General features: G+C 72.2%; 91 protein-coding genes, 1 tRNA gene and 2 pseudogenes. 40 read left to right on the top strand and 54 right to left on the bottom strand.

The genetic code is table 11. From position 1 onward, the window contains the following. Positions 1–121: 121 nt before the first annotated feature. On the bottom strand, positions 122–1,921 hold the full coding sequence (locus tag ABZ693_RS17545; protein ID WP_359877635.1) for an ABC transporter permease/substrate binding protein: 1,800 nt from the start codon (positions 1,919–1,921) through the stop codon (positions 122–124). Continuing rightward, positions 1,914–3,107: a quaternary amine ABC transporter ATP-binding protein gene (locus ABZ693_RS17550; protein ID WP_359877638.1), complete on the bottom strand. Its 1,194-nt coding sequence runs from the start codon at positions 3,105–3,107 to the stop codon at positions 1,914–1,916. The genes ABZ693_RS17545 and ABZ693_RS17550 overlap by 8 nt, the downstream gene beginning before the upstream one ends. A 257-nt stretch (positions 3,108–3,364) precedes the next feature. On the opposite strand from ABZ693_RS17550, the gene ABZ693_RS17555 reads away from it, so the two are divergent. Then, the gene (locus ABZ693_RS17555) at positions 3,365–4,273 is read left to right on the top strand and encodes a 5'-3' exonuclease (RefSeq protein ID WP_359877835.1); all 909 of its coding nucleotides are present in this window, start codon (positions 3,365–3,367) and stop codon (positions 4,271–4,273) included. A 123-nt stretch (positions 4,274–4,396) separates the two neighbouring features. Beyond that, positions 4,397–5,245: a siderophore-interacting protein gene (locus ABZ693_RS17560; RefSeq protein WP_359877641.1), complete on the top strand. Its 849-nt coding sequence runs from the start codon at positions 4,397–4,399 to the stop codon at positions 5,243–5,245. 243 nt (positions 5,246–5,488) lie between these two features. On the opposite strand, the gene ABZ693_RS17565 is transcribed toward ABZ693_RS17560, so the two are convergent. Next, positions 5,489–6,133 carry a MerR family transcriptional regulator gene (locus tag ABZ693_RS17565; protein WP_359877642.1) on the bottom strand — a complete coding sequence of 215 codons (645 nt, stop codon included), beginning with the start codon at positions 6,131–6,133 and terminating at the stop codon, positions 5,489–5,491. Positions 6,134–6,354: 221 nt separating this feature from the next. On the opposite strand from ABZ693_RS17565, the gene ABZ693_RS17570 reads away from it, so the two are divergent. Continuing rightward, on the top strand, positions 6,355–7,269 hold the full coding sequence (locus ABZ693_RS17570; RefSeq protein WP_359877838.1) for a hypothetical protein: 915 nt from the start codon (positions 6,355–6,357) through the stop codon (positions 7,267–7,269). A 301-nt stretch (positions 7,270–7,570) separates the two neighbouring features. Here the strand turns inward: ABZ693_RS17570 and ABZ693_RS17575 are convergent, their stop codons facing one another. After that, a complete protein-coding gene (locus ABZ693_RS17575) occupies positions 7,571–8,746 on the bottom strand; it encodes a hypothetical protein (protein ID WP_359877645.1) in 1,176 nt (391 codons plus the stop codon). A 281-nt stretch (positions 8,747–9,027) separates the two neighbouring features. Here ABZ693_RS17575 and ABZ693_RS17580 point away from each other — a divergent pair, with 281 nt between their 5' ends. From ABZ693_RS17580 to ABZ693_RS17590, 3 genes and pseudogenes are all read left to right on the top strand, one after another. Next, positions 9,028–9,936: an ADP-ribosylglycohydrolase family protein gene (locus ABZ693_RS17580; protein ID WP_359877647.1), complete on the top strand. Its 909-nt coding sequence runs from the start codon at positions 9,028–9,030 to the stop codon at positions 9,934–9,936. 80 nt (positions 9,937–10,016) lie between these two features. Continuing rightward, on the top strand, positions 10,017–10,175 hold the full coding sequence (locus ABZ693_RS17585; protein ID WP_359877650.1) for a hypothetical protein: 159 nt from the start codon (positions 10,017–10,019) through the stop codon (positions 10,173–10,175). Positions 10,176–10,193: 18 nt separating this feature from the next. Then, positions 10,194–10,505 (top strand): annotated as a pseudogene (locus ABZ693_RS17590) (DUF6882 domain-containing protein); the annotation flags it as partial. Positions 10,506–10,566: 61 nt separating this feature from the next. Here the strand turns inward: ABZ693_RS17590 and ABZ693_RS17595 are convergent. The 13 genes from ABZ693_RS17595 to ABZ693_RS17655 all read right to left on the bottom strand — a co-directional run bounded on the left by ABZ693_RS17595 (position 10,567) and on the right by ABZ693_RS17655 (position 24,732). Then, positions 10,567–11,955, bottom strand: coding sequence for a cytochrome P450 (locus ABZ693_RS17595; RefSeq protein ID WP_435842453.1), 1,389 nt, complete (start codon positions 11,953–11,955; stop codon positions 10,567–10,569). A 250-nt stretch (positions 11,956–12,205) separates the two neighbouring features. Further along, positions 12,206–15,034 (bottom strand): DEAD/DEAH box helicase, encoded by a 2,829-nt coding sequence (locus tag ABZ693_RS17600; protein WP_359877653.1) that lies wholly within the window; start codon positions 15,032–15,034, stop codon positions 12,206–12,208. A 92-nt stretch (positions 15,035–15,126) separates the two neighbouring features. Next, entirely contained in the window at positions 15,127–16,101 is a 975-nt protein-coding gene (locus ABZ693_RS17605) for a diacylglycerol kinase (protein ID WP_359877655.1), read from the bottom strand. Positions 16,102–16,139: 38 nt separating this feature from the next. After that, positions 16,140–17,087 carry a twin-arginine translocase subunit TatC gene (gene tatC / locus ABZ693_RS17610; protein ID WP_494485952.1) on the bottom strand — a complete coding sequence of 316 codons (948 nt, stop codon included), beginning with the start codon at positions 17,085–17,087 and terminating at the stop codon, positions 16,140–16,142. A 64-nt stretch (positions 17,088–17,151) separates the two neighbouring features. Continuing rightward, positions 17,152–17,436 carry a Sec-independent protein translocase subunit TatA gene (gene tatA / locus ABZ693_RS17615; RefSeq protein WP_359877658.1) on the bottom strand — a complete coding sequence of 95 codons (285 nt, stop codon included), beginning with the start codon at positions 17,434–17,436 and terminating at the stop codon, positions 17,152–17,154. A 175-nt stretch (positions 17,437–17,611) separates the two neighbouring features. Then, the gene (locus ABZ693_RS17620) at positions 17,612–17,809 is read right to left on the bottom strand and encodes a hypothetical protein (RefSeq protein ID WP_359877661.1); all 198 of its coding nucleotides are present in this window, start codon (positions 17,807–17,809) and stop codon (positions 17,612–17,614) included. 148 nt (positions 17,810–17,957) lie between these two features. Continuing rightward, positions 17,958–18,236 carry a hypothetical protein gene (locus ABZ693_RS17625; RefSeq protein ID WP_359877846.1) on the bottom strand — a complete coding sequence of 93 codons (279 nt, stop codon included), beginning with the start codon at positions 18,234–18,236 and terminating at the stop codon, positions 17,958–17,960. 174 nt (positions 18,237–18,410) lie between these two features. Then, positions 18,411–19,373 carry a helix-turn-helix transcriptional regulator gene (locus ABZ693_RS17630; protein WP_359877662.1) on the bottom strand — a complete coding sequence of 321 codons (963 nt, stop codon included), beginning with the start codon at positions 19,371–19,373 and terminating at the stop codon, positions 18,411–18,413. 17 nt (positions 19,374–19,390) lie between these two features. After that, positions 19,391–20,371 carry a helix-turn-helix transcriptional regulator gene (locus ABZ693_RS17635; RefSeq protein ID WP_359877665.1) on the bottom strand — a complete coding sequence of 327 codons (981 nt, stop codon included), beginning with the start codon at positions 20,369–20,371 and terminating at the stop codon, positions 19,391–19,393. Between the two features lie 132 nt (positions 20,372–20,503). Then, entirely contained in the window at positions 20,504–20,884 is a 381-nt protein-coding gene (locus ABZ693_RS17640) for an FKBP-type peptidyl-prolyl cis-trans isomerase (protein WP_359877668.1), read from the bottom strand. A gap of 60 nt (positions 20,885–20,944) precedes the next feature. Further along, positions 20,945–21,889 carry an FKBP-type peptidyl-prolyl cis-trans isomerase gene (locus ABZ693_RS17645; RefSeq protein ID WP_359877671.1) on the bottom strand — a complete coding sequence of 315 codons (945 nt, stop codon included), beginning with the start codon at positions 21,887–21,889 and terminating at the stop codon, positions 20,945–20,947. Between the two features lie 140 nt (positions 21,890–22,029). Further along, a complete protein-coding gene (gene pafA, locus ABZ693_RS17650) occupies positions 22,030–23,391 on the bottom strand; it encodes a Pup--protein ligase (RefSeq protein WP_359877674.1) in 1,362 nt (453 codons plus the stop codon). Positions 23,392–23,400: 9 nt separating this feature from the next. Then, positions 23,401–24,732 (bottom strand): MFS transporter, encoded by a 1,332-nt coding sequence (locus tag ABZ693_RS17655; RefSeq protein ID WP_359877677.1) that lies wholly within the window; start codon positions 24,730–24,732, stop codon positions 23,401–23,403. 135 nt (positions 24,733–24,867) lie between these two features. Here ABZ693_RS17655 and ABZ693_RS17660 point away from each other — a divergent pair, with 135 nt between their 5' ends. Further along, positions 24,868–25,887 (top strand): LacI family DNA-binding transcriptional regulator, encoded by a 1,020-nt coding sequence (locus ABZ693_RS17660; RefSeq protein ID WP_359877680.1) that lies wholly within the window; start codon positions 24,868–24,870, stop codon positions 25,885–25,887. 62 nt (positions 25,888–25,949) lie between these two features. Here ABZ693_RS17660 and prcA read toward each other — a convergent pair whose 3' ends face one another. The 6 genes and pseudogenes from prcA to arc all read right to left on the bottom strand — a co-directional run bounded on the left by prcA (position 25,950) and on the right by arc (position 31,746). Continuing rightward, complete coding sequence (gene prcA / locus ABZ693_RS17665; RefSeq protein WP_359877682.1) at positions 25,950–26,702, bottom strand: proteasome subunit alpha; 753 nt, start codon at positions 26,700–26,702, stop codon at positions 25,950–25,952. A gap of 59 nt (positions 26,703–26,761) precedes the next feature. Further along, positions 26,762–27,601, bottom strand: coding sequence for a proteasome subunit beta (gene prcB, locus ABZ693_RS17670; protein ID WP_359877683.1), 840 nt, complete (start codon positions 27,599–27,601; stop codon positions 26,762–26,764). Then, positions 27,583–27,771, bottom strand: a pseudogene (locus ABZ693_RS17675) (endonuclease domain-containing protein); the annotation flags it as partial. The gene prcB and the pseudogene ABZ693_RS17675, both read right to left, overlap by 19 nt. A 171-nt stretch (positions 27,772–27,942) precedes the next feature. Further along, positions 27,943–28,155, bottom strand: coding sequence for a ubiquitin-like protein Pup (locus tag ABZ693_RS17680; RefSeq protein WP_175439096.1), 213 nt, complete (start codon positions 28,153–28,155; stop codon positions 27,943–27,945). 135 nt (positions 28,156–28,290) lie between these two features. Beyond that, positions 28,291–29,811: a depupylase/deamidase Dop gene (gene dop, locus ABZ693_RS17685; protein WP_359877687.1), complete on the bottom strand. Its 1,521-nt coding sequence runs from the start codon at positions 29,809–29,811 to the stop codon at positions 28,291–28,293. A 168-nt stretch (positions 29,812–29,979) separates the two neighbouring features. After that, positions 29,980–31,746: a proteasome ATPase gene (arc, locus tag ABZ693_RS17690; RefSeq protein WP_359877690.1), complete on the bottom strand. Its 1,767-nt coding sequence runs from the start codon at positions 31,744–31,746 to the stop codon at positions 29,980–29,982. Positions 31,747–31,988: 242 nt separating this feature from the next. On the opposite strand from arc, the gene ABZ693_RS17695 reads away from it, so the two are divergent. Then, positions 31,989–32,300, top strand: a complete 312-nt coding sequence (locus ABZ693_RS17695; RefSeq protein ID WP_359877692.1) for a ferredoxin — start codon at positions 31,989–31,991, stop codon at positions 32,298–32,300. Between the two features lie 56 nt (positions 32,301–32,356). On the opposite strand, the gene ABZ693_RS17700 is transcribed toward ABZ693_RS17695, so the two are convergent. The 3 genes from ABZ693_RS17700 to ABZ693_RS17710 form a co-directional block, all read right to left on the bottom strand. Beyond that, positions 32,357–32,944, bottom strand: a complete 588-nt coding sequence (locus ABZ693_RS17700) for a hypothetical protein (protein ID WP_359877695.1) — start codon at positions 32,942–32,944, stop codon at positions 32,357–32,359. A gap of 299 nt (positions 32,945–33,243) precedes the next feature. After that, a complete protein-coding gene (locus ABZ693_RS17705) occupies positions 33,244–34,131 on the bottom strand; it encodes a tRNA (adenine-N1)-methyltransferase (RefSeq protein WP_019884997.1) in 888 nt (295 codons plus the stop codon). Between the two features lie 262 nt (positions 34,132–34,393). Then, positions 34,394–35,527: a site-2 protease family protein gene (locus ABZ693_RS17710; RefSeq protein WP_359877848.1), complete on the bottom strand. Its 1,134-nt coding sequence runs from the start codon at positions 35,525–35,527 to the stop codon at positions 34,394–34,396. A gap of 188 nt (positions 35,528–35,715) precedes the next feature. Between ABZ693_RS17710 and ABZ693_RS17715 the strand changes: the two genes are divergently transcribed. Both ABZ693_RS17715 and ABZ693_RS17720 read left to right on the top strand, forming a co-directional pair. Beyond that, positions 35,716–36,645, top strand: a complete 930-nt coding sequence (locus ABZ693_RS17715) for a RecB family exonuclease (protein WP_381671791.1) — start codon at positions 35,716–35,718, stop codon at positions 36,643–36,645. Positions 36,646–36,663: 18 nt separating this feature from the next. Further along, complete coding sequence (locus ABZ693_RS17720; protein WP_359877701.1) at positions 36,664–37,335, top strand: response regulator; 672 nt, start codon at positions 36,664–36,666, stop codon at positions 37,333–37,335. A 95-nt stretch (positions 37,336–37,430) separates the two neighbouring features. On the opposite strand, the gene ABZ693_RS17725 is transcribed toward ABZ693_RS17720, so the two are convergent. From ABZ693_RS17725 to metH, 4 genes are all read right to left on the bottom strand, one after another. After that, entirely contained in the window at positions 37,431–39,011 is a 1,581-nt protein-coding gene (locus ABZ693_RS17725) for an ABC transporter substrate-binding protein (RefSeq protein WP_359877703.1), read from the bottom strand. A gap of 68 nt (positions 39,012–39,079) precedes the next feature. Continuing rightward, positions 39,080–40,669: an ABC transporter substrate-binding protein gene (locus ABZ693_RS17730; protein ID WP_359877706.1), complete on the bottom strand. Its 1,590-nt coding sequence runs from the start codon at positions 40,667–40,669 to the stop codon at positions 39,080–39,082. A 592-nt stretch (positions 40,670–41,261) separates the two neighbouring features. Then, positions 41,262–41,969 carry an HAD family hydrolase gene (locus ABZ693_RS17735; RefSeq protein WP_359877709.1) on the bottom strand — a complete coding sequence of 236 codons (708 nt, stop codon included), beginning with the start codon at positions 41,967–41,969 and terminating at the stop codon, positions 41,262–41,264. Between the two features lie 134 nt (positions 41,970–42,103). Next, positions 42,104–45,622 (bottom strand): methionine synthase, encoded by a 3,519-nt coding sequence (metH, locus tag ABZ693_RS17740; protein ID WP_359877712.1) that lies wholly within the window; start codon positions 45,620–45,622, stop codon positions 42,104–42,106. Between the two features lie 243 nt (positions 45,623–45,865). On the opposite strand from metH, the gene ABZ693_RS17745 reads away from it, so the two are divergent. From ABZ693_RS17745 to ABZ693_RS17765, 5 genes are all read left to right on the top strand, one after another. Further along, positions 45,866–46,630 (top strand): IclR family transcriptional regulator, encoded by a 765-nt coding sequence (locus ABZ693_RS17745; RefSeq protein WP_359877714.1) that lies wholly within the window; start codon positions 45,866–45,868, stop codon positions 46,628–46,630. A 322-nt stretch (positions 46,631–46,952) separates the two neighbouring features. Then, entirely contained in the window at positions 46,953–47,738 is a 786-nt protein-coding gene (locus tag ABZ693_RS17750; protein WP_359877717.1) for an MIP/aquaporin family protein, read from the top strand. Positions 47,739–47,773: 35 nt separating this feature from the next. Next, positions 47,774–49,324 carry a glycerol kinase GlpK gene (gene glpK, locus ABZ693_RS17755; protein ID WP_359877720.1) on the top strand — a complete coding sequence of 517 codons (1,551 nt, stop codon included), beginning with the start codon at positions 47,774–47,776 and terminating at the stop codon, positions 49,322–49,324. A 16-nt stretch (positions 49,325–49,340) separates the two neighbouring features. Beyond that, on the top strand, positions 49,341–50,945 hold the full coding sequence (locus tag ABZ693_RS17760) for a glycerol-3-phosphate dehydrogenase/oxidase (protein ID WP_359877723.1): 1,605 nt from the start codon (positions 49,341–49,343) through the stop codon (positions 50,943–50,945). A gap of 229 nt (positions 50,946–51,174) precedes the next feature. Then, entirely contained in the window at positions 51,175–52,383 is a 1,209-nt protein-coding gene (locus ABZ693_RS17765) for a PAC2 family protein (RefSeq protein WP_359877725.1), read from the top strand. A 120-nt stretch (positions 52,384–52,503) separates the two neighbouring features. Here the strand turns inward: ABZ693_RS17765 and mshC are convergent, their stop codons facing one another. The 4 genes from mshC to ABZ693_RS17785 form a co-directional block, all read right to left on the bottom strand. After that, complete coding sequence (mshC, locus tag ABZ693_RS17770; protein ID WP_359877728.1) at positions 52,504–53,733, bottom strand: cysteine--1-D-myo-inosityl 2-amino-2-deoxy-alpha-D-glucopyranoside ligase; 1,230 nt, start codon at positions 53,731–53,733, stop codon at positions 52,504–52,506. A gap of 176 nt (positions 53,734–53,909) precedes the next feature. Beyond that, positions 53,910–54,764 (bottom strand): SCO1664 family protein, encoded by an 855-nt coding sequence (locus ABZ693_RS17775; protein WP_435842455.1) that lies wholly within the window; start codon positions 54,762–54,764, stop codon positions 53,910–53,912. Next, positions 54,761–55,351 (bottom strand): DUF3090 domain-containing protein, encoded by a 591-nt coding sequence (locus tag ABZ693_RS17780; RefSeq protein ID WP_359877730.1) that lies wholly within the window; start codon positions 55,349–55,351, stop codon positions 54,761–54,763. Before ABZ693_RS17780 ends, ABZ693_RS17775 begins: the two co-directional genes overlap by 4 nt. A 95-nt stretch (positions 55,352–55,446) precedes the next feature. After that, positions 55,447–56,136 (bottom strand): histidine phosphatase family protein, encoded by a 690-nt coding sequence (locus ABZ693_RS17785; protein ID WP_359877733.1) that lies wholly within the window; start codon positions 56,134–56,136, stop codon positions 55,447–55,449. A gap of 179 nt (positions 56,137–56,315) precedes the next feature. On the opposite strand from ABZ693_RS17785, the gene ABZ693_RS17790 reads away from it, so the two are divergent. Continuing rightward, the gene (locus tag ABZ693_RS17790) at positions 56,316–57,308 is read left to right on the top strand and encodes a magnesium and cobalt transport protein CorA (protein WP_359877852.1); all 993 of its coding nucleotides are present in this window, start codon (positions 56,316–56,318) and stop codon (positions 57,306–57,308) included. Between the two features lie 45 nt (positions 57,309–57,353). Here ABZ693_RS17790 and ABZ693_RS17795 read toward each other — a convergent pair whose 3' ends face one another. Then, positions 57,354–58,139, bottom strand: coding sequence for a ferritin-like domain-containing protein (locus ABZ693_RS17795; protein WP_359877736.1), 786 nt, complete (start codon positions 58,137–58,139; stop codon positions 57,354–57,356). Between the two features lie 190 nt (positions 58,140–58,329). Continuing rightward, positions 58,330–59,379, bottom strand: coding sequence for an LLM class F420-dependent oxidoreductase (locus ABZ693_RS17800; RefSeq protein WP_359877739.1), 1,050 nt, complete (start codon positions 59,377–59,379; stop codon positions 58,330–58,332). Positions 59,380–59,533: 154 nt separating this feature from the next. Here ABZ693_RS17800 and ABZ693_RS17805 point away from each other — a divergent pair, with 154 nt between their 5' ends. Then, positions 59,534–60,511 carry an aldo/keto reductase gene (locus ABZ693_RS17805; RefSeq protein WP_359877740.1) on the top strand — a complete coding sequence of 326 codons (978 nt, stop codon included), beginning with the start codon at positions 59,534–59,536 and terminating at the stop codon, positions 60,509–60,511. Further along, on the top strand, positions 60,508–62,793 hold the full coding sequence (locus tag ABZ693_RS17810) for a helix-hairpin-helix domain-containing protein (protein ID WP_359877743.1): 2,286 nt from the start codon (positions 60,508–60,510) through the stop codon (positions 62,791–62,793). The genes ABZ693_RS17805 and ABZ693_RS17810 overlap by 4 nt, the downstream gene beginning before the upstream one ends. A 93-nt stretch (positions 62,794–62,886) precedes the next feature. On the opposite strand, the gene ABZ693_RS17815 is transcribed toward ABZ693_RS17810, so the two are convergent. Further along, positions 62,887–63,606 carry a hypothetical protein gene (locus ABZ693_RS17815; protein WP_359877746.1) on the bottom strand — a complete coding sequence of 240 codons (720 nt, stop codon included), beginning with the start codon at positions 63,604–63,606 and terminating at the stop codon, positions 62,887–62,889. Between the two features lie 47 nt (positions 63,607–63,653). Here ABZ693_RS17815 and ABZ693_RS17820 point away from each other — a divergent pair, with 47 nt between their 5' ends. Next, entirely contained in the window at positions 63,654–63,842 is a 189-nt protein-coding gene (locus tag ABZ693_RS17820; RefSeq protein ID WP_265865547.1) for a DUF5703 family protein, read from the top strand. 101 nt (positions 63,843–63,943) lie between these two features. On the opposite strand, the gene ABZ693_RS17825 is transcribed toward ABZ693_RS17820, so the two are convergent. From ABZ693_RS17825 to ABZ693_RS17835, 3 genes are all read right to left on the bottom strand, one after another. Continuing rightward, positions 63,944–64,660, bottom strand: a complete 717-nt coding sequence (locus ABZ693_RS17825; protein ID WP_359877748.1) for a chaplin — start codon at positions 64,658–64,660, stop codon at positions 63,944–63,946. A gap of 120 nt (positions 64,661–64,780) precedes the next feature. Continuing rightward, positions 64,781–65,014: a chaplin ChpH gene (gene chpH / locus ABZ693_RS17830; RefSeq protein WP_359877750.1), complete on the bottom strand. Its 234-nt coding sequence runs from the start codon at positions 65,012–65,014 to the stop codon at positions 64,781–64,783. A 259-nt stretch (positions 65,015–65,273) separates the two neighbouring features. Further along, a complete protein-coding gene (locus tag ABZ693_RS17835; protein WP_359877752.1) occupies positions 65,274–66,599 on the bottom strand; it encodes a M20/M25/M40 family metallo-hydrolase in 1,326 nt (441 codons plus the stop codon). Positions 66,600–66,779: 180 nt separating this feature from the next. Here ABZ693_RS17835 and ABZ693_RS17840 point away from each other — a divergent pair. From ABZ693_RS17840 to ABZ693_RS17850, 3 genes are all read left to right on the top strand, one after another. After that, positions 66,780–66,867: transfer RNA gene (locus ABZ693_RS17840), tRNA-Leu, on the top strand. 89 nt (positions 66,868–66,956) lie between these two features. After that, positions 66,957–67,496, top strand: coding sequence for a phosphotransferase family protein (locus ABZ693_RS17845; protein WP_359877753.1), 540 nt, complete (start codon positions 66,957–66,959; stop codon positions 67,494–67,496). Positions 67,497–67,522: 26 nt separating this feature from the next. Then, complete coding sequence (locus ABZ693_RS17850; protein ID WP_359877756.1) at positions 67,523–68,452, top strand: RluA family pseudouridine synthase; 930 nt, start codon at positions 67,523–67,525, stop codon at positions 68,450–68,452. Here ABZ693_RS17850 and ABZ693_RS17855 read toward each other — a convergent pair. Both ABZ693_RS17855 and ABZ693_RS17860 read right to left on the bottom strand, forming a co-directional pair. Continuing rightward, on the bottom strand, positions 68,436–69,065 hold the full coding sequence (locus ABZ693_RS17855; RefSeq protein ID WP_359877759.1) for an MBL fold metallo-hydrolase: 630 nt from the start codon (positions 69,063–69,065) through the stop codon (positions 68,436–68,438). The genes ABZ693_RS17850 and ABZ693_RS17855 overlap by 17 nt on opposite strands. Further along, positions 69,065–70,150 (bottom strand): S-(hydroxymethyl)mycothiol dehydrogenase, encoded by a 1,086-nt coding sequence (locus ABZ693_RS17860; RefSeq protein WP_359877762.1) that lies wholly within the window; start codon positions 70,148–70,150, stop codon positions 69,065–69,067. Before ABZ693_RS17860 ends, ABZ693_RS17855 begins: the two co-directional genes overlap by 1 nt. Positions 70,151–70,287: 137 nt before the next feature. Here ABZ693_RS17860 and phsA point away from each other — a divergent pair, with 137 nt between their 5' ends. Both phsA and ABZ693_RS17870 read left to right on the top strand, forming a co-directional pair. Further along, positions 70,288–72,144, top strand: coding sequence for an O-aminophenol oxidase PhsA (gene phsA, locus ABZ693_RS17865; protein WP_359877764.1), 1,857 nt, complete (start codon positions 70,288–70,290; stop codon positions 72,142–72,144). Between the two features lie 166 nt (positions 72,145–72,310). Beyond that, on the top strand, positions 72,311–73,450 hold the full coding sequence (locus tag ABZ693_RS17870) for a winged helix DNA-binding domain-containing protein (RefSeq protein ID WP_359877767.1): 1,140 nt from the start codon (positions 72,311–72,313) through the stop codon (positions 73,448–73,450). 351 nt (positions 73,451–73,801) lie between these two features. Here the strand turns inward: ABZ693_RS17870 and ABZ693_RS17875 are convergent, their stop codons facing one another. Then, positions 73,802–74,503 (bottom strand): FadR/GntR family transcriptional regulator, encoded by a 702-nt coding sequence (locus ABZ693_RS17875; RefSeq protein ID WP_359877770.1) that lies wholly within the window; start codon positions 74,501–74,503, stop codon positions 73,802–73,804. A 146-nt stretch (positions 74,504–74,649) separates the two neighbouring features. Between ABZ693_RS17875 and ABZ693_RS17880 the strand changes: the two genes are divergently transcribed. Together ABZ693_RS17880 and ABZ693_RS17885 are read left to right on the top strand one after the other, a co-directional pair. Continuing rightward, the gene (locus ABZ693_RS17880; protein ID WP_359877771.1) at positions 74,650–75,189 is read left to right on the top strand and encodes a gluconokinase; all 540 of its coding nucleotides are present in this window, start codon (positions 74,650–74,652) and stop codon (positions 75,187–75,189) included. A gap of 17 nt (positions 75,190–75,206) precedes the next feature. Further along, positions 75,207–76,604, top strand: coding sequence for a GntT/GntP/DsdX family permease (locus ABZ693_RS17885; protein WP_359877774.1), 1,398 nt, complete (start codon positions 75,207–75,209; stop codon positions 76,602–76,604). A gap of 82 nt (positions 76,605–76,686) precedes the next feature. Here the strand turns inward: ABZ693_RS17885 and ABZ693_RS17890 are convergent, their stop codons facing one another. Beyond that, a complete protein-coding gene (locus ABZ693_RS17890) occupies positions 76,687–78,360 on the bottom strand; it encodes an FAD-binding dehydrogenase (RefSeq protein WP_435842456.1) in 1,674 nt (557 codons plus the stop codon). A 125-nt stretch (positions 78,361–78,485) separates the two neighbouring features. Here ABZ693_RS17890 and ABZ693_RS17895 point away from each other — a divergent pair, with 125 nt between their 5' ends. The 6 genes from ABZ693_RS17895 to ABZ693_RS17920 all read left to right on the top strand — a co-directional run bounded on the left by ABZ693_RS17895 (position 78,486) and on the right by ABZ693_RS17920 (position 83,447). Continuing rightward, entirely contained in the window at positions 78,486–78,995 is a 510-nt protein-coding gene (locus tag ABZ693_RS17895) for an NUDIX domain-containing protein (RefSeq protein WP_359877779.1), read from the top strand. Positions 78,996–79,134: 139 nt separating this feature from the next. After that, positions 79,135–79,530, top strand: coding sequence for a YidH family protein (locus ABZ693_RS17900; RefSeq protein WP_359877782.1), 396 nt, complete (start codon positions 79,135–79,137; stop codon positions 79,528–79,530). A gap of 128 nt (positions 79,531–79,658) precedes the next feature. After that, on the top strand, positions 79,659–79,943 hold the full coding sequence (locus ABZ693_RS17905; protein WP_359877854.1) for a DUF202 domain-containing protein: 285 nt from the start codon (positions 79,659–79,661) through the stop codon (positions 79,941–79,943). Positions 79,944–80,103: 160 nt separating this feature from the next. Then, positions 80,104–81,015, top strand: coding sequence for an MBL fold metallo-hydrolase (locus ABZ693_RS17910; protein WP_359877784.1), 912 nt, complete (start codon positions 80,104–80,106; stop codon positions 81,013–81,015). Positions 81,016–81,200: 185 nt separating this feature from the next. Beyond that, entirely contained in the window at positions 81,201–82,226 is a 1,026-nt protein-coding gene (locus ABZ693_RS17915) for a phosphotransferase family protein (protein ID WP_359877786.1), read from the top strand. A 6-nt stretch (positions 82,227–82,232) separates the two neighbouring features. Next, a complete protein-coding gene (locus ABZ693_RS17920; protein WP_359877788.1) occupies positions 82,233–83,447 on the top strand; it encodes an acyl-CoA dehydrogenase family protein in 1,215 nt (404 codons plus the stop codon). 36 nt (positions 83,448–83,483) lie between these two features. On the opposite strand, the gene ABZ693_RS17925 is transcribed toward ABZ693_RS17920, so the two are convergent. The 3 genes from ABZ693_RS17925 to ABZ693_RS17935 all read right to left on the bottom strand — a co-directional run bounded on the left by ABZ693_RS17925 (position 83,484) and on the right by ABZ693_RS17935 (position 85,755). Then, positions 83,484–84,089 carry a hypothetical protein gene (locus ABZ693_RS17925; protein WP_359877790.1) on the bottom strand — a complete coding sequence of 202 codons (606 nt, stop codon included), beginning with the start codon at positions 84,087–84,089 and terminating at the stop codon, positions 83,484–83,486. Positions 84,090–84,229: 140 nt separating this feature from the next. Next, complete coding sequence (locus ABZ693_RS17930; RefSeq protein ID WP_359877793.1) at positions 84,230–84,823, bottom strand: TetR/AcrR family transcriptional regulator; 594 nt, start codon at positions 84,821–84,823, stop codon at positions 84,230–84,232. 158 nt (positions 84,824–84,981) lie between these two features. Next, a complete protein-coding gene (locus ABZ693_RS17935) occupies positions 84,982–85,755 on the bottom strand; it encodes an SDR family oxidoreductase (protein WP_359877796.1) in 774 nt (257 codons plus the stop codon). A 261-nt stretch (positions 85,756–86,016) separates the two neighbouring features. Between ABZ693_RS17935 and ABZ693_RS17940 the strand changes: the two genes are divergently transcribed. The 5 genes from ABZ693_RS17940 (at position 86,017) to ABZ693_RS17960 (ending at position 92,170) form a co-directional block, all read left to right on the top strand. After that, positions 86,017–87,297 (top strand): exo-beta-N-acetylmuramidase NamZ family protein, encoded by a 1,281-nt coding sequence (locus ABZ693_RS17940; RefSeq protein ID WP_359877797.1) that lies wholly within the window; start codon positions 86,017–86,019, stop codon positions 87,295–87,297. A gap of 105 nt (positions 87,298–87,402) precedes the next feature. Continuing rightward, complete coding sequence (locus ABZ693_RS17945) at positions 87,403–88,770, top strand: erythromycin esterase family protein (RefSeq protein ID WP_359877799.1); 1,368 nt, start codon at positions 87,403–87,405, stop codon at positions 88,768–88,770. Between the two features lie 175 nt (positions 88,771–88,945). Continuing rightward, positions 88,946–90,145 carry a serine-threonine protein kinase gene (locus tag ABZ693_RS17950; RefSeq protein WP_359877802.1) on the top strand — a complete coding sequence of 400 codons (1,200 nt, stop codon included), beginning with the start codon at positions 88,946–88,948 and terminating at the stop codon, positions 90,143–90,145. Between the two features lie 153 nt (positions 90,146–90,298). Continuing rightward, positions 90,299–90,916, top strand: coding sequence for a hypothetical protein (locus tag ABZ693_RS17955; RefSeq protein ID WP_359877804.1), 618 nt, complete (start codon positions 90,299–90,301; stop codon positions 90,914–90,916). A 180-nt stretch (positions 90,917–91,096) separates the two neighbouring features. Then, positions 91,097–92,170: an RNA ligase (ATP) gene (locus tag ABZ693_RS17960; protein ID WP_359877807.1), complete on the top strand. Its 1,074-nt coding sequence runs from the start codon at positions 91,097–91,099 to the stop codon at positions 92,168–92,170. Between the two features lie 103 nt (positions 92,171–92,273). Here ABZ693_RS17960 and soxR read toward each other — a convergent pair whose 3' ends face one another. Beyond that, complete coding sequence (gene soxR / locus ABZ693_RS17965; protein WP_359877809.1) at positions 92,274–92,738, bottom strand: redox-sensitive transcriptional activator SoxR; 465 nt, start codon at positions 92,736–92,738, stop codon at positions 92,274–92,276. 169 nt (positions 92,739–92,907) lie between these two features. Between soxR and ABZ693_RS17970 the strand changes: the two genes are divergently transcribed. Continuing rightward, on the top strand, positions 92,908–93,369 hold the full coding sequence (locus ABZ693_RS17970; protein ID WP_359877812.1) for a MaoC family dehydratase: 462 nt from the start codon (positions 92,908–92,910) through the stop codon (positions 93,367–93,369). Here the strand turns inward: ABZ693_RS17970 and ABZ693_RS17975 are convergent. The 3 genes from ABZ693_RS17975 to ABZ693_RS17985 all read right to left on the bottom strand — a co-directional run bounded on the left by ABZ693_RS17975 (position 93,360) and on the right by ABZ693_RS17985 (position 95,709). Further along, a complete protein-coding gene (locus ABZ693_RS17975) occupies positions 93,360–94,028 on the bottom strand; it encodes a TetR/AcrR family transcriptional regulator (protein WP_359877815.1) in 669 nt (222 codons plus the stop codon). The genes ABZ693_RS17970 and ABZ693_RS17975 overlap by 10 nt on opposite strands. 124 nt (positions 94,029–94,152) lie before the next feature. After that, positions 94,153–94,440, bottom strand: a complete 288-nt coding sequence (locus ABZ693_RS17980; RefSeq protein ID WP_359877817.1) for a YiaA/YiaB family inner membrane protein — start codon at positions 94,438–94,440, stop codon at positions 94,153–94,155. A gap of 111 nt (positions 94,441–94,551) precedes the next feature. Further along, positions 94,552–95,709 carry an acyl-CoA dehydrogenase family protein gene (locus ABZ693_RS17985; protein WP_359877820.1) on the bottom strand — a complete coding sequence of 386 codons (1,158 nt, stop codon included), beginning with the start codon at positions 95,707–95,709 and terminating at the stop codon, positions 94,552–94,554. Between the two features lie 63 nt (positions 95,710–95,772). On the opposite strand from ABZ693_RS17985, the gene ABZ693_RS17990 reads away from it, so the two are divergent. Together ABZ693_RS17990 and ABZ693_RS17995 are read left to right on the top strand one after the other, a co-directional pair. Further along, on the top strand, positions 95,773–96,456 hold the full coding sequence (locus ABZ693_RS17990; protein ID WP_359877823.1) for a TetR/AcrR family transcriptional regulator: 684 nt from the start codon (positions 95,773–95,775) through the stop codon (positions 96,454–96,456). Between the two features lie 77 nt (positions 96,457–96,533). Continuing rightward, positions 96,534–97,451, top strand: coding sequence for a DMT family transporter (locus ABZ693_RS17995; protein ID WP_359877826.1), 918 nt, complete (start codon positions 96,534–96,536; stop codon positions 97,449–97,451). Positions 97,452–97,454: 3 nt separating this feature from the next. Here the strand turns inward: ABZ693_RS17995 and ABZ693_RS18000 are convergent, their stop codons facing one another. The 3 genes from ABZ693_RS18000 to ABZ693_RS18010 form a co-directional block, all read right to left on the bottom strand. Continuing rightward, positions 97,455–98,534 (bottom strand): zinc-binding dehydrogenase, encoded by a 1,080-nt coding sequence (locus ABZ693_RS18000; RefSeq protein WP_359877827.1) that lies wholly within the window; start codon positions 98,532–98,534, stop codon positions 97,455–97,457. Between the two features lie 115 nt (positions 98,535–98,649). Beyond that, positions 98,650–100,041: an aldehyde dehydrogenase family protein gene (locus ABZ693_RS18005; RefSeq protein WP_359877830.1), complete on the bottom strand. Its 1,392-nt coding sequence runs from the start codon at positions 100,039–100,041 to the stop codon at positions 98,650–98,652. 588 nt (positions 100,042–100,629) lie between these two features. Further along, on the bottom strand, positions 100,630–101,262 hold the full coding sequence (locus tag ABZ693_RS18010; RefSeq protein ID WP_381698237.1) for a class F sortase: 633 nt from the start codon (positions 101,260–101,262) through the stop codon (positions 100,630–100,632). Between the last annotated feature and the right edge of the window lie 186 nt (positions 101,263–101,448).

Genomic DNA, 101,448 nt, shown 5'->3' on the forward strand with positions numbered 1-101,448 from the left:
GTTCACTCCTCCCGGTCGCGGCTGTTCGCGCGCGTCAGGCCCCGGCCGAACTCGATCATCTTGCGGGGTTCGGTGGCCGCCCCTTTCGGCCGGGTGACGCCCGGTTACCGCTTCCCCGGTGCTACTGCGGGGTGAGCCGCTCCACGACGCCCGGGTTCTGGTCGAGCCAGGTGCGGACGGCGTCCTGCTCCTTGCCCTTGCCGGTCTCCTGGATGACGGCCTCCAGGCCGGTCAGCTCCTTCTCGCTGAGCTTGAAGTCCTTCACCCAGCGGCCGACCTCGGGGTTGTCGGCGGTGAAGCCCTTGCGGGCGATGGAGTGGACACCGTCGCCGGCGCCCCAGGTGCCCTTCGGGTCCTTGAGCTTCTTCAGGTCGAAGTCCGAGTAGGCCCAGTGCGGCGACCAGAGGGTGACCGCGATCGGCTCCTTCTTGGCATAGGCGCGCTTGAGCTCGGCCAGCATGCCGGGCGTGGAGCCGTCGACGACCTTGTACTCGCCGTCCAGGCCGTACTCCTTGAGCACCTTGTCCTTGAGGATGCCCATCATGCCCGCGCTCGGCTCGATGCCGACGATCCGGCCCTTGAACTGCCCGGCCTTGCCCTTGAGGTCGGCGAGGGAGTTCACGTCCTTCACGTAAGAGGGGACGGTCAGCTCCAGGGAGGTCGGCCCGTACCAGGAACCGAGGTCCTCCAGCTTGTTCCCGTACTTCTTCAGGTACTGGGCGTGGGTGACGGGCAGCCACGCGTCGGTCTGGAGGTCGACCTGGCCGCCGGCGAGACCGGTGTACAGGGCGCCCACCTCCAGCTGGCTGACGGCGACCTCGTACCCGCGGCGCTCCAGGAGCTCCTTCCAGAGGTACGTCGAGGCGATGCCCTCGTCCCACGGGATGTAGCCGAGGGTGATCTTCTTGCCGTTCCCGCTGCCCTTGGCGGACGAGGACGAGGCGCCGGAGCCGAAGAAGCCCATGCCGCCGGCGACGAGCGCCAGGATCACGACGCCCACGAGCGCGGTGACGGGCTGCGGGCGGTGCGCCCAGATCTTCGCGCCGGCGCGGCTCGCGCGGGCGGCGTGCGCCTTGGCGGCGGCGCGGCGGCCGAGCGGGGAGACCTGGCGGCCGAGGGCGCCGGTCATCCGGTCCAGGTACATGGCGAGGATGACGATGGAGATGCCGGCCTCGAAGCCGAGGCCGATGTCGACGTTGCCGATGGCTCGGTAGACGGCGCCGCCGAGCCCGCCGCCGCCGACCATGCCGGCGATGACGACCATGGACAGACCGAGCATGATCACCTGGTTGACGCCCGCCATGATGGTCGGCAGGGCGAGCGGCAGCTGGACGCGCAGCAGGGTGTTGCGCGGAGTGGTGCCGAACGCCTCGGCGGCCTCGACGAGTTCGCCGTCGACCTGCCGGATGCCGAGCTCGGTCATGCGGACGCCGGGCGGCAGGGCGAAGACGATGGTCGCGATGATGCCGGGGACCACACCGACGCCGAAGAAGATGATGCCGGGGATCAGGTAGACCATCGCCGGCATGGTCTGCATGAAGTCCAGGACCGGGCGCAGCACGGTGCTGACGGCCTTGGAACGGGACGCCCAGATGCCGAGCGGTACGGCGATCACGAGCGTGACGAGGGTGGCGACCAGCACCAGGGAGAGGGTCGACATCGCCTCGTCCCACAGGTCGATCGAGTCGACGAGCGCGAAACCGGCGAAGGCGAGGACACCGGCGGTCAGGCCGCGCAGCCACCAGGCGACGACGGCGAGGATGCCGGCGAAGAGCAGCGGCTGGGGCGCGGACAGGACCGCGTCGATGCCGTCGTAGAGGCCGGTGACGCCGGTGCTGATGGCGTCGAAGAGCCAGGACAGCTGGGCCTGGAGCCAGTCGACGGTGCTGTCGACCCACTGGCCGAGGGGAAGCCTAGGCATGGGTGGTCACCTCCGGGCCGGTGGCCGGCGCAGCCGTGGCGGCGGCCGCCTTGGAGACGGAGCCGGCCGTGGCCTTCTTGGCGGCAGGCGTCGTGGTAGCGGGCGTCTTCGCGGCGGGCTGCTCCAGGGACGCGGCGGACTCGGCGGTCAGGCTGCCCATGGCGGCGAGCAGCTTCTCCTGCGGTACGACGCCGAGGACGGAGCCGTCCTCGTCCTTGACCGCCACCGGGTGCGGGGCGCGCGCGGAGATCGCGCACAGCTCGGCCAGCAGCATGTCGGGGCCGACGGCCTGGCAGGCGCAGTCGGCCGGGCAGTCGGCCGCGGGCACGGTGCCGTCGGTCATGACGGCGGCGGCGGTGAGCACCCGGGTGCGGTCGACGTCCTGGATGAAGGAGGCGACGTAGTCGTTGGCGGGGCGGACCAGGATGTCCTCGGCGGTGCCGAGCTGGACGATCCGGCCGTCGCGCATGACGGCGATACGGTCGCCGAGGCGCATGGCCTCGTTGAGGTCGTGGGTGATGAAGACGATGGTCTTCTTCAGCTTGCGCTGGAGCACCAGCAGCTGGTCCTGCATGTCGCGGCGGATCAGCGGGTCGAGCGCGCTGAAGGACTCGTCCATCAGGAGCAGGTCGGCGTCGGTGGCGAGGGCGCGGGCCAGGCCGACGCGCTGCTGCATGCCGCCGGACAGCTCGTCGGGCCAGGACTTCTCCCAGCCGGCGAGCCCGCACAGCTCCAGCGCCTCGGCGGCGCGCTTCTCGCGCTCGGCGCGCCCGACGCCCTGGACCTCCAGGCCGTAGGCGGCGTTCTCGAGGACGCTGCGGTGCGGGAAGAGGGCGAAGTGCTGGAAGACCATGCTGATCTTCGTGGAGCGGACGGCACGCAGCTCGCGGGGGGAGAGCGCCGTCAGGTCGCGGCCGTCGAAGAGGACGCGGCCGGCGGTGGGGGGCAGCAGGCCGTTCAGCATCCGCAGGAGCGTGGACTTGCCGGATCCGGACAGGCCCATGACGACGAAGATCTGGCCGGGGTCGACGGTGAACGACGCGTCGATCACGGCGGCCGTCGTACCGGCGGAGCGCAGGGCTTCGCGGTCGACCGATTCGCCGCCGACGGCGGCGAGCTCGCGGACGGCTTCGTCGGGTCGTCTGCCGAACACCTTGAACAGATGGTCGGCCTGGAGCCTGGACACATACACCTCACGGGTAGCAACGAAAACGGCCCGCCACCCCCGCAGCCGGGCCGTGGAGCGGGGCGGGATCCGCCCGCTTCACCCGTCGCGTACGGGGATTCTCGCGCGGTTCACACCGTCGAATCCCGTACCGGGTCCGCTCCGGGCTCGCGCCTGCCCGGGTCCCCGTGGCGCAAACCGAATGGTGACCGGCGTCACTCCAGGTGGCGGGTGGTGTCGGTGGGGTGCGGCATGATCGGGGGGTGACGCGACGCCTGATGCTCCTCGACACCGCCAGCCTCTACTTCCGCGCGTACTTCGGCGTTCCGGACTCGGTCCGGGCGCCGGACGGGACCCCCGTGAACGCGGTGCGCGGGCTGCTCGACTTCATCACCCGCCTGGTCCAGGACCACCGGCCGGACGACCTGGTGGCCTGCTGGGACGACGACTGGCGGCCGCAGTGGCGGGTGGACCTCATCCCCTCGTACAAGGCGCACCGGGTGGCCGAGGTGACGGAGCCGGGCCGGCCGGACGAGGAGAAGATCCCGGACACGCTGGGGCCGCAGGTGCCGGTGATCGTGGACGTGCTCGACGCGCTGGGCATCGCCCGGGTCGGCGCGGCCGGCTTTGAGGCGGACGACGTGATCGGCACCCTCTCCTCGCGGGCGGCGGGCCCGGTGGACATCGTGACCGGCGACCGCGACCTGTTCCAGCTGGTCGACGACGGGCGCGGGGTGCGGGTGCTGTACCCGCGCAAGGGCGTCGGGGACTGCGATCTGGTGGACGAGGAGCTGATCCGTACGAAGTACGGGGTGCGGGCCGACCAGTACGCGGACTTCGCGGCGCTGCGCGGGGACGCCAGCGACGGGCTGCCGGGCGTCAAGGGCATCGGCGAGAAGACGGCGGCGCAGCTGATCACGGAGTACGGGGATCTGGCGGGGGTCCGCGCGGCGGCGGCCGACCGGACCTCGCGGCTCACCCCGGCGAAGCGGCGGGGCGTCGTGGAGGCGGCGGAGTACCTGGACGTCGCCCCGACGGTGGTCCGGGTGGCACGGGACGTGCCCCTGCCGGAGTTCTCGCCCACCCTGCCGGCGGCGCCGCGAGACCCGGAAGCGCTCATGGGTCTGGTGGAGCGGTGGGGGCTCGGCGGGGCGGTGGGGCGGATGCTGCCGGTCCTGGAGCGCTGAGGGGCCTGTTACGGACGCGCGCCGGGATGTTAGCTTAGGTAATCCTAAGTTCTGTTCCGAGGGCGCGTCGGCTCCCCCGGAGGCAGGATCTCGACCGCATGGATCCGAAACGGGGAGACCACCGTGGCCCAGCAGCCCGCCGCCCAGCCCGCCCGCAAGGCGCCGCAGGCACACGAGGCCCGAGTGGTGCGCACGGAGCGGATCACCCCGCACATGATGCGCGTGATACTCGGCGGCCCCGGCCTCGACGCCTTCACGCTCGGCGACTTCACCGACCACTACGTGAAGCTGCTGTTCGCGCCGGAGGGCGTGACGTATCCGGAGCCGTTCGACATGGAGCGGATCCGCGCGGAGTTCCCGCGCGCCGAGTGGCCGGCGACCCGGACGTACACCGTACGGGCCTGGGATCCGGTGCACCGGGAGCTGACCGTCGACTTCGTGGTGCACGGCGACGAGGGCCTGGCCGGGCCGTGGGCGGCGCGAGCCCAGGCCGGGGACACCATCCGTTTCCTCGGCCCGGGCGGCGGCTACGCCCCGGACGAGGCCGCCGACTGGCATCTCCTCGTCGGTGACGAGAGTGCCCTGCCGGCGATCGCGGCGGCGCTGGAACGGCTGCCGGAGGGCGCGGTGGCGCACGCGTTCCTGGAGGTGGCGGACGTCGCCGAGGAGCAGAAGTTCCGTACGCCCGCCGGGGTCGACGTCACCTGGCTGCACCGCGGCGACCGCCCGGTGGGCGAGGCCCTGACCGAGGCGGTGCGCGCCCTGGACTTCCCGGCGGGCGACGTCCACGCCTTCGTGCACGGCGAGGCCGGTTTCGTGAAGGAGCTGCGCCGCCATCTGCGGCTGGACCGCTGCGTGCCGCGCGAGCGGCTGTCGATCTCGGGCTACTGGCGGCTCGGCAAGACGGACGAGGCGTGGCGCGCGGTCAAGCGGGAGTGGAACGCGCAGGTGGAGCGCGAGCAGGAGGGCTGACACTCCCCGTTCATACCTGCCCGAGGGGGCGGAGGCCGACCGGTCTCCGCCCCTTCGGGCGTTTCCCGGGGGCGGCGGCTCCGCGATCCGTGCCGTACAGCCGGTCTCGGGGCCGGCGGCTCAGCGTTCCGTGCCGTACAGCCGGTCTCGGGGCCGGCGGCTCAGCGTTCCGTGCCGTACAGCCGGTCTCGGGGCCGGCGGCTCAGCGTTCCGTGCCGTACAGCCGGTCTTGGGTCCGGCTGCTCAGCGTTCCGTGCCGTACAGCCGGTCCGAGGCGTCGACCTGGGCGAGCCGGCGCAGTGCGGCGAAGACCGCGTCGCCGAGGACGGTGCCGACGACCACGCTCTCGACCAGGTCCTCGCGCGCCACGTTGCGGGCCACGTAGTCCAGGTCCGCGCGGGCCACGCCTTCGGCGGCGTCCGCGTAGTCGTCGAGGACCTCGATGAAGGAACCGTGGCCTACGTCCTCCAGGGCGGCGAGGGCAACCGCGAGGGCCTCGCCGGCCGGGGACAGCGGGTGACTGCGCCAGCCGCGGCGGGCGATCAGCTCGGCGACGGCCTTCCGGGCGGCCGCGCGGCTGTCTTCCGTCTGCCCGCCGGCGGCACCGTCATAGCTCGGGGCCACGCGCTGCGCCGCGGTGCCGAGCATCTCGTGCAGGGGGAGTTCGGGATCGTCGATGGCGACGATGACCTCGCGGATGGCCGCCACGGACAGACCGCCGACGTCGAGCAGGGCGCGGATGAGGCGGAGCCGCCGGATGTGCGTCTCCTCGTACGAGGCCTGGTTCGGGCTCGTCAACTGCCCCGCGGGCAGCAGCCCTTCCCGGACGTAGTACTTGATCGTCGGCACGGACACCCCGGTCCTGCGACTCAACTCTCCGATACGCACCGCGCGTTCACCTTTCCCGTCGTGCTCCGGCCTTGCCGACCGCCTCCTCATCATAGATAGTGGCTCTATCAGATAGCAGGAAGTGCCACTATCCGTTTCTGCCGCTGTGCGCTGCGCGCCGCGCGCGCCCCACATGCCACGCATCCCTCGGGGGGACTCCCATGACCTCGGCACCGCAACTCCGCACACTCCACCGGCCCCTGGTCTGGTTCGCCGCGTCAATGGCCGCCCTCGCACTCGTCTGCGTCGGCGGACTCGCGCTGGACGACCGGGTCCTGGTCGGCGTGCCGATCTGGGCCAAGCCGCTGAAGTTCGCGCTCTCGTTCATCGCCTACGGCCTCACGCTGGCCTGGATGCTCTCGCTGCTGCCCGGCACCCGGGCCCGCCGGGTCGGCTGGTGGGCCGGCACCGTGCTCACCGTCACGTCCGCCGCCGAGATGGTCATCATCACCGGCCAGGTGATCCGCGGCCGGCAGAGCCACTTCAACGTCGGGACACCCTTCGACGCGGCCCTCTTCCAGGCCATGGGCGCCACCGTCGCCGTGCTCTGGCTGGCCGCGCTGGTCATCGCCGTCCTGCTGCTGCGCGCCCGGATCCTGGACCGCGCCACCGCCTGGGCCGTACGGCTCTCCTCCCTCATCGCGCTCGCCGGCGCGGCCATCGGCTTCGTGATGACCCAGCCCACGGCCGGCCAACGCGCCCAGGACAAGCCGGGGATCACCGGCGCGCACAGTGTCGGCGTGACCGACGGCGGGCCCGGCCTGCCGCTGATCGGCTGGTCCACCACCGGCGGCGACCTGCGCGTCGCCCACTTCTTCGGGATGCACGCGCTCCAGCTGATCCCGCTGCTCCTGCTCGCCCTGGCCGCGCTCGCCCCACGCTTCGCCCGGCTCGCCGACGACCGGGTCCGACTGCGGCTCGTCCTGGTCGCCTCCGGCGCGTACGCCGCCGTGTTCGCCGTGGTCGCCTGGCAGGCGCTGCGCGGGCAGCCGCTCCTCTCCCCCGACGCCGCGACCCTGGCCGCGGCCGGCGCGATCGCCGTCGCCACCGCCCTCGGCACGGCCCTCGCCCTGCGCCTCCCGCGCGCGAGGCCCGGCACGCCGGCCCGCAGGACCCGCGAGCCCCAGGCCGCCTGACGTCGACGGAGAGACGAAGGGGCGGAGGCCGGCCGGCCTCCGCCCCTTCGTCATCCCGCGGGTGCGGGTCCGCTTCGACTTACCTACCGAGAAAGTCAGCGCCAGCTTTCCCAGGAAAGTCGAAGCGGGGCGGTCCTGCTTGATCCGGTCCGGCGCGCCCCGGCGATCCCTCCACGTTTCAAAGAGGCGAGGGCATGACCACACCCACACCGGTGGACGCCGAGCGGGCCTGGCAGTCTCTCCAGCTGGTTCCTCACCGGCGGCACGATCCTGCTCACCGGCCACGGTGCCGCTGACGGGTCTACGACACGCGCATCTTCCCCAGGAGGTGCAGCGCTTCCCTGAAATCGTCGAGGGCGGGGGCGTATTCCCGGGCGACGACCCGGTACGCCGCCCGGTCGACGAGCCGGTCGGCCAGGACCCGCGTCCCGTCCGCCGACTGGTGCCGGTGCAGCCGGCGGGCCAGCTCCACCCCCTCGTCGAACAGGGAGCACACGCGCTCCGGCAAGCGGTACCAGCGGTTCCCCGCCAGCACCGCGGAGCGGATGGTGAGCGTGTGGTGGACCCGGACCAGTTCGGCCAGGAACCGGTCCGGATCCTCGGCGGCCCGCGGCGTGAGGACGTCCCTCTCCTCACGCAGGGGGTCCAGGCTGTCGGCGTAGTGCCGCCGGGCGTCGGCGGACCAGTCCTGGTGGCGCGCACCCGCCGCGGGGCGTGGCGCGGCGCGGGTCGCCCGCTCGCCGTCCACACGGGAACACGACTGCAGGACCGCCCAGTACGCCACCTGACGGTCATCGTTCCAGCCCGTGCGCTCGCCGGTGGCGGCCAGCTCCATGAACACGGCCAGCGCCTCCTGCCATGCGGCGGCGGCCCGCTCGTCCCGCTCGCGGGCGTCGAGCATCCGCGCGTGGCCGATCAGCGTATGGAGGTGGTCGCCGAGCGACACATCGCCCTGCCCGCCCCCGGCCCGTTGCACATCGACGAGCTCCCCGTACGCGGCGAGTGCCTCACCGGACCGGCCGGCGGCGTCGAGCGCGCCGATCCACTGCACGAACCCCGCCGCGAGCTCCCCGTATCGAAGCCCGTCCGGCCGAATCGCCGCGACCCACTCGGCCATGGCCTCGGCGGCCTCGGCGTGCCGTCCCTCCTCGGCGACACCGGCGGCCCACAGGGGCAGCCCCCCGACCCGGCTGCTTCCGGTCCGCTTCGCCTTCGCCCGGTCCATGGCCAGCATCTCGGCGCGCAGCGCGAGTCCTTCCGCGCGTCGCCCCAGTGCGAACAGAGGCCGCTGGGCGTAGGCGAGCGACGTGTGCACGAGGTCTTCCCGGGCGGGCTCGGCCGGATCCACGGCACGGGCCGCCGCCAGCGCCTCCTCGCACAGCGTCCACTGGATCTCGGGCCGGTCCCTGAACCGGTCGTCGAAACCGAGGTGCTGCAGGGCCCGGACCAGCTTGGGCAGATAGGCCTTGGGACTCACCTGAGCAAGTACCCGATAGGCGTCGACTTCCTCGCGTACGGTGCGGCGCCCCGAGGCCAGAAGTGCCACCCGGGCCCGGAGAACTGCGTCCTGATCGAATTTCCCCCACGCATTCATGACGGCGATTCTGAGTGCCGCCGACAGGGCCCAACAACCGTCCTGAGCTGTGCCGTTCGTCCTACGAAAAATCCCTTTGACCTGTCATGATGGATCTGGCATCACTTTTCGCGGGAGGACGGGACAACCGATTGTCCGTCCGGCGCGAAACGAGGTCGCTTTCCATGCGTTTCGAGGACAGGGCCGTCGGTGCCGTACTGGGTTCCGCCGTCGGAGACGCGCTGGGGGCGCCGTTCGAATTCGGGCTCCCGGGGGTGTTCCGGGAGCGGTTCCCGGACGGGGCCGGCGAGATGTGCGGGGGCGGCGGCTGGGATCCGGGCGAGGCGACGGACGACACACAGATGGCTGTCCTGGTCGGCGCGTCGCTCGTCGAGCGCGACGGGCTCGACCTGCCCGACATCTTCGACCGGTTCCGGCGCTGGGCCGCCGCCGAACCGAAGGACATCGGCCTGCAGACCGAGGCCGTGCTGCTCGGCGGGGATCCCTGGGACACCGCCGCGGCACGGCACTTCGAGGGCACCATGCACGCGGCGGGCAACGGTTCGCTGATGCGCGCCGCCACCTCCGCCGTGCACTTCGCCGCCGCGGGGCGCACCGCCACCATGACCGCCGCCCGGCACCTCGCCGCGCTCACCCACGGGGACCCCGCCACGTGGGAGGGCACGGCGGTGCTCCACGAACTGGTCCGCGTGGCCCTGCTCGGCGACGACCCGCTCGCCGCCGTACCCGCCACGCTCGCCGAAGTCGCCGCGCCGCACCGGGAGCGGTGGGCGGCGGTCCTCGCGCCGGACTGGCGGCCCGAGGACGCCACCGAGTTCAACGGCGCCGTCTGGCCCTGCCTCGGCTCCGCCCTCTGGGCACTGCGCACCACCGCCTCGTACACGTCGGCGCTCGCCGCCGCGATCGACCTGGGCGGCGACACCGACACGGTCGCCGCCGTCACCGGCATGCTGGCGGGCGCGGTCCACGGCCCCGCCCGCTGGACGGACCCGCTGCACGTCCCGCTGCCGGGGTTCGGCAATCGCGTGCTCCGCGCCGCCGACCTGCGCGACCTCGCCCTGGCCCTGCTCTGACCCGGCCCGAACCCGCCCCCGCGTCAAGGCGTCCCGTGCGTGCCAGGATCTCGCCGACCGTACGCACACGAGGAGGCACCGTGGACGGCCGTTCACCGCACGACCACGCCGACTGGGAGGAGGTCGTGTCCTCGGCTCGCGAGCGGGCCCGCTCGCGGCAGGCCCTCACGGTCGAGCGCAACGGCCTGTCGGGGGATGTCCGGTACCACTGGTCGCTCGACGACGCACGGATGACCTGATCCCGTGGAGGGGAGCCGTTCCTGACGGGACGGCTCACGATGATCGGCAGCGTGAGCCTGTCCCAGCGGACCTGGCTGTGGTCCTGGGCCAACGAGTCACTTCCGTCAGCGGCCTTGGGCGACATCGCGCGGGTACGCCGGTTCGGCGAGGCGCACGACTTTCCGGAGCTGCCCTGGCCGGGCTTCGGCTACCTGCCCGAACTCGTCGCCGAAGCACGGATGGTCGCGGCCTCGGTCCTCGACGCCGACGGACTCTGGTCGGAGTCCACCGACGACGGGGAACCGCACTTCCTGCTCCACGACCTGAAGCCGGTCACCGACGCCGCATGACGGGGGCGTGACGGCCCCGGCGCTGATCCGTCGGCCCCACCCCGGGCTTTCCGGACACGGCCTACCGCTTGCGCACCGTGGCCAGGACCTCGCGGTCGGGCTGGAGCGTCAGGCTCGGCACCGGGCGTATCTCGCCGGGGTCGAGGTCGAGCCGGAAGCGGCGGGCGATCACCGCCAGCACGAGGACGGCCTCGACCATCGCGAAGCGGGTGCCGAGGCAGACCCGCGGGCCGCCGCCGAAGGGGAACCAGGCGTACTCGGGTATGTCCTCGGCCGGGGTGCCGTCGGCCTGGGCGAGCCACCGCTCGGGACGGAACTCCAGCGGGTCCCGGTACCAGCGGCCGTCGCGGTGGGTGGCCCACTGGCTGCTCCAGACCCGGGTGCCGGGGCGCACCGGCGCGCCGCCCAGGGTGGCGCCCTCCTTCGCGATCGCGGTGGTCAGCCAGATCGCGGGATAGAGACGCAGGGTCTCCTTCACCACGGCCTGGGTGTAGGCGAGTTCGGTGAAGTCGTCGAAGCCGGGGTCCCGGTCGCCGAGCACCCGGTCGAGCTCCTCGCCCAGCGCGTCGGCGACCCGCGGGTTGTGTGCCAGCAGGTACCACGCCCACAGCAGGGTGGAGCTGGTGGTCTCGTGGCCGCCGACGTAGAGGGTGACGGTCTCGTCGCGGATCTCCCGGTCGGAGAGCGGCGCGCCGGTCTCGTCCCGGGCCGCGAGCAGCCGGCTGAGCAGGTCGGGGCGCTCGGTGTCGCCGCCCCGGTGGCGGGCGACGACCCGGGCGACCTCGTTGTCGATGACGGCCACGGCCCGCTTGATCCGGGCCCGCCCCCGCGTGGGGACCCAGTCGGGCAGGATCCCGCCGAGACCGCTGAACTCGTCGCCGATCTCCCGCTGGGCGACGTCCATGGCCTGGCCGATGGCCTCGACGTCGGCGGCGGTATCGGTGCCGAAGATGGTGCGGACGGCGATCAGCTGCGTGAGCCCGGTCATCTCCCGCTTGACGTCGACCCGTTGTCCGTCGGTCCACCGCTCGGCGAGGGCGATGGCGCACTCGGCCATGGTGGCCGCGTAGGACTTGACCTGCCGGGGCCGCACGGACGGCTGCACCAGGGAGCGCTTGCGCCGCCAGTCCGCGCCCTTGGCGACCACCACCCCGTCACCGAGCAGGCTGCGTACGGCAATGCCGAGGTCGGGCTGGTCGAAGGTCCGCTCGACCTCGGTGAGCAGTTCGCCGACGGTCTCCGGGTGGGCGATGAACAGCATCTCGCTCGGACCGAACCGCCAGCGGACGAAGTCCCCGCGCCCCCGCAGCTGTTCGAAGAAGGCGAGCGGGTCCTTGCCGAACTCCGGCATGTTCCCGAGCACCGGGACCCCGCGCGGTCCCGGCACCCTCCTTCGTCCGTCCGCCTCCCTGGCCTCGGCATCGGCGGGCGGACCGGCGTGCGTGGTCACAGGCGTTTCCTTCCACGGGAGTTGCCCCACAGGGCCCGGTGGTGCGTACGCGACCATGGAAGCCGACGGACCCGACACCACGCCAGCCCTGTGGACAACCGGCTGTGGAAAACTCGCCGGCACTCCCCCGCCGACATCCGTCCGGGCATGTCGCCGAACCTGGCCGGAAAACCGTCGGGCCCGGCCAGGCGTCCATCCGCCCCGGCCGGGCCCGTCAGCGCACTGCTCAGTGCGTCTCTCAGCGCATCGCTCAGCCCACCGAGCTGTACGCCACCACGCCCCTCAGCAGCGCGTCCACGGCCTTGCGCGCGTTCTTCGGCACGGTGCTGCCCTCCCTGGGCGCGGCCGCGGCGATCTGCCCGAGCACGTCGATGACCTGCTTGCACCAGCGGACGAAGTCGCCGGCCGGCATCTCGGCCTCGCGCAGCACCTCGTCGAGCCCCTTGTCGGAGGCCCACTGGTACACGGCCCAGGCGAAGCCCAGGTCGGGCTCGCGCTGTCCGACGCCCTCGGCCTGGTGGAGCCGGAACTCCTCCTCCAGCGCGTCCAGCCGGCCCCAGATCCGCACCATCTCGCCGAGCGCCGCCTTCGACCGGCCGGTCGGCAGCTTCGGCGCCATGGCGTCGTCGGACTGCCGGGCCTCGTAGACGAGCGCGGAGACACAGGCGGCCAGCTCGGCCGGGCTGAGCCCCTCCCACACGCCTTCGCGCAGGCACTCGCTCGCCAGCAGGTCGAGTTCGCCGTAGAGCCGGGCGAGCCGCTTGCCGTTGTCCGTGACCTCGTCGTCGCGCAGATAGTCCAGCTCGGTCAGGAGCGCGACGATCCGGTCGAAGGTTCGGGCGATGGTGTTGGTGCGGCCCTCGATGCGCCGCTCCAGCTGCTTGGTGTCGCGCTGCAGCCGGTGGTAGCGCTCGGCCCAGCGGGCGTGGTCCTCGCGCTCGTCGCAGCCATGGCAGGGGTGCGCGCGGATCTCGGTGCGCAGCCGGGCGATCTGGCGGTCGTCGGCCGCGGCCGAACGCTGCTTGCGGTGCCGCTCGGGGTCGAGGTGACCCGCCTTGGACCGCAGTGCGGAGGCCAGGTCGCGGCGGGACTGCGGCGACTTCGGGTTGAAGGACCGCGGGATCCGCATCCGCTCCAGCGGCTCCACGGGCACCGGGAAGTCGATCGACGCGAGTCGCTTGACCTGCCGCTCGGCCGTCAGCACCAGCGGGCGCGGCCCGTCGTGGTGGTCGAAGCCGCGGTGCCGGTCGGTCCGGCCGGCCGGCACGCCCGGGTCGAGGACCAGCGCGAGACCGGCGAACTTGCCCGTCGGCACGTGGATGACGTCACCGGGCTTCAGCCGCTCCAGCGACGCCGCGGCCTGCGCACGGCGCTGCGCGGCGCCTTGCCGGGCCAGGTCCGTCTCGCGGTCCTTGAGTTCGCGGCGGAGCCGCGCGTACTCCTCGAAATCGCCGAGGTGGCAGGTCATGCCCTCCTTGTAGCCGCTCAGGCCCTCCTCGTTCTTCTGCACCTGGCGGGAGATCCCGACGACCGAGCGGTCGGCCTGGAACTGGGCGAAGGAGGTCTCGAGCAGCTCGCGCGAGCGGTGCCGGCCGAACTGGTCGACGAGGTTGACCGCCATGTTGTACGAGGGCTTGAAGCTGGAGCGCAGCGGATACGTACGGGTGCCGGCGAGTCCGGCGAGGTGGCCGGGGTCCATGCCGCGCTGCCACAGCACCACGGCGTGGCCCTCGACGTCGATGCCGCGCCGCCCGGCCCGCCCGGTGAGCTGGGTGTACTCGCCGGGGGTGATGTCCGCGTGCTGCTCGCCGTTCCACTTGACGAGCTTCTCCAGGACCACCGACCGGGCCGGCATGTTGATGCCGAGGGCCAGCGTCTCGGTGGCGAAGACCGCCTTGACGAGACCGCGGACGAACAGCTCCTCGACGACCTCCTTGAAGGTCGGCAGCATGCCGGCGTGGTGCGCGGCGATGCCCCGCTCCAGGCCTTCGAGCCACTCGTAGTAGCCGAGGACGTGCAGGTCCTCGGTGGGGATGGCGGCGGTGCGCTCCTCGACGATCTCGCGGACCCGCAGGCGGGCCTCCTCGTCGTTGAGCCGCAGGCCCGCGTGGAGGCACTGCTGTACGGCGGCCTCGCAGCCGGCCCGGCTGAAGATGAAGGTGATGGCGGGCAGCAGCCCCTCGGCGTCCAGCCGGTCGATGACCTCGGGCCGGCCCGGCGTCCAGATCCGGGAGCGTGCGCGCCGCTCGCGCTCGCGGTCGGCCTCGCGGACCATCTTGCCGCGCCGCCGCTCGCGCGGGTTGTACGTCCGCGAGTTCTCGGTCCGGGCCAGGCGCAGCAGGTCGGGGTTGACCTCGCGGCGGGAGGAGCCGCGGCCGCCGTGGTCGGTCTCCTCCTCGAAGAGGTCGTACATCCGCCGGCCGGCCAGCACGTGCTGCCACAGCGGCACGGGGCGGCTCTCGGAGACGATGACCTCGGTGTCGCCGCGGACGGTGTCGAGCCAGTCGCCGAACTCCTCGGCGTTCGACACGGTCGCCGAGAGCGACACGAGCGTCACCGACTCGGGGAGGTGGATGATCACTTCCTCCCACACGGCGCCGCGGAAGCGGTCGGAGAGGTAGTGGACCTCGTCCATGACCACGTAGCCGAGGCCGGAGAGCGCCTGCGAGCCCGCGTAGAGCATGTTGCGCAGGACCTCGGTGGTCATGACGATCACCGGGGCGTCGCCGTTGACACTGTTGTCACCGGTGAGCAGGCCGACCTTGTCGTGTCCGTAGCGCTTGACGAGGTCGGTGTACTTCTGGTTGGAGAGCGCCTTGATGGGCGTGGTGTAGAAGCATTTGCGGCCCTGCTGGAGGGCCAGGTGGACGGCGAACTCGCCCACGATGGTCTTGCCGGAGCCCGTGGGCGCGGCGACGAGCACGCCCTTGCCCGCTTCGAGGGCCTGGCATGCCTCGATCTGGAAGGGGTCCAGACCGAAGTCGTACATCTCGCGGAAGGAGGCCAGCGCGGTGGCCTGGTCCGCGGAGCGGGCGCGGGCAGCCGCGTACGCCTCGGCTGGTGTGAGGTCCTCAGTCATCTTGTCAACGAGCCTACCCGCCCCCTCTGACAGTGACGCGATCTTTATGGGGCGGCCTCGGGAGGCCCCGGGCGGACCTGCCGGGCGGGCTGCTACGGGGCGGGCGGGGCCAGGACGCGCAGGGCACCCGGGACGCAGCGGGCGGTGAGCGGGAGGGGGCCCAGCGGCTCGCCGTCGGCGTATCCGGTCACGTCGGGGGCGTCGAGGGTGAGGGCACGGACCCGGTGCAGGGTGACCTTGGGGTGGCTGAGGTGGGTGCCCTTGTAGACGCGCGGGAAGACCTTGATCAGTTCGGTGCGCGGGAGGTCGCCGACGACGATGACGTCGAAGAGCCCGTCGTCCATGACGGCGTCGGCGCATATGCGCATGCCGCCGCCGTAGGAGGTGCCGTTCCCGACGGCGACGAGCGTGGCGTCGACCCTCGTCTCGGTGCCGTCGTCGAGGGTGAGGCGGTACGGGATGGGCCGGAACGAGGCGAGTTCGGCGAGGATCGCGAGGTCGTACTTGAAACGTCCGGCGGGCAGCCGCATCCGGTTGCCGCGGTCGTTGACCCGGGAGTCGAAGCCGGAGGCGAGAACGGTGCCGAACCAGCGCCCGCCGGCCGCACCGGCGGCCTTCTCCCCCGAGCCGTCCTCCTCCGAGCCCCCCTGGTTCCGCTCCCCCAGGCCCTGCTCGACCCGTCCCAGGTCGATCACGCGCCCGCCGTCGCCCTTGAGGACCTCGGCGACGGTCGCGGCGGCCCCGGCCGGATCCCGGACGGGCAGTCCGAGGGAGCGGGCGAAGTCGTTGCCGGTGCCGACGGCGATCACGCCGAGCGGGGTGCCGGTGCCGGCCACCGCCTGCAGCGCCAGGGAGACGACGCCGTCGCCGCCCACGGCCACGAGCGCGTCGGTGCCGGCCGCGACGGCCTCGCGGACGCGCCGCAGCGCGTCGTCGGCGTCGTGGCCGAGGATCGTCCGCACGGAGAAGCCGGCGTCCCGGAGCACGCGAGCGGCCGGCTGCGCGGCGTGCGCGCCCCGGCCGCGCCCCGCTGTGGGATTGACGAAGAGGGTGATGTCGCTGGTCATGGGGTCCCCCCGGATCGGGTCTGAGGGGGGACCCTACATCAGGTGATGTCGTCGTAACCGTTGAGCCGCTGCGACCTGGCTCCGTCCGACTCGCCAGTGGCCTGCTCGGGCAGCACCCGCGCGGCACCCACGGTCTCGACCTCGCCGATCGCCTCGGGGGTCAGGTCCAGCCGGGAGGCCTCGTCGTCGTCGAGAGCGGCATCGGCGTTCTTGCGTCCGCGCCGCCTGTCGTTGAGCAGCGAGAAGCCGACGGCCGCCAGGTAGAGCACGGTGATCGGGCCGGCCAGGGCGAGCATGCCGACCGGGTCGGTGGTCGGGGTGATCACGGCGCCGAAGACGAACACGCCCATGATCACGCCGCGCCACCAGCGGGCCATCCGGCGGCCGCTGAGGACGCCGGTGAGGTTCAGCATCACCAGCACCAGCGGCAGCTCGAAGGCGAGGCCGAAGACGAGCACCATGCGCAGGGTGAAGTCGAGGACGTCACCGAGCGAGAGGATGTTGGCGGATCCCGCGGGCGTGAGGCTGATGAGCACCTGCACGCTGACGGGAAGGATGAGGTACGCGAGGTAGGCGCCGGCCGCGAAGAGCGGGACCGCGGCGCCGACGAAGGCGTATGTGTACTTCTTCTCGTGCTTGTGCAGACCGGGCGCGATGAAGGCCCAGAGCTGGTACAGCCAGACCGGGCTCGCCACGACGAGACCCGTCGTGAGGGAGAGCTGGATGGTCGTGCTGAACGGCGCCATCAGCGTGTTGAAGGACACGATCGCGCAGTTGCCTCCGTCGCTGGTGACACCGGGCCCGCACTTGGGCACCGACCCGGTCAGGAACTGCATCAGCTCCTCGCTGTACACGAGGGCCACGATGGTGACCGCCGCGATGGCCAGCAGGCCCTTCGCCAGGCGGTTCCGAAGCTCACGCAGGTGTTCCACGAGGGGCATACGGCCCTCGGGGTCCTTCTCCTGCTTGCGGGCGGACTTGAGCAACCCACGTCCTCATCTCGTGCGGCAGCCGCCGCGTGACGCGGCGGCTACGGCGGGCCGGGTCAGCTCAGCGCTTGGTGGTGTCGGTGGGCTCGGCCACGGGACGCGCGCTGGTCACGTCGCCGGGCGCGGCCTGGATGGTCCGGGGCACCGCCTGGTCCGCGGGGGTGGCGTGGGGCGGGTCGGCGGGCGCGCTCTGCTGGTCGTCGGACTTCATCGCCTTGGCCTCGCTCTTGAGGATGCGTGCCGACTTGCCCAGCGAACGAGCCATGTCCGGGAGCTTCTTGGCGCCGAAGAGCAGGATGATCACGACAAGGATCAGAATGATCTCGGTGGGGCCGAGCCTACCCATAGCTGTTTACCTTCTTCACCGAGGCGACATTGGAAGTGCGTGCCCGGCGGGCCGGACGGGCGTCCGGCCACCGCGCTGCATGCGATCGTAACCCGCAGGGGTAAACGGGCGGCAATGACTGTGCATACTCGCGATTGCGCCCCGCGCCTGGACACCGCGCGGGACAAGCCCGAAGTCAGCGCAGGGTCTCCCCCGTTCGCGCCAGGTCGGTGGCGGCGCGTTCCAGGTCCTCGGCGGCCTGATGGATGCGCTCTGTGGTGCGGGCCACTTGACGGCCGAGACGCCGCGCCTCCACGAAGACCTTGATGCCGAGGACGCCGAGGACGGCGATGCCGAGGAAGCCGAGAGCGACGGCGAGCATGGGCCAGAACATATGCCGAGCCTAGACGCTGTGCGGGAGCGGGCCGCCGCCGGTGGCCGGCCGCGGCCCGTACAGGTCCATGGGCCGGTCCGTGGGCCGGTCCGTGGGCCGGTCCGTGGGCCGGTCCGCTCGCCGATGGACGCCCGGCATATGCCGCCCTTCAGCAGGCGGCGGACCGAACCGTGATGTGCAGGCGCAGGGTGTTGACGCCGCCGTCGGTGAGGAGTTCCACGATCCGCTCCCCGGCCGGCTTGCGGACGGCGCTGCCGCACTCGGGGCAGGTGAAGGAGTAGAAGGTGGTACGACGGCTCGCGCCGATGGCGAGCCGGAAAGCGCCCGCGGAGAGTTCGAAGCGGGCGCGGCAGTCGGGGCAGGCGGCCTTGTAGAGGACCTGCGCGACCGGGGGAACCGGGGCCACCGGAGCCATGAGGCCGGGCATCACGGACATTTCCCTTGACTCTCCCTGTGCTCGGGAGAGGCGCCCGGACGACACCCCTCATGGGGAACAGCGCCCCGCCGCTCCGGAACGTCACCGTCCGGTCCGCCGGACACCGGCCCGGCGGATGCCCTGGCACTCGCTAACGCACGCACCCCGCCGCTCCCGGCCCGCCGCTCAGCCGTCGTACGCGGCCAGCGCCGCGGCCGCCGCCTCGCGCGCGCTGTCCGCCAGCTCCGGCGGGGACACGATCCGCCCGTCGCTGCCGAGCCGCAGCGCGAGCCGTCGCAGCGAGGCGGGCGCCGGGGTCCGCAGGGTGATCCGCAGTCCCCCGTCGGGCAGTTCCTCGGCCCGGTCGTGCGGGTAGTACTCGGCGACCCAGCGGCCGCCGGGCCCCACCTCCACCACGACCTCCGGGTCCTCGGCGGACGGCTGCACCAGCCCCGCCGACAGGTCCCGCAGCTCGATCTCCGGCGGCGCGGCGGCCTCGTCCAGGAGCCGGATCTCGGCCACCCGGTCGAGCCGGAAGGTGCGGCGCGCCTCGGAGAGCCGGCACCACGCCTCCATGTACGTGTGGCCGACGGCGAACAGCCGGATCGGGTCCACCTCGCGCTCGGTGAGCTCGTCGCGCGCGGGCGAGTAGTAGCGCAGCCACAGCCGGCGGCGTTCCGAGATCGCCCGGTCGACCTCGGCGAACACCCCGCCCTCGGACTCGAAGGTCACCGAGAGCCGGGAGCTGGCCCCGGCGGCCTCACCGGCCGCCGCCTCCAGCTTGGCGGTCGCCCGCAGCAGCGCGTCGCGGTCGCCCTCGCGCAGCCCGGGCAGCGTCGCCACGGCGCGCGCCGCGACCAGCAGCGCGGTCGCCTCGTCGGCGGCGAGCCGCAGCGGCTCGGCGGCCTCCGCGCCCAGGGCGTTCGGATTGCGCCACCAGATCCGGTCGCCGTCGGTGTCGATGTCCAGCAGATCGCCGCCCCGGAAGCTGGTGCCGCACATCGGCAGCACGTCCAGGTCGGAGATCAGCTCGTCCTCGGTGATCCCGAAGGCCCGGGCGACGTCGGCGACGTGCGCGCCCGGACGTTCGCGCAGATACGTGACGAGGGAGAGCATCCGCCTCGTCTGGTCGATGGCGTTGACGGCCACGGTCGTTCCTCTTCCCCTCAGCCCTTGGCCACGGCGCGCAGCCGGTCCACCACGTCGGCCCGCAGATCGGCCGGTTCCAGCACGACCACGTCGGGGCCGAACTCCACGAGCCAGGCGTCGAGGCCGTGCCCGTACGGGATCTCCAGCTCGTCCCAGCCGTCGGTGCCCTCGGTCACCGCGGTGGCCTTGGCCCGCAGCGGATAGGCGCAGCCGGCCCGCAGCCGGATCCGGGCGGTCCGGGTGGCGGTCTCGCCCGCCCAGCTCTCGACGGTCTCACGGACGGTGACGGCGTCGGGCACGGGCGTGGTGAACGCGCCGGCCCGGGAGCGCACCTTGCCGGTGATCCGGGACAGCCGGAACACCCGCTCCGCGCCCCGGTCGCGGTCCCAGCCCGCCAGGTACCAGTGGCCGCGCCAGCACTCCAGGGTCCACGGCTCGACCTGCCGGGGCTCGGGGCGGGCGGCGTTGGCCTTGCGGTAGTCGAAGACGACCGGGCGGCGGTCGCGGCAGGCCAGCATCAGCGGCTCGAAGGCGGCCTCGTGGACCGGGATACGGGGTTCCAGCGCGCCCGGCCGGTCGTCGTACGGGTCCTCCGCCTCGGGCATGCCGGCGGCGCGCAGCTTCTGCAGGGCGCCGCTCGCGGCGCCGGCGAGGCGGGCCTGCTGCCACACCTTGGCGGCGAGGCCGAGCGCGGCGGCCTCCTCGGCGTCCAGGGTGATGGGCGGCAGCCGGTTGGAGTCGCGGCGGGCCAGGTAGCCGGTCTCGCCGTCCAGGTTCTCGACGGTCTCGATGACCAGGCCGAGCTCGCGCAGATCATCCTTGTCGCGCTCGAACATCCGGTTGAAGGCGTCCTCGCCGGACGCCCCGCCGGGCCCCGGTCGGAAGGCCTCGACATAGGCCTCGATGGACCCCCGCAGTTCGCGCTTGCTGAGCGGCCGGCGGGCGCCGAGCAGACACAGCGCCAGGTTCATCAGCCGCTCGGCCTTGGCAATCGCCATCGACGCCCCGCACCCTCTTTTACCGGTTGGACTCTTCGGAGGTCCGACCGTACCGCCCCGGGGTGTGTGGACCAAAGCCGAGGGTCCCCGCCCTGATGGGCGGGGACCCTCGGTCCGGTCTCGCGATCCGGGTCAGCGCTTGTGGACGGCCACGAGGTCGCAGACGAAGATCAGCGTCTCGTTCGGGCCGATCTTGCCGCCCGCGCCCTGCTCGCCGTACGCCAGGTGCGACGGGATGATCAGCTGACGGCGGCCGCCGACCTGCATGCCCTGGACGCCCTTGTCCCAGCCCTGGATGACCATGCCGACACCGAGCTGGAACTGCAGCGCGGAACCGCGGTTCCAGGAGGCGTCGAACTCCTCGCCGGACTCGAAGGACACACCCACGTAGTGGACGTCGACCACGTCGCCGGCCTCGGCGACCTCGCCGTCGCCCTTCCAGATGTCCTTGATCTCCAGGTCGGACGGCGCCTCGCCGCCCGGGAAGTCGACCTCGGGCTTCTCGATGCTCACTGCAGTGTGCTCCTCATACGATGAACCGCACGGACGATGGCCCGCGCGACCGGGACAGTCTTACATCTTCGTCAGGATGTCCACAGCGAAGACCAGGGTGGAATTCTTCGGAATGCCCTGCTTCTCCTCGGCGCCGAAGGCCTCCGACGGCGGCGCGACGATCAGCACACGGCTGCCGACCTTCTTGCCGACGAGGCCGTCCTTGAGTCCCTTCAGGGTCAGGTTGGCCAGCGGGAAGTTGGCCGGCTTGCCCGCCTGGTACGTCGAGTCGAAGACCTTGCCGTCCTTCCAGATGGAGGCGACGTAGTTCACCACGACCGTGTCCGTGGCCTTCACGGCCTCGCCCTTGGACTCCAGGATGTAGTTGGAGACCAGCTTGGTCGGCGGATCCACCTTGGGGATCGTCAGCGAGGGCGCCTTGCCGTCGGTGTTGGTACCGACCTTCGGCAGGTCCTTGTTCTCCTGGGCGACCTCGGTGCCCTCGGCGGTCTTCGGGATGGTGACGGCCTTCAGGATGTCGACCACGAACACCAGCGTGGCGTTGGGCTTGATGTCGCCCTGGCCCTGCGCCCCGTACCCGAGCTCCGGCGGGATGCCGATCATGACGCGGCTGCCGACCTTCTGGCCCGCGAGGCCCTGGTCCCAGCCCTTGATGACCTGTCCGGCGCCCAGCGTCAGCTCGAAGGGCTGCTTCCGGTCGAAGCTGTTGTCGAAGGGGGTGGTCGAGTCCCACGACTGGCCCAGGTAGTTCACCTGAAGCGCGTCACCGTTCTTGGTGACCGGGCCCTTGCCCTCGCTGATCACGTTGACCTTGAGCGACTTGGGCGGGGCGCCCACGCCCTTGGAGACGGTCGGCTTCTCACCGAACTTCTCCCCCGCCGTGATGGCGGGAAGCCCGTTCTTCATCGAACCGGAATCGGAATCGGAGCCCTTGTTGTCGCTGCCGCAGGCCGCTGTGGTGAGCAGCAGCAGCGGAACGACGAGCAGGCCGGCAAGTCGGCGCACTAGTTCCTCAGATCTCAGACGGCACGGTAGTTGTCCCGACACTCTAGGGGACCACACTGTGAATGCCGTCGGCCCCGCACGCGAAACGTGCGGGGCCGACGGTCCGTCCGAGCCGGTCGTACGCCGGGCGGCGCCCGGTCCTACATACCGGCGATCAGCTTTTCCACCCGGTCGTCGACCGAGCGGAACGGGTCCTTGCACAACACCGTGCGCTGCGCCTGGTCGTTGAGCTTGAGGTGGACCCAGTCGACGGTGAAGTCCCGGCGCTGCTCCTGCGCCCGCCGGATGAAGTCGCCGCGCAGCCGCGCCCGGGTGGTCTGCGGCGGCACCGACTTCGCCTCGAAGATCTTCACGTCGTTGCAGATCCGGGCCGCCTGGCCGTTCTTCTGGAGCAGGTAGTACAGCCCGCGGCGGCGGTGGATGTCGTGGTAAGCGAGGTCTATCTGAGCGATCCGCGGATGCGACATCGTCATGTTGTGCTTGGCCCGGTACCGCTCGATGAGCTTGTACTTCATGACCCAGTCGATCTCGGTCTCGACCCGCTCGAGCGCCTCCTGCTCGATCGCGTCGAGGGTACGGCCCCACAGGTCCAGGACCTGGGCGACCGTGCCACTGCGGATGCCCCGGCGGTCGACGAAGTCGGCGGCCTTCTCGAAGTACTCCCGCTGCACCTCGAGCGCCGACGCCTCGCGGCCGCTGGCGAGCCGCACCTTGCGCTGGCCGGTGATGTCGTGGCTGACCTCGCGGATGGCCCGGATCGGGTTCTCCAGGGTCAGGTCGCGCATCACGGTGCCCGCCTCGATCATGCGCAGCACGAGGTCGGTGGCGCCGACCTTGAGCAGCATGGTCGTCTCGGACATGTTGGAGTCGCCGACGATGACGTGCAGGCGCCGGTAGCGCTCGGCGTCCGCGTGCGGCTCGTCGCGGGTGTTGATGATGGGACGCGACCGGGTGGTCGCCGAGCTGACGCCCTCCCAGATGTGCTCGGCCCGCTGCGAGACGCAGTACACGGCACCCCGCGGGGTCTGCAGCACCTTCCCGGCGCCGCAGATCAGCTGCCGGGTCACCAGGAACGGAATGAGGATGTCCGCGAGCCGGGAGAACTCCCCGTGCCGGGCCACCAGATAGTTCTCGTGGCAGCCGTAGGAGTTTCCGGCGGAGTCGGTGTTGTTCTTGAAGAGATAGACGTCGCCCGCGATTCCTTCCTCGTGCAGGCGGCGTTCCGCGTCGACGAGAAGTCCTTCCAGAATGCGCTCGCCGGCCTTGTCGTGGGTGACCAGTTCGACCACGTTGTCGCATTCGGGAGTTGCGTATTCCGGATGCGAACCCACGTCCAGGTACAGGCGGGCGCCGTTCCGCAGGAAGACATTGCTGCTGCGGCCCCATGACACGACACGGCGGAAGAGGTACCGCGCCACTTCGTCAGGAGACAGTCGGCGCTGTCCCCTGAACGTGCACGTGACGCCGTACTCGTTCTCCAGCCCGAAAATGCGGCGGTCCATGTCTGAACATTACGCCTGACGGCCTGTGCTGAAACCGGGTTCGGCCGCCCCGTTTCGTTCGTTTCCCGAGGACCGCGCGTCATTTTCGCCCCGCGCGCCGGGCAGCGGGGCGCTTCCCCCACCCCCGCCGACGGCGTGTCGCACCGGGGTGACGTCCCCCAGCACCCGGCCGGTGGCGAGCAGCACCAGGAAGGCCACGAAGCCGCCGACCCCGGCCACGGCGAAACCGGCGGGGGTCCCGGCCACTTCGACGACCGGCCCGGAGACCGCCGAGCCGAGCGCCGAGCCGACCCCGAAGGTCGTGACCAGCCAGGAGAACGCCTCGGTGACGGTGCCGGCCGGCGCGTGCCGGTCGACCACGATGAAGGCACAGGCGATGGACGGCGCCAGGAACACCCCCGCGAGGGCCGCCAGGAACGCCATCGGGACCGCGCTGGGCACCAGGACCAGCGGCAGATAGCCGACCGCGAGCAGCAGCACCAGCACCCGCAGCCGCCTCTCCGGCGCGCCCGCCCACTGGCGGGCCCCGTACACCACGCCGCCGATCAGCGCGCCGAGCCCGAGCGCCGCCATCAGCCAGCCGTAGACCGCGTCGTCACCGAGATCGTCGGCGTAGGCGACGGCGGCCACCGTGATGGAGCCGAGCGCCAGCCCCACGAAGAAGAACGAACCGAGCAGGGCGAGCAGACCGGGCGAGCGCAGCGCGCCCAGCCAGTGCGCCTCGCGCGGCGCGGAGCGCCAGGCCCGCGACGGCGGCGAGAGCACCACCGAGAGGGCGCCGAGGACACCGAGGACGTTGATGACGAGGAGGGCGGCGGCGGGCGACCACAGCGCCACGAGCAGGGTCAGCAGCAGCGGCCCGGCGGTGAACATGACCTCCTGGGCGACGGCGTCCAGGGCGTACGCCCGGTGCACCTGGTCCGCCCGGCCCAGCACGCTCGGCCACAGCGCCCGCAGCCCGCCTTCGAGCGGCGGGGTGAAGAGTCCGGCGACCAGGACGGCCGCGTAGGCGAGGAAGAGGTTGCCGATGCCGGCGACGGCCAGCACAGCCATGCCGAGGGCGGAGAGGAGCGCGGCGGGCAGCTGGACGCGAGGCTGGCCCTTGAGGTCGACGGCCCGGCCCAGCAGGGGCTGGCCGACGGCCATGGCCAGGCCGTACACGGCTATCAGCCCGCCGGCGAGGGTGTAACTGCCGCCCTCGGCGCGGGTGAACACCGTCAGGGCGACCGGCCCCGTCCCGCTCGGCAGCCGGCCCACGAGGGTGCCGGTGAGCAGGCGCGTGGCATGGGGCGCGCGAAGGATCTCGAGATAACCGCCGCTCGCGGGTGCCTCGGTGGGCATGGGGTCTCCCTCCCGGGGCATCAACCCGAGGTTTTACGTATAACGCGACGGGGTCATACGTACCATGACCGCACCACGCCGGTCCACCCGCGCGTCCACACGAACCAGCACACAGCCGCCGCGGAGGTCGTACGCGTGCACAGCCCCGAGCCCCCCGGCGGGCACCGCCCCACCAGCCGCGACGTCGCCCGCGTCGCCGGCGTCTCGCAGGCCACCGTGTCCCTCGTCCTCGGCGACAAATGGCGCGGCCGCGTCTCCGAACGCACCGCCGCCACCGTCCGCGAGACCGCCGCGCACCTCGGCTACCGCCCCAATCTCGCCGCCCGCAACCTGCGCCTCGGCCGCACCCGCACCGCCCTGCTCGTGGTCCCCGCCCTCACCAACGAGTTCTTCGCCCGCGTCTACACCGGCGCCGCCACCGTCGCCGCCCGGCACGGTTTCGGCGTCGTCCTCTACCCCTCCCCCGCCGGCATCGGCCCCGCCCGGGACCCCTTCGCCTCCGCCCGCGCCGCCCTCGACGGCGTCATCGCCTCCTCCATGGCCGCCGAGGCCCTCAAGGCCTTCGCCGGCACCGACCTCCCCCTCGTGATGCTCGACAGCGACCCCGCCGACCCCGGCGCCGCCGCCCACGTCAACCTCGACATCGCCGACGGCATGCGCCAGGTCACCGGCCACCTGCTCGGCCTCGGCCACCGGCGCTTCCTGCACCTCGCCTCCGCCGTCTCCTCCTGGACCTTCGACGTCCGCGGCGCCGCGCTCGCCGACGCCCTGCGCGACGCGAGCGTCACGGTGGTCCGCGCCCCGCTCGACGTCCAGGGCGCCCGCGAAGTCACCGAACACGCCCTCACCCGGCCCGGCCCCCGGCCCACCGCCATCGTCTGCGACGACGACATCCTCGCCGCGGGCGCCTGCAAGGCGGCCCGCCGGCTCGGCCTGCGCGTCCCCGAGGACCTCTCCGTGACCGGCTTCGACGACCTGGCCCTCGCCACCGCCCTCGAACCCGAACTCACCACCGTCGCCCTCCCCGCCGAACGCATCGGCGAACGCGGCATGGACGCCCTCCTCGCCGTCCTCGACGGCCGCGCCCCTGAGACGGACGACCTGCCCGTCACCCTCGCCCGCCGTGCCTCCTCCGGCCCCGCCCCGAGCACCTGACCCCGGGTACGGCAAAGGCCCCGGAGCCGTACGGCTCCGGGGCCCTGCCACACTCCCGCGGACTACTCCTCGGCGGCCTCGTCCGACGGGTCGTCCGTGCGGGTCACCGCCGCGTCGTCCGCCTCCAGCAGGCGCTTCAGCTGGCGGCCGACGATCCGCTTGAACTTCCGCTGCTGCGGCCGCGTCCGGTCCAGCACCGCCACCTCCAGCCGCTCCGCGGGAATCTCCCGCTCGCCGCCGTTGGTGTCCCGCGACAGCGCCTGCACGGCCAGCTTCAGCGCCTCCGCCAGCGACATCCCGTCCCGGTGCCGCTGGTCCAGGAACGAGCTGATCTGCTCCGCGTTGCCGCCGACCGCGACCGAACCGTGCTCGTCGACGATCGACCCGTCGTGCGGCAGCCGGTAGATCTGGTCGCCCTCCGGCTCCGCGCCGACCTCGGCGACGACCAGCTCCACCTCGTACGGCTTCTCGCCCGCGCTGGAGAAGATCGTGCCCAGCGTCTGCGCGTAGACGTTGGCCAGACCGCGCGCGGTGACGTCGTCGCGGTCGTAGGTGTACCCGCGCAGATCGGCGTAGCGCACCCCGCCGATCCGCAGGTTCTCGTACTCGTTGTACTTGCCGGCCGCGGCGAAGCCGATCCGGTCGTAGATCTCGCTGAACTTGTGCAGGGCGCGAGACGGGTTCTCGCCGACGAACACGATGCCGTCGGCGTACTGGAGGACGACGAGACTGCGGCCCCGGGCGATGCCCTTGCGGGCGTACTCCGCCCGGTCCGCCATGGCCTGCTGGGGTGAGACATAGAACGGCGTGGACACCGGCTACCGTCCCTTTCTTCCGGTCCGAAAGGCTTCTTCGCTACGAGGTCGACGCGCGGTCAGAGCAGGGCGGCGCGCGGCCCGTCGGGCTGCTCCAGACGCCGCTCGGTGACGGACCGGGCCAGCGCGAAGGATTCCTCCTCCGAGAGCCTGCGGAAGCCCTCCTCGGTGATGACGGTGACGATCGGGAAGATCCGGCGTGCCAGATCCGGGCCGCCGGTCGCGGAGTCGTCGTCCGCCGCGTCGTACAGCGCCTGGACGACCAGCGTGGTGGCCTGCTCCTCGGTCAGGTCCTCCCGGTACAGCTTCTTCATCGACCCGCGCGCGAAGATCGAACCCGAGCCGGTGGCGGCGTACCCGTGCTCCTCGGAGCGGCCGCCGGTGACGTCGTAGGAGAAGATCCGGCCCCGCTCGCGGCTCTCGTCCCAGCCGGCGAAGAGCGGGACGACGGCGAGACCCTGCATGGCCATGCCGAGGTTGCCGCGGATCATGGTGGACAGGCGGTTGGCCTTGCCCTCCAGGGAGAGCGTCGTGCCCTCCACCTTCTCGAAGTGCTCCAGCTCCAGCTGGAACAGCTTGACCATCTCCACGGCGAGACCGGCGGTGCCGGCGATGCCGACCGCCGAGTACTCGTCGGCCGGGAACACCTTCTCGATGTCCCGCTGCGCGATCATGTTCCCCATCGTGGCGCGCCGGTCACCGGCGAGCACCACGCCCCCGGGGAACGTCACGGCGACGATGGTGGTGCCGTGCGGCGCCTCGACGACCCCCTCCGGCAGCTTCCGGTTGCCCGGGAGCAGCTGCGGCGAGTGATCGGCCAGGAAGTCCATGAACGACGAGGACCCCGGCGTCAGGAAGGCTGCTGGGAGACGCCCGGTGCTCAGATTGTTTGCTTCCACGCGTTGCCCTCCAGGTATGCGATGGCCCGACGAAGGACGTCGGGATCGTCTCCCAACTTTCCGATGGCCGAATGACAGTTGCAGCACAGTACGCCACGGACCCTACCCGTCTCGTGGCGGTGATCCACATGCGTGGCCGGGGCCTTTCGGCGGATGCGGCAGGGACCGCGGGGGCAGGCCGTACGAGGCTGTCGCGTCGCGACGCCACGCGGAGCGAGTCCCGGTCACTCCACGGGGCCGGAGAGCGAAGAATGCGCGCGGCTTCTTCTCGCCACACCGCGCGCATCCTTCGAAGTGCCACTTCCGAGCACAACCCCCGCTTTTCACCTTCGCTTCGAAGGCTACTGGCCGCCCTTTTGCACAAATGAGCGAACGAAGTCCTCTGCGTTCTCCTCGAGGACGTCGTCGATTTCGTCCAGAACGGAATCCACGTCGTCGCTCAGCTTTTCCTGGCGTTCCTTGAGGTCGGAGCTCGCCTCCGCCGTGGTCTCCTCGACCTCCTCGGTGGAACGCGTCGCCTTCTGCTGTCCGCCGCCGGTGTCCTTGGTCGCCATTTCCTCACCCCGCTCGAATCGGCCCGCTCGGTTGGGTCAGTACCAGATCCGACCCTACAAGCCGGGACTGACATCGGCCCCGCAGTTTCTGCAACGTCCGGGCACTGATCTCATGATTCCCAGTGCCCGGCCATTTCAGGCTCCCGCGTTGCCGGAAAGGACCCGCACCAGTTCCTCGGCCGTCCTGCACCGGTCGAGGAGGTCCTTCACATGGCTCCGGGTACCCCGGAGGGGCTCCAGCGTCGGCACCCGCTGGAGCGAGTCGTGACCCGGGAGGTCGAAGATGACCGAATCCCACGAGGCGGCGGCCACGTCGTCCGCGTACTGCTCCAGGCAGCGGCCGCGGAAGTAGGCCCGGGTGTCGTCCGGGGGGTTCGTCTCGGCCCGTTCCACCGCCGGCTCGTCCAGCAGGCGCTTCATCCGCCCTCGGGCCACCAGCCGGTTGTACAGGCCCTTCTCGGGGCGTACGTCCGCGTACTGGAGGTCGACGAGGTGCAGCCGGGCGGCGTCCCAGTCCAGGTTGTCGCGGCGGCGGTAGCCCTCCATCAGCTCCCGCTTGGTGACCCAGTCCAGCTCGCCGGCCAGGCTCATCGGATCGTTCTCGAGCCGGTAGAGCGTGTCCTCCCAACGGGTGAGGACGTCCTTGGTCTGCTCGTCGGCGTCGGTCCCGTAGCGCTCGTCGACGTACTTCCTGGCCAGCTCGAAGTACTCCATCTGAAGCTGCACCGCGGTGAGTGTCCGGCCGCTGCGCAGCGTGACGAGGTACTGCAGGCCCGGGTCGTGGGAGACCTGGTGGAGGGTGCGCACGGGCTGGTCGACGGCGAGGTCGACGGTGATGAAGGCGTCCTCGATCATCGACAGGACGAGCGCGGTGGTGCCGAGCTTGAGGTAGGTGGAGATCTCGGAGAGGTTGGCGTCTCCGATGATCACGTGCAGCCGCCGGTACTTCTCGGCGTCCGCGTGCGGCTCGTCACGGGTGTTGATGATGGGGCGCTTGAGGGTGGTCTCCAGGCCGACCTCGACCTCGAAGTAGTCGGCGCGCTGGCTGAGCTGGAAGCCGTGCTCGCGGCCTTCCTGGCCGATGCCGACCCGGCCGGCGCCGGTGACGACCTGGCGGGAGACGAAGAACGGCGTCAGGTGGCGCACGATGTCCGAGAACGGGGTCTCCCGTTTCATCAGGTAGTTCTCGTGCGTGCCGTAGGACGCGCCCTTGTTGTCGGTGTTGTTCTTGTAGAGGTGGATGGGCTGGGCGCCGGGCAGCTGGGCGGCGCGCGCGGCCGCCTCGGCCATGATCCGTTCGCCGGCCTTGTCCCACAGGACGGCGTCCCGGGGGTTGGTGACCTCGGGGGCGCTGTACTCGGGGTGGGCGTGGTCCACGTAGAGCCGGGCGCCGTTGGTCAGGATGACGTTGGCGAGGCCGATGTCCTCGTCGGTGAGCTGGCTGGAGTCGGCGGCCTCGCGAGCGAGGTCGAAGCCGCGGGCGTCCCGCAGCGGGTTCTCCTCCTCGAAGTCCCAGCGGGCGCGCCGCGCCCGGTGCATCGCCGCCGCGTAGGCGTTGACGATCTGGGACGAGGTGAGCATGGCATTGGCGTTGGGGTGCCCGGGGACGGAGATCCCGTACTCCGTCTCGATGCCCATTACTCGCCGTACGGTCATGCGACCCTCCTTGCCCGGCGCCGCTCCCCGCACCGTGCGTGTTGCGGCGGTACACCCACGAGCCTAGAGCGGTCGCGCGCGTACGGGGAGATCAAAACGAATCGGTGAGTGGAAAGCGACGGCTGCGGATGTCCGTTTCCGGACATCCGCAGCCGGTTGCGCGCGTCGCTACAGGTACTGACCGGTGTTGGCCACCGTGTCGATGGACCGGCCGGTGTCCGCGCCCTGCTTTCCGGTGACGAGGGTGCGGATGAAGACGATCCGCTCGCCCTTCTTGCCGGAGATCCGGGCCCAGTCGTCGGGGTTGGTGGTGTTGGGCAGGTCCTCGTTCTCCTTGAACTCGTCCACGCAGGCCTGGAGGAGGTGGGAGACGCGGATGCCCTTCTGGTCGTGGTCGAGGAAGGCCTTGATGGCCATCTTCTTGGCCCGGTCGACAATGTTCTGGATCATCGCGCCGGAGTTGAAGTCCTTGAAGTAGAGGACTTCCTTGTCGCCGTTGGCGTACGTCACCTCGAGGAACCGGTTCTCCTCGGATTCGGCGTACATCTGCTCGACCACGGACTGGATCATTCCGTGGGCGGCGGCCTCCCGCGACCCGCCGTGTTCGGCCAGATCGTCCCCGTGGAGCGGGAGGGAGGCGGTGAGGTACTTGGCGAAAATGTCCTTGGCGGCCTCCGCGTCCGGACGCTCGATCTTGATCTTGACGTCGAGCCGGCCGGGGCGCAGGATCGCGGGGTCGATCATGTCCTCGCGGTTGGAGGCGCCGATGACGATGACGTTCTCCAGGCCCTCCACACCGTCGATCTCGGCGAGCAGCTGCGGGACGATGGTGTTCTCCACGTCCGAGCTGACGCCGGATCCGCGGGTGCGGAAGAGCGATTCCATCTCGTCGAAGAAGACGATGACGGGGGTGCCCTCGCTCGCCTTCTCGCGGGCGCGCTGGAAGACCAGGCGGATGTGCCGCTCGGTCTCGCCGACGTACTTGTTGAGGAGCTCGGGGCCCTTGATGTTGAGGAAGTAGGACTTCCCCGCGGGCTGGCCGGTCACCTCGGCGACCTTCTTGGCAAGGGAGTTGGCGACGGCCTTGGCGATGAGCGTCTTGCCGCAGCCGGGCGGTCCGTAGAGCAGGATGCCCTTCGGGGGCCGCAGTTCGTGTTCCTTGAAGAGGTCCGGGTAGAGGTACGGAAGCTCGACCGCGTCGCGGATCAGCTCGATCTGGTTGCCCAGACCGCCGATCTTGTCGTAGTCGACGTCCGGGACCTCTTCGAGGACGAGCTCTTCGACCTCGCTCTTGGGGACCACCTCGTAGACGTACCCGGACCTGGGTTCCAGGAGCAGGGCGTCGCCGGGGCGGATGGTGATGTCCAGCAGGGGCTCGGCGAGCCGGACCACGCGTTCTTCGTCGGTGTGTCCGATGACCAGGGCGCGCTCGCCGTCCTCGAGGATCTCCTTGAGGGTGACGATGTCGCCGGCGCGCTCGAAGGCCATGGCCTCGACCACGTTGAGCGCCTCGTTGAGCATGAGTTCCTGGCCCCGCTTGAGCTGGTCGAGCTCGACGCTGGGGCTGACGTTCACCCGGAGCTTGCGGCCCCCGGTGAAGATGTCGCACGTGCCGTCCTCGTTGGCTTGCAGGAAGACACCGAAGCCGGCCGGCGGCTGCGCGAGCCGGTCGACTTCTTCCTTGAGCGCCACGATCTGGTCGCGGGCCTCACGGAGCGTACTGGCGAGCCGCTCGTTCTGCGCGGACACGCCGGCCAGGTTCGTCTGCAGCTCGACGATCCGCTCTTCGAGAATCCTCGTGTGACGCGGAGAGTCGGCGAGCTTGCGGCGCAGGACGGCGATTTCCTGCTCGAGATAGGCGACCTGACCGGCGGGGTCTTCAGAGCCCCGGCCCGGCCGGATGCCGCGGTTGATGTCGTCGTCGTGGGCTGCCACGGTCCTCACCTCCTCCAAGGGGAGCTGGACGCTTCCTGACCCTACCTGGGTGGGTGATGATTGAAACCCCTAGATCACAAAGACTCCGAGGTGTGTCCGATCTTCACCCTTGCGCTTCCCCTCACGCCAGGGGGATACCCACCGGCGGAGCCCGCCAAAGCGGGCGGCGGTATCGTCATGGGTGGTCAACACCCGTCAGGGTTGGCCCGACTTGTCCAGGCGAGGCAGAAACGGCAGGAGAGATGAGCGTGCAGCAGGAGGCCCCGGCGGTAGGCACCGAGGAGGCACTGGAGGTCTGGATCGACCAGGACCTGTGCACCGGGGACGGGATCTGCGCGCAGTACGCTCCCGAGGTCTTCGAGCTCGACATCGACGGGCTCGCGTATGTGAAGAGCGCGGACGACGAGCTGCTCCAGGCGCCGGGCGCGACGACGCGGGTGCCGCTGCCGCTGCTGCAGGACGTGGTGGACTCCGTGAAGGAGTGTCCGGGCGAGTGCATCCATGTCCGGCGGGCCGGCGACGGCGTCGAGGTGTACGGGCCCGACGCCGGCTGACGCCCGCCGATCGGTGACGGGCGCGGCCGCGGGCCGTACGGGAGTACCGGCCTCCGTCAGGCGGCCTGGTCCTCGGTCCGGGTGGTGCGCAGGAAGACCCCGCCCCGCCAGCGCCAGGTGACGCGGTCGGTCTGGTCGGGGCAGCAGCTGGGGACGTCGAGCGAGGAGTAGCCGAGCAGGGTCGCGTGGACGGCTCCGCCGCGTATCGCGAAGTCGGTCACGCTCCGCTTCTCGGACGGTTCGACGAGGGTGGCCACGACTCGGGCCGCGGAGGCGCCGGTGTTCTCGCCGGCGCCTTTTTCCGTGTTCTTGGCGTGGGTGAGGACATAGACGCCGCTGGGCGGGGTGCCGGAGCCGGCGTCACAGCGGACGACGGCGACCGTCTCGGGGTTCCCGTCGCCGTCGAGGTCTCCGGTGGCCCGCTGGACGATCTTGTTCGGGAGCCCTCCGCATTCCAGCGGGTAGTGGGCCGTGGCCGCGTCGGGCGCGGGCCGGGGTGCCGGTGGCGCTGCCGTGGCTCCGGCCGGGCCGGAGTGGAGCAGCCCGGCGAGGGCGACGACTCCGGCCATCGCGGTGGCGGTGGCCAGCCAGTGCACCGGCCGGGCGTGGGTGTGCGCCAGGTCCGTGACGGCGGGGGTCTGCACGCGAGGAGTCTCCTGTGAGGGTGATGCGGAAGGAGTTCGCCCGGCTCCCGGGCCGGCGGTGCCGCGGTGGCACTTCGGAGGCGGGGAGCCTGTGGAACGGCATCGTGCCACACGTCACAGGCCGGCGGAACAGCCGGGGTGGACCGTGGCCGTACGGCCGGGGACGCGGGCCGAAGGGAATGTGCGGGCGCGAAAGGCGTGAACATGAGGGTGCCGCCGTCGACTTCCGGCCTGTGGGGCGGGAACTCGGCGGCGGCACACGTGTGTTGCGGGGGTTCTTGCCCCCTGACTGACGAGGGTCAGCCCTTGTTGGGGCCCTCGTAGTCCTCGCCGTAGGCGCCCTTGGCGGGGCGGCGGCGGCGCATCGGGGGCTCCACGCCGTCCGCGAGACGGCGGGCCGTGACGAGGAAGCCGGTGTGGCCGATCATCCGGTGGTCCGGGCGGACGGCCAGGCCCTCGACGTGCCAGTTGCGGATCATGGATTCCCAGGGCTGCGGCTCGGCGTAGCAGCCGAACTCGCGGATGGACTCCACGGTGCGGGCGAGCTGCGTGGTGGTGGCCACGTAGCAGCAGAGGATGCCGCCGGGGACGAGGGCCTTGGAGACGGCCTCCAGGCACTCCCAGGGGGCGAGCATGTCGAGGATGACACGGTCGACGTCGGTGTCGGACAGATTGTCCTGGAGGTCGCCGACGGTCAGCTGCCACGCGGGGTGCGGGCCGCCGAAGTAGCGCTCGACGTTGCCCTTGGCGATCTCGGCGAAGTCCTCGCGGCGCTCGTAGGAGTGCAGCATGCCGCTGTCACCGATGGCGCGCAGCAGGAAGGAGCTGAGTGAGCCGGAGCCCACACCCGCCTCGACGACACGGGCGCCGGGGAAGATGTCGGCGAAGGCCAGGATCTGCCCCGCGTCCTTGGGGTAGACCACGGCGGCGCCGCGGGGCATGGACAGGACGTAGTCGGGGAGCAGGGGGCGCAGCGCGAGGTAGGCGACGTTTCCCGTGGTACGGACAACACTGCCCTCGGGAGCACCGATCAGCTCGTCATGGGGGAAGGAACCCTTATGGGTGTGGAAATTCTTCCCGGCTTCGAGCGTGAAGGTGTAGTGGCGTCCCTTGGGGTCGGTGAGCTGGACCTGGTCCCCGACCTTGAAGGGCCCGCGACGGCGGGCGGCACCGGTCGGTTCGGACATGTGAGCAGCTTATCAAGGGCGCGCCGGGCCCCTTGCCGCGTCACGACCCCCTGGAATGGCATATGCCCCCAGGGCACCTATAGGTGCGGGGTGCCCCCTGCCGTCGCGCTCGCGTGCTGGCTCGCCTCGACGGCCGAGTGAGCCGAAGGGGTGCGTCGGGGGAACAGTGCCGAACGCGCGCAGGTCCCGAGGAACGAGGGACCGAGCACGATCGGTGCTGTGAGTCCGACTAAAGCACCCCGGAGGAGAACCGAGGCACAAATCAAGCAGTCGGCCGGGCCATGGCCTTCACGAAGGCGTTCTCCACGTCGGCCGTGGACAGGACGCCGTAGATCTCGCCGCTTTCCTCGACGACGAGGTATTCGGTGGCGGGGCTGGCGCGGAGGTGGTCGAGGAGGGGCTGGCCGGTGAGGTCGGCGGGGACCTTCATGCCGTCGGCGAGGTCCTGGGTGAGGGCGCTGACGGCGACCCAGGGGCGGCGGTGCTGGGGGATGCCGGCGATGGCGGTCTCGCGGACGATGCCGGTGGGGGTTCCGTGGCCGTCGACGACGACGAGGGCGCGGGCGCCGGCTTCGTTGGCGCGGCGCAGGGCCTCGGAGAGCGGGGTGGCGGATTCGACGGGGATGGCGCGCCGGGTGAGGGTGCGGGCGCGGAGTTCGGGGAGGTGTTCGCGCAGCCGGGCCATGCGGAGGCTGTTGCCGGCGCCGGTCCAGATGATCGCGGCGAGGATCGCGGCGAGCAGGGCGTCGGTGACGGTGGTGAAGCCGGAGATGTCCTCGGTGTTGTTGCCGGCGAGGCCGCTCTGGGTGAGCAGGGGCAGGCCGATGAGGACGGCGAGGGCGAGGGCGCGGCCGACCCAGGCGGCGGCGACGGTGCCGCTCATGGCGTTGCCGGTGATCTTCCAGACGACGGCGCGGAGCATGCGGCCGCCGTCGAGGGGGAGGCCGGGCAGCAGGTTGAAGATCGCCACGATGAGGTTGGAGATCATCAGTCCGCCGAGCAGGACGCCGGGGACGGTGCCGGGTTCGACGGCGTACATCGTCAGGTAGAAGATCCCGGCGAGGACGAGGGAGAGCAGCGGGCCGACGAAGGCGAGGACGAATTCGCGGCCGGGGGTCTCGGTCTCCTTGTCGATCTCGGAGACGCCGCCGAAGAACTGGAGCTGGATGCGGCGCACCGGGAGTTTGAAGCGGAGCGCGGCGAGGGTGTGGGCCAGTTCGTGGACGAGCACGGACGCGTAGAAGGCGATCGCGAAGAAGAGGGAGACGAGGTAGCGGGCGGCGCCGAGCTCGGGCAGGACGCGTTCGATCTGGTCGCCGAAGACCCAGGTGATGAGGGCGGCGACCAGGAACCAGCTGGGCGCGACGTAGACGGGCACGCCGAAAGGCCGGCCCATGAGGATGCCGCCGCCCGGCTCCTCGGTCCGCTGCGGCTTGGACTCGTCCTGGTTCACGGGTTCCTTTCGTCGCCGAGCTGCTCGGCCCGCGTCACGTCCCGCGGTCACGTTTCGATCATGCAGTGCGACGGGGTCCTGAGTCGATGGTATTCCGCTCGCTGTCGGTGGCGGGTCGTAGGGTCTGTGTCATGAGTACGAGCGAACAGCAGCCGGCGGATGTTCCGGTGTCCCGGTCGGCGCCGGGGCCCCGGACGCCCACGTCGTTGTCCCCGTCGCGGGCGAGCGATTTCATGCAGTGTCCGCTGCTGTACCGGTTCCGGGTGATCGACCGGCTGCCGGAGAAGCCGAGCGCGGCGGCGACCCGGGGCACGCTGGTGCACGCGGTGCTTGAGCGGCTGTTCGACGCGCCGGCGGTGGAGCGGACGGCGCCGCGGGCGAAGTCGCTGGTGCCGGGGCAGTGGGACCGGCTGCTGGAGTCGCGTCCGGAGCTGGCGGAGCTGTTCGCGGAGGACCCGGAGGGCGAGCGGCTGGCCGAGTGGCTGACGCAGGCGGAGGCGCTGGTCGACCGGTGGTTCACGCTGGAGGATCCGACGCGGCTCGAACCGGCGGAGCGCGAGCTGTTCGTGGAGACGGAGCTGGCGTCGGGGCTGCGGCTGCGCGGGGTGATCGACCGGGTCGACGTGGCGCCGACGGGCGAGGTGCGGATCGTCGACTACAAGACGGGGAAGGCGCCGCGGCCGGAGTACAGCGAGGGCGCCCTGTTCCAGATGAAGTTCTACGCCCTTGTGGTGTGGCGGCTGAAGAACGTGGTGCCGCGCCGGTTGCAGCTGGTGTACCTGGGCAGCGGGGACGTGCTGACGTACGACCCGGTGGAGGCGGATCTGCTGCGGGTGGAGCGGAAGCTGCTGGCGCTGTGGGAGGCGATCGCGCTGGCGACCCGTACGGGTGACTGGCGGCCTCGGCCGACGAAGCTGTGCGGCTGGTGTGACCACCAGGCGGTGTGTCCGGAGTTCGGGGGGACTCCCCCGGTGTATCCGCTGCCGGTGGTGCCGGAGCGCCCGGCGGAGTCGGGCGAATCGGGGCAGGGCAGAATGGACGCCGTTCCGCCTGCCCCCTGATGTCTCGAGGAGTTGCCCGTGGCGATCCGCGTCCTACTGGTCGACGACCAGCCGCTGCTGCGTACCGGTTTCCGGATGATCCTGGAGGCGGAGCAGGACATCGCGGTGGTCGGTGAGGCCGGTGACGGTCTGCAGGCCCTGGACCAGGTGCGGGCGTTGCAGCCCGATGTGGTGCTCATGGACATCCGGATGCCGCGGATGGACGGGGTGGAGGCGACCCGGCAGATCACGGGTCCGGGCCGGGACGGTCCGGCGAAGGTGCTGGTGCTGACCACGTTCGATCTGGACGAGTACGTGGTGGAGGCGCTGAAGGCGGGGGCCAGCGGCTTCCTGTTGAAGGACGCGCCGGCGCACGAGCTGGTGCAGGCGATCCGGGTGGTGGCGGCGGGCGAGGCGATGCTGGCGCCGTCTATCACGCGGCGGCTGCTCGACAAGTACTCGGCGCATCTGCCGTCGGGCGAGGAGCAGGTGCCGGACACGCTGAGCAGGCTGACGGACCGCGAGGTCGAGGTGCTGAAGCTGGTGGCGCGCGGTTTGTCGAACGCGGAGATCGCGGCGGATCTGTTCGTCAGCGAGACGACGGTGAAGACGCATGTGGGTCATGTGCTGACGAAGCTGGGCCTGCGCGACCGGGTGCAGGCGGCGGTGTACGCGTACGAGAGCGGTCTGGTGCGCCCGGGAGCGCAGTGACGGCGAAGGATCGGCTGGTTTCGGTACGGGTGAGGGCCCGGCGCGTGGGTACGCGCCGGGCCCTCACCCGTGTCCCGTCCGGGCGGCGACCGGCGTCAGTCGGCCTTGATCTCCCAGAAGCGGAAGACGGCGTTGGCGTCGAGGGTCCATTCGAGGCCGGTGACGACCTCGCGGGCGACGGCGTACTGCTTGCCCTGCCACAGCGGCAGGAAGGGCACCTCGTCGGCGACGATGTCCTGGATGCGGCCGAAGTCGGCGGAGGCGGCGCCGCGGTCGGCGGAGCCGGCGGTCCTCGGCAGGAGGCGGCCGGTGATGGTGGCGTTCTCGTAGGGGCTGCCGGCGACGTTGCCCTCGCCGAAGAAGGGGGCGGTGAAGTTGTCGGCGTCGGCGTAGTCGGGGACCCAGCCCTTGACGTAGACGCCGTACTTGCCGGCCGCGATGTCCTTCTCGTACTGGCCGAACTCGACGGACTCGACATCGGCCTCGAACAGGCCGCTGGCGTTGAGCTGCTCGGCTATCGCCTTGAGCTCCTGGTCGGTGGCCGGGCCGTAGCGGCTGGGGGTGGACCAGAGGGTGAGCTTGACCTTGTCCGTGATGCCGGCGGCGCGCAGGGCCTTCTCGGCCTTGGCGCGGTCGGGGCTGCCGTAGGTGTCGTAGAAGGCGGTGTTGTGGCCCGCGATGCCCGCCGGGACGATGGAGTAGAGCGGCGTGGCGGTCGACTTGTAGACGTTCTGGACGAGCGCCTCGCGGTCGACGAGGTGGGCGATGGCCTGGCGGACGCCGAGCTTGCCGACGACCGGGTCGTCCGTGTTGAAGACGAGGTGCTGGACCTCGGCGCTGGTGCCCTGGACGACCTCGATGCCCTGGCCGGTGCCGGAGGAGTTCTCGATGCTGACGATGTCGTCGTCGGAGAGTCCTCGGTAGGCCACGTCGAGGTCGCCGCCGGTCAGAGCCTTGGCGAGGGCCTTGCGGTCGCCGCGGAAGAGCTTGAGGGTGACGCCCTCGTTCTTGCGCTTGAACGTGCCGTGGTAGCCGGTGTTGGCGGAGAAGACGGCGGCGGTCTCGCCGAAGGAGTCGAGCTTGTACGGGCCGGAGCCGACGGCCTTGCCGTCGGTGCGCAGGGCGTCGGCGGGGTACTCGCGGTGGTCGACGATGGAGCCGGCGCCGGAGGCGATCTTGCTGGGGAAGGTGGCGTCGGGAACCTTGAGCCGGAAGACCACGGTCTGGGGGTCGGGGGTCTCGATGGTGTCGATGCTCGACAGGAGCGAGGCCGGGCCGGACGGGTCGTCGATCTTCAGGGTGCGCTCGAAGGAGAACTTGACGTCCTCGGAGGTGAGCGGGTTGCCGTTGGAGAACGTGAGGCCGTCGCGGAGCGTGCAGGTGTAGACGGTGCTGCCCGCCGAGAAGCCGCACTGTTGCGCGGCCTCGGGGGCGGGCCGCGATCCGCCGTTCGGGAAGGCGACAAGGGTCTGGAAGACGTTGTTGAACAGGATCCAGGAGCCGGGGTCGTAGCCGGCGGCGGGGTCGATCGCCAGGATCTCGTCCGACATGCCGATGCGTACGGTGTCCTCGGAGCTTCCCGAGTCACCGCCCTGCTCGGTGCCACAGCCACTGAGCAGGGTGGCGGCCAGGCCCGCGGCGAGCGGGGCGGTCAGCCACTTGTTGGATGCCTTCACAGAACTTGCCTCTTGATCTCTTGCCAGGCCGGCCGCGCGGGCAGTGCGCGGCCGGTACAACGAAGGGGTCAGGCGTTGCCGCGGCCCAGCTCCCACAGGAGCAGGTCGGAGGAGGTGTTCAGCGACCATTCGACGCCCGTCAGGTCGTCGCGGGCGGCGACGTACTGCTTGCCCTGCCACAGCGGCAGGACGGGTACGTCCTTGGCGACGATCTTCTGGATCTGGTCGAAGACCGGGGTCGCGGCGGCACGGTCGGCCTGGCGGCGCGACTGCGGGATCAACTGGTCACGGACGGACTGGTTGACGTAGGGGGTGTTGAGGAAGTTGTCGCTGTCGAGGAAGGGGGCGACGTAGTTGTCCGGGTCCGGGTAGTCGGGGAACCAGCCGAGGCCGTAGACGGCGTAGTCGCCGCGCTTCTGGGCCGGGCGGAACTCGGCCCACTCGGTGCCCTTGATCTGCACGTCGAAGAGCTTGGTGGCGTTGAGCTGGTCGCGCAGCGCCTCGAACTCCTCGGCGGTCTCGGCGCCGTAGTGGTCGGTGGTGTAGTCGAGGGTTGTCCTGACCGGGGTCTTCACGCCCGCCTCGCGCAGGAGCTTGGCGGCCCGCGCGGGATCCGGCTCGCCGTAGGTGTCGATGAACGAGGTGGCGTGGCCGGTGACGCTGGAGGGGATCAGCGAGTAGAGCGGCTCGGCGGTAGGGCCGTACACCTTGCTGACGAGGGCGCCGCGGTCGATGACGGCGGCCATGGCCTGCCGGACGGCCTTGTCCTCGACGGCGGGGGCCTTGGTGTTGAAGGCGAGGTAACGGATCTCCAGGCCGGGGACCTCGGTGAGGTCGATGCCGTCCTGCGGCTTGTCGGTGTGCTCCTTGATCTGCGCCTGCGACATGGCGCGGGCGGCCATGTCGATGTCGTCGTCGCGCAGCGCCTTGTCCATGGTGGAGGCGTTGTCGAAGGGGCGCAGTTCGACCTTGTCGTTGCGCAGGGTGATGTCGCCCTTGTACTGGGCGTTCTTGGTGAAGACGAACTTCGTCACCCGGTCGCCGGAGGTCTCCGTCTTCATCGTGTACGGGCCGGAGCCGTCGACCTCGAAGCCCTCGCGCAGCTTCGTCCCGTCGTACTTGTCCTTGCTGAGGATGCCGGCGACGGGGGTGGAGAGCTTGTACGGGAAGGTCGCGTCGGGCGCCTTGAGGTGGAAGACGACCTCGCGCTCGCCCTTGGTCTCGATGGTGTCGATGTCCGAGAGGAGGGCGGCGGTGCCGTTGTCCGACTTGATGGCGAGGACGCGCTCGATGGAGAACTTGACGTCCTCGGCGGTCATGGGGGTGCCGTCGGCGAAGGTGAGGCCCTCGCGGAGCTCGCAGCGGTAGCTCTCGCTCTCCTTGTCGGAGAAGCCGCAGTTCTCGGCGGCCTCCGGGACGGGCAGTCCGCTGCCGCGCGGGACGTGCATGAGGGTCTGGACGGTCTGGCGCAGGACGTTCCAGGTGCCGGTGTCGTACGCGAAGGCCGGGTCCAGGGGGGCGGGCGCGTCCGTGGTGGCGACGAACTGGTCCGTGGTGCCGACCACGATGGCTCTGCTCTCGTTCCCACCACCGCAGCCGGCGAGCAGGGGCGTGAGCAGTGCGGCCGTGAGCGGCAGCACCAGGGTCTTGCGGTTCATCGGGACGTTCTCCTCATCCGGCACGGGGTGACGGCCGGCGGTGGTACAGCGGCTTTCGGTCACTCCGCCGGACGCCCGGTCGGGGCGGGGTCGAACGGCCCGTCCGGGCTCGATCGGTCCCGTGTACGCGGCGACTTGGGTGGGCGCCGGAGCACTCGGAATGCGAGGCGGAGTACTCGCGAAAGATTAGTGGGCCACGCCCGTCATTACCGGGCGGGGAGCGACCCGGGAGTAATCGCACGGTGATAGCGGATACACAGCTCGCGATATTCATGCGCCGTCACGATCCGTGCGGTATTGATCGAATCGGGACACATGGGGGTGAAGTAATCACCAAATTCCGGGCGCCGGGCGCGCGAAGGCCATCCGCCACCGGGCACTCTGGGTGACCAAGGTCACGTGAGACCTGGGGCCGGATGGCCCTGGGATTACGGCACAAAGGGAAGGATGCGAACCGGAATGAGCCCTCCGCTATCCAACCTCAAATAAAGCTCAAATTCCGTGTTCCGGGAGAGCGCGCTATTCGCGGCGGCCCTTGCCGGTCCGGGGCGGCCGGGACGGTTCCGTCCGCTCTGGCCGGTTCCCGACCCCGTCAGTTCCGGTGTGCCCCGGCGACGAGGGTGCGCAGGAACGGCACGTCGACCTCTTCGAGGGAGCCCACGACGACCCGGCCCGGCGAGGGGAGGATCGACGCCACCGACGGCACCACGACCACCCGGCAGCCCGCGGCCTCGGCGGCCGCGACCCCGGTGGCGGTGTCCTCGACGACCGCGCAGCGCAGCGGATCGGCGCCCACCCCGCGCGCGGCGGTCAGATACGGCTCCGGATGCGGCTTCGTACGGGCCACCTCGTCGCCCGCCACGGTCAGCGCGAACCGGTCGCGGCCCAGCGAGGCCAGCACCTTGTCGATGATCCGGCGGTGCGAGGCGGAGACCAGGGCGGTCGGGATGTCGTGCCGGGCCAGCTCGGCGAGCAGCCGCTCGGCGCCCGGCATCAGCGGGACGCCCCGGTCGATGCGCTGCTCGAAGCGCTCGTTGAGCAGCACCGACAGCTCGTCGAGGGTGATGTCCGCGCCGGTCGCCTCGATGAGGTAGCCCGCGCTGCGGGTCATCGGACCGCCGACGACGATCTCCCGCCACGCCTCGTCGAGCCGGTGTCCGAGGTCGGCGAAGACCTCCACCTCCGCGTCCCACCAGAAGCCCTCGGTGTCGACGAGGGTGCCGTCCATGTCGAGGAAGACCGCCTGCAGGGCGGGGCTGCCGTTGGCACGGATCAAGGACGCGGGGACCGTGCTGGTCATCCGGCACACCTCCATGGAGAGACGAAGAGGCCGGTCGCCCTCCCCGGTACGGGGGGGGAAGGAGACCGGCCTGCACTGGACCGACAAGTGTACGTCGCCGGCCCCTCGGACGCAGCGGAATACCGCCGGTGCGGTTACCGAGCGTTGAAGTACTTCGCCTCAGGGTGATGGATGACGAGGGCGTCGGTGGACTGTTCGGGGTGGAGCTGGAACTCCTCCGAGAGGTGCACGCCGATCCGCTCGGGCCGGAGCAGCTCGGCGATCTTCGCCCGGTCCTCCAGGTCCGGGCAGGCGCCGTAGCCGAGGGAGAAGCGGGCGCCGCGGTACTTGAGGTCGAACATGCCCTGGACGTCGGCCGGGTCCTCGCCGGCGAAGCCCAGCTCGCCGCGCACGCGCGCGTGCCAGTACTCGGCGAGGGCCTCGGCGAGTTGCACGGACAGACCGTGCAGTTCCAGGTAGTCGCGGTAGGAGTCGGAGGCGAAGAGCTCGGCCGTGGCCTCGCCGATCCGCGAGCCGACGGTGACGACCTGGAAGCCGACGACGTCGGTCTCGCCGGACTCCTCCGGGCGGAAGAAGTCGGCGAGGCAGAGGCGGCGGCCGCGGCGCTGGCGCGGGAAGGTGAAGCGGGTCCGCTCGTTGCCGTCCTCGTCGAGGACGATCAGGTCGTCGCCCTTGGAGACGCAGGGGAAGTAGCCGTGGACGACGGCCGCCTCCAGCAGGTTGTCGGTCTGCAGCCGGTCCAACAAGCCGCGCAGCCGCGGCCGGCCCTCGGTCTCGACCAGTTCCTCGTACGACGGCCCGTCGCCGGCCCGGTTCTGCTTGAGGCCCCACTGGCCCTTGAACAGGGCGCCCTCGTCGAGCCAGGACGCGTAGTCCTTGAGCGGGATGCCCTTGACGACGCGGGTGCCCCAGAACGGCGGGGTGGGTACGGGGTTGTCGGTGGCGACGTCCGAGCGGCCGCCCGGCTCGGGCTCGTCGACCTGGAGGGCCGCGGCGTTCGGCCGGACGCGGCGCTGCTTCAGCTCGGGCAGTACGGCGCCCGGCACCCCGCGCTTGACGGCGACGAGGGCGTCCATGAGGCGCAGGCCCTCGAAGGCGTCGCGGGCGTAGCGGACCTCGCCCTGGTAGATCTCGTGCAGGTCCTGTTCGACATAGGCCCGGGTGAGGGCGGCGCCGCCGAGGATCACGGGGTACTTCGCGGCGAGCTCGCGCTGGTTGAGCTCCTCCAGGTTCTCCTTCATGATCACGGTGGACTTCACCAGGAGACCGGACATGCCGATGACGTCGGCCCGGTGCTCCTCGGCGGCTTCCAGGATCGCGGAGACGGGTTGCTTGATCCCCAGGTTGACGACGTTGTAGCCGTTGTTGGAGAGGATGATGTCGACGAGGTTCTTGCCGATGTCGTGGACGTCGCCGCGCACGGTGGCGAGGACGATGGTGCCCTTGCCGTCGGCGTCCGACTTCTCCATGTGGGGTTCGAGGTGCGCGACCGCGGTCTTCATGACCTCGGCGGACTGGAGCACGAACGGCAGCTGCATCTGGCCGGAGCCGAAGAGCTCGCCGACGGTCTTCATGCCGTCGAGCAGCGTGTCGTTGACGATGTCGAGCGCGGGCCGCGACTCCAGGGCGGCGTCGAGGTCGGCCTCCAGGCCGTTCTTCTCGCCGTCGATGATCCGCCGTTTCAGCCGCTCCTCCAGCGGCAGCGCGGCCAGCTCCTCCGCCTTGCCGGCCTTCAGCGACTTCGCCGTGGCGCCCTCGAACAGGGCCATCAGCTTCTGCAGCGGGTCGTAGCCCTCGGCGCGCCGGTCGTAGACGAGGTCGAGGGCGGTGCGCACCTGCTCCTCGTCGAAGCGGGCGATCGGCAGGATCTTGGAGGCGTGCACGATGGCCGAGTCCAGGCCCGCCTTCACGCACTCGTCGAGGAAGACGGAGTTGAGCAGGATGCGGGCGGCCGGGTTGAGGCCGAAGGAGATGTTGGACAGACCGAGGGTGGTCTGGACGTCGGGGTGGCGGCGCTTCAGCTCGCGGATCGCCTCGATCGTGGCGATGCCGTCCTTGCGCGACTCCTCCTGACCGGTGCAGATGGTGAAGGTCAGGGTGTCGATGAGGATGTCCGACTCGCGGATGCCCCAGTTGCCGGTCAGGTCGTCGATCAGCCGCTCGGCGATGGCGACCTTGTGCTCGACCGTGCGGGCCTGGCCGTTCTCGTCGATGGTCAGCGCGATCAGCGCCGCGCCGTGCTGCCGGGCGAGCCGGGTGACCTTGGCGAAGCGGGACTCGGGGCCGTCGCCGTCCTCGTAGTTGACGGAGTTGATGACGGCGCGCCCGCCCAGCTTCTCCAGGCCGGCCTGGAGGACGTCGACCTCGGTGGAGTCGAGGACGATCGGCAGCGTGGAGGCGGTGGCGAAGCGTCCGGCCAGTTCGTTCATGTCGGCGACGCCGTCGCGGCCGACGTAGTCGACGCAGAGGTCGAGCATGTGCGCGCCCTCGCGGATCTGGTCGCGGGCCATCTCGACGCAGTCGTCCCAGCGGCCCTCCAGCATGGCCTCGCGGAACTTCTTCGATCCGTTGGCGTTGGTGCGCTCGCCGATGGCGAGGTACGCGGTGTCCTGCCGGAACGGCACGGTCTGGTAGAGGGACGCGGCGCCCGGCTCCGGGTGCGGCTCGCGGACCGGCGGGACGACGCCCTGGACCCGCTCCACGACCTGGCGCAGGTGCTCTGGGGTCGTACCGCAGCAGCCGCCCACCAGGCTGAGGCCGTACTCGGCCACGAAGGTCTCGTGGGCGTCGGCCAGCTCCGCCGGGGACAGCGGGTAGTGCGCGCCGTCCTTCGTCAGCACCGGCAGTCCCGCGTTCGGCATACAGGAGAGCGCGACGCCGGCGTGCCGGGCGAGGTAGCGCAGGTGCTCGCTCATCTCGGCGGGGCCGGTGGCGCAGTTCATGCCGATCATGTCGATGCCGAGCGGCTCCAGGGCCGTCAGGGCCGCGCCGATCTCCGAGCCGAGCAGCATGGTGCCGGTCGTCTCGACGGTGACCGAGCAGATCAGCGGGACGGTGTAGCCGGCGGTCTCCATGGCCCGGTGGGCCGCGATGACCGCGGCCTTGGTCTGCAGGAGGTCCTGGGTGGTCTCGACGAGCAGCGCGTCGGCGCCGCCGGCCAGCAGGCCCTCGGCGTTCTGCTGGTAGGCGTCGCGGATGGTGCCGTACGCGACGTGGCCGAGGGTCGGCAGCTTGGTGCCGGGGCCCATGGAGCCGAGGACCCAGCGCTGCCGCCCGGTCTTCTCGGTGAACGCGTCGGCGGCCTCGCGGGCGATGCGGGCGCCGGCCTCGGAGAGTTCCTCGATGCGGTGGGCGATGTCGTACTCGCCGAGCGCGGAGAAGTTGCAGTTGAAGGTGTTGGTGCCGACGCAGTCGGTGCCGACTTCGAGGTACGCGTCGTGGACCGCGCGGACGATGTCCGGGCGGGAGGCGTTCAGAATCTCGTTGCATCCCTCGAGCTGCTGGAAGTCCTCGAGGGAGGGGTCCTGGGCCTGGAGCATGGTGCCCATCGCGCCGTCGGAGACGACGACCCGGGAGGCGAGGGCCTCGCGGAGGGCGTCGGCCCGCTGAGCGGCGGTCGCGGATGCGGCGGAAGGGGTCGGCGACGAGGCCATGGAATGAGCTCCCTGGGATGCGACGGCTGTCGGCTTTGCGTGCTCGGCGGAGCGCGCACGGGCCCAGCGTAGCCGTGCGGACGCCGGGGTGGGCACTGGGTTCCAACAGGTGGACTGCATCCTGTGTGCGGGGACTCCCGGTCCGGCCCGCTCTTGTCCGACACTGTCAGGTGTGACGCAAGGTCGGCATCGACCGATAGTGTTCAGCATTACCGAACAAGAGATGAGAAGAAGGGCCGGGCGATGGCGAAGAACATCCAGTCGCTTGAACGGGCTGCGGCGATGCTGCGACTGCTCGCGGGCGGCGAGCGCCGGCTCGGCCTGTCCGACATCGCCTCCTCCCTCGGGCTCGCCAAGGGCACCGCCCACGGCATCCTGCGCACCCTGCAGGCCGAGGGCTTCGTGGAGCAGGACGCCGCCTCGGGCCGCTACCAGCTGGGCGCCGAGCTGCTGCGGCTCGGCAACAGCTATCTGGACGTGCACGAGCTGCGCGCGCGGGCCCTCGTCTGGACGGACGACCTGGCCCGCTCCAGCGGCGAGAGCGTGCACCTGGGGGTGCTGCACCAGCAGGGCGTGCTGATCGTGCACCACGTCTTCCGCCCCGACGACAGCCGGCAGGTGCTGGAGGTGGGGGCCATGCAGCCGCTGCACTCCACCGCGCTCGGCAAGGTCCTGTCGGCGTACGACCCGGTGGCGCACAGCGAGGCGGTCGAGGGCGTACGGGACTCCTTCACGCCCCGCACGGTCACGGGTCTCGCGGACTTCGAGACGCTCCTCGACACCACCCGGGCGCGCGGCTGGGCCGCGGACGTGGAGGAGACCTGGGAGGGCGTGGCCGCGGTGGCCGCGCCGATCCACGACCGGCGGCGGATGCCGGTGGGGGCGGTGGCCATCACGGGCGCCGTGGAGCGGGTCTGCGCCGAGGGCGAGCTGCGCTCGGAGCTGGTGGCGGCGGTACGGGACTGCGCCCGGGCGGTCTCGCGGGACCTGGGAGCCGGCCGCTTCTGAGCCCGCGGGCGGACGCGCGCCCCCTCGTACCGCCCCGGACGCACTTCCTCCGCTTCCCTCGCCGTCCCCTCTGCCCGAACACGACTGAACCCGCCGGTAACGATCGCGTCATCGGCGGGTTTTTGGTGCTCACGCCCCTTGACGTGCTGTTAACCCTGGCGCAAAACTTCCGTTCATCGGTCGGCATTGTCGAACAGCTAACGGCAATACGCGTTAAGGTAGGACAGTGCCAAGGGCCGGCCAACGCCCTCACACGAGGGCGCGGACCACCGGAGTGACCCGTGGTTCGCCTTCCCCTGGACGAAGGACAAAGGAGTCGCGGGTGTCCAGCTCCGACATCTTCATCGGCGAGACCCTCGGTACCGCCGTACTCATCCTGCTCGGCGGTGGCGTGTGCGCCGCCGTCACGCTCAAGAGCTCCAAGGCCCAAGGCGCGGGCTGGCTCGCGATCGCTTTCGGGTGGGGCTTCGCCGTCATGACGGCCGTCTACATGACCGCTTCCCTTTCCGGAGCCCATCTGAACCCCGCAGTCACGGTCGCGATAGCCATCAAGGACAGCGACTGGAGCAACGTGCCGGTGTACCTCGCCGGTCAGCTGCTCGGCGCGATGATCGGCGCGGCGCTCGTCTGGGTGGCGTACTACGGCCAGTTCCGGGCCCACCTCACGGACGACTCGATCGTCTCGGTCCCGCGCGAGGAAGGCATGGTCGACCAGCACGCGGCGCCGAACGCCGGTCCGGTGCTCGGCATCTTCTCGACCGGCCCGGAGATCCGCGTCCCCTGGCAGAACCTCGCGACCGAGATCATCGGCACCGTCGTCCTGGTCCTCGCCGTGCTCACCCAGGGCCTCAACGACGACGGCAAGGGCCTCGGCCCGCTCGGCGCCCTCATCACCGCGTTCGTCGTGGTCTCCATCGGCCTGTCGCTCGGCGGCCCCACCGGTTACGCCATCAACCCGGCCCGTGACCTGGGTCCGCGCATCGTGCACGCGCTCCTCCCGCTGCCCAACAAGGGGGGCTCCGACTGGGGCTACGCCTGGGTCCCGGTCGTCGGTCCGCTCGTCGGCGCCGTCATCGGCGGGGGTATCTACAACATCGTGTTCGCCTGAGCCGTCCTTCTTCCAGACTTCCCTTGGAGTACACCGTGACCGACGCCCCCACCTCCGCCGCCACCACGCACGGCGCGGGCCCGTTCATCGCCGCCATCGACCAGGGCACCACTTCGTCGCGCTGCATCGTCTTCGACAAGGACGGCCGGATCGTCTCCGTCGACCAGAAGGAGCACGAGCAGATCTTCCCGAAGCCGGGCTGGGTCGAGCACGACGCCAACGAGATCTGGGCCAATGTCCAGGAGGTCGTCGCCGGCGCCATCGCCAAGGCCGGGATCACCGCGGCCGACGTCAAGGCCATCGGCATCACCAACCAGCGCGAGACCACGCTGATGTGGGACAAGAACACCGGTGAGCCGGTCCACAACGCGCTCGTCTGGCAGGACACCCGGACCGACGGCCTGTGCAAGGAACTCGGTCGCAACGTCGGGCAGGACCGTTTCCGCCGCGAGACCGGCCTGCCGCTCGCCTCGTACTTCTCCGGCCCGAAGGTCCGCTGGCTGCTCGACAACGTCGAGGGCCTGCGCGAGCGCGCCGAGCGCGGCGAGATCCTCTTCGGCACCATGGACTCCTGGGTCATCTGGAACCTGACCGGCGGCACCGACGGCGGCGTCCACGTCACCGACGTCACCAACGCCTCGCGCACCCTCCTGATGAACCTGCACGAGATGGCGTGGGACGAGCGCATCCTCGCGTCGATGGAGATCCCGGCCGGCGTGCTGCCCGAGATCCGTTCCTCCGCCGAGGTGTACGGCGCGGTCAAGGGCGGCGTCCTCGACGGCGTCCCGGTGGCGTCGGCGCTCGGCGACCAGCAGGCCGCCCTGTTCGGCCAGACCTGCTTCGCCGAGGGCGAGGCCAAGTCCACGTACGGCACCGGAACGTTCATGCTGATGAACACCGGCGACAAGATCATCAACTCCTACAGCGGCCTGCTGACCACCGTCGGCTACCAGATCGGCGAGGAGAAGCCGGTCTACGCCCTGGAGGGCTCGATCGCCGTCACCGGCTCGCTCGTCCAGTGGATGCGCGACCAGATGGGCCTCATCAAGTCCGCCGCCGAGATCGAGACCCTGGCCTCCTCCGTCGAGGACAACGGCGGCGCCTACTTCGTGCCGGCCTTCTCCGGTCTGTTCGCCCCGTACTGGCGCTCCGACGCCCGCGGTGTGATCGCCGGCCTCACCCGGTACGTCACCAAGGCGCACATCGCCCGTGCCGTCCTGGAGGCCACCGCCTGGCAGACCCGCGAGATCACCGACGCCATGACCAAGGACTCCGGCGTCGAACTGGCCGCCCTCAAGGTCGACGGCGGCATGACCTCCAACAACCTGCTGATGCAGACCCTCTCCGACTTCCTGGACGCCCCCGTCGTGCGCCCGATGGTCGCCGAGACCACCTGCCTCGGCGCCGCCTACGCCGCCGGCCTGGCCGTCGGCTTCTGGCCCGACACCGACGCGCTGCGCGCCAACTGGCGCCGGGCCGCCGAGTGGACCCCTCGCATGGACGCCGACAAGCGTGACAGCGAGTACAAGAACTGGCTCAAGGCCGTAGAGCGCTCCATGGGCTGGCTCGAAGCAGAAGAGAAGTGACGAGGAGTAATTCGCGATGACCACCCTGCAGAGCCTCCCCTCCCTGGGGATGCACCCGGCCGCCGGTTCCCTCCCGACCCGCGCCGAGACCCGCGATCAGCTGTCGAGGGCGACGTACGACCTCCTGGTGATCGGCGGCGGCATCCTGGGCATCTCCACCGCCTGGCACGCCGCGCAGTCCGGGCTGCGGGTGGCCCTCGTGGACGCCGGCGACTTCGCCGGCGCCACCTCCTCGGCCTCCTCCAAGCTGCTCCACGGCGGCCTGCGCTACCTCCAGACCGGCGCGGTCAAGCTGGTCGCCGAGAACCACTTCGAACGGCGCGCGGTCTCCCGCCAGGTGGCCCCCCACCTGTCCAACCCGCTCACCTTCTACCTGCCCGTCTACAAGGGCGGCCCGCACGGCGCCGCCAAGCTCGGCGCCGGCGTCTTCGCCTACAGCGCCCTGTCCGCCTTCGGCGACGGCGTCGGCCACCTGCTGAGCCCCGCCAAGGCCGCCCAGGACGTGCCGGAGCTGCGCACCGACAACCTCAAGGCCGTCGCCGTCTACGGCGACGACCAGATGAACGACGCCCGCATGGCGCTGATGACGGTCCGCGCCGCCGTCGACGCCGGCGCGGTCGTCCTCAACCACGCCGAGGTCAGCGGGCTGCGCTTCACCCGGGGCCGGGTCACCGGCGCCGAGCTGAAGGACCGGCTGTCCGGCGAGGAGTTCGGCGTCGACGCCCGCCTGGTGCTCAACGCCACCGGCCCGTGGGTCGACCACGTCCGGCGCATGGAGGACCCGAACGCGGCCCCGTCCATCCGGCTGTCCAAGGGCGCGCACCTGGTCCTCAAGCGCACCTCTCCCTGGAACGCGGCCCTGGCCACCCCCATCGACAAGTACCGGATCACCTTCGCCCTCCCCTGGGAGGACATGCTCCTGCTCGGCACCACCGACGAGGAGTACGAGGGCGACCCGGGCGAGGTCGCGGTCAACGACAAGGACATCGCCCAGATCCTGGACGAGGCCGCCTTCTCCATCCGCGACCAGCAGCTCGACCGGTCCCTGATCACCTACGCGTTCGCCGGTCTGCGGGTGCTGCCGGGCGGTCCCGGCGACACGTCGAAGGCCAAGCGCGAGACGGTCGTCACCGAGGGCCGCGGCGGCATGCTGTCGGTGGCCGGCGGCAAGTGGACCACCTTCCGGCACATCGGCCGCACCATCATGAAGAAGCTGGAGGCGCTGCCCGGCCACCCGCTCGGCGACTCGTACGAGCCGGTGTCCGCGCTGCCGAAGCGGCTGCCGCTGCCCGGTATCGCCAACCCGAACGCGGTCGCCCACCGGCTCCTCGTGGACGGTCCGGCGCCCGGCCCGCGGATGTCCGCCGACACCGCCAAGCACCTGGCCACCCACTACGGCTCGCTCTCCTTCGACATCGCCCGCATGGCGAACGAGAACCCGCACCTCGCCGAGCGCATCCACCCGGACGCGCCGGAGATCTGGGCCCAGGTCGCCTACGCGCGCGACCACGAGTGGGCCGAGACCGCCGACGACGTGCTGCGCCGCCGTACCACCCTGACCATCCGCGGCCTGGCCACGGACGAGATCCGGGGCAAGGTGGAGGACATGCTGCGCGGCTGATCCCGCGTGGTGCCGTGAGCAGTATGTAAGGGGCGGTCTCTCTGGAGGCCGCCCCTTACGCGTGAGCGGGCCCGGCCGGCCCCCCGTCGGGCCGTGTGCCGACGGGAGTTCCTGGGTAGTCGATCACAGCCGAGAGGGGCCCCGGGCGATGTCCGAGGGCTGCGGGCGGGCCGCCGCGAAGGCATAAGGTTGGTCCGTACGACACAAACATCGACGAAGGAGGCGCTGGGTGATCGAGCTCGAGGGGGTTCCCGAGCTGATCGACCCGGTCATGGTGGCCGCGTTCGAGGGGTGGAACGACGCCGGTGACGCCGCCTCCGCCGCGGTCGCCCATCTCGACCGGGAATGGAAGGGCGAGGTGTTCGCGGCGCTCGACGCCGAGGACTACTACGACTTCCAGGTCAACCGGCCCACGGTGTGGCTGGACAACGGCGTACGGAAGATCACCTGGCCGACGACCCGGCTGTCCGTGGTGCGGGTCGGCGGCGAGAAGCCCCGCGACCTGGTGCTGGTGCGCGGGATCGAGCCGTCGATGCGCTGGCGTTCGTTCTGCAACGAGCTGCTGGGTTTCGCGCACGAGCTGGGCGTGGAGATGGTGGTGATCCTGGGCGCACTGCTCGGCGACACCCCGCACACCCGTCCGGTTCCGGTCAGCGGTGTCACCTCCGACCCCGATCTGGCCCGCACGATGGACCTGGAGGAGACCCGCTACGAGGGCCCGACGGGCATCGTGGGCATCCTCCAGGAGGCCTGCACGCACGCCGGGGTGCCGGCGGTGAGCCTGTGGGCGGCGGTTCCGCACTACGTGTCGCAGCCGCCGAACCCGAAGGCGACGCTGGCGCTGCTCAACCGGCTGGAGGACCTGATCGGTCTGCACATCCCGCTGGGCGAGCTGCCCGAGGACGCGCGGGCGTGGCAGACGGGCGTGGACCAGCTGGCCGCCGAGGACAGCGAGGTCGCCGAGTACGTGCAGACGCTGGAGGAGGCGCGGGACACGGCCGAGCTGCCGGAGGCGTCCGGCGAGGCCATCGCGCGCGAGTTCGAGCGCTACCTGCGGCGGCGCGAGCCGGGACCGGGCACGGGCGCGGCTCCCGGAGTGGCGACGGAGGGCACCGACCCCTCGTATCTGCGGGACGCCTCCCCTGACCGGACCCGCCCGCCGAAGCCGCAGCAGCCGGGACCGGAGGCGGTGCCGGGCGCGGAGACGGACGAGGCCGCGGAGACGGACGGAACGTCGGAGACGGACGGAGCCGGGGCGGAGACGCCGGAGGCCGAAGCGGAGGCTTCGGGCCCGGACGCCTCCGGCACGGACGCGCCGGGCGCGGAGACGCCGGACAAGGATGCTCCGCGCCCGGACGCGGAGCCGCCCACGGCGGAGGATCCCGAGGGGACCAAGGACGCCGGGGGCTCCGAGAAGCCCACGGACGAAGAGGACTGAGACATACGGATACGGGAGGAGCGGCGCGGCCGTTCCTCCCGTAGCGCAGAGGACACAGCGGCGGGCCGCATCCTGGCACAGGTCAGGATGCGGCCCGCCGTCCATGGCCCGGGTGCCCGCTTACAGGGCGACGCCGAGCAGCGCGTCGACGGCGCGCGAGGCGAGACCGGGGGCGGACTCGTCGGCGCCGCCGCCGGCGGTCTGGAGCGCGGCCCAGCGGTCGACCGCGGCGAGCGCGGCCGGGGTGTCGAGGTCGTCGGCGAGCGCCTCACGCAGCTCCTCGACGAGCGCGTCGGCGGACGGGCCGTCGGGACGCGAGACGGCGGCGCGCCAGCGGCCCAGCCGCTCCACGGCGTCCTGGAGGACCTGGTCGGTCCACTCCCAGTCGGTCCGGTAGTGGTGGGAGAGCAGGGCGAGCCGGATGGCCGCCGGGTCGACGCCGTCCTGGCGGAGCCGGGAGACGAAGACCAGGTTGCCCCTGGACTTCGACATCTTCTCGCCGTCGAGGCCGACCATGCCGGCGTGCACGTACGCCTGGGCCATGGGGAACTCGCCGGTGAGCGCCTGGGCGTGCGAGGCGCCCATCTCGTGGTGCGGGAAGATCAGGTCGGAGCCGCCGCCCTGGATGTCGAAGCCCATGCCGAGGTGCCCGAGGGCGATGGCGACGCACTCGATGTGCCAGCCGGGGCGGCCGGCGCCGAGGCTGGCGCCGTCCCAGCTGGGCTCGCCGTCACGGGCGGCCATCCACAGCATCGGGTCGAGCGGGTTCTTCTTGCCCGGGCGGTCCGGGTCGCCGCCGCGCTCGGCGGACAGGTGGCGCATCAGCGCGGTGTCGTAGTGCGAGACCTCGCCGAAGTGCGGGTCGGCCTCGACGGAGAAGTAGATGTCGCCGTCGAGCTCGTAGGCGGCACCGGAGTCCCGCAGCTGCTCGACCAGCGGGACGATGGCCGGGATGGCCTCGACGGCGCCGACGTACTCCTTCGGCGGCAGCATGCGCAGGGCGGTCATGTCCTCGCGGAACAGGGCGGTCTCGCGCTCGGCGAGGCCGACCCAGTCGATGCCGTCGCGGATCGCGCGCTCCAGGAGGGGGTCGTCCACGTCGGTGACGTTCTGGACGTAGTGAACCTGCCGCTTGGTATCGAGCCACACGCGCTGGACGAGGTCGAACGCGTTGTAGGTCGCCGCGTGACCCATGTGGGTCGCGTCGTACGGCGTGATGCCGCAGACGTACAGGCGGGCGACGGGGCCGGGGGCGAGGGTCACTCGTCCACCGGTCGCGGTGTCGTGAATCCGGAGGTCGCGGCCCTTGCCGGGCAGGGCGGGGACCTCAGAAGCGGGCCAGGCATGCATGTCCTGAGCGTAACCGGACGACGGTTCCGGATACGAACCGCACCCTGGATCTCGTCCTATTAGACGGTCTTGCAGGGGACGCGGGTCCGTGCATACCCCCGAGGGGTCTTTCCGGCGTGAAAGATTTGGCCGGAAAGCATCGCCCCACGGAGTGTGAGGGATGTCTCCCGGACCGCTCAGACCGGGGGCCAGGGGATCGCCGGCCACTGCCCGGTCGGTACGGGGTGCCGGCCGGCCTCGATGAGGACGGCGACCCGTCGGCGCAGCGCGGTCACCTCGGCGTCGGTCAGCAGTCCGGCCAGCCGCTTGGCCAGCGGGGTTCCGGGGGCCAGCCGTTCGCCGAGCACGCCGAGCGCGGCGACGGCCTCGTCGGTGAGCTTCTCCCCCGCCCAGCCCCACAGCAGGGTGCGGAGCTTGTCGTCCACGTGGAACGAGACCCCGTGGTCGATCCCGTACAGCCGGCCGTCCGGCGTGGGCAGCAGATGCCCGCCCTTGCGGTCGGAGTTGTTGATCACCGCGTCCAGGACGGCGAGCCGGCGCAGCGGCGGGGTGTCGGCGTGCACGAGGAGCGCCGTGCGGTCCTCGTCGACCTGGGCGGGGCCGACGGCCTTCCAGCCCTCCCCCGCCTCCTCGTCGTCGACGAGGGCGAGCAGCGTCGCCTCCGGGTCGGGCTCGACCCACAGCTGCACCATGCCCTCGCCGTACGGGCCCTCGCGCAGCACGGTCGGCGGGACCAGGTCCCAGCCCATGGCCTCGGACAGCTCGTAGGCGGCGACCTCGCGCCGGGCGAGGGTGCCGTCGGGGAAGTCCCACAGCGGACGCTCGCCCGCCACCGGCTTGTAGACGCAGGCGGCTTCCTCCCCCGCGTACGCGACGGAGCAGTACAGCACCGCGTTGGACGCCTCGCGGATCCGGCCGCGGACGGTCAGCTCACCGCGGGCGAGCAGGTCGAGCACCCCGTCGCCGTCCCGGCCGTCGGGCCGGGACGGCTGCCGCGGGTCCGGTACGAGGCGGTCCTGGTCGCTGCTCATGCGTCGCGGCGGTATCCGTTCTGGCGCGGGCAGACGTGGCCCTCGGGGTCGAGCGGCAGGCTGCACAGCGGGCACGGCGGGCGGCCGGCGTTGACCACGTCCAGGGCGCGCTTGGCGAAGGCCCGGGCCTGGGCGCCGGTGAGCCGGACGCGCAGCATCGGCGGGCCGTTCTCCTCGTCCTGGAGCAGCCGCTCCTCGGCCTCGGCGAGGTCCTCCTCGGAGTCCGCGTCGAGTTCGACGAGCGCCTGCGCCTCGACGATCATGCGCTCTTCCCCGCCGTCCCAGGCGAGGGCCATGGTGCCGACCCGGAACTCCTCCTCGACCGGGGTGTCGAGGGGCGCGGCGTCGGCGTTCTCGGCGAGCGCGACGGCTGGTACGGGGGCGTTGCCGCCGGAGCGCCGGACGACCTCGTCCAGCAGCTCGTCGATCCGCTCGGCGAGCGCCGCGACCTGGCTCTTCTCCAGGGCGACGCTGGTGACCCGGCCGGTCGCGGACGCCTGCAGGAAGAACGTACGGCGGCCAGGCAGCCCGACCGTACCGGCCACGAAACGCTCCGGTGGGTCGTAGAGGAACACCTGACGGGACACGTTCCCGACTCCCTTGGGTCTCGGTGGGCAGCTGTCCCGGTGGGGGCGGCACAGCTGGAGCTACAGCGGCGCGTCCACCCTACTGCGCGTGGGGATCACGGTGCGCCCGCACCGCCTCCGACCTCCGCCGCCCCGCCGTCGGCGGAGCTCTCGCGGGGTGCGAGGGCGTCGAGATCGCCGGTGTCGCCGAGCCGGAGCAGGAAGGGGCGCAGCGGGGTGTAGCGGATCGCGGTGACCGAACAGGGGTCGGCCTGGATCCGCTGGAAGAGGTCGAGGTGCAGGCCGAGGGCGTCGGCGACGAGCGCCTTCACGATGTCGCCGTGGGTGCACATCACATAGGCGGCGTCCTCGCCGTGCTCGGCCTCGATCCGGGAGTTCCAGTCGTGGACGGCGTCCACGGCGCGGGCCTGCATGGCGCGCATGGACTCGCCGCCGGGGAAGGCCGCGGCCGAGGCGTGCGCCTGGACGACCTTCATCAGCGGTTCGTCCATCAGCTCGGCGAGCTTGCGGCCGGACCAGTCGCCGTAGTCGCACTCGTTGATCCGGTCCTCGACGTGCAGGGGAAGTCCGGGGCGGGCGTCGAGCAGCGGCCGTACGGTCTCGCGGCAGCGCTGGAGCGGGCTGGAGACGACGGCGGCGAGGGGCACACGGGCGAGCCGCCCGGGCAGTGCGGCGGCCTGCGCGGTGCCGCGTTCGTCGAGCGCGACGCCGGGCGTGCGGCCCGCGAGCACTCCGGAGGTGTTGGCGGTGGAGCGTCCGTGCCGGACGAGGATCAGCGTGGCCATGCCGGCCAGCCTACGCGCGCGTGGCGGCCGGGACCGCGGGTGCGGGCGACGGGATTGGCCGGGACCGGTCGGGTGCCGGGCGCTGAAGGAGGTCGGCGGCCGGGGCGGAAAGAGGCCGGCGGACGGCCCGAGGGGCGGCAGATACGGGAGAGGTGCGGGACAGGGCCGGACGGGGGAGAATACGGCCCGTGATCGTGGACTCAGCCATCTACCGGGACGGGCGCAGGACGTCCGGCCCCGACGACCTCTCGGACGCGCTCGCGGAGGCGCGGGCGACCGGCCACGCGTTCTTGTGGGTGGGACTTCACGAGCCGACGCACGCCGAGTTCGCCCATGTCTCGGAGGAGTTCGCGCTGCATCCGCTGGCGGTCGAGGACGCGCTGAAGGCCCATCAGCGGCCCAAGCTGGAGATCTACGACGACTCGCTGTTCATGGTGCTCAAGCCGGTGGTGTACGACCCGGCGAGCGACCAGGTGTCGTCGGGCGAGCTGATGGTGTTCCTCGGCGACTCGTTCGTGGTGACCGTGCGGCACGGCGAGGGCGCGCCGCTGACGGCGGTACGGCAGCGGCTGGAGGCCGAGCCGGAGGTGCTGCGGCACGGGCCGACCTCGGTGCTCTACGCGATCAGCGACGCGGTCGTGGACCACTACATCGACGTGGCCGGGGAGCTCCAGATCGACCTGGAGGAGCTGGAGGCGGATGTCTTCGCACCGTCCGGCGGGGCCCCGACGGGCACGGCCGAGCGGATCTACACGGCCAAGCGGCAGGTCCTCGAGTTCCGGCGGGCGAGCGGCCCGCTGGCGGGGCCGGTGGCCAAGCTCGCGACCGGCTCGCTGCCCTTCGTCCACGACCACGCGATGCCGTTCTTCCGGGATGTGCAGGACCATCTGCTGCGGGCGAACGACCAGGTGGAGGGGCTGGACCGGCTGCTGTCGGACATGCTCTCGGCGCACTTGGCGCAGATGGGCGTGCGGCAGAACGACGACATGCGCAAGATCTCGGCGTGGGCGGCGATGGCGGCGGTTCCCACGATGGTCGCGGGAATCTACGGCATGAATTTCAGGCATATGCCTGAGCTGGACTGGGTCTGGTCGTACCCGGCCGTGATCCTGCTGATGGCGGGCATAGTCACCGTGCTGTACCGGCTGTTCAAGCGACGCGGCTGGATGTAGCGGGGCGGAACGGGGCGGCGACCGGACCGGCCCCGGCCCCGGCCCTCAGAACGCGGAGACGGGCACCGGCGGGCCCCCGAGGGCGTTCCGGCGCTCGGGCATCCTGAGGTCGACCATCCGGTGCCAGCCGGCGACCCGTTCGTACGCGTACATGGCGTGGATGCCGGCGGCGAGCGTGCCGGCCTTGGCGCGCGGCCACTTCAGGATGCGGCCCATGTGTCCCATCACGGCGAGGCTGACATCCCGGTAGATCGCGATCTCGGCCAGCGCGCACGCGCGCAGGGTGTGCTGGATCAGCCGGCCGTGGCCCTCGTCGTTGAGCCGGAGCAGTTCCTCGTGGCAGTAGGCGAGATGGTTGTCCTCGTCGTGGCAGATCATCCTGATCGCCTTGCCGAGTTCGGGGTGGTCCCCGAAATAAGTGACGAGCATGTCCATCTGGGAGGCCGCGCGTTCCTCGGTGATCCGGCTGTGCGCGAGATAGACGACGATGTCCCGCTCGGTGAGCGGTTCGTCGCGGCGCAGGGTGGCGTGGGCGAGGCCGATGCCGCGCCGTTCGAGGAGCATCGTGTAGTCGGTGTCCGGCGGCACCGGTACCGGGGCGAGCCCGCGCTTCTTGAGCAGGGCGTTGAAGATCCTGCCGTGCTTGTCCTCGTCGGCGCCGTGCCGCGCGATCTTGGGGGCCAGGTCCCGCATGCCGGGGGCGACGAGGGCCGCGATCCGGCCGTTCTCCCAGCCGCCCTGCGCCTCACCGCTGGCGGCGATGGAGCAGAAGAGCTGGAACGACGCGTCGTCGTCGACGATTTCCTGGAACAGGCTCTTGGCCGTGAGCATGGCTGCCACCTCCCGTGCGGTACGAGTCAAGTGCGCCACGCCGGGAGGGGCAACAGGACGGCGGGGCGACTGGGCCGAACGAAGGACGGCGCGCGAGGCGTAACCGCGGGCGCGCTCGCGCGTTGTGCTCCGTGACGGCCGTGGCGGGGACGACCCCGAGCCCTCACCACGGCCGTGAGACGTCCGCCGGTTACGCCAGTCCGGCCCGCTCCAGCGCCTCCACCCCCGCGCGCAGGGCGGCGATCCGCTCGTCGAGCGTGAAGCCGGCGGGGGCCAGGGTCAGGGTCGTCACCCCCGCCGCCGCGTACTCCCGCATGCGGTCGGCGATCCGGTCGACCGTGCCGAGCAGGGTGGTCCGGTCGATCAGCTGGTGCGGCACGGCCGCGGCGGCACCGTTCTTGTCACCGGAGAGGTACTTGTCCTGGATCTCGGCCGCGGCCTGCTCGTAGCCCATGCGCTGGGCGAGCCGGTTGTAGAAGTTCTGCTTGCGGCTGCCCATGCCGCCGACGTAGAGGGCGGTGTACGGGCGGAAGATGTCGGCGAGCGCCTCGACGTCGTCGCCGAGTGCGAGCGGCAGGGTGGGATGGACGTCGAAGCCCTCCATCGTGAGCCCGGCCTTCTCGCGGCCCGCGCGCAGCGGACGCAGCGCGGTCTCCTCCAGGTGCTCGGCGGCGGGGAAGATCAGCAGGGCGCCGTCGGCGATCTCGCCCGTCTGTTCCAGGTTCTTGGGGCCGATGGCGGCGATGTACAGCGGGATGTGCGGGCGGGTCGGGTGGACCGTGAGTTTGAGCGGCTTGCCCGGACCGTCCGGCAGCGGCAGGGTCCAGTGCTCGCCCTGGTGGGTCAGGCGCTCGCGGGACATGGCCTTGCGGACGATCTCGACGTACTCGCGGGTACGGGCGAGCGGCTTGTCGAACCTGACGCCGTACCAGCCCTCGGAGACCTGCGGCCCGGAGACGCCGAGCCCGAGCCGGAACCGGCCGCCGGACAGGGAGTCGAGCGTCGCGGCAGTCATCGCCGTCATCGCGGGCTGGCGGGCCGGGATCTGCATGATGGCCGAGCCGATGTCGATCCGCTCCGTGCGGGCGGCGACGAAGGACAACACGGTGGGGGCGTCGGAGCCGTACGCCTCCGCCGCCCAGCAGACGGCGTAGCCGAGGCGGTCCGCTTCCTGGGCGACGGCGAGATTGTCGCCGTCCATGCCCGCGCCCCAGTAGCCGAGGTTGATGCCGAGCCGCATGCCACGTACCCCTTACTCATTGGTAACGTCGTTGTGGGCGGGGACTCTAGCGCGCGGTCCGGGCCTCCGACAGGAGCCGGGTCGGCCCGGTGCCTGTGGACAAGTCGTCCACAGGCTCTCTCGGTGTCCTGCCGTGGCCAGTAATCTCGCGGCCATGGAGCAGAGGCATCTCGGACGTACCGGCCTTCGCGTGTCCCGGCTCGGGCTCGGCACCCTCACCTGGGGCCGGGACACCGACGAGCACGACGCGGCCGAGCAGATGAAAGCGTTCTGGGACGCGGGCGGAACACTCGTGGACACCGCGGACGTGTACGGGGGCGGCGAGGCGGAGTACGTCCTCGGCCGGCTCCTGGACACCCTGGTGCCCAGACACGAACTGGTGATCTCGACGAAAGCGGGCAGCATCCCCGACCCGGACCGGCGCACGAACGGCTCGCGCGGGCATCTGCTCGCCGCGCTGGACGACTCGCTGGCCCGGCTCGGCACGGAGTACGTGGATCTGTGGCAGCTGCACTCCTTCGACCCGTACACGCCCCTGGAGGAATCGCTCCAAGCCCTCGACATCGCCGTGAACAGCGGGCGGGCCCGCTATGTCGGCGTGTCCGGTTTCTGCGGCTGGCAGCTCGCCAAGGCCGGCACCTGGCAGCTGAGCGGCGAGCGGACCCGGCTGGCCGGTACGCAGATGGAGTACTCGCTGCTCCAGCGCGGCATCGAGCGCGAGGTGCTGCCGGCGGCGCTGGACCTGGGCATCGGACTGCTGCCCTCCTCCCCGCTGGGACGCGGGGTGCTCACCGGCAAGTACAAGGGCGGCACCCCGGTGGGCTCGCGGGGCGGTTCGGAGGCGCTGGCGCCGTTCGTGGAGCCGTACCTGGACGAGACCGCGAGCCACATCGTGGACGCCGTCACGACCGCCGCCGACGGTCTCGCGGCGACCCCGCTCCAGGTCGCGCTGGCCTGGGTCCGCGACCGGCCCGGGGTGACCGCGCCGATCGTCGGCGCGCGCACCGCGCGGCAGCTGACGGCGGCGCTGTCAGTGGAGAGCCTTAGTCTTCCTGACGAGATCTGCCAGGCGCTCGACGATGTGTCGGCGCCCGTGCACCGCTATCCGGATCACGACTGGAGCACCTTGTGACCGACCCCTCCGCGGCCACCCCGCCGCCCGACCCCGCCGAGGCCCCCGCCGACGGCACGGCACCGGACACCGTCCCGGACGGCGAGCCGGGGCCCGGCGCGAGCGGCACGGAGGAGACCGGGACGGAGGAGACCGGGACGGAGGAGCGGGAGACCGGTACGGGGGAGCCGGATGCCGGTTCGGTCGAGGCCGGTACGGACGAAGCTGGTGAGGAAGAGGCCGGTACCGGGGCGGAAGAGGCTCCCGACGAGGCGGCCGGGTCCGGCGACGGCGCCGCTGCCGGGGACGCGTCCTCGGGCGGCGAGGCCGCAAGCGGCGAAGCGGCGGCCGAGCTGAGCGAGGCGCAGGCGGAGCTGGCCGCGCAGCGGGAGCTGCGGGCCAGGATCGAACAGCGGAAGGCCGAGCGGAGCGCGCCCGTCGAGGCCGGCACGAAGCTGAGCGGGACGGCCGCGGACCTGCTGGCGGCGGTACGGGCCGTGGAGAGCGGCGCGCGACCGGCCGCGGTCCCGCGCGTCGAGGAGCCCGCCCCGGCCCGGCCGGCACCGGCCGCCGCGGCACCCGAGCGCACGGTACGCCCGCCCGCGCCCGCGGCCCCCACGGTGACCGAGGAGACGACCACGGCCGTCCGCCAGGTCCTCGCGCGCGGTGGCGCCCCGGAGACCCTGGCCCCGCAGGTGGCGGCCGTACTCGGCGAGGGCGCCGCCCGTGCCCTCGCCGACGACCCGTGGCAGCTGCTGGCCGTCCCCGGAGTGCGCGCCGAGCAGGCCGACGGATTCGCCCGCGCCCTGCTCGGCGCGGAGTGCGGCCCGGCCGACCCGCGCCGCGCGGTGGCGCTCACCGCCTGGCTCCTGGAGCAGGCGGCCCGGCAGGGCCACACGGCCCTGGAGATCGGAGCCGTACGGGAAGGACTCACCCGGCTGTCGGTGCCCGAGCCCGACAAGGCGGTCGACCTCGCCGTGTCCGAGGCCGCGGTCCTGGTCTTCCAAGAGGAGAACGAGCCGGAAGACGACACGGAGGACGCCGACGGGGCCCAGGCGGCCGAGGAAGGCCAGGGGCAGCCGCCGCGGCCCGAGGCGCCGGTGCTGCTGGGTCTCGAACGGTTCGCGCTCGCGGAGGAGAGCCTGGCCGACGGGCTCGCGCGGCTGGTCCGCACGGTCCACCCCGCCTCGTGGGACGGCCCCGAGCTGGCCCGCGCGGCCGGCACGCACGGACTGGTCCTGCACACCGGCGGCGAGGCGGCCCGCGCCGAACCGGCCGCGCTGGCCGGCGAGGCACGCGCGCGGGGCCTGCGGGTGGCGCTCGCGGCGCACACCGCGCGCGACGGCGCCGTACCGGTGGCCGCGCTGCTGTCCGGCGCCGCGGGTCCCGGCCGGGACGCCGAAGGGGCGCTGGCCCTGGACCTGCTCGTCGTCCTGGACGCGCCGCAGCTCGGCCTGGAGCCGGCCGCGGCCCTCGTCGAGGCGCTGCCCGACGGCTGCCGGCTCGTCCTCAGCGGCGACCCCCACGTGCTGGGCGCGGCGGGCCCGGGCCGGGTCTTCGCCGACCTGCTCGCCGCCCGTATCGCGCCGGTGATCGCCTCCCGTACGCCCGACCCGGGCCCGATCGGCGAGCTGGTCTCGGGCATCGGCATCGGCGAGCTGAACCAGGTCGCGGCTCCGGGCAAGGAGGTCGTGATCGTCCCGGTGCGGGACGCGGGCGAGGCGGTGCACCGCACCGTGCAGCTGGTCGCGGACTCGATCCCGCGGGCCATCGGGGTGCCGACCGAACACACCCAGGTGATCACGGTCGGGCACGGCGGCTCCGCCGGCACCCGTGCCCTGAACGCGGCCCTCAAGCAGCGGCTCAACCCGGGCCCGGGCCGGTTCGGCGGCTTCGACCCGGGCGACCGGGCGGCCCACTCCCCCGCGCCCGGCCGGACGGTGACCGGCACGGTCGTCTCGGCCGACGCCGAGGGCCTGCACCTGGACTGCGACGGCACGCGGGTCGTCGTACCGAAGGAGCGGGTGGAATCGGAGCTGCGGCACGGCTGGGCGCTGACCGCGCACCAGGCGGCCGGGGCCCGCTGGCCGGCCGCGGTCGTGGTGCTGCCCGGGGACGCCGCCGGGGGCCTGAGCCGGCCGTGGGTCTACACGGCGTTCGGGCGGGCCGAGCGGCATCTGTCGGTGGTCCACGGTGTGGATCAGGCCCTGCCGCGCGCGGTCGCCGAAGGCGTGGCCCCGGAGCGGACGACCCGGCTGCGGCCCCTCCTCGACGCCCTGCTCGCGGACGATGACGAGGCTTAGGACCCCGTACGCGGACAGCGAAAGGCCCTCCCGGGCGCGGCGCGCTCGGGAGGGCCTTTTCGTGTGCGGTCGTTCGTCAGACCCGGCCTGGCGTCAGACCCGGCGTACCGGGACCGGTCCCTCCGACTCGTCGTCGATCACGTCGTCGTGATCGTCGTCACCGTCGTCGTGATCGTCGTCACCGTCGTCATGGTCGTCGTGGTCGTCGTCGTGGTCGTCGTCGTCCTCGTCGAAGACGGCGCTGATGTCGAAGCGGCAGACGATCCGCTCCGGATCCACGCGGTCGAAGGGGGTGCTCAGCCACTCCCCCGGTTCGGGCAGGTCCTCGGCGGCCTCGACCCAGAGGGTGGAGTCCCCCTCCTCCAGACCGAAGTCCGTGTGCCGGGAAGCGATTTCGTCAGGTTCGTACTCGCCGAAGAGAACGCCGAGCGCCGCGTGGGTGGTGACCGGCTCCTCCTCCCGGTCGAGGTCGGTGACCCGCCGGGCCTGGGCGATGAGGCGCTGCGGCTCCACCACGGCGTAGTCCCGTCGGATCAGCACGCTCAGCGCGTGCGGCTCCTCCGGTCCCGCGTAGGGCGGCAGGGAGTCGTCGACATCGGGGATCTCGAAGGGAGTGACCTCGTCGTGCCGGTCGTAGAGGAGTTCGTCGTAGGCCTCCGCCGCTGCCGCGAGCGCGTTGAACGCCTCGTAGACGGCCGGGTCGTCCTGCCCCGTGCGGCGTTCGACCGCAGCGAGGTGACGGTCCAGTGCGGCTTTGACCGCCTCGGCGGCGGCGCGTACCTCGGCAGCGGTGGGCTGCGCAGCATCAGACATAGGACAGACGCTATCCGTACCTGGCCCTTGGCCGCACAATAGATGCGATGCCGGAATACGAATTTGTCGACGTGTACGTGCCGCGCGGCGTCTCCCGCAAGGAGACGACGCGGCTTCTGACCGACCATGCCGAGTACGGGCACTGGGAGTTGGACCGCCTGAGCCTGCGCCGGGACGGCAGTCGAAGAGTACGGCTGAAGCGACGCATCATCCGTCAGATCCGCGCCACCTGGTGACATGAGGAAGGGGCCCGCCACGGGGCCCCTTCCTTTTTCGTGTACGGCTTTCCCGTACGCCACCGGCCGCGGCCGCCGTCGCCGCGACCGGTTTCCGTCCGCTACGCGGCGCGGCGGGCCCGGCGGTAGAGCACGGCGCCCGCGAGGAGCATGCCCGCACCGACGGGGAGAACGAGCCCGAGCGGCGCGGCGCCGGTCTGGGCCAGCTCCTCGACGGGGCGGTCCGGGGTGTGCGTCACCGGGGTGTTCGGGTGGTGGGGCGTGCCGGGGTGCGCGGGAGGCGTACCCGGGTGCGCCGGGGTCCCCGGGTGCGCCGGTGTGGTCGGCGTCTCGGGAGTCACCGGGGTGGTGGGGCGCTCCGGGGTCGTCGGCACGGCGCCGTTGGCGCAGTTGTTGCCGCCGACGGGGTTCAGGAGGCCGACGCCGGTGACGTTGTTCCCGCAGACGTTCACGGGGACGTCGACCGGCACCTGGACGTTGTTGCCGGAGCCCACGCCCGGCGAGTTCGAGGCGCCTCCTTCGGCGGTGGCGCCGGAGCCGCCGTGGCCGCCCGAACCGCCCTTATTGACACACGTGTTGCCCATCGCCGGGTTGAGCAGCCCGACGACGTTGACGGTGTTGCCACAGAGGTTGACCGGCACGTGGACCGGCACCTGGACGTTGTTGCCGGACGCGACGCCCGGCGAACCGGACGCCACGCCGTGTGCGCCCGCGTCGGCCTGGGCGTAGCCGCCTCCGAGGGCGAGCACGCCGCCCGCCGCGGCGACGGTGACGAGGCTCTTACGGGAGATGCGCGTGATGCGTGTGACCTGTCGCATTGCTGTGTGACCTGCTTCCATGCCTGCTCGGCTCGACGAAGATAACCACCGGCCCCGGAGTGCATGGCACGCATTCCGGGGCCGGCCTGGCTCAGACCCCCGAGGGGTCGAGGCTCAACGTCAGGCGTTGATGCAGGTGTTGCCGAAGGCGGGGTTCAGCAGCCCGATCACGTTGATCGTGTTGCCGCAGGCGTTCACGGGGATGTGGACCGGCACCTGGATGACGTTGCCCGAAACCACGCCGGGGGAACCGATGGCGGCACCCTGGGCACCCGCGTCGGCAACGGCCATGCCCGCGCCCGCGAGAACGAGACCGCCGGTGGCAGCCGCAGCAGCGACGACCTTCTTGATCATTCTTCCTCCTTGTTGGCAGTGCGGCCCCAGCCGCGGACCGCACCACCTGTAACGAGGAGGGTGAGGGAGGGCTACGAGCCCCGCAGGTCATTCACTCTTTTCGGGCATGCCCGTACGCGCGGTCGATTCCGGCGGCCTTCGGGCGGCCGGGGGACCCCCGCCTCGGGCCTGCGGGCACCCCGGCGCACGCCGTCCGCACGCCGGGGCGGGAGCCCGCGCGCGGGCCTCCGTACACCCGGAGGAACGCGCGCCGCCGCCGTCAGGAGGCGTCGATGAACCGGTCCAGGACCCGGACGCCGAACTTCAGGCCGTCCACCGGCACCCGCTCGTCGACGCCGTGGAACATGCCGGCGAAGTCCAGCTCGGGCGGCAGCTGGAGCGGCGCGAAGCCGAAGCAGCGGATGCCGAGGTCGTCGAAGGCCTTGGCGTCGGTGCCACCGGAGAGCATGTACGGCACGGCACGGGCGATCGGGTCCTCGGCGCCCAGGGCCAGCTGCATGGCGTCGACCAGGGCGCCGTCGAAGCTGGTCTCCAGGGCCTTGTCGCCGTGCACGTCCTCGCGCTTGACCCGCGGGCCGAGGATCCGGTCGAGGTCGGCCAGGAACTCCTCCTCGTACCCGGGCAGGAAACGGCCGTCGACGTGCGCGGTGGCCTGGCCGGGGATGACGTTCACCTTGTACCCGGCGCCCAGCATGGTGGGGGCGGCGGAGTTGCGCAGGGTCGCGCCGACCATCTTGGCGATGCCGCCGAGCTTGGCGAGCGTGGCGTCCATGTCCTCGGGGTCGAGCGGGGTGCCGAGGGCGTCGGACAGCTCGTCGAGGAAGGACCGTACGGTCTTGGTCACCCGGACCGGCCAGGTGTGGCGGCCGAGCCGGCCGACGGCCTCGCAGAGCTCGGTGATGGCGTTGTCGTCGTTGGTCATCGAGCCGTGGCCGGCCGTGCCCTCGACGGTGAGCCGCATCCAGTGCATGCCCTTCTGGGCGGTCTCGACCAGGTAGAGCCGCAGGTTCTCGTTCACCGTGAAGGAGAAGCCGCCGACCTCGCCGATCGCCTCCGTCACGCCCTCGAAGTGCTCGCGGTGGTTGTCGACCAGGTAGCGGGCGCCGTAGGTGCCCCCGGCCTCCTCGTCGGCCAGGAAGGCGAGGACGATGTCGCGCGGCGGCTTGCGGCCGCTACGCAGCCGGTCGCGGACGACCGCGAGGGTCATCGCGTCCATGTCCTTCATGTCGACCGCCCCGCGGCCCCACACGCAGCCGTCGGCGATCTCCCCGGAGAACGGGTCGTGGGTCCAGTCCGCGGCGTTGGCCGGGACGACGTCGGTGTGCCCGTGGATGAGCAGGGCGGGCCGCGACGGGTCCTCCCCCTCGATCCGGGCGATGGTCGAGGCCCGTCCCCGATGGGACTCGATGATCGTCGGCTCCAGTCCGACCTCCGCGAGCTTCTCGGCGACGTACTCGGCCGCCGCCCGCTCACCCGGCCCGGAGTGGTCGCCGTAGTTGCTGGTGTCGATGCGGATGAGGTCACGGCACAGGTCGACGACCTCGTCCTCGCCCGTGACGCCCCGGCCGGTGTTCGACTCGCTCACGCTGCTTCCTCCCACTGCGTGCCCCACGCGATGACGGTTGATCCCCCCATCCTCCCGCGCCTCCCCCACCTGCCCAAGACCGCCTGTGGGCGGGAGTCAGGGTGGTGATCGACCCCCTCGAATGTTTGCTATGGTTTTCCTCGTCGGAAGGGCACAGCGGCCCGGAAGACAAGATCACCTGTCCGGGTGGCGGAATGGCAGACGCGCTAGCTTGAGGTGCTAGTGCCCTTTATCGGGCGTGGGGGTTCAAGTCCCCCCTCGGACACCAGCTGGAAGGCCCCACTTCATGTGGGGCCTTTTCGCGTGTCAGGGGTGTCTCCGGGACGGCTCGGGGAGGGCTCCGGGATCTGTTCGGGCATGGCCGTGGAAGGGCTGTACCAGGAGCTGGGGGTGCCCGCCGATCCCGGCCGGCTGCTCGCCGAGCGGGCGGCCGGGCTCTCGGCGCGGCCGTTCCGGCTGCTGCACGCGGACATCCACCGCAAGAACATGATCCTCACCGAGCGGGCGGGCGTGGTGTTCCTCGACTGGGAGCTGGCCCTGTGGGGCGACCCGGTGTACGACCTGGCCGATCACCTGCACAAGACGGGGTACGCGCGGGCGGACCGGGAGCGGGTGCGGGCCGGGTGGGAGCGGGTGGCCCCGGCGGACTGCCGGGTGGGCCTGCGTGAGGACGCCGCGTACTACGCCGCGTACGAGGAGATGAAGTCCGCCGTGGTGGACACGGTCCGCTGGGGGCGCCGGATCGCCCTGGCGGCGACGGCCGCCGAGCGCCGCGGGCTCGCGGAGGAGCTGCGGGGCAAGCTGCTGCGGGGCGGTCCGCACTGGGGTGGGGGGATGCCGGTGCGGCCCGAGGGGATCGAGCGGGCCGCCGTGCGGTGGCTGGGGGGCGAGGAGTAGGCCGGGCGGGTCGTTACCGTGGGGGTGTGAGACGGAGAACCAAGGCCCCCGCGTCGCCCCTGCCGCAGCGGGAGGGGATCGACGCCGTGCGGGTCCGGCTTCCCGAGGACGGGGCCGGGGCGTGGCGGACCGTGCGGGAGCATCTGGTGGACCGGTACGCCGGGGCCGTCGGGGCGGCGCTGGTCGGCGAGATGGTGCGGGAGGGGCGGTTCGTCGGCGCCGACGGGCGGGCGGTCGGGGGCGACGAGCCGTACACGGCGGGGCGGTATCTGTGGTTCCACCGGGACTTCCCGGCCGAGGAGCGGGTGCCGTTCGAGGTCGGCGTGGTGTATCGCGACGAGCGGATCGTGGTGGCCGACAAGCCGCACTTCCTGGCGACGATGCCGCGCGGGCGGCATGTCACGGAGACGGCGATGGCGCGGCTGCGGCGCGATCTGGGGCTGCCCGGGCTGCAGCCGGCGCACCGGCTGGACCGGCTGACGGCGGGCCTGGTGCTGTTCGTGGTGCGGCCGGAGGACCGGGGGGCGTATCAGACGCTGTTCCGGGACCGGCGGGTACGCAAGGCGTACGAGGCGGTCGCCCCGTACGCCCCGGAGCCGGTGCTTCCGGTGACGGTGCGCAGCCGGATCGAGAAGGAGCGCGGGGTGATGGCCGCCCGCGAGGTGGCGGGGGAGCCGAACAGCGAGAGCCGGATCGAGCGGGTGGAGCGGCGCGGCGGGCTCGCCCGGTACCGGCTGGTGCCGGAGACCGGGCGGACCCATCAGCTGCGGGTGCACATGAACGCGCTGGGGCTGCCGATCCTGCACGACCCGGTGTATCCGGTGGTGCGGGAGGACGGGCCGGAGGACTTCGGGCGGCCGCTGCAGCTGCTGGCGCGGACGCTGGAGTTCACCGACCCGCTGGACGGTTCCCCGAGGCGGTTCGAGAGCGGGCTCTCGCTCAGTGCCCTCGGCTGATCCACTCCTCCAGGTGCGGGGCCTCGGCCCCGATGGTGGTGGTGTCGCCGTGGCCGGTGCGGACGACGGTCTCGGCCGGCAGGGTGAGGAGCTTGTCCCGGATCGAGTCGATGATCGTGGGGAAGTCCGAGAAGGACCGGCCGGTCGCGCCGGGGCCGCCCTGGAAGAGGGTGTCGCCGCTGAAGACGGTGCCGAGCTCCGGCACGTACAGGCAGACCGCGCCGGGCGCGTGCCCGGGGGTGTGCAGGACGTGCAGGTCGACGCCGGCGATGGTGAGGACCTGGCCGTCGGCGAGGTCGCCGTCCGGGGAGTGGTCGGGGTGAGTGTTCTTCCACAGCGGCTGGTCGGCGGGGTGGAGCAGGATCCGGGCGCCGGTGGCCGCCGCGAGGGCGGGGGCCGCGTCGATGTGGTCGTCGTGGGCGTGGGTGCACACGATGGCGCGGAGGGCGCGGCCGTCGAGGGCGGCGAGGATCGCGTCGGCGTCGTGGGCGGCGTCGATGACGATCGCCTCGGTGTCGTCGCCGACGATCCAGACGTTGTTGTCGACGTCCCAGGTGCCGCCGTCGAGGCTGAAGGTGCCGGAGGTGACCAGATGGTCGATGCGGGCGTTCATCAGAGGATCACCACCGAGCGCAGCACGTCTCCCTCGTGCATCCGGGCGAAGGCCTTCTCGACATCGCCGAGGCCGATGGTCTCGGTGACGAAGGCGCCGAGGTCGATACGCCCCTGCTGGTGCAGGTCGATGAGCATCGGGAAGTCGCGGGACGGCAGGCAGTCGCCGTACCAGGAGGACTTGAGCGCGCCGCCGCGGCCGAAGACGTCGAGGAGCGGGAGCTCCAGCTTCATCTCGGGGGTGGGGACGCCGACGAGGACGACGGTGCCGGCGAGGTCGCGGGCGTAGAAGGCCTGCTGGTAGGTCTCGGGGCGGCCGACGGCCTCGATGACGACGTCGGCGCCGAAGCCGCCGGTGAGCTCACGGATGGCCTCGACGGGATCGGAGGTGCGGGAGTTGACGGTGTGGGTGGCCCCCATCTCCTTGGCCTTCTCCAGCTTCTTGTCGTCGATGTCGACGGCGATGATGCGGGCGGCGCCGGCCAGGCGGGAGCCGGCGATGGCCGCGTCGCCGACGCCGCCGCAGCCGATGACGGCGACGCTGTCGCCGCGGCCGACGTTGCCGGTGTTGATGGCGGCGCCGATGCCGGCCATGACACCGCAGCCGAGCAGGCCCGCGGCCTCGGGGGCGACGGCCGGGTCGACCTTGGTGCACTGGCCGGAGGCGACGAGGGTCTTCTCGGCGAACGCGCCGATCCCGAGGGCGGGCGACAGCTCGGTGCCGTCGAGCAGGGTCATCTTCTGCTTGGCGTTGTGGGTGTCGAAGCAGTACCAGGGGCGGCCGCGCAGGCAGGCCCGGCACTGGCCGCACACCGCGCGCCAGTTGAGGACGACGAAATCGCCGGGGGCGACGTCGGTGACGCCCTCGCCGACGGACTCGACGATTCCGGCCGCCTCGTGCCCGAGGAGGAAGGGGAAATCGTCGTTGATGGCGCCCTGCTTGTAATGGAGGTCCGTGTGGCAGACCCCGCACGCCTGGATCTTCACCACGGCCTCACCGGGGCCGGGGTCGGGAATGACGATCGTCTCGACCCGTACGGGTTCATTCTTCCCGGGGGCGACGACTCCCTGGACCTGCTGCGGCATCGTGGTGTTCCTCTCGAAAAACGGCAATCCACGTTTCGGATGTGACGATAACGGCCAGGTTACGCGGAGCTCGCAACCTTCGCCCAGGTGGTCACCGTCTGCCCCGATGCAGGCATGACACAGCCTCAGGGGGAAGTATGACCGGTGAGATCGAGCCGTACGTCGATGCTCTGACCGTGCCGCCGGTACTCCGCCCGGACGCGTCGGGGGAGCTCGTGGTCGAGCTCCGGCCGGCCTGGGTGCGGATGCACCGGCAGCTGCCGCCGACACTGATGTGGGGGTACGAGGGGACCGTGCCCGGCCCGACCATCGAGGTGCGGCGCGGGGAGCGCATCAAGGTCGCGTGGACCAACCGGATCCCGAAGGGCAGCGAGTACCCGGTGACCGCCGTCGAGGTGGGACAGACCGCCGGGCGGCCCGCCCCGCACAACCGGCCGGGCCGGGAAGGCGCGGAGCCGATCAAGGAGGTGACGGCGCTGCCGGCCTGGTCGGTGACGCATCTGCACGGGGCGCAGACCGGCGGCGGCAACGACGGGTGGGCGGACAACGCGGTGGGCTTCGGGGACGCCCAGCTGTCCGAGTACCCGAACGACCACCCGGCGGTGCAGTACTGGTACCACGACCACGCCATGAACATCACCCGCTGGAACGTGTACGCGGGGCTCGTGGGCACCTATCTGATCCGGGACGACGAGGAGGACGCCCTGGGTCTGCCGTCCGGGGCACGGGAGCTGCCGCTGATCCTGGCGGACCGGAACCTGGACCAGGACGAGGACGGGCGGCTGAACGGGCGGCTGCTGCACAAGACGACGCAGCTCGTCGCGGCGCACCCGGAGACGGGCAAGCCGGTGTCGCTGCCGTTCCAGGGCCCGTACACGACGGTGAACGGGACGATCTGGCCGTACCTCGACGTCGAGGCGGGCTGGTACCGCTTCCGGCTGGTGAACGCGTCGAACGCGCGGATCTACGACCTCGTCCTGGTCGACGAGGACGACCGGCCGGTGACCGGGGTGCTGCACCAGATCGGCAGCGACGGCGGGCTGCTGCCGCGCCCGGTGGCGGTGGACTTCGGCGCGGCGGCCGCAGGTGACCCGGCGGACGTCGACCCGCTGACGATCGCACCCGCCGAGCGGTTCGATCTGCTGGTCGACTTCCGACAGCTCGCCGGGCGCCGGCTGCGGCTGCTGAACAAGGCGAAGGGGCAACCGCCGGGGGGCGCGGACGCGACGGCGAGCGTGCCGTATCCGCAGGTCATGGAGTTCCGGGTGGGCGAGCCGGCGGAGTACGAGGCGGAGGCGGACGGCTTCGAGCTGCCACCGGTGCTCTCGGGTTCCTTCCGGCGCTACGACCACGCGGAGGTGGAGCACGGGCACCGGCTGGTCGTGCTCACCCCGCCCGGCACCGTCGGGGGCGGCGGGCACCCCGAGATCTGGGAGATGGAGGAGGTCCCGGAGCACGAGCAGGCGGCGCTGCGCGGGCCGGCGGACGGGGTGATCCGGGTCCAGTCCTCGGACGGCAAGGTGCGCACGTACCGGCGTGGCGCCCGGACGTTCAACGACGGTCTCGGCTTCACCATCGGCGAGGGCGCGTTCGAGCAGTGGTCGTTCCTGAACCTGGCGCCGTCGAACGTGGTGCACCCGATGCACATCCACCTGGCGGACTTCCAGGTGATGGCCCGGGAGACGTACGTGACGGACGGGTTCGACACGGGGGTCGGCGGGACGCGGGCGCCGGTGCGCTTCGACGCGGAGCGGCCGCTGACGGTGCCGCCGAACGAGCAGGGCTGGAAGGACGTGTTCCGGGTGCCCGGCGGTCAGCTGGTGCGGGTGATGGGGCGGTTCGACGGGGCGTACGGACGCTTCATGTACCACTGCCATCTGCTGGAGCACGAGGACATGGGCATGATGCGGCCGTTCGTGGTGATGCCGCCGGAGGTGCTGCCGCTGGGGCACGACCACGCGGGCGGTCCGGGGCACGGCGGTCACCAGTCCTGACGGCCTGATGACCTGACGGTCTGATGGTCTGGCGGTCTGATGGTCTGGCGGACTGACAGCCTGATGGCCTGATAGCCCACGGTGCTGTCGGTCGGGGGGCCGGGAATCCGAGGACCGGAATCCCGGGGGCGCTCGCGCGGGGACGGGCCGGTGGCATGATCCGGTCATGAGTCTCACCGAGCGTCGGCTCGCCCTGGCCCTGCTGGACCGTCAGCTCCTCCTCGAACGCCACCGCCTCGACGTGGCGGAAGCGGTCCGCCGGCTCTGCGCTCTCCAGGCGCAGTCGCCGGCGTCACCGTATCTGGCGCTGTGGAACCGCCTGCGGGAGTTCGCGCCCGAGGATCTCGACGCGGCGTTCGCCGAGGGCCGGCTCGTGAAGGCGACCCTCATGCGGCTCACCCTGCACGCCGTCCACGCCGAGGACTACGCGCCCTTCCGCGCCGCCATGCTGGGCACCCTGCGCGGGGCGCGGCTGTACGACCGCCGCTTCAAGGCGACCGGGCTGACCCCGGCCGACGCCGACGCGCTGCTCCCCGAACTCGCCGGGTTCCTGGAGCGGCCGCGTACCGGCGCCGAGGTGGAGCGCGAGGTCACGGGGAGGCACGGCGAGCACGCCTATCGGGTGTGGTGGGCGCTGCGCGCGTTCGCGCCGGTGCGTCACGCGCCGGTCGGCGGCCCGTGGTCGTTCGCCCACCGGAACTCCTACCGCGCCTCCGGGGCGGCCGCCGCGCCCTCGCCGGAGGAGGCCGCCGCCGGGGTCCGGCGTCTGCTGCTCGCGTACCTGGGCGCGTTCGGGCCGGCGTCGGCCTCGGACTTCGCCCGGTTCACGCTGCTGACGCGCGGCACGATAACCACGGCGCTGGAGGGACTGGGCGACCAGGTGGTGCGGGTGCCGGGCCCCGGTCGCGCCGCCTTGTTCGACCTGGCCGGCGCGACCGTACCCGACGAGGACACCCCGGCACCGCCGAGACTGCTGCCGATGTGGGACGGCACGCTGCTGGCCCACGCCGTACCCGGGCGGCTGATGCCCCCGGAGTACCGGCCGCTGGTCGTCCGGCGCAACGGCGACGTGCTGCCCTGTCTACTCGTCGACGGGCAGGTCGCCGGTGTGTGGCGGGCGACCGGCGAGGGCGTGGAGCTGACCGCCTTCCGCCCGCTCGGGAAGGCCGCGTGGCAGGGCCTGACCGAGGAGGCGGAGAAGCTGTCGGCGCTGCTCGCCGACCGCGATCCGGCCGTCTACCGGCGCTACGGCCACTGGTGGGAGAAGGGCTTCCCGTACGCCGAGCGGACGGTCGTCACCACCTGACCCCGTTCCCGGCCCGCGTCGGCGAAGCCGTCGGCCCCGGGTGTCCGTCCTGGTCGGCGGTCCCGGGCGTCCGTCCTGGTCGGCGGCGTCCTTCGCCAGGACGCGGACGCGGCGGCGGACCAGGTACCAGCCGCCGGCGCCCAGGGGGGAAGGGTCGGTGCCCGGCCGTCCCCTGGCGGGGTGCGGCTCCGGCACGGCCGGCGCACGCCCTCGCGGCTGGCGAGGGAGCACCGGAGGAGGCGTATGTCACCGAACGCCCGGATTCGAGCACTTCACCCCACGCGTCGGTGATCACGCTCCGTCCACCGGGGGTCCCGGCCCGCGGCGGAGCCCGGGGCGGACCGGGGGGCGTCACGGCGCCAGGACGTCGAGTTCCCTCAGCGCGCCGACCGCGATCTGCCGGGTCAGCTCCTCGGCGCGGGCCGCGTTCTTCTCCCGTACGGCCTCGGCGACCCGGACGTGCAGGGTGACGGCGGCCGGGTCGGGGTCCTCGAACATCACCTGATGGTGGGTACGGCCGGTCAGGACCTCGGCGACGACGTCACCGAGCCGGGCGAACATCTCGTTGCCGGAGGCGTCGAGGACGACCCGGTGGAAGGCGATGTCGTGCACCAGGTACTCGTCCAGCCGGCGCCCGCGCGAGGTGGCGACCATGCCGAGGGCGTGCTCGGTGAGCGCGCGGCACTGCTCGGGGCCGGCGTTCAGGGCGGCGAGGCCGGCGGCGACGGGTTCGATCGCGGAGCGCAGCACGGTGAGCGAACGGAGCTGGCGGGGGCGGTCGGCGCCGGCCAGGCGCCAGCGGATGACCTGGGGGTCGTACACGTTCCACCGCTCGGTGGGCAGCACGATCACGCCGACCCGGCGGCGGGACTCGACGAGGTGCATGGACTCCAGGACGCGCACGACCTCCCGCACCACGGTCCGGGACACCTCGAAGCGCTCGGCCAGCTCGTCGGAGCGGAGCACGCTGCCGGGCGGATAGTCCCCCGCGGTGATCGCGAGACCCAGGGAGGTCAGGACGTGCGGATGGAGCCCCTGGGCCGGTGTCGTCATGCCGGCAAGCCTACGCACCCCGCGACGGCACTCGCACCCACCGTAATAAGTACGATGTTTAGGTCACAACCTCTTGAATAAGTCGTACTCAATGGGTTTCATGAGCGCGACGGATCGATGTCGAAGAAGACAGCGAGGCATCCCCCATGCGCACCACCCCCCTGCCCGACGGCCCGGCGGACTTCCCCCGGGTCGTCGTCGTGATGGGCGTCGCCGGAACCGGCAAGACCACGATCGGTCCGCTGGTCGCCGAGGCGCTCGGCGCTCCCTACGCGGAGGGCGACGACTTCCACCCGGCCGCCAACGTGGCCAAGATGTCCGCCGGCATCCCCCTCGACGACGAGGACCGGGCGCCCTGGCTGGACGCCATCGGGCAGTGGGCCCACGGCCGGGCCGGGCTCGGCGGTGTGGTGAGCAGCTCCGCGCTGAAGCGGATCTACCGGGACCGGCTGCGCGCGGCCGCCCCCGGCGTGGTCTTCCTGCATCTGACCGGTGACCGGGAGCTCATCGAGCGGCGTATGCGGGCGCGTCAGGGACACTTCATGCCGACCGCTCTGCTCGACTCCCAGTTCGCCACCCTCCAGCCGCTGCGGGAGGACGAGGCCGGCGTCGCCGTCGACGTGTCCGGCACCCCCGAAGAAATCACCGCCCGGGCCGTCGCCGCACTGCGCCGGCTCCCCCACTGATCCCCGAGGACCCCACCGTGACCAGTCTCAGCGTCGAGATCCTGGCAGCGGACGCCGCCGAACCCATCACCTCGGCAGGCAACGCCCAGCTCGGCATCGCCGTGCTCGCCGGCATCGCCGTCATCGTCCTGCTCATCACCAAGTTCAAGCTGCACGCCTTCCTGGCTCTGACCATCGGTTCGCTCGCGCTCGGCGCGTTCGCGGGCGCGCCGCTCGCGAGCGCCATCGCGTCCTTCAGCGCCGGTCTCGGCAACACCGTGGCCGGCGTGGGCGTGCTGATCGCGCTGGGCGCGATCCTCGGCAAGCTGCTCTCCGACTCCGGCGGCGCGGACCAGATCGTCGACACGATCCTCGCCAAGGCGGGCGGCCGGTCGATGCCGTGGGCGATGGTCCTCATCGCCTCCGTGATCGGTCTGCCGCTGTTCTTCGAGGTCGGCATCGTGCTGCTGATCCCGGTGGTGCTGCTGGTCGCCAAGCGCGGCAACTACTCGCTCATGCGCATCGGCATCCCGGCGCTCGCCGGTCTGTCCGTGATGCACGGGCTCATCCCGCCGCACCCCGGCCCGCTCGTCGCCATCGACGCGGTCGGCGCCAACCTGGGCGTCACGCTCGCCCTCGGCCTGCTCGTCGCGATCCCGACCGTCGTCATCGCCGGTCCGCTGTTCTCCCGGTACGCCGCCCGCTGGGTGGACATACCGGCGCCGGACAAGATGATCCCGGCCCGTCCGTCGGAGGGCCTGGAGAAGCGTCCCGGCTTCGGCGTCACCGTCGCCACCGTGCTGCTGCCGGTCGTCCTGATGCTGGTCAAGGCGCTCGTCGACATCGTCGTCGACGACCCGGCGAACGCCGTGCAGAAGGTCACCGACGTCATCGGCTCGCCGCTGATCGCGCTGCTCGCCGCCGTCATCGTCGCCCTGTTCACGCTGGGCCGCGCAGCCGGTTTCACCAAGGAGCGGCTGTCCTCGACCGTCGACAAGTCGCTGGCCCCGATCGCGGGCGTGCTGCTGATCGTCGGCGCCGGCGGCGGCTTCAAGCAGACCCTGATCGACCTCGGCGTCGGCCAGATGATCCTGGACTTCTCGAAGAGCTGGTCCATTCCGGCCCTGCTGCTCGCCTGGCTGATCGCCGTAGCGATCCGGCTCGCGACCGGCTCGGCCACCGTCGCCACCATCTCGGCGGCCGGCCTGGTGGCCCCGCTGGCCGAGGGCATGTCGACCGGCGAGGTCTCGCTGCTCGTCCTGGCGATCGGCGCCGGTTCGCTCTTCTTCAGCCACGTCAACGACGCGGGTTTCTGGCTGGTGAAGGAGTACTTCGGCATGAACGTCGTCCAGACCGTCAAGACCTGGTCGGTGATGGAGACGATCATCTCGGTGGTCGGCATCGTCTTCGTGCTGCTGCTGTCGCTGGTCATATGACGCGGCGGCCCCTGCCCTGAGACGAGGCCCCGGAGCGCGGATTCCCCCGCGCTCCGGGGCCTCACCGCTTTCCCGTCGCCGCTCAGCCCACCGCCTTCGCGGCCGCGCGGCCCGCCGTACGTCCCGAGAAGAGGCAGCCGCCGAGGAAGGTGCCTTCGAGGGAGCGGTAGCCGTGGACGCCTCCGCCGCCGAAGCCGGCCGCCTCACCCGCCGCGTAGACCCCGGGCAGCGGCTCGCCCCCGGGGGTGAGGACCCGGGAGGAGAGGTCGGTCCGGAGGCCGCCGAGGGACTTGCGGGTGAGGATGTTCAGCCGTACGGCGATCAGCGGGCCGGCCTCGGGGTCGAGGAGCCGGTGCGGGGCGGCCGTACGGATCAGCCGGTCGCCCAGATAGCGGCGGGCCCCGCGGATCGCCGTGATCTGGAGGTCCTTGGTGAAGGGGTTGGCGATCTCGCGGTCGCGGGCGGTGATCTCGCGGCGCAGCGCGGCCTCGTCGATCAGGTCCTTCCCGGTGATCCGGTTCATGCCGCGGACCAGGGCGGCCAGATCGTTCTCGACGACGAAGTCCGCGCCCTTGTCCATGAACGCCCGGACCGGGCCGGGGACGTCGGCGCGGGCGCGGTCGAGGACGCCGCGCACGGACTTTCCGGTGAGGTCGGGGTTCTGCTCGGAGCCGGAGAGCGCGAACTCCTTGCCGATGATCCTTTGGTCCAGCACGAACCAGGTGTGGTCGTGGCCGGTGCGCATGATGTGTTCGAGGGTGCCGAGGGTGTCGAAGCCGGGGAAGAGCGGGACGGGCAGCCGCCGGCCGGTCGCGTCCAGCCACAGCGACGAGGGGCCGGGCAGGATGCGGATGCCGTGCCGGACCCAGATCGGGTTCCAGTTCTCGATGCCCTCGGTGTAGTGCCACATCCGGTCGCGGTTGACGTGGTGGGCTCCGGCGGCCTCGGCGACGCCGAGCATCAGACCGTCGACGTGGGCGGGGACGCCGGAGAGCAGCCGGGCGGGCGGGGTGCCGAGGCGCTCGGGCCACTGGGCGCGGACCAGGTCGTGGTTGCCGCCGATGCCGCCGCTGGTGACGATCACCGCCTGGGCGCGCAGCGAGAACGAGCCGGTGACCCGACGGTCGCTGGCGGTGCCGCGCGGTACGCCGGAGCGGGCCAGGACGTCGCCGGTGACGGTGTCGACGGCGCCCGCCGTACGGGCGAGGCCGGTGACGCGGTGCCGGAAACGGAAGCGGACCAGGCCGCGGGCGGCACCCTCGCGCACCCGGCGTTCGAAGGGGGCGACGAGACCGGGGCCGGTGCCCCAGGTGATGTGGAAGCGGGGTACGGAGTTGCCGTGGCCGGTCGCCTCATAGCCGCCGCGCTCGGCCCAGCCGACGACCGGGAAGAAGCGCACGCCGAGCCCGTGCAGCCAGGCCCGCTTCTCGCCGGCCGCGAAGTGCACGTACGCCTCGGCCCAGCGGCGGGCCCAGGCGTCCTCGGGGCGGTCGAAGCCGGCGGTGCCGAACCAGTCCTGGAGCGCCAGGGCGTGGCTGTCGCGGATCCGCATCCGGCGCTGCTCGGGCGAGTCGACGAGGAAGAGGCCGCCGAAGGACCAGTGGGCCTGGCCGCCGATGGACTGCTCGGGTTCCTGGTCGAGGAGCAGGACGGAACGGCCGGCGTCGGCCAGTTCGGCGGTGGCGGCAAGACCGGCGAGGCCGGCCCCGATGACGATGACATCGGCGTCGTACGGCGCATGAGACATGCACCGCATCCTGGAGAGGGCGGTGCGGCGCGTCAACGGTCCGGCCCGGGTCGGTGCGTGGGGCCGGTGCGTGGGGCCGGTGCGGGCGGACCGGTGCGGGCGGACCGGTGCCGCCCGGGTCCATGATGGGGCGCATGAGCGCTGATGAAGTGATCGACGTCGTCGACGAGAACGACCGGGTGACCGGTCGGGCCCCGCGCGGTGAGGTGTACGCGCGGGGGCTGATCCACCGGGTCTCGTTCGTCCAGGTGCGGGACGGCCAGGGCCGGATCTTCGTGCACCGCCGGACCGCGACGAAGGCACTCTTCCCGTCGCGGTACGACATGTTCGTGGGCGGGGTCCTCGGGGCCGGCGAGTCGTACGACGAGGCCGCGCTGCGCGAGGCCGAGGAGGAGCTGGGGGTGACCGGACTCGCCCGGCCGGTACCGCTGTTCCGGTTCCTGTACGACGGGGGCGCGGCCGGGAAGTGGTGGTCGGCCGTCTACGAGGTGCGCTGCGATCTGCCCGTGCATCCGCAGGTCGAGGAGGTGGCCTGGCACGCCTTCCTGCCGGAGGCCGAGGTGGAGGCCCGGCTCGGCGACTGGCCGTGGGTGCCGGACGGACTCGCCGCGTACGAACGGCTGCGGGCGCACCGGGAGGGCTGACCGGACCGGCGGACCGGACGGGCGGACCGGACGGGTCGCCCGAGCGTCAGGAGGACGGTGGCGGAGGGCCGGTGGCGCACGGCGGCACGCACCGGCGGTGACCCGCCGCTTCGCGGAGAGGCGCCGATAAGGTGCCCGGGTGAGCGACTTCGTACAGACCCTGCGCCTGTGGTTCGCGCCGCGCCGCCTCCAGGAGGAGGGCACGACCCCGGACTACCGGTTCTCGCTGGCCAACGAGCGCACCTTCCTCGCCTGGCTGCGGACGGCGCTCGCGCTGATCGGCGGCGGTTTCGCCGTGGCCCAGTTCCTGCCGGACCTGGCCTGGGGCCTGCGGGTCGCGCTCTCGCTCGCGCTGCTGGCGGCCGGGGTGCTGTGCGCGCTGCGCGCCGTGAACCACTGGGTCCGCACCGAGCGGGCCATGCGGCGCGACGAGGATCTGCCGGCGTCCCGTTTCCCGGCCGTCCTGAGCCTGACGGTGGCGCTGGTCGCGCTCGCGATGGTGACGATCGTGCTCTTCGGCTGGGCCGAGCGGTGAGCCCCCCGCCCGGGACGGAGCCGGGCCCGGACCCCGTACCCGAGCCCGTACCGGAACCGGAAGAGGAACCGGAAGAGGAACCCCGATCGGCGCACGCGGCCGCGGCGGAGACCGTCCGGGACCCCGGGCTGCAGCCCGAACGGACCCGGCTCGCCTGGCGCCGGACGACACTGTCGGCCGCGGTGGTCGCCCTGCTCGCCGCCCGGCAGGTGCTCCACGGCGGGCCGACCCCGGCCGGGCTGACCGCCGTCGGGCTGTCGATGCTGGCCTGGCTGGGCCTCGTGGCCGTGGCCCACCAGCGCATCCGGTCCCTGAGCACGGCCCGGCCCCGGCCGCTGTCCCACCGCGGCGCGCTGCTCGCCGCGGCCTGCGCGATCGCCTTCGCGGGGTTCGCGGTCGCCATCGTGCTCTGACGCCCCGGCCCCAACCCCGGCCCCTGATCGCTCGATTCCGCGATCCCGCGATTCCCCTGTTCTCCGCCGCGCGACTCCCCGGTGATCACCGCGCTTCCCACCGGCCCGGCCGACTGGCACTCTTCCCCTGTCGAATCGGGCTCTCACCGGGGGGAATTCCTTGTCCGCCACCGATCCTTACGTGGTCACACTCGCACCGCACGTCCATGCCTTCATCCAGCCCGACGGGGGCTGGTGCCTGAACAACGCCGGTTTCCTCGGCGACGGCGGCGAGACCCTGCTCGTCGACACCGCCGCCACCGAGCGCCGCGCCCTGCTGCTGCGCGATGCCGTCCGCGACGCGGGCCTCGCGCTGCCCCGCACCATCGTCACCACCCACCACCACGGCGACCACACCTACGGCAACAGGGTGTTCCTCCCCGAGGTCCGGATCATCGGGCACGAGAGCTGCCGCTCCGAGCAGCTCGCGGCCGGCCGCCAGCTCCACCTCCTGTGGCCGGAGACCGACTTCGGGCACGTCGAGATCGAGCCGCCGCACCTCACCTACAGCGACCGGCTGACGCTGTACGTCGGGGACACCGAGGTGCGGGTGATCCACCCCGGCCGGGCGCACACGATCGGCGACTCGATCGTCCATCTGCCCCGGCACGGCATCGTGTTCACCGGCGACCTGGTCTTCAACGGGGGCACGCCGTTCGTGCTGATGGGCTCGCTCGCCGGTTCGCTGCGGGCGTTCGACCTGCTGCGTTCGCTGGACGCCGAGACGGTGGTGCCGGGCCACGGCCGGATCACCGATCCCTCCGCGTACGCCCCGGCCGAGCGCTATCTGCGCTGGGTGCGGGAGCTCGCGGAGGAGGGCCGGGCCAAGGGGGACACGCCGCTGGAGACGGCGCGGCGGGCCGACCTGGGCGAGTTCGCGGACTGGCCGGAGAGCGAGCGTCTGGTGGCCAATCTGCACCGCGCGTACGCGGAGCTGGAGGGTCTGCCGGAGGGGCATCCGCTGGACCTGGCGACCGTGTTCGCGGACCTGACCGTGATGAACGGCGGCCGGCCCGTGGCCTGCCACGCCTGACCGTCCCACCCTCCCCTGGATCCGATCCGATCCCCTGCTCTCCGGGCACCCCCTCCCGCTCCCCCGGACACCGGCCCCCACACCCCTGGGGCCGGCGTCCGGGGGTCCCCGGGGATCCCCCTCTGGACGACATACCGACTGGTCGGTCATGATGAGCGCGACGCCGATCCCGGAGGTATGCCCGCATGAGTTCCGCCCTGCCAGGTCTCGACCCCGAGCGGCTGCGCCGCTTCCTCGACCGCGAGCGCCCCGGTCTGGTCGCCGGCCCGCTGGAGGCCCGGCTGATCGAGGGCGGCCGCTCGAACCTCACGTACGTGGTGACCGACGGCACGGGCCGCTGGGTCGTCCGCCGGCCCCCGCTCGGCCACGTCCTGGCCACCGCGCACGACATGAAGCGCGAGCACCGGGTCATCAGCGCGCTCGCCGACACCGCCGTCCCGGTGCCCGGCACGGTCCTGCTGTGCGAGGACGAGTCGGTGCTCGGCGCGCCGTTCTACGTCATGGAGTTCGTCGAGGGCACCCCGTACCGCTCGGCCGCCGAACTCGCCCCGCTGGGCGCCGACCGCACCCGCGCCGCCGTCCTCGGCCTCGTCGACACCCTCGTCGACCTGCACGCCGTCGACCCGGCCGCCGCCGGGCTCGGCGACTTCGGGCGCCCCGACGGCTTCCTCGACCGGCAGCTGCGCCGCTGGGGCAAGCAGCTCGCCGCGTCCCGGGGCCGCGAGCTGGCCGGCATCGACGAACTGCACGCCGCCCTCGGCCAGGGGCTGCCCGTGTCCCCCGCGCCGACCGTCATCCACGGCGACTTCCGGCTCGACAACGTGCTCGTCGGCCCGGACGACCGGATCAGGGCCGTCCTGGACTGGGAGATGTCCACGCTCGGCGACCCGCTCACCGACCTCGGCCTGCTGGTCATGTACAGCACCCCGCTCGACCTGCCGGACTCCCCCATCTCGACCACCGCCACGGCCGCCGGCCACCCCGCCGCCGCCGAGCTCGCCCTGCGCTACGCCGCCCGTTCCGGCCGCGACACCGGCGCCCTGGCCTGGTACACGGCCTTCGCCTGGTTCAAGCTCGCCGTGATCCTCGAGGGCATTCACTACCGCTACACCCTCGGCCAGACCGTCGGCGCCGGCTTCGACCGCATCGGCGAGCTGGTCCCCGTCTTCATCGAGCACGGCCTCACCACCCTCCGCAGCCAGGAAGGCTGATCCGCCATGGACTTCGCGTTCGACGCCCGCACCGAGGAACTGCGGGCGAAACTCCTCGCCTTCATGGACGAGCACGTGTACCCCGCCGAAGCCGTCGCCGAGGAGCAGCGCGCCACGCTCGCCTCCCCGTGGGACGTCCCGCCGATCGTCGAGGAGCTGAAGGCCGAGGCGCGCCGCCAGGGCCTGTGGAACCTCTTCCTGCCGGACACCGCGTACGGGGCCGGGCTCACCAACCTGCAGTACGCGCCGCTCGCCGAGATCACCGGCCGCAGCCCGCACCTCGCGCCCACCGTCACCAACTGCGCCGCCCCCGACACCGGGAACATGGAGCTGCTCGCCCAGTTCGGCGACGAGGCGCAGAAGAAGCAGTGGCTGGAGCCGCTGCTCGCGGGCGAGATCCGGTCGGCGTTCGCGATGACCGAGCCCGAGGTCGCCTCGTCCGACGCGACCAACATCGAGACCCGGATCCGGCGGGACGGCGACTCGTACGTCGTCGACGGCCGCAAGTGGTACATCTCCGGGGCGATGCACCCCGACTGCCGGATCTTCATCGTCATGGGCAAGACGGACCCGGACGGCGCCGACGTCCGCCGCCAGCAGTCGATGATCCTGGTCCCCCGGGACACCCCCGGGGTCGAGGTGCGGCGCGCGATGCGGGTGTACGGGTACGAGGACCACTCCCACGGCGGCCACGCCGAGGTCGTCTTCGACCAGGTCCGGGTCCCGGCCGCGAACCTGCTGGGCGAGGAGGGCAGCGGCTTCGCCATCGCCCAGGCCCGCCTCGGGCCGGGCCGCATCCACCACTGCATGCGGCTGATCGGCATGGCCGAGCGGGCGGTCGAGCTGATGTGCCGGCGCGCGCTCTCCCGTACCGCCTTCGGCAAGCCGCTCGCCCAGCAGGGCGTCGTGCAGAACTGGATCGCGGACGCCCGGGTGACGATCGAGCAGTTGCGGCTGCTCGTCCTCAAGACGGCCTGGCTGATGGACACCGCCGGCAACCGGGGCGCCCACACCGAGATCCAGGCCATCAAGATCGCCACACCGCGGGCGGTCGTCGGCATCATCGACCAGGCGGTGCAGCTGTACGGCGCGGGCGGCGTCTCGCAGGACTCCCCGCTCGCCGAGCTGTGGGCGGCGGCGCGGACGCTGCGGCTCGCCGACGGGCCGGACGAGGTGCACCAGCGGTCGCTGGCGCGCCGGGAGCTGAAGACATACATGTGACGCTCCGGCCGGCCTCCCGCCGGGGTCGCGCCGGGGTCACACGTGCCGGTCGCCGAGGGTGTAGCCGCCCTCGACGACCGGCATGTCGGCCGCGGAGGACATGCACTTCGTCAGGAGCGGCTGCTTCTTGAGGGTGGCTCCGGACAGTCCGACACGGGCCGGGCCGCCTGCGCCGTCCCGGGGCACGTAGAAACTGAGGCCCATCCGGGTGTGCGCGTCGAGGGCCTCGCGCCACGGGTGGCCGGGGCTGGTGCGCTGAAGGCGTCCGGTCACGGTGGCGGTGGGGCCGCCGGTGGTGAGGCAGTCGACCGCGAAGTCGCCCCAGTAGTCCTTGCCGTCGATGACGTGGGAGATACGGAAGGTGCCCCAGGAGCGGGTGGGGAAGGAGCCGGGCCCGAAGGCGGCATGGGCTTCGACAGTGACCCGTACCGCCTCCGTCTCGACCGGGTAGCCGAGCCTGGCCCGCCCCGTCAGGTCGGAGGTGGCGAGGCCGTCGGCGGCGGACGCGACGGGCGCGGAAAGCGACGTGGCCGCGGGCTCGGGCACGGACTCCGGCGCGGGGGCCGCCCAGGCGGCCGGGGCGGCGAGCGTCGCGACGACGGCGAGGACGGCGGTGGCGCGCAAGGCGGGCTTCAGCAGCATGGCGGGGCTCCGTTCGGAGTGTCCGGCGAGGTGTCCGGCAGGGTGGTGACCGACGCGTCGATCCTCCTCGCCGGACCCGCTCCCGGGCGTCCCTCGCCGGTCGCGACCCGCCTCCGCCGTACGGGCGAGGCGCTCCCGTCCTACGGGCGCAGGGCGCGCAGCAGGAGGTCGGCGAGGTGGTCGGCCACCTGCTGCGGGGTGAGCGGTCCGTCCGGGCGGTACCAGGTGGACAGGTGGTGGACCGAGCCGAAGTGGTAGTCCACCACCAGGTCGGCCGGGGTCGCGTCGGAGAACACCCCGGCCCGCTGGCCCTCCTCGATCAGGGCGCGGAACCGCTGGTGGTAGCGCCGCCGTTCGGCCCGTACCTGCTGGTTCTTCTCCGGGCTGAGGTGGTGCATGGAGCGGAAGAAGATCGACGCGTCGTCGAGGTTCTCGATGGTGGTGACGACCACGTCCGCGGCCGCGTCGCGCAGCCGCCGTTCGACCGGCGCGTCGGAGTCCGCGTAGGCGTCCAGGCGCTCCTGCTGGAGTCGCAGCACGCGCGCGTACACCTCCTGGAGCAGGTCCTCCTTGGAGCCGAAGTAGTGGTAGAGGGCGCCCTTGGTGACGCCGGCCGCTTCCACGATCTCCTGGACGGAGGTCCGGTCGTAGCCCTGCTCGGCGAAGAGCCGGGTGGCGGCGGCCAGCAGCCTCTGGGGGACGGGCGTTCCGCTCCCGTCCGTCGTCCTGGGCATGCCGCTCCTTCTCTCGTGACGTACGTGCGGACGGCCGCTGCCACGACCGTTCCCGCTGTTCGGTGGGGGGCCGCGGTGCGCGGTCCCGTCCTGGGAATCTTCCCATTTCCCGCCGGGCCGGTGACCGGCCGCCCCGGGACGGCGGGTGGGAAGGCCCGTCAGCCGCCGTTCGCCTCCCAGGTGCGCTGGATGCGGTTCATGCCGCCGATCCACCGCTCGGGGTCGGTGGCCCGGGCCTCGTAGTAGCCCGCGACCTCGGGGTGCGGCAGGACCAGGAAACGGTCGGCGGCCATGGCGTCGAACAGGGCGTCGGCGACGGCCTCGGGCGCGACGGCGGTGGGGGCGAGGAGGAGTTCGCCGGCCGATCCGGCGGCGGTGAGCATGTCCGTACGGACGCCCTGCGGGCAGATCGCGTGGACCTTGAGGCCGCGGTGGCGGTAGGTGAGGGAGAGCCATTCGGCGAAGGCGTACGCGCCGTGCTTGGACACGCTGTACGGGGCGGCGCCGATCATGGTGAGCAGGCCGGCGGCCGACACGGTGGACACGAAGCGGCCGCTGCCGCGCTCCAGCCAGTCGGGCAGCAGGGCGCGGGCGGCGCGGACATGGGCCATGACGTTGACGTCCCAGGCGGCGGCCCATGTCTCCTCGTCGGCGAACGCGTCTCCGGGCGAGCCGAGTCCGGCGTTGGCGCACCAGATGTCGACGGCCGCGCCGGCGCCCGCGAGCGCGGCGCGGGCCTCGTCGACGACGGTGGAGGCGTCGCCGGGGACGGCGAGGGCGCCGATCTCGTCGGCGACGGCCCGGGTGCGCTCCGGGTCGAGGTCGTTGACGACGACCCGCGCGCCCTCGGCGGCGAACCGGCGGGCGAGTGCGGCGCCGATGCCGCCGGCCGCGCCGGTCACGACCACTCCCGTGCCCTCAAGCGAACTCATCGGGTCCACCTCTCCGTCTCTCCGTCCGTCCGTCCGTCCGTTGTCTCCTCGGCCGTCGTGCGCGCGTCGGCTGCTGCCGTACGCGCCTCGGCTGCCGTGCGCGCAGACTAACCGGTCGGTATGGACCCGGGGAAGAGCGCGGCCCCCGGTCCCCCCGGTCACTCCTTCCTCAGGTTCCTCGCGCACGCCTCCTCCCGCTGGGCCGCGGTCGGCGCTAGCGTGCGTGGCCATGTCAGGGAAGGCGATCAAGGAGGTCTCTTCATGAGCCTGTCCAGGCGGGGTCCGTCCCGGCGCGGCCTGCTGACCGCGGGCGGCGGCGTGGTCGCGGCGGCAGCGGCGGGAGTGGGGGCGGGCGCGGTGCCCGCGGCGGCGGACGCGCCGCCCGGCCGGGGCCGCGCGGTGCGGACCGGCTTCGACCGGCTCGCCGCCGGCGGCTACGCGCCGCTCGCCGGCCAACGGGTCGGCGTGGTCACCAACCCGACCGGCATCACCGCCGACGCCCGCCACCTCGTGGACGTGATGCACGCCGACGACCGGGTGGACCTGGTCGCCGTCTTCGGCCCCGAGCACGGCTTCCGGGGGACGGCGCAGGCGGGCGGTTCGGAGGGCCGCTACGACGACCCGGCGACGGGACTGCCGGTCTACGACACGTACACCAAGAGCGGACAGCCGCTGGCGGACGTGTTCACGGCCTCCGGCGTCGACACGGTCGTCTTCGACATCCAGGACGTGGGCGCCCGCTTCTACACGTACATCTGGACGCTGTACGACTGTATGGAGGCGGCCGCGCTCGCCGGGAAGCGGTTCGTCGTCCTGGACCGGCCGAACCCGGTGACCGGGCGGGCCGCGCTCGGCCCCGTCCTCGACCGGGCGTACGCCACGTTCGTGGGCCGTGAGCCGATCGCGCAGGCGCACGGGATGACGGTCGCGGAGCTGGCCCGGCTGTTCAACGCGGAGTTCCTGGCGAAGCCCGTACCGCTGGAGACGGTCGCCGCCACGGGCTGGCGGCGGGCCGACTTCTTCGACACGACCGGGCTGCCGTGGGTGCCGCCGAGCCCCAACATGCCGACGCCCGACACGGCGCTGGTCTACTCCGGCACCTGCCTGTTCGAGGGCACCAACCTGTCCGAGGGGCGCGGCACCACCCGGCCGTTCGAACTGCTCGGCGCCGAGGGGATCGACGGGTCCTGGGCGGAGGCGGCCAACGCGCTCGGGCTGCCGGGGGTGCGCTTCCGGGAGGCGTACTTCGCGCCGACGTTCTCCAAGTTCCAGGGGAAGACGGTCGGCGGGGTGCAGCTGATGGTGCACGACCGGACGGCCTTCGACCCGGTACGGACCGGGATCGCGCTGCTCGTCACGGCGCGGCGGACGTGGAGCGGGTTCGCGTGGCGGCCGGACGACTGGATCGACAAGCTGACCGGTTCGGCGCGGGTGCGCACGATGATCGACGCGGGCGCGCCGGTGGACGAGGTCGCCGGGGCCTGGGAGGCGGACCTGGCGGCGTTCCGGGCGATGCGGAAGGCGTATCTGATGTACCACTGACGGCGGGTGAGGGCCGGGGGACACCTGAGACGGTGGGGCTGTCCCCCGGCGGCGACGGGTGGCGTCCGGATGGCCCCGCCCGGGGCCCGCGGCGAGGCTGGGATCATGCACACGTTACGCACCCGTCGCCGCCGGCCCTTCCGTCCCCTGCGCCCGCTCACGGCCCTGCTGGCCGCCGCCTGCCTGGGCCTCGCGGTCCCCGTCGCCCAGGCCGCCGAGCGGCCCGCGTCCACCCCCGACCCGGCCCGTGAACTCGCCGCCACCGCAGGCCCGTTGACCGACACACGGACACTGGAGCGGATCGTCGGCTCGGCGAAGGTGGTGGGGATCGGCGAGGCCACGCACAGCTCCGCCGAGTTCTTCACCGCCAAGCACCGGATCTTCGAAGACCTCGTCGAGCGGCGTGGGTTCACCACCTTCGCACTGGAGGCCAACTGGAGCACCGGCCTGCTCGTCGACGGCTACGTCCGCTCCGGCAAGGGCGACATCGAGAAGATCATGCGGGACGAGTTCCAGAACTCCTACGCCTTCTGGAACACCGGCGAGTACCTCGACCTCTTCCGCTGGATGCGACAGCACAATCTGCGCCATCCCGGCCATCAGGTCCGCTTCATGGGCAACGACCTCGGCTACGCCGGCCCGAACCTCTTCGACGAGGTCACCGACTACGTGACCCGCACCCGCCCGGCCCTGCTCCCCCGCTTCCGGGAGCTGTACCGCGCCTCGCGGCCGGCCGGCGACGACGTCGACGCCTGGATGAACGCGTACATGAACATGCCGATCACCGAGCGGCGGGCCATGGGCGCGGACGTCCGGCGGGCGCTCGCCCTGCTCGAGGAGCAGGGCCCGGCGGGTCCGGGGCGCGCGGCGCGCGAGGCGCACACCTGGGCGGTGCAGCACGCGCGGGCGATCGCCCAGGTCGGCACGGAGTACACGTACGACTTCGGGAGCGACCAGGGCATCGCCGGGGCCATGCTCTACCGCGACCGGATCATGGCCGAGAACACGGTGTGGTGGCAGCGGCACACGGGCGACCGGATGGTCCTGTCCGCGCACGACGGGCATGTCGGCTACGAGACGCCGAACCCCGCGCAGTACCCGCGCATCCAGGGCGCGTTCCTGCGTGACGCGCTGGGCCGGGACTACGTGTCCATCGGCGCGGCCTTCGGGCAGGGCTCGTTCACCGCGCACGACACGGAGGCGCCCGGCGAGCCGCTCCGGGTCTTCACCCTGGGCCCGCTCGGGCCGGACAGCAACGAGGCCGTCCTGGACCGGGTCTCGACGCGCCCGTTCCTCCTCGACACGCGGACCGCCACACCGGCCGCGCGGGCCTGGCTGGCCGGCGCCCGGCCGACCCGGTCGATCGGCACCGCGTATCCGTGGCCGGGCGACGTGACCGACCAGTCGCTGTCCCGGTCGTACGACGCGGTCGTCTACTTCCCGCGGATCTCCGCGGCGAGACTGCGCCACTGACGTCCCGTCGGCGACTGGCCCGTGCCGTACGCGGGAAGAATCCCGGCGGACGCCCGAGCGGCCGTGCCGGGCCGGGACGGGGCGGGGCGAGGCCCGGTGCGGCCCTCCGCCCCCGCCCCGTCCTCCCGGATCCGGCCCGCGGGCGAGGCACACCTCGACGCGGAGGGACGGGGCCATGACCACGACGGTGACGAGTGTCGAGCCGTACCACGAGATCGTGTTCGACAAGGACGGCGAGGGCCCGGCCGGGCAGGCGGACGCGCTGGCGGCGCTCGCCCGGCGGGGATGCACGGACCTGGTGGTCTTCACGCACGGCTGGAACAACACGCCGTCGCAGGCCGCCGGGCTCTTCGACCGCTTCTTCGCGCCCTTCCCGCGGGTGGCGGGCACGTCGGCGCGGCTGGGGTACGCGGGGCTCGTCTGGCCCTCGATCATGTTCTCGGACGAGCAGGTGCCCGACTACGCGGCGGTGGCCGCGGCCGTCCCGGAACGGGCGACGGCGGTCGCCCGGCTCGCGGAGCTGGCCGAGGCGGAGCCCGCGGACGACGCGTCGCTCGCGGAGTTCGCCCGGCTGCTGCGGGAGCTGGCGGGGGTGCCGGACGGCCCCGGGCTCGCCGCCGGGTCCGACGTGCCGGGGTTCCTGGTCGGGGACCCGCGGGCGGTGTACGCGATGTTCGCCGACGCGCACGAGACGGCGACGGGCGCGGGGGCGGCCGAGCTGTTCGGCGGCGATCCGGTGAAGCGGCTGTGGCGCGGTGCCAAGGAGGCGCTGCGGCAGGCGACGTACTACACGATGAAGCGCCGCGCGGGTGTGGTCGGCGAGCGCGGGCTCGGTCCGCTGCTCGGCGAACTCGCCCGGAAAGCACCGGACGTGCGGGTCCATCTGACCGGGCACAGCTTCGGCGCCCGGCTGATCGCGCACGCGCTGGGCGGACTGCCGGAGGGGGTGCGCCCGGTCAAGTCGGTGACATTGCTCCAGGGCGCCTTCTCGCACTACGCGTTCGCCGACCGGGTGCCGTACGGATCGGCCCGGGCCGGCTCGCTGCCCGGGTTGCAGGCGCGGGTGGACGGGCCGCTGGTCGCCTGCCACTCCCGGCACGACACGGCGCTCGGGATCTTCTACCCGCTGGCGTCCCGGCTGGCCCGGGACGACGACGGGCTGCTCGGCGACGACCGCCGCTGGTGGGCCGTGGGCCACGACGGGGTCCAGGCCGTTCCCGGCACATCCGCCGTCACGCTGGCGGCGGCGCTGCACGACGGGCTGCCCGCCTCGGGGTGCGTCAACGTGGACGCCGCCGCGGTGGTGTCCGAGCACAGCGACATCTGCCACGAGGAGCTGGCCCGGGTGGTGGCGCGAGCCGGGCGCTTCGCCTGAGGCAAGGCGGGGCGGAGGGGGCGCGATCCGGCGGCTGGTTTCCGTCACTGCGGTGTCCCCCACACGAGTGATCGAATCGATGGGTGGAACAGGAAAGGCCGTTCGTTCGTCCCTCTGATAACGCCGGAGTAGCAGCGACGGAGGTGGCAGGACATGGCCGGGTTCCGGAGTCTCGCGAGACAGGTCCGCGATCCACGGTGCGACACGGCCTTGCGCCGGTACGCCCTGCGCAAGTGCCTGGAGCGGTTCGCTCCGTACGGTCACCGCGCGACCTGGGACCATCTGTGCCGCAGGCACGGCTTCGGCCCGGAGGACCGGGAGGCGGATCCGGCGCGGCTGGTGGCCGCGCTGGAGGAGCTGGAGGAGGCGCGGGCCGTGTGGCTCGCGTACGAGGCGGAGTTCGCGGCGCGGCGGCGCCGCGAGAAGCGCGACGGGCTGCGCCGGCCCGCCTCTCTCGACGCCTGGCACCGCCAAATCTGGGGCGGCAACGGGGTGGCCCGCTGCGACGACCCGGAGCACCATCCGACCGCGCCGCTGCCGGAGGTGCTGGGGCGGCTGGTGGCCGCGCTGCGGCGGGGCCCGGGCGAGGGCTGCCCGGTGTGCGCGGGGCGGCATGTCGAATGGCGTACGGGAAACACGCGGGACGAGCCGTGGTTCGGCCCGGTGTGCGTGGACTGCGGAGTGCGCATACCGCGCCCCGTCCTGTCCCCCCGCGCCCGGACCCGCGCCCACGACCCGGGGACCGCGTCCCGGCTGGCCCGGGCGGCGTGACCCCGGCGGCCCGCGCTCCGCTCGACCGGCGCCGGTGACCGCCCCGTTCCGGGCGCCCGGCGCGGCCGAAGAGCGCGACGCTAGCAGTCGATAATCCGTTCGCCCAGCGATTTCGGGGCCCGGCACAGTGGCGGGGATGACCACGCCCCCGATACCCGCCGAACGACCGGAGTCCTGACCATGTCGACGCTGCGCGTCACCGCCGAGACCCTGACCGTCCACGTCCACCCGAACGCCGACGCGCTCGAACTCGCGCAGGTCGGCCTCTACCGGGCGGTCGTCGCCAAGGGCACGTACCGCAGTGGTGACATCGCGCTCTACATCCCCGAACAGGCCGTGCTGCCCGACGCGCTCGTCGACGAACTGGGTCTGACCGGGCGGCTCGCCGGGAAGGCGGGCAACCGGGTCAAGGCGGTCCGGCTGCGCGGCGAGCTGTCACAGGGGCTGGTGTGCCGGCCGCGCGCGCTCGACGGGGTGGACCTGCGCCGGGCGGCCGAGGACGGCACGGACTTCGCGGAGCGGCTCGGGATCACCAAGTGGGCGCCGCCGATCCCGCCGACCATGAGCGGCGCGGTGGAGTCCGCGCCGGATCTGCTGCCGTGGGTCGAGATCGAGAACCTGCACCGGTTTCCGGACGTCTTCGCGCCCGGCGAGCCCGTCGTCCTCACCGAGAAGCTGCACGGCACGGCCTGCCTCGTGACGTACCTCGCCGAGGAGGACCGCACACTCGTCTCCTCGAAGGGCTTCGGCGCCCGGGGCATGGCCCTCGTCGAGGACCCGCGCAACCTGTACTGGCGCGCCGTCCTCCGGCACGGTCTGTCGGCCGTCGCCGCCCGGCTCGCGAAGCGGCTCGGCGCGCGCCGGGTCGGGTTCTACGGCGAGGTGTACGGGGACGGGGTGCAGGACCTGGCGTACGGGGCGGACGCCCGCGCCGAGGACGGGGTGGGGTACGCGCTGTTCGACGTGTCCGCCGAGATCGACGGGCAGGTGCGCTGGCTGGACCCGGCCGAGGTGCTGGAGCCGGGCGAGTTGCCGCTCGTACCGCGCCTGTACACCGGCCCGTACGAGCGGGATCACGTCCTCGCGCTGGCGAGCGGCCGGGAGACGGTCTCGGGGCGCGAACTGCACCTGCGCGAAGGAGTCGTGATCCGCCCGGTGACCGAGCGGTACAGCCCCGTCGTCGTCGGGCGCGCGATCGCGAAGGCGGTCAGCCCGGCGTATCTGACCCGTAAGGGCGGCACCGAGTACGAGTGACGCGCCGAGTGACGCGCACACGCCCGGGAACAGGACGGGAGCCCGCCCACGGGGGTGGCGGGCTCCCGTCCCGCGCCGTTCGACTCCCCTGAATCCCCTGGGATCAGCCCGGCTTGCGCTCGCCCAGCAGGCGCGAGCCGGTGATCCGCTCGCCGAAGACGTCGTCGGGGTTGGACAGCACGCAGGTCTCCAGAGACAGGCAGCCACAACCGATGCAGTCCGTCAGGTGGTCGCGCAATTTGCCGAGCCGGTCTATGCGTTCGTCGAGTTCGGCCCGCCAGGTTCCGGAGAGCCGGGCCCAGTCCTCCCGGGTGGGGGTGCGCTCCTCGGGCAGCTGGGCGAGCGCGTCGCGCACGGTGGCGAGCGGGATGCCGACGCGCTGGGCGGCCCGGATGAAGGCGACCCGGCGCAGCGTGTCGCGGGTGTAGCGGCGCTGGTTGCCGCTGGTGCGACGGCTGTCGATCAGCCCCTTGGACTCGTAGAAGTGCAGGGCCGAGACGGCTGCTCCGCTGCGCGCGGACAGCTGGCCGACGGTGAGTTCGTGGATCTTCCCGGGAATCTGCGACACCCGTCCGAGCCTACGGCAGACCGCACGGCGCACCGGCCGCGTCGCGCCCCGTGCCCGGGCCGGGCGCATTGACAGGAAGCCGCCCGCCCCACAACATGCTGAGCAGTCGCTTAGGTGCGGGCCTCCCTGTCCGCGCCCGCGTTCACGGATGCACGAGAGGGAGCGGAACATGGCCGAGCCGAGGATCTTCACCTCCGCCGAGGAGCTGCGCGCCGCGGTCGGCGACCAGCTGGGGCACAGCGACTGGCTGGAGATCGAGCAGCGGCGGATCGACCTGTTCGCCGACGCCACCGGCGACCACCAGTGGATCCACGTCGACCCGGAGCGCGCCGCCACGGGCCCGTTCGGGCGGACGATCGCGCACGGCTATCTGACGCTGTCGCTGCTGCCGGTCCTGGTACCGCAGGTCATGCGGGTCGAGGGCATGAAGATGGGCCTCAACTACGGCACGAACAAGGTCCGTTTCCCCGCGCCGGTACCGGTCGGCTCGCGACTGCGCGCCACCGCCGTGCTCACCGAGGTGACGGAGGCCGGCGGGGGCGTGCAGGTGACGGCGACGGTGACCGTGGAGCGCGAGGGCGGCGACAAGCCGGTGTGCGTCGCCGAGTCGGTGTCCCGCTACTACTTCTGAGCCGCGGACCCGTCCGGCGCGGCAAGCGTCCGGGCGCCCACCATGCGCAGCACGAGGTCGGCGTAGAGCGCGCCGACCTCGTCGGCGGTCCGCCGCCCCTGGGTGGTGAACCAGCGCGAGACGTCGATGCAGAGGGACAGCACGGCGATGGTGGTGCCGGCCACGTCCGGGACGTCGAACTCGCCGCTCGCCACGCCCTCCTCGATGAGCCCGCGCACCGCCGCGTCCGACTCGCGGCGCAGCGCCACGATCTCGGTGCGGTGCTCGGGGCCGAGCGCGTCCAGCTCGTACTGCACGACCCGCGCGGTGGTGTGCCGCTCGGCGTGCCAGCGCACGAAGGACCGCACGGCGGCGGCGAGCCGCTCGGACGCCGTGCCCTCGGAGCTGGCGGCGGCGCGCAGGATCTCCAGGGCCTTGTCGTGCCCGATCCGGCTGATCCGGTGGAGCAGCTCTTCCTTGGTCTTGTAGTGGATGTAGAGCGCGGCGGGGCTCATCCCGGCCCGGCCCGCGATGTCGCGGGTCGTGGTGGCGTGGTAGCCGCGCTCGGCGAACGCCTCGACGGCCGCGATCAGCAGACGCCGGGCGGCCTCGGGCGTGACTTCGCCCCACGGCGTGTCCTCGCCGCAGGGCGCCTCCTCCGTCTCCTCCGCCGCGCTCATCGCTCACTCCTCTTCGGGCCGTCACAGGGACGAACACCATACAACGAAGCTGAGCAAGCGCTTAGAGTCCCAGGGGGCAGGGTTTCCCCCGCCCCGAGGCGTGCCGCGCCGCGCCGCGCGGCGCTCAGAGCTTCTGGAAGGGATCGTGCTCGGCGAGCAGCTTCTCCAGCCGGGCCTGGTCGACCCGGCTGACGATCTGGCCCGCCTCCTGCCGGTCGCGGACGACCTTGGCGAGGGTGAACGCGGAGGTGGTCAGGTAGAGGACCGAGACCGCGAGGAAGGCACGCACCCAGGCGCTGGCCTCCAGCTGGTAGACCCCGACGGTCACCGCGAAGAGGGCGAGTCCGAAGGAGAGGGCGGCCTGCGCGTAGTACGCGGCGGTGTTCTGCTGCTTGACGGGTGTGTCGCTCATGCCGGACAGCATCGGGCGGGCGGGGCACCCGCCATATCCGCGCCGGTACTCAGGCGCGTACTCATCACCGCCCGTACGCACGGCGTGGAGAGGCTCACAGCGTGGAGAGGCTCAGAACGCGGAGACGCCCGTCAGCGCCCGTCCGATGATGAGTTTCTGGATCTGACTGGTGCCCTCGTAGAGGGTCATCACGCGGGCGTCGCGCAGCAGCTTGCCGACCGGGTACTCGTCGATATAGCCGTAGCCGCCGAAGACCTGGAGGGCGTTGTTCGCGGCGCGGACGGCGGCCTCGGAGGCGTACAGCTTGGCCTTGGAGGCGGCGGTGGCGAACTCCTCGCCGCGGTCGATCAGATCGGCGACCCGCCAGGTGAGCAGCCGAGCGGCGTCGACGTCCACGGCGATGTCGCTGATCAGTTCCTGGACCAGCTGGTACGAGGCGATGGACCGGCCGAACTGCTCCCGCTCCCCCGCGTACCGGACGGCCGAGTCGAGGGCGGCCTGGGCGATGCCGACGCAGCCGGCGGCGACCGACATCCGGCCCTTGGCGAGCGCGGACATGGCGACGGCGAAGCCCTTGCCCTCAGGGCCGAGCATCGCGCTCCCGGGGACGCGGACGTCCTCCAGGACGAGTTCGGCGGTGGCCTGGCCGCGCAGTCCGAGCTTGCCGTGGATGGCGCGGCGGGTGAGGCCGGGGGTGTCGGCGGGGACGAGGAAGGCGGAGACGCCCCGGTGACCGGGGGTGTCGTTGGTGCGGGCGAAGAGCAGCACGACGTCGGCCCAGGTGCCGTTGGTGATGAACATCTTGCCGCCGTTGATCACGTACGTGCCGGTGGCGGCGTCGCGGACGGCGCGGGTGGCGAGGTTCCCGGCGTCGGAGCCGGTGCCCGGCTCGGTGAGGCCGAAGCAGCCGAGCGCGTCGCCGGCCGCGAGCCGGGGCAGCCAGGTCCGCTTCTGGTCCTCGTCGCCCCAGGCCGCGATGGTCTTGGCGACCAGCCCGAGCGAGACGGAGACGATGCCGCGGACGGAGGAGTCGCCGCGGCCCAGTTCCTCGGTGACGAGGCAGTACGCGAGATGGCCGCCGCCCGAGCCGCCGTACTCCTCGGGGATCGTCAGACCCAGGAACCCGACGTCACCGAGCTTCCTCACGATGCCCCGGTCGACCTCCTCGGCGCGGTCCCAGGCGACGGCGTACGGGGTGATCTCGCGGGCGACGAAGTCCTCGGCGAGCCGCCGTACGGCCGTCTGCTCCGGGCTGAGTCCCAGGTCCATCGCCGCCACCCGTCCGTTTAATTACCACTGCTAGTTTTCTGGGGCACGCCTACTATGTGCGCCATGGCCCGACCGCGCAAGCCCCTCCTGAGCCGTGACCTCATCGTCGAGACGGCGGGCGCGCTCGTGGACGCCGAAGGGCTCTCCGCCCTGTCGACCCGGCGCCTCGCGGCCGAACTGGGCGTCAGCGGGCCCTCCCTCTACAACCACTTCCGCACCAAGGACGCGATCCTGGACGCGGTCGCGGACACGGTCAGCGCACAGGTCGACCTGTCGATGTTCGCGCCGGACGACCCGCGGGACTGGCGCACCGCCCTGCACGACTGGGCCGTCTCCTACCGGGCCGCGCTCGCCCGGCACCCGCACCTCGTCCCCCTGCTCGCCCAGGGCCCCGGCCGCCGCCCGGCCGGTCTGCGCGTCGCCGACACGGTCTTCGGCGCGATGGTCCGCGCGGGCTGGCCCCCGGCGCAGGCCACCTCCGTCGGCGCCCTGATGCGCTACTTCGTCACCGGCTCCGCGCTCGGCTCCTTCGCCCGCGGCTTCGTCGACGACGAGACCGCGTACGACCCGGCCGACTACCCCCACCTCGGCCAGGCCCATCTCCTCGCGGAGCACCGCGAGAAGGTCGACGAGGGCGCCTTCACGACGGGCCTGCGGGCGCTGCTCGACGGTCTGGGGACGCAGTACGAGGCGGGGGTACGGGACGCGTGGGGCGCGGCGCGACGGGGCGCCGGGCAGGACACGTAGCGGCGGGGGACGTCGCGGCCCGAGCGGGCCGTGATCGTGCGGTGGGGACCGAACAGTCCCGGCCGTACTGTCCTCCCATGCCGAACCGAACCTCTCGACTCGCGCTCGCCGCCGCCGGTGTCACCGTCGTGCTGTGGGCCTCCGCCTTCGTCTCCATACGCAGCGCGGGCGCCGCCTACTCCCCCGGCGCCCTCGCCCTCGGCCGGCTGCTCGCCGGGTCGGTCGTCCTCGGCACCGTCCTGCTCGTCCGGCGGGAGGGGCTGCCGCCCCGGGCCGCCTGGCGCGGGATCGCGCTGTCCGGGCTGATGTGGTTCGGGGCGTACATGGTGGTGCTCAACTGGGGCGAGCAGGAGGTCGACGCCGGGACGGCCGCGATGGTCGTGAACATCGGCCCGATCCTGATCGCCCTGCTCGGGGCGAAGGTGCTCGGCGAGACGCTGCCGCCCCGGCTGCTCGCGGGCATGGCGGTGTCGTTCGCCGGCGCGGTGACGGTGGGTCTGTCGATGTCGGCCGGGTCGGGCGCGGGGCACGCGTCCCTGCTCGGGGTGGTGCTGTGTCTGCTCGCGGCGGTGGCGTACGCGGGCGGGGTGGTGTCGCAGAAGCCGGCGCTCGCACACGGCAGCGCGCTCCAGGTGACGACCTTCGGGTGCCTGGTCGGCGCGGTGGCGTGTCTGCCGTTCGCCGGACAGCTCGTCGAGGAGGCGAACCGGGCCCCGCTGTCGGCGACCCTGAACATGGTCTACCTGGGCGTCTTCCCGACCGCGCTGGCCTTCACCACCTGGGCCTACGCCCTGGCGCGGACGACCGCGGGCCGGATGGGCGCGACGACGTACGCCGTGCCCGCCCTGGTCGTCCTGATGGCCTGGGTGTTCCTCGGCGAGCTGCCGGGACTGCTGACGCTCGGCGGCGGCGCGCTGTGCCTGGCGGGCGTGGCGGTGTCCCGGTCCCGGCCGAGGGCCGCGGTGACGGCCCCGGCCGGGTCCGGTCGTTCGTAGGACCTAGAACACGACGAGGGCGCGGCCTCCCTTGCCGGCGCGCAAGGCGTCGAAGGCGGCCGGGATGTCGTCGAGGGTGATCCGGTCGGTGACCAGGGCGCCGGGGTCGAGGCGGCCCGCGCGGATGTGCTCGGCAAGGATGGGCAGGTCGCGGGCCGGGTCGGAGTTGCCGTAGACGCAGCCGGAGAGGGTGCGGCCCCAGTGGAAGATCTCCAGGGCGTTGAAGGAGACCTGCTGGTCCTTGCCGCCGATGCCGACGACCGTGGTGCGGCCGCCGCGCCGGGTGGACTCCCACGCGGTCCGGATGGTGACGGCGCGGCCGACGCATTCGACGGCCACGTCGACGCCGTGGCCGCCCGTCAGTTTCCGGACGTCCTTGGCGGTGGTGTCGGAGGCGACGACGTACTCGGTGGCACCGGCGGCCCGGGCCAGGGCCTCCTTCTCGGGCGACACGTCGACGGCCACGATGGCCGCTGCCCCGGCGGCGCGGGCGGCCTGGAGGGTGGCGAGGCCGACGCCGCCGACCCCGAAGACGGCGACCGTCTCGCCCGCCCGGACCCGGGCCGAGTGGTGGACGGCACCCCAGCCGGTGAGGACGGCACAGCCGAGCAGCGCGGCGTCGGTGAGCGGTACGCCCTCGGGCGCGGGCAGCACGCAGCCGGCCGCGACGACCGTCTCCTCGGCGAACGCGGCGACGTTGAGGCCGGGGTGGAGGGCGGTGCCGTCCTCGGTGCGGGCGTGGACGGCGGCGGCGCCGGAGAGGGCGTCGAGGCAGAGCCAGACCTCGCCGAGCGAGCAGGGGTGGCAGGTGCCGCAGGACGGCGCCCAGTTGAGGACGACATCGTCGCCGGGGGCCACGTGCGTGACGCCCTCGCCGACGGCGACGACGGTGCCGGCGCCCTCGTGGCCGAGGACGGCGGGGACGGGCACCCGCAGGGTGCCGTCGGACAGCGACAGGTCGGAGTGGCACACCCCGGCGGCGGCGAGGCGGACCCGCACCTGGCCGGGTCCGGGGGCGGGCAGTTCGATGCCGGTGATCTCCAGCGGAGAGCCGACGGCGGGCAGGACGGCGGCGCGGATCACGCTCGTGTCTCCTCGGGTGCTCGGACGCGCGTACGGAGAGCGCCGGGCACCCGGGGCACGGTGGCCCCGGACCCGGCGCCGGAGGACGGGAAGCTTCGGCTCAGCTCACCAGGATTCAGAACTGCAGGGACTTGGTCTGGAGGTATTCGGCGAGGCCGTGCGCGCCGAGTTCGCGGCCGACCCCGGACTGCTTCCAGCCGCCGAACGGGGCCAGCGGGTTGAACCGGCCGCCGTTGATGTCGACCTGGCCGGTCTCCATGCGGCGGGCGAAGGCGACGGCCGCCTCCGGTGCGCCCCAGACGGCGCCGGCGAGCCCGTACTCGGTGCCGTTGGCGAGGGCGAGGGCATCCTCCTCGTCCTCGTACCGCATGATCGAGACGACCGGGCCGAAGATCTCCTCCCGGGCGATGGTCATGCCGGGGGTGACGTCGGCGAAGACGGTCGGGGCGACGAAGTAGCCGGTCTCGCGCGGGGCTTCGGGGCCGCCGGCGACGAGCCGGGCGCCTTCGGCGACGCCCTGCTCGATGTAGCCGCGGACCCGGTCGCGCTGCCGGGCGCTGACGAGCGGGCCGACGCGCTCGCCCGGCACGTACGTGGCGACGGCCGCGGCGGCGAGCGCGACCGCCTCCTCGTACTGGTCGGTGTGCACGAGCATCCGGGTCCAGGCGCTGCACGTCTGGCCGGAGTTGGACATGACGTTGGCGACGCCGACGGCGACGGCCTTGCCGAGGTCGGCGCCGGGCAGGATGACGTTCGCCGACTTGCCGCCGAGTTCGAGGGCGACGCGCTTGACGGCCCCTCCGGCGAGGGCCCCGATCCGGCGGCCGACGGCGGTGGAGCCGGTGAAGGAGACCAGGTCCACGCCGGGGTGCTCGGCGAGGGCCTGGCCGGCGACCGGGCCGAGGCCGGTGACGAGGTTGAACACCCCGGCCGGCACGCCCGCGTCGTGCACGGCCTCGGCGAAGAGCTGGGCGGTCAGCGGGGTGTCCTCGGCGGGCTTGAGGACGAGGGTGCAGCCGGCCGCGAGGGCCGGGGCGGCCTTGGCGACGATCTGGTGGAGCGGGTAGTTCCAGGGAGTGATGGCGGCGACGACGCCGACCGGCTCGGAGTAGACGGTGGAGTTGCCGACCTTCTCCTCGAAGGGGTGGGTGGCGGCGAGTGCGGCGTACGTGCCGGCGACCGTGACCGGCAGGGCGGTGTGCACCCCGGCGGCGAGCTTCGGCGGGGCGCCCAGCTCGGTGGTGACGGTGGCGGCGATCTCCTCGGCGCGGGCGGCGAGCGCGTCGCGGAGCGCGGTGAGCCGGGCGGCCCGCTCGGCGGGCGGGGTGGCGGCCCAGCCGGGCAGCGCGGCGCGGGCGGCCCGTACCGCGGCGTCCACGTCCTCGGCGGTCCCGGCCGGGACATGGGCGACGACCTGTTCGGTCGACGGGTCGATCACCGCGATCGTCTCCGGGGAGGCGGGGGCGCGCCACTCTCCGCCGATGTACATCGCGTCGTGGACCTTCATCCGCTCTCTCCTCGCCTGTCACGCGGTCACGCTGTCGCGTGCCTGCGGGCCCAAACTAGCGCTGTTAGTTTTCGCGCGCCAGAGTCCTCTTCCCGCGGTACGGACCATGGCGAGGTGCGCTCCCGCGGGTCCGGCGCGCGCGTCAGCGGGGCGGGAAGCGCCGGAAGCGAGGGGCATGGCGGCAGAACCGCACCGCGCCCTGGCCCTCGCGTCCGTACGAGGCGAAGGGGCCCGAACCCTGGACGGCTGGCCGGCGGACCGGCCGGCCACAGGGCGGTCCGGCGCGGGAGCGGATGTCCGCACCGGCCGCCCTGCCGCCGTCCTGGGGAGGGCCCGCCCGGAAGCGGGGCGCGGTCCCGAGGAGGGGCGGGAGCGCTCGTTCCGGGCGACGACGGACCGCGTGACGCATGGCGGGGCGGAGCGGTCCGTGAAGGCGGTGCCGGTCGGACACCCACAGGGGGTGCGGGCTCCTGCCGGCTCCTCGGCCATCGTGCGCGCCGGGCCCGAAGGAGCGGAAGCCTCTGGCAAGTTCTCGCCAGGCCGGGCCAGGGCCAAGGGCGGGTACGGGGGCGGGGACGTGAAGCGGGGTCAGATCGTGCGGTCGACACCCGTGAGGTGGGCGAAGACCACGATGTTGGAGGCGTAGCCGTTCTTGCGGTCGAAGAGGCCGCCGCAGGTGAGCAGCCGCAGTTCGGCCCGGTCCGAGGGCCCGTACACCTCGTCGTCGGGGAAGGACGCCTTGTCGTACGTGCGGACCCGGTCGACGGTGAAGACGGCGACCCGTCCGTCGGCGCGGGCGACGCGCACGGTGTTGCCCGGGTTCAGCACGTTGAGGTTGAGGAAGATCGCCGGTCCGGTGCGGGTGTCGCGGTGGCCGACCACGACGGCGGTGCCGCGTTCGCCGGGCGTGACGCCTTTCGCGTACCAGCCGACGACCCGGGGGTTGTCGACGGGCGGGACCGCGAGATGCCCGGTGCCGTCGAGCCCCAGTTCGACGACCGGAGCCTGGATGGTGATCGCGGGGACGGCGAGGGCGGTGGGCCGGGAGCGCTTCAGCGGCGCGGCCGGCGGCTGGGGACGGGACTGCGGCACTACGACGGGGCGGGCCGCGACCGGTGCCGCCACGCCGTGGCCGACGGGCGCCGCCGCGAGCACGGGGCCGGGCGGCGGCTGGTCGTCCTGCGCCCACCACAGGCCGCCGACGACCAGGGAGAGGGTCACGAGGACGGTGCGGGCGAGCCGCCGGGTGCGCCGGAGCCGCCGCTTCCGGCGGACGGAGGCTCCGCCGCGCCGGACGGGCCCGCGCGGGTGGGGCCGGCCCTTCTGTGGTCCGTGCACTCCGCCCCGCTGCTCGGGGCGCTCGGTCTGGTCGTGGGCCTCTTCATCGCCCCGGCGCTGATCACCGGC

The organism is Streptomyces laurentii (assembly GCF_040635425.1).
In the GTDB taxonomy this organism is placed as follows: domain Bacteria; phylum Actinomycetota; class Actinomycetes; order Streptomycetales; family Streptomycetaceae; genus Streptomyces; species Streptomyces laurentii.

Excerpts from the sequence above, each read along its gene's own strand:
- ABZ693_RS17955 (WP_359877804.1), top strand. The coding sequence starts at position 90,299 with ATGGCCGGGTTCCGGAGTCTCGCGAGACAGGTCCGCGATCCACGGTGC.
- chpH (WP_359877750.1), bottom strand. The coding sequence starts at position 65,014 with ATGATCAAGAAGGTCGTCGCTGCTGCGGCTGCCACCGGCGGTCTCGTT.
- phsA (WP_359877764.1), top strand. The coding sequence starts at position 70,288 with ATGACCGGTGAGATCGAGCCGTACGTCGATGCTCTGACCGTGCCGCCG.
- ABZ693_RS17990 (WP_359877823.1), top strand. The coding sequence starts at position 95,773 with ATGGCCCGACCGCGCAAGCCCCTCCTGAGCCGTGACCTCATCGTCGAG.
- ABZ693_RS17975 (WP_359877815.1), bottom strand. The coding sequence starts at position 94,028 with ATGAGCGCGGCGGAGGAGACGGAGGAGGCGCCCTGCGGCGAGGACACG.
- ABZ693_RS17800 (WP_359877739.1), bottom strand. The coding sequence starts at position 59,379 with ATGCGGCTCGGCATCAACCTCGGCTACTGGGGCGCGGGCATGGACGGC.
- ABZ693_RS17860 (WP_359877762.1), bottom strand. The coding sequence starts at position 70,150 with ATGCCGCAGCAGGTCCAGGGAGTCGTCGCCCCCGGGAAGAATGAACCC.
- ABZ693_RS17715 (WP_381671791.1), top strand. The coding sequence starts at position 35,716 with ATGAGTACGAGCGAACAGCAGCCGGCGGATGTTCCGGTGTCCCGGTCG.
- ABZ693_RS17925 (WP_359877790.1), bottom strand. The coding sequence starts at position 84,089 with ATGCTGCTGAAGCCCGCCTTGCGCGCCACCGCCGTCCTCGCCGTCGTC.
- ABZ693_RS17785 (WP_359877733.1), bottom strand. The coding sequence starts at position 56,136 with ATGGCCACGCTGATCCTCGTCCGGCACGGACGCTCCACCGCCAACACC.
- ABZ693_RS17950 (WP_359877802.1), top strand. The coding sequence starts at position 88,946 with ATGACCACGACGGTGACGAGTGTCGAGCCGTACCACGAGATCGTGTTC.
- metH (WP_359877712.1), bottom strand. The coding sequence starts at position 45,622 with ATGGCCTCGTCGCCGACCCCTTCCGCCGCATCCGCGACCGCCGCTCAG.
- ABZ693_RS17695 (WP_359877692.1), top strand. The coding sequence starts at position 31,989 with ATGAGCGTGCAGCAGGAGGCCCCGGCGGTAGGCACCGAGGAGGCACTG.
- mshC (WP_359877728.1), bottom strand. The coding sequence starts at position 53,733 with ATGCATGCCTGGCCCGCTTCTGAGGTCCCCGCCCTGCCCGGCAAGGGC.
- ABZ693_RS17570 (WP_359877838.1), top strand. The coding sequence starts at position 6,355 with ATGGCCGCCCTCGCACTCGTCTGCGTCGGCGGACTCGCGCTGGACGAC.
- ABZ693_RS17580 (WP_359877647.1), top strand. The coding sequence starts at position 9,028 with ATGCGTTTCGAGGACAGGGCCGTCGGTGCCGTACTGGGTTCCGCCGTC.
- ABZ693_RS17875 (WP_359877770.1), bottom strand. The coding sequence starts at position 74,503 with ATGACGACACCGGCCCAGGGGCTCCATCCGCACGTCCTGACCTCCCTG.
- ABZ693_RS17745 (WP_359877714.1), top strand. The coding sequence starts at position 45,866 with ATGGCGAAGAACATCCAGTCGCTTGAACGGGCTGCGGCGATGCTGCGA.
- ABZ693_RS17815 (WP_359877746.1), bottom strand. The coding sequence starts at position 63,606 with ATGTCTGATGCTGCGCAGCCCACCGCTGCCGAGGTACGCGCCGCCGCC.
- ABZ693_RS18005 (WP_359877830.1), bottom strand. The coding sequence starts at position 100,041 with ATGAAGGTCCACGACGCGATGTACATCGGCGGAGAGTGGCGCGCCCCC.
- ABZ693_RS17845 (WP_359877753.1), top strand. The coding sequence starts at position 66,957 with ATGGCCGTGGAAGGGCTGTACCAGGAGCTGGGGGTGCCCGCCGATCCC.
- ABZ693_RS17945 (WP_359877799.1), top strand. The coding sequence starts at position 87,403 with ATGCACACGTTACGCACCCGTCGCCGCCGGCCCTTCCGTCCCCTGCGC.
- ABZ693_RS17960 (WP_359877807.1), top strand. The coding sequence starts at position 91,097 with ATGTCGACGCTGCGCGTCACCGCCGAGACCCTGACCGTCCACGTCCAC.
- ABZ693_RS17890 (WP_435842456.1), bottom strand. The coding sequence starts at position 78,360 with ATGCGGTGCATGTCTCATGCGCCGTACGACGCCGATGTCATCGTCATC.
- ABZ693_RS17545 (WP_359877635.1), bottom strand. The coding sequence starts at position 1,921 with ATGCCTAGGCTTCCCCTCGGCCAGTGGGTCGACAGCACCGTCGACTGG.
- dop (WP_359877687.1), bottom strand. The coding sequence starts at position 29,811 with ATGACCGTACGGCGAGTAATGGGCATCGAGACGGAGTACGGGATCTCC.
- ABZ693_RS17995 (WP_359877826.1), top strand. The coding sequence starts at position 96,534 with ATGCCGAACCGAACCTCTCGACTCGCGCTCGCCGCCGCCGGTGTCACC.
- ABZ693_RS17635 (WP_359877665.1), bottom strand. The coding sequence starts at position 20,371 with ATGGCGATTGCCAAGGCCGAGCGGCTGATGAACCTGGCGCTGTGTCTG.
- ABZ693_RS17915 (WP_359877786.1), top strand. The coding sequence starts at position 81,201 with ATGAGTTCCGCCCTGCCAGGTCTCGACCCCGAGCGGCTGCGCCGCTTC.
- ABZ693_RS17680 (WP_175439096.1), bottom strand. The coding sequence starts at position 28,155 with ATGGCGACCAAGGACACCGGCGGCGGACAGCAGAAGGCGACGCGTTCC.
- ABZ693_RS17600 (WP_359877653.1), bottom strand. The coding sequence starts at position 15,034 with ATGACTGAGGACCTCACACCAGCCGAGGCGTACGCGGCTGCCCGCGCC.
- ABZ693_RS17795 (WP_359877736.1), bottom strand. The coding sequence starts at position 58,139 with ATGCTCACGGCCAAGAGCCTGTTCCAGGAAATCGTCGACGACGACGCG.
- ABZ693_RS17880 (WP_359877771.1), top strand. The coding sequence starts at position 74,650 with ATGCGCACCACCCCCCTGCCCGACGGCCCGGCGGACTTCCCCCGGGTC.
- ABZ693_RS17985 (WP_359877820.1), bottom strand. The coding sequence starts at position 95,709 with ATGGACCTGGGACTCAGCCCGGAGCAGACGGCCGTACGGCGGCTCGCC.
- ABZ693_RS17555 (WP_359877835.1), top strand. The coding sequence starts at position 3,365 with ATGCTCCTCGACACCGCCAGCCTCTACTTCCGCGCGTACTTCGGCGTT.
- ABZ693_RS17980 (WP_359877817.1), bottom strand. The coding sequence starts at position 94,440 with ATGAGCGACACACCCGTCAAGCAGCAGAACACCGCCGCGTACTACGCG.
- ABZ693_RS17935 (WP_359877796.1), bottom strand. The coding sequence starts at position 85,755 with ATGAGTTCGCTTGAGGGCACGGGAGTGGTCGTGACCGGCGCGGCCGGC.
- ABZ693_RS17970 (WP_359877812.1), top strand. The coding sequence starts at position 92,908 with ATGGCCGAGCCGAGGATCTTCACCTCCGCCGAGGAGCTGCGCGCCGCG.
- ABZ693_RS17625 (WP_359877846.1), bottom strand. The coding sequence starts at position 18,236 with ATGCCCGGCCTCATGGCTCCGGTGGCCCCGGTTCCCCCGGTCGCGCAG.
- ABZ693_RS17920 (WP_359877788.1), top strand. The coding sequence starts at position 82,233 with ATGGACTTCGCGTTCGACGCCCGCACCGAGGAACTGCGGGCGAAACTC.
- ABZ693_RS17735 (WP_359877709.1), bottom strand. The coding sequence starts at position 41,969 with ATGACCAGCACGGTCCCCGCGTCCTTGATCCGTGCCAACGGCAGCCCC.
- ABZ693_RS17820 (WP_265865547.1), top strand. The coding sequence starts at position 63,654 with ATGCCGGAATACGAATTTGTCGACGTGTACGTGCCGCGCGGCGTCTCC.
- ABZ693_RS17895 (WP_359877779.1), top strand. The coding sequence starts at position 78,486 with ATGAGCGCTGATGAAGTGATCGACGTCGTCGACGAGAACGACCGGGTG.
- ABZ693_RS17710 (WP_359877848.1), bottom strand. The coding sequence starts at position 35,527 with ATGGGCCGGCCTTTCGGCGTGCCCGTCTACGTCGCGCCCAGCTGGTTC.
- ABZ693_RS17930 (WP_359877793.1), bottom strand. The coding sequence starts at position 84,823 with ATGCCCAGGACGACGGACGGGAGCGGAACGCCCGTCCCCCAGAGGCTG.
- ABZ693_RS17775 (WP_435842455.1), bottom strand. The coding sequence starts at position 54,764 with ATGAGCAGCGACCAGGACCGCCTCGTACCGGACCCGCGGCAGCCGTCC.
- ABZ693_RS17760 (WP_359877723.1), top strand. The coding sequence starts at position 49,341 with ATGACCACCCTGCAGAGCCTCCCCTCCCTGGGGATGCACCCGGCCGCC.
- ABZ693_RS17870 (WP_359877767.1), top strand. The coding sequence starts at position 72,311 with ATGAGTCTCACCGAGCGTCGGCTCGCCCTGGCCCTGCTGGACCGTCAG.
- ABZ693_RS17855 (WP_359877759.1), bottom strand. The coding sequence starts at position 69,065 with ATGAACGCCCGCATCGACCATCTGGTCACCTCCGGCACCTTCAGCCTC.
- ABZ693_RS17605 (WP_359877655.1), bottom strand. The coding sequence starts at position 16,101 with ATGACCAGCGACATCACCCTCTTCGTCAATCCCACAGCGGGGCGCGGC.
- ABZ693_RS17730 (WP_359877706.1), bottom strand. The coding sequence starts at position 40,669 with ATGAACCGCAAGACCCTGGTGCTGCCGCTCACGGCCGCACTGCTCACG.
- ABZ693_RS17620 (WP_359877661.1), bottom strand. The coding sequence starts at position 17,809 with ATGTTCTGGCCCATGCTCGCCGTCGCTCTCGGCTTCCTCGGCATCGCC.
- ABZ693_RS17940 (WP_359877797.1), top strand. The coding sequence starts at position 86,017 with ATGAGCCTGTCCAGGCGGGGTCCGTCCCGGCGCGGCCTGCTGACCGCG.
- ABZ693_RS17825 (WP_359877748.1), bottom strand. The coding sequence starts at position 64,660 with ATGCGACAGGTCACACGCATCACGCGCATCTCCCGTAAGAGCCTCGTC.
- pafA (WP_359877674.1), bottom strand. The coding sequence starts at position 23,391 with ATGGACCGCCGCATTTTCGGGCTGGAGAACGAGTACGGCGTCACGTGC.
- ABZ693_RS17805 (WP_359877740.1), top strand. The coding sequence starts at position 59,534 with ATGGAGCAGAGGCATCTCGGACGTACCGGCCTTCGCGTGTCCCGGCTC.
- ABZ693_RS17655 (WP_359877677.1), bottom strand. The coding sequence starts at position 24,732 with ATGCCCACCGAGGCACCCGCGAGCGGCGGTTATCTCGAGATCCTTCGC.
- ABZ693_RS17705 (WP_019884997.1), bottom strand. The coding sequence starts at position 34,131 with ATGTCCGAACCGACCGGTGCCGCCCGCCGTCGCGGGCCCTTCAAGGTC.
- tatA (WP_359877658.1), bottom strand. The coding sequence starts at position 17,436 with ATGGGTAGGCTCGGCCCCACCGAGATCATTCTGATCCTTGTCGTGATC.